We start from the raw sequence: 115,343 nt of genomic DNA, 5'->3' as shown, positions 1-115,343 counted from the left end.
GAAGAAGTTCAAGATTACGCAACTGATTGGCTGTGGCATTACAATCATGAAAGACCACACCAAGCTAACAAAGGAAGGCCACCTCTAATGGCTGCTTAACCTCTACTTTTAACTTCAGTTATTTATGGGAGGATTACCGTAAAAGCGGGTTATATCCCTAAAATAACCTGATATGGTTTAAATCCTTCGAGCACAGCCTCAGAAACTAATTGAATAAAAGTTTCAGTCTTTCCATAAGCCATCCATTGATCCAATGCTTCATAGTAAGCTAAACGATTTTCTACAGTAATCACACAAGGTGGATAACCAGCTTTCATTAGTTCTAAATTCATGAGTAGACGTGATGTACGACCATTGCCATCAATAAAAGGATGAATACCAACAAAATCTGCATGTACTTTAGCAGCTCGTTCAATAGGATGAAGCGTGAGTGCTTCCGAATTATACCAATCCACGAGCTGAGCCATTTTGTCATTTAGTAGAGTATAGTCGGGTGGAGTAGTCGTAGCACCTGAAATCAATACGTTTTGCTGGCGATAACGTCCTGCATTGTCATCATCAATATTTTTGAGAATAAGCTGGTGGATATTTCGAATTTGCCATTCAGAAAAAGGCTCATCTTTACGAATAATGTCTTCAACGTAGTAAATCGCATTTCTATGGTTGATTGCCTCGAAATGTTCTCGTAATGCTTTGCCACCGACTGTTATACCTTCTAAAACAACTTTTGTTTCTAACAATGTCAGAGTATTGCCTTCGATTGCATTTGAATGGTATGTCCAGCGAACAATAAGATCTTCTTGTAGATTTTTTACAATTGCAGGAGAAAGGGGACGATGCTGATCTAATTTTGTTTTTAAAGCATCAATATTTTCAAACATAACTTTATCCCTACAGTTGTATCCTTAAATGATACATGAAAAATAGAAATATAAAAAAGTAACAATATAACATTTCATTTTATATTCAATTTACATGTGTTAATCTCAATACACAAGTTCAAATCCTAAAACTGACTTTGAACAAAATTAATTTTAGGATTCAATAAACTAAATCTAATTTGGGTAACAATTGGGTACAAAATTTCTAGATTATATAAATTAATATTTAATATCATTAGTTTAGGGTCTGAGTTCAATTGACGCCATCTCAAAAACTCAAAATTGTCTTAAATAAGTTAATAGATTTTTTTACGGTATTTTTTACGGTAAAGGAAATTATTGTTTTTAAATTTACCTTATAAATCAATCTAATATAATGTATTTATTGTGCGCGCTGAGCGCACCATTTTTTAGTTTTGACTGTTTAACTAAATTTTGCGAATCAATAGCTTTTTTTTATTACTACTTTTCTATTCAACCCGATCAATCTCAAAGCCCAATATTGCTTTAGCCATCATTGATGTATCTTTTTCTATATAAAGTTCAAAATATTTCTCAGTTGTTTTTATTCTAAGTTCAAAGTCATACAAAACATTTAAATCGAAAACTTATAAATATTGAAAATAGAAAGTTCACTGTATTTATATCTGCATCTAAATCAAAAGAATCTATTGAAAACACGATTATAAAAGTCATGCACCAAAATAGTGGAGCTTGGAAACTTAATAGAACACTTATCGTTTTGTATTGCCTAAATAAAATAGGTAAATGATTGGTAAAATATATTAAAATATTGAAAAATAAAGAATAATTAGAGTTGGCATGATGTGTGCAGCACAGTATTCAAACTTGGATACAAGAATGAGCACATCAATGAACCCAATAAAAACTTTAGGCTGGACTTTAGAAGAATGGAAAGCGGGCTACGCGAATAACACAATTCAACTCGAAGAATTATATGCCTTGGTCGAGCAATTTGATCATGCAGATCCAGCATGGATTTCCATTGCATCGATAGAACAATTAACTGCACAGATTGACGCTTTAAAACAAATCGAAAATGCTGCGGCCTTACCTTTATTTGGTGTGCCTATTGCAGTGAAAGACAATATAGATGTGGTAGGTTTTGCATCTACCGCTGCATTTAAGTTATTTACGGACATAAAAACTGAAGATGCCTTTGTGGTGCAACGCTTAAAACAAGCGGGTGCCATCATTGTTGGCAAAACTAATCTTGATCAATTTGCCACAGGATTGGTCGGTACACGTTCGCCATTTGGTGCAGTGCCGAATACTTTTAATTCTGACTTTGTAAGCGGTGGTTCAAGTTCAGGTTCAGGCAGTGTAGTGGCGCGCGGTTTAGTCCCGATTGCGCTCGGTACAGATACAGCAGGCTCAGGGCGTATACCCGCAGCATTTAATAATATTGTTGGCTTAAAGCCGACCAAAGGTCGCTTTTCAAATACTGGCTTACTGCCTGCGTGTAAAAGCTTAGATTGCATTTCAATTTTTGCTTTAACTGTCGTTGATGCAACTGCAGTGGCAGAAGTTATGGAAGGTTTTGATGTAACCGACAGTTATTCACGTGTGAATCCTGCTACAGCGCCTGCAAAGTTCAGCGCACAATTAAATTTAGCCATTCCAAAACAATTAGAATTTTTTGGTGATGCTCAATCTGCTGTTGCATTTCAGCAAGCATTAATTGAATTAAAAAAATTAGGTGCAGAACTAACTGAAATTGATTTCAGTCCTTTTGCAAAATTGGCTGTACAACTGTATCAAGGATCATGGGTCGCAGAGCGAACAGCTGCAGTTGCAGACTTATTAGAAACATCGGTACAAGATTTTGATCCAACAGTTTTAGAAATTATTCAAAAAGGCCAGCAGTACACTGCGGTTGATGCTTATAACGCCGAATATTTAAAGCAAGAATTGGCTCGAGACATTCAGCAAACCTTAGCGCAATTTGATGCCTTAGTGGTGCCAAGCTCGCCAACCATACACACACTTGCAGAAATGGCTGAATCGCCAATTGAAAATAATAGCCACTTTGGCACCTATACCAACTTTACCAATTTAGCAGACCTGAGTGCCATCGCTGTACCTGCAGGCTTTCGTGCCGACGGGCTGCCTTTTGGAATCACATTCATTGCGCCGGCTTGGCACGATGCAGCATTAGCAGATTTTGCAGAAAAATGGCAAAGCCATCTGAAACTACCCCTCGGTGCAGTAGCGAAAACATTGCCTGAAAAAGCTTCAGTCATTTCTGCACCATCTGCACAGCATTTTCGAGTTGCAGTCGTAGGCGCACATCTCACAGGCATGCCACTCAATTTCCAACTGACAACACGCCAAGCCGTGCATGTTGAAGCCACAACCACTTCTGCCGATTACGCCCTCTATGCACTGCCGGGCACAGTACCGCCGAAACCAGGTTTAGCGCGTCAGGAAGCGGGTCAAAAAATTATTGTCGAGCTTTGGGATATTCCAAAAGCACGCTTTGGTGAATTTGTTGCTGAAATTCCAACACCACTGGGTATGGGCAATATCGAGCTTGCCGATGGACGTTGGGTGAAAGGCTTTATTTGTGAACCTTATGGCCTAAACGGTGCAAAAAATATCAGTGAATTTGGCGGCTGGCGCGCCTATATCCAATCACTGCAAGCAACAACAGCAAAATCAAATTAAAAAATTCGGGGAAATAATCATGTTTAAAACAGTTTTAATTGCAAACCGTGGTGAAATTGCTGTTCGTGCGATTCGTACATTAAAGAAACTCGGTGTTCAGTCAGTTGCTGTGTATTCAGAGACAGACCGTTATGCACAGCACGTCTTAGATGCAGATGTAGCAGTTTCACTTGATGGTGTTAAACCTGCAGAGACTTATTTAAGTATTGAAAAATTGATTCAAGCAGCCAAACAAACTGGCGCTGAAGCAATATTTCCCGGTTATGGTTTTCTATCTGAGAGTGCCGACTTTGCCCGTGCATGTGAAGAAAATAACATTGCCTTTATGGGGCCAACGGCTGAACAAATTTTAGAGTTTGGTTTGAAGCATCGTGCACGTGAATTGGCTGCGGCAGCCAATGTGCCCATGACACCGGGTACAGGTTTATTGGCAAATTTGGATGAAGCGCTCGCATCTGCTGCAGAGATTGGTTATCCAATCATGTTGAAAAGCACCGCTGGCGGTGGCGGTATTGGTTTAACCCGCTGTGATGATGAACAATCATTAAAAGATGCGTATGAAAGTGTAAAGCGTCTAGGCGAGCAATTCTTTAAAGATGCGGGTGTTTTCCTCGAACGTTTTGTCGATAAAGCCCGTCACGTAGAAGTACAAATTTTTGGTGATGGTTTAGGTCAAGTCGTTGCTTTTGGGGAGCGCGATTGTTCATTGCAGCGCCGTAACCAAAAAGTCGTTGAGGAAACACCTGCACCGCACTTACCAGAAGCAACACGTCAAAAATTGCACCGTGCTGCTGTAGAGCTTGGTCAATTGGTGAAATACCGCAGCGCAGGTACGGTTGAGTTTATCTATGATGCTGCCCGTGATGAAGTGTATTTCCTTGAAGTGAATACCCGTTTGCAGGTTGAACACCCTGTAACGGAAATGGTGACGGGTTTAGATCTGATTGAATGCATGCTGAAAGTGGCAGCTGGTGATGCTTTATATTGGGAAAAACTCAGCAATATTCAGCCCAATGGCGCTGCCATTGAAGTGCGTATTTATGCGGAAGACCCAGTGAAAAACTTCCAGCCAAGTCCGGGGGTACTCACAGATGTGTATTTCCCTGAAGACATTCGTGTAGATACCTGGGTATCTACAGGCACTGAAATTTCACAATATTTTGACCCGATGATTGCCAAAATTATTGTGCATGCCGCAGACCGAGACAGTGCGATTGCCAAGCTAAAAATAGCCTTGGCTGAAACTCGCCTGAATGGCATCAGCACCAACTTAGACTATGCACATACCGTAGTGTCTGATGCACGCTTTGATAATATGCAAATCTGGACACGTCTGCTGGATGATTTTAAATACGTGCCAAATGTGATTGAGGTGCTGCAACCGGGTACACAAAGTACGATTCAAGATTATCCGGGGCGTGTGGGCTATTGGGATATTGGCATACCGCCATCAGGCCCAATGGACGATTATGCATTTCAATTGGCTAATCAAATTGTGGGTAATCCAAAATCGGCAGCAGGCTTTGAGTTTACCTTACAAGGGCCGAGTTTAAAATTTCATGCAGACAACATTGTAGCCCTTGCAGGTGCGCCATGTAGCGCGACTCTAGATGGTGTGAATGTCGATTTTTGGCAACCGATCAGCATCAAAGCAGGGCAAACATTAGTACTTGGACAAGTTGAGTCGGGTTGCCGTACTTATCTTGCAATCCGCAACGGACTAAATGTACCTGAATATCTAGGCAGCCGCTCAACCTTTGCATTGGGTAATTTTGGCGGTCATGCAGGGCGAGTGCTGCGTGCAGGTGACATGATTAAAATGGTCAATCCAAGTCTGCCTTTAGATGGATTGGAAATTGCAACAGCAGCACCGCAAGCTTTGGCAGCAGAACGTATTCCAAGCTATGGCAAAGAATGGAAAATTGGTGTGCTCTATGGCCCGCATGGTGCACCAGATTTCTTTAAATCTGAATATATTGAAGAATTTTTTGCTTCAACATGGAAGGTACACTTTAACTCAAACCGTTTAGGCATTCGTTTAACAGGCCCGACCCCAAGCTGGGCACGTGAAAATGGTGGTGAAGCAGGTTTGCATCCATCCAATGTGCATGACTGTGAATATGCCATTGGGGCGATTAACTTCACCGGTGATTTCCCTGTGATTTTGGCGAAAGATGGCCCAAGCCTCGGTGGCTTTGTTTGCCCAGTGACGATTGCCAAAGCTGAACTTTGGAAAATTGGTCAACTTAAGGCAGATGACAGCATTAGTTTCTATCCGATGAGTGTTGAACAAGCCAATGCATTGGAAGTTCAGCAAATTGCCGATATCCAAAACTTTGCTCAAGCGCCTGAAAAGTCAGCGTTGGTCAATTTTGAATGCAAGCCTGAAGGGATATTGGCTGTGCGTGAAGCGGATGCACATGCGCCAAAAGCGGTCTATCGTCAGGCAGGTGACAGTTATATCTTGTTGGAATATGGCGAAAATGTCCTCGATCTTGCATTACGCTTACGTGTTTATAGACTGATGCAGCTCATTCGTGAAGCGAATATTGATGGAATCTTAGAGCTTTCACCGGGTGTGCGTTCACTGCAAATTAAATATGATGGATTGTGTTTCAGCCAAGCGAATTTAATTCAGTTCTTATTAGGACTCGAAAATGAGATGGGAGATTTGAGCCAAAACAAGATTCCATCCCGTATTATTCACTTACCGATGGCATTTGAGGACTCGGCCACTTTAGGTGCTGTGGAACGTTATCAAGAAAGTGTTTGTGCTAAAGCGCCTTGGTTGCCAAATAACGTCGATTTCATTCAGCGCATTAATGGATTAGACAGCCGTGAGCAAGTCAAAGACATTATTTTTGATGCAAATTACTTAATTTTAGGTTTGGGCGATGTGTATTTAACCGCACCTTGTGCCGTGCCAATTGATCCACGTCATCGTTTACTCAGTTCGAAATATAACCCTGCACGTACCTTTACCGCAGAAGGCACAGTGGGTATTGGCGGTATGTACATGTGTATTTATGGCATGGACTCACCGGGCGGTTATCAGTTGATTGGTCGTACATTGCCCATTTGGAATAAGTTTAAAAAGAACAAGCAGTTTGGCGATCAGCAATGGTTCTTACGCTTCTTTGATCAAATTAAATATTATGAAGTAACTGAAGCTGAACTGGATCAATTCCGTGCTGACTTTGCCAATGGTGTGGCGGAAATCAAAATTGAAGAAACTGAATTTGATTTTGCAGCCTATCAAGCCTTTTTGGAAACAGAGAAGGACAGTATTGCCGAATTTAAAGCACAGCAGCAGCAGGCATTTACAACTGAAGTTGAACGCTGGAAAGATGAGTTTGATGCACCTGCGGAAATGGAAATCCTGCAAGATGATACCGACTATAGCCAGTATGCAGCTTTAAATGCATCGATGACCGGCAACATTTGGAAAATTTTTGTCGAAGCTGGACAGTCTGTGAAGAAAGGTGAGACTGTAGCCATTATTGAAGCGATGAAAATGGAGCTTCCAGTCTATGCCGATGATGATGGTATCGTGAAAGCGATTATTTGCCGTGCAGGACAAACGGTACATAGCGGTGAACCGCTGGTTTATATGGAATAAACATGACCACAACCACCATTGTTGGGAAAAGCTCAGACAACTTGTCTGAGCTGGTTTTCCAAAAAATAAAAAGCGATATTTTTGATTTCCAGCTCAAACCGGGCGCACGTTTCACCGAATCTGAAATTGCTGAATTATATGAAGTGAGCCGTACGCCCGTACGGCAGGCTTTATACCGTTTACAGCAAGATGGCTATGTAAGGGTAAATTTTCGTAGCGGTTGGGAGGTGAAGCCACTCAATTTTAAAGCCTATGAAGAACTCTATGATTTGCGGATTTTGCTTGAATGCTATGCCATTGAGCAGCTCTGCAACATGGAAACAGAACAACTCAAACAGGCTTTACAGACATTGGTGAATTTGTGGTGTATTCAGCCTGAACAGTATTTGCATGATTTAAAAAGTTTATCGATGCAAGATGAAGCATTTCACTGCCAATTGCTTGAAGCAATCGGTAATAGTGAAATGGCAAAGGTGCATCGGGATGTGAGTGAAAAAATTCGTATTATTCGTCGCTTAGATTTTTCTAAAGATTATCGAATTGAAGCCACTTATGCAGAGCATCAACAGATTTTACAATTGATCCTTGGACATAATGTTACAGCGGCATTGGAGAAAATGCGCAGCCATATTCAGCAAAGTAAAGAAGAGGTGAAAAAAATTACTTTGGAAATGTTGGCGCGAATGGCATAGAACTATTTGCAAAAGATCTAGCTCACGATAATTCACGGTAGATATGTATTTTGCGAGTCAATCTGTGTCGTTAGGGGCGTGCTTAGAGCTATAAATAGATGTATTCATTGGTTAATATGATGGAGAAAAATAAAAAAGACCACGAAGGGGAGATTCTTTATTTCAACTTTAGAAAACGCGATTTCATTGGCGACTGAACGCCATTTCGGACAAGTCGATAAAGCGGGTCAAGCTTATATTCAGCATCCACTTCGTGTGATGCAAAATGTGCAACATCCCGATGCTAAAATCGTCGCTGTATTACATGACATTTTAGAAGATACAGAGACAACGACGGATGAGCTTCATGCTTTAGATTTTCAAGCCCATATTATCGACGCGATACTGGCACTGACTAAAACAGCAGGTGAGAACCGATTTCAAGCTGCGCAGCGTACCGCTAAAAATGCAATAGCGTGTGAAGTAAAACTCAGTGATTTACACGACAATATGGATTTGTCTCGCTTAACAACGGTCACAGCAAAAGATCGACGTCGTTATCAACAATATTTAAAAGTTAAATGTAGATTAGAGCGTGCTCGGAGAATCCATTTACATCTGATCGAATTAAATCTAACAACAGATTATCCGAGATTTCAATTTCAAAGTTCAAAGCAAAATTTTCAATATCTGCTTAATGCGATGTTTGATCTAGAGCATTCATTAGGTGGCGTTCAGATTGGAAGTCCACAGGAGTGGTGGATTTTATTTGAAGATGTCAGTGCATATTTTGCATATTGCCAAAGAAAGGGTGCCGTTCCCAAGCAGGCAACATTCTTAGATTTAATTTTAACCACAGATCGGGACTATTTCGGGGGCATCTTTCAAGCTGAACAAGATCGGCAATTATTTGCTTCTATGTTTGGCGTCTTTATGCAAAATCATTTTTATCGCGTGGAAACTTAAGACAGAAACTGTAGACTGTATCGGCAATACAACAATATAAAGTCACCATTGATTGATGAATTTTATCTAAATGTTGAGCTACTGAGCGTCATTTAAAAACATCTCAAAATGCTTGATTTCGAGATGTTTAAAGTGATTCCATCTATTTAGACGTAAATAAATTTTGAAATTTTATCGGCACATTCTATGACGGTATTGGCAACTTCTCCACGGAATTGAGCTTCTGTATAGGTGCTCAAAGGGCAACTGACCGACAAAATAGCGCTCATTTTCCCACTTGCCTGACTATATATAGGCGCAGCACAAGCGGCCATATCTGTATTGAAATGTCCCCAGCTCACCATAAATGGCTGATTGCGTACTTCACGCAGTCGTTCTAATAAAGCCTCAATATTACGCGGTGTACGTTCCGAAAATATTTTCCAATCTTGAATATTTTCATAACGCTTGATGACTTCAGCTTCCGAAAGTTGCGACAAAATCAATTGACCAATCACCGTTGCATGTGCAGGCCAGCGTGTGCCGATATGCACGGTACTGGTAAATGGACCATTGGACTGAACATTGCTGACGAAAACAATATCTGTGCCTTCTAAGACCGATAAATGCACCGCAATTTTAATTCGGTCACGCAATTCGCGCATGATCGGCGCAGCCAAATCGGTCAGTGATGATTTAGATAAGCTGTTAAAGCCCAGTTCCATCACATTGCTGTTGAGCGCATAGGTTTTTTGCGACATTTTTCGCAGGTAGCCGCAGTGCTCTAAGGTGTGAATTAAACGAAAAGCGCTGGAACGGTTTACATCTATTTTTTCCGCGATTTCAGAAATGGTCATTTCCTGATGATGTTGATCGAATAATTTTAAAATGGCCAAGCCACGAATTAAGCCTGGGACTAAATAGCGCTCGTCATTGGAAGATTCAGTTTCTTTCTCTAAAGAGGCATCGTTATTAATTGAATTCATTTGCCAAGCTCATCTTTGATCAAGTTTATATAAAAATAAATAACCTATTGGGGCTATTTTAGCGGCCTAAAAATGAGATCGCAATGTTTATATATAAAACATTAATTTGTAAATAAAACATTGCAAAATGTGTTTTTTAACTATCTTTATGAAATATATAAATTTATAAAAATTGACAATTAAATTGCTCACGCATTATTCTATTCATAATGTTTCAAATATTAAATATTGTTTTGCATATAAAACATGGAAGATGAGCATATGAACTGGATATCTGTTTGCAAAGTGAATGAAGTCGCTGATGAAGAGCCAAAAGCGGTTGAAGTCGAAGACAAAAAGATCGGTGTCTTTCTTATCGAAGAAAATTATTTCGCGGTTGAAAACGTCTGCCCGCATGCATTTGCGTTACTGACAGAAGGCTTCATTGAAGGACTGACAGTTGAATGCCCGCTGCATGAAGCGATTTTCAACTTGGAAACAGGGACTTTGGAAAGTGGCCCTGGTTGCAGAGATTTATGTACTTACCCAGTACGCGTTGAAAACGGTGAAGTTCAAATTCAACTCTAAGGCTGAAGGAAGAAAAGGAAATATTCACATGAAAGCATTTAACGAAAAGCTAGCTAAATGGATTAACGCAACGCCTTCGAATGACGCAGGCATTAACAATATTCAAATTCCGGGTCAGGTTGAACATTTGGTTTGGCAAAACCGCAGCCGCGCGCCGAGCCAATATGAATTGGATTTTGTGCAGCATTTAATTCAAGCCTTCAATAACGATGTGACAGAACTGGATGCATTAACCGATGCACTGAATCAGCAAGGGTTTAGAACAGTAGCAGGAGAGGTCTGGACCACTGAGAGCTTCTCGAAAGAAATGCAGCGTCTAGGCTATTAAGAAAAGGATTTCATCATGACTGCAGAAATTAATTTAGAACAATATTTGGATCTTGGTCTGCGTGATCAATGGTATCCAGTCTTGGCAAGCTGGGAAGTAGGTTCAAATCCTGTTGGGATTACCCGTTTAGGCGAAAATATTGTGGTATGGCGCGATGAGCTAGGCGCTGTACATGCACTAGAAGACCGCTGTCCGCACCGAGGCGCACGTTTATCGCTTGGCTGGAATTTGGGTAACCGCGTTGCTTGTTGGTATCACGGTGTAGAAGTACGTCATGACGGCGTGGTGGAAGATGTGCCAGCAGTAAATGATTGCCCGCTCAAAGGCAGCGACTGTGTAAAATCATATCAAGTCAAAGAAATGAATGATGCGATCTTCATTTGGTTTGGTCTTGATGCTAGTGAAGCGCCTGCAGAACTTAACTTACCCGATCAGCTGTCAAGTGATGAGTGGAGCTCATTCCTATGTATGGCAGATTGGAAAGTGAATCATCAATATGCCATTGATAACGTGATGGACCCGATGCACGGCACATACCTGCATTGTACATCGCACTCGATGGCGGAAGGTGAACGTACAGCTGAAATGAAGCACCGCGCAACCCAAGATGGTTTCGTCTTTGAAAAAGAAGGTCAAACTGGTGTGAACTTTGACTGGGTTGAATATGGTCAAACGGGGGCGGCATGGTTACGTTTATCGATTCCTTACCGTAAGTCTTTTGGTCCGGGTGGTGAGTTTTGGATTGTCGGTTTTGCTACCCCGATTGATGCCGACAACACTCGCGTATTCTTCTGGCGCTGCCGTAAAGTGTCAGGTTGGCAACGTAATGTTTGGCGTTTCTTGTACCGTAACCATCTTGAGCAATTGCACTGGGATGTACTGGAACAAGACCGCATTATCTTAGAAAACATGGCGCCCAATGCACGTCAACACGAATTCCTTTATCAGCACGATGTAGGCTTATCTCGCTTACGCCGCCTGATGAAAAAAGAGGCGGAAAAGCAAATCAAAAAAATCTTAGCGCTGCGTGAAGTGAAAGATGAAAATCGCATTGAAATGAAGGAAGCGTCAAATGGCTAATGTGCAGATTTTAGCCGGCAAGCGCATCTTGGTTACCGGAGCTGCGCGCGGCCTAGGACTTGATTTCGCCCAAGCGGCTGCTGAAGCAGGCGCTGCGGTGGTGATGGCTGATATCTTGGCAGATCAAGTGCATGATGAAGCGCAAAGCTTGGCGAAAAATGGCTTAAAAGTCTCATCTGTCATGATTGATTTGAGCGATAAAAATTCGATTCAAAATGCCGTACAAATTGCCGTAGGTGTTTTAGGTGGATTGGATGGCTTGATCAACTGTGCTGCTTTGGCGACAGGGGTGGGCGGTGTAGATATGATGAGCTATGACGAAGCGCTTTGGGACCGTGTGATGACTGTCAATGTTAAAGGCACTTGGTTGGTTTCTCAAGCTTGCGTACCACATTTAAAAGCGTCAGGACAGGGCAAAATTATCAATATTGCTTCCGATACAGCGCTGTGGGGCGCACCAAAGCTGATGGCTTATGTTGCAAGTAAAGGCGCCATTATTTCGATGACCCGTTCAATGGCAAGTGAGTTAGGCGCAGATAATATCTGTGTGAATACCATCAGCCCAGGTTTAACACTGGTCGAAGCCACAGAATATGTCCCGCAATCACGCCATGATTTGTATGTGAATGGAAGAGCAATACAGCGTCAACAACTTCCGCAGGATGTGAACGGCACAGCGATTTATCTGCTTTCAGATTTATCATCTTTTGTGACCGGACAGAATATTCCTGTGAATGGCGGTTTCGTATTTAATTAAGGAGCAAGACATGATTACAGGAATTGAAGTCCTTAAATTTGGTGTCGAAAACCGCCAAGAGGCAAAGACATTTTTAGCTGATTTTGGCTTAAAGTCGGTGGCAACAGATATTGATGGTACAGATTTATATCAAACGCAAAATGGCAGCAAACTGTATCTTTTTGATACCTCTGATGCACGTTTACCGCCAGCCATTGAAGCCGGTTCAACACTACGTGAAGTAACATGGGGTGTTGAAAATGATCAAGATTTTGACAGTTTAAAAGCAAATTTAGCCAATGAGCCGGGTTTTGCAAGTTCAGCATCGCATGTGCAGTGCCGCGATCCTAACGGCATGACCATTGTGTTTGAAAAAAGCATAACGCATGCATTGCCAGAAGCAAAAACAGAAGGCATTAACCAATTTGGCAATATACAGCGTGTGAATGCAGCTAGTCCTGTGTATGAAAAAGCAGAACCGGTAGCCATTGGTCATGTGGTGTTTTTCACACCAGATTTGGAAACGACACAAGCATTTTATATTGAGAAAGTTGGCTTCCATTTATCCGATGCTTACCGTAAGCGCGGTGCATTCTTACGCTGCCGCGGCGAAGGTTTCCATCATGATTTGTTCTTATTGTCCGTGCCGAATAAACCAGCGGGCTTGAACCATGTCGCATTTGTGGTCCGTGATATTCATGAAGTCATTGGCGGCGGTTTAAGTATGAATCGTCAAGACTGGTCAACCTTTATTGGTCCGGGTCGTCACCCAATATCATCGGCTTACTTTTGGTATGTGAACTCACCATTGGGCGGTGCTTTTGAGTACTACACCAATGATGATTACCTAACTGAAGCATGGCAGCCGCGTGTAGAAGAGCACAGCTTGGAATTATTTACCGAATGGGCAATTGAAGGTGGTTTGGACCATGAAACCCGCCGTCAAGTAAAGCCTGCCTAAGGTAAATGGTGATAAGGAGATCAGCATGAACAGAATAGTGATTGTCGGTGCAGGCCAAGCTGCAGGATGGGCAGTACATACTTTACGTGGTCAAGGCTTTGACGGTGAAATTCACGTAGTTTCAAATGAAGAGCAGGTGTTCTATGAACGTCCACCATTGTCAAAGCAAGTGCTGTCACAAGAAGCAGAAGTAGAAAGCTTGAATCTGTTTTCTCAGGAGCAGGTGAATGATTTTTCAGTGACTTGGCACAAGCCAGATCATGCGGTCAAACTAGATAAAGCGGATAAAACCGTGCATTTGGAAAGCGGCAAAGTTTTGCCTTATGACAAATTGCTGATTGCGACAGGAAGCCGAGCGCGTATTCCTGTTTCAGCTTGGTCGAGCATGCAGAATGTATACACCATGCGTGATATTCAAGACTGCCAAAAGCTGACAGAAAAATTTAAAGCTGCAGAACATATTGCCGTGATTGGCGGTGGCTGGATTGGTCTAGAAATTGCTGCGACTGCGCGTAAGCAGGGCAAGCAGGTCGAAATTTTTGAATACGGTTCACGCCTTTGCGCACGCAGTGTCAGCCCAGAAGTCTCTGATTTTCTCAAGCACTTGCATGAAAGCAATGGTACAGCGATTCATTTAAATGCGACCAAATTGCATTTGATTGAAACTGCAGATCATCATGTTGAAGTATTTGATGCAGACATTAAATTAAAACAGTTTGATTGTGTGGTGGTCGGCGCAGGTGCAGAAATTGCAAAAGAATTAGCTACTTTAGCTGAACTCGAAGTTAAAGATGGCATTGTGGTAAATGAATATGGACAAACCTCAGATGTAGATATCTATGCTGCAGGTGATGTGGCTATTCATCCATCACTCGGTTACTGCATTCAGTCTTGGGCGAATGCGCAAAATCAGGCTATTTCTGCAGCAAAATCAATGTTGGGTGAGATGACAGCCTATCAGGATATACCTTGGTTATGGTCAGATCAGTATCAATGCAACATTCAGATTTTAGGGACTTATCAGCCTGAAAAAACTCATCAGGTGGTGATTCGTAAAACTACAGAAACGCAAATCAGTTTTTTCTATTTAGATGCAAATCAACAGCTGCTGAATATGATCGCAGTGAATGATTCAAAATTAATCAAACTGGCAAAACGATGGATGGCCAGCCAGCGCGAATTGGATCCAGCTCAATTGCAAGATCCAGACTTTAATTTAATGAAATTGAAATAAGCGTTTAAAAAATATTAGCCCATGAATGAAAGGATTTACCCATGGATAATGATGCAAAAACAGGATTAAAGCATTGGACCCCAGCGATCATTTTAATGATCTGCGTGGTACTGGCTTTCTTTGACAAAATTAGTATTGCTGTCTTGTTTTCAGATGCAACGTTTCAAGATGCGATGGGCATTGCACAGGACAAGGCAAAACTAGGCTGGCTGATGACAAGCTTTTTGCTAGCTTACGGTTTTTCGTCAATGTTTCTGAGCTTTTTAGGCGATATTTTTTGTCCTAAAAAAATGCTGTTTTGGAGTGTGACGTCTTGGGGCCTATTGATGTTTTTGATGGGTTTCACCACAGATTATTCTACGATGATGACGCTGCGCGTTCTGCTCGGTTTAGCTGAAGGCCCATTGTTTGCTTTGGCTTATACCATTGTGAAACAAACATATACCGACCGTCAGCAAGCGCGTGCTTCGACAATGTTCCTCCTCGGAACTCCAATTGGCGCATTCCTAGGCTTTCCGATTACTGCATTTGTTTTGGCGCACTATGACTGGCACACCACGTTCTTTGTCATGGGGGCATTGACCTTCATTGTATTGATACTGATTGTGTATGGCCTAGGTAACTTACAGTTGAAACGCACAGTGGATTTGGAAGGTGTTGGTAAACGCGTAAATTTCCGTACCCATGTGGCGCATACCAAAACTTTGCTAAGCAACGGTTCATTCTGGTTACTGTGCATCTTTAACATTGCATTGATGACTTACCTCTGGGGTTTAAACAGCTGGGTGCCTTCTTACTTAATTCAAGACAAAGGCTTTAACTTAAAAGAATTCGGTGCCTACTCAAGTCTTCCATTCATTGCGATGTTAGTGGGTGAAGTCGCTGGTGCATTCCTTTCGGACAAAATGGGCAAACGTGCGATTCAAGTGAGCGGTGGCTTACTGATTGCAGGGATATTCATGTATGCCATGGTGATTGCAACTGATCCTGTGATGGTGATTCTAGCGATGTCTCTAAGTGCTATGGCATGGGGCTTCGGTGTAGCAGCAGTATTTGCACTGTTAGCACGTATTACTACAGCAGACGTAGGCGCAACAGCAGGCGGTATTTTCAATGGTCTTGGTAACTTTGCCAGTGCAGCGGCACCGGTATTAATTGGTGCGATCGTAATGCAAACCGGTAGTTTCAATATTGGCATTACCTTCTTGGCAGCAGTCGCCGTGATCGGTTCCTTCTTCCTCGCGCCATTGCTGAAACGTTATTAAGGCTTGAGCCAAAGTTAAAGCCAAGAAATCAGCCCTTACTTTTATTTAACCGATATACATGACCGTCATGACGCTTAAAGCAACTGGTGCTGACGGTAAGAACAATTTAGATCAGATCCAGCTCCACTTTTATGAAATCGCAGTGAGCTGAAATAAGGAGAGAATCATGTCTGTACAGCAATTTGAATCTTGGAAACAGCCTGAAGGTCAAACATTAGAAGAATGGATTGGCGGACGCATCGCTCGCTTTGAAACGCGTCAATACGATTATGATGCACTCAAATTTCAAGCAGATTACGACCCGAAATACCGTCGTGCGCAAATGCGTTATATGGGGACAGGTGCAACAGGTGTAGCAAATGATGGAAATACGGTGCCTGCAGAAAACTTTACCTTTTCAACTATGGTCTTGCCACCGCAGTGCGAAGGTCCGTTGCATATTCATCACGATGTAGAAGAAGTGTTCTTTATGCTGCGTGGTGAAATTGATCTTTTTATCGAACATGAAGGCGAGAAGTTTTCAACCCGCTTAAAAGAACGTGACTTGATTTCAATTCCACCAGGGATTTACCGCGGCTTATTTAACCCAGGAAGTGAAGATGCCCTAATGTGCGTAATGCTAGGTACTGGCAAGCCGACGATTCCGAACTATCCGCCTGAACACCCTCTGTCTCAAATCAAGCGTTAATTTTAGGAAGAAAAGAGATGACTTTAGTTGAGCAATTGGCACAGTTTGAATTAAAAACCGTTCAGTTTGACGGTGTACAGCAATCTTACCGTGAGGCAGGCGCAGGCAAAGTTCTGGTCTTGCTGCATGGCATCAGTTCGGGTTCAGGTTCATGGGTCAAGCAGTTGCAAGATTTGAGTCATCATTTTCATGTGATTGCATGGGATGCACCGGGTTATGGCCAGTCAGATCCTTTAGCTGCAGAACAGCCGAATGCAGAAGATTATGCACAGCGTTTAAAAGGCATGTTGACTGCATTAGGCCTGAACTTAGGATCAGCTCCGGATCAAAACAAAATGATTTTGGTCGGTCATTCTTTAGGTGCAATGCAGGCAGCAGCCTTTAATGCACGCTATCCAGACATGGTAGATGCAGTGGTCCTTGCCAATGCAGCGCAGGGTTATAAAGGTAGTGATGCACAAAAGCAGCAGGATGTCTTTGAAAAGCGTCCAAAAATGCTGCAGACCTTAGGCGCATCAGGCATGGCGCAATCACGTGGGCCGCATTTGGTTGCTAATGCTTCAGCAGAGGCATTAGCGCTGATTGAAACAGTGATGCAAAACATTCAATTAGAAGGCTTTACTGATGCATCGTATCTTTTGGCCTATGACGCGATTCAAAGTTATTTAAACCCAGAACAGTACAATATTCATGTGATTAAAGGCATGGCGGATGGCATAACGCCTCCACAGGATATTCAAGCATTGGCGGATCAGTTTCAGTTGAATCCATGCTACGAAATTGCCGCTGCAGGCCACTTGAGTTATTTGGATCAAGCAGCGCAATTTAACCAAATTTTATTGTCGCTACATGACGCACGGATGTGAGATAGGAAAATGAGCTTCCAATTAGAAGGCAAAAAAGCAGTAGTCACCGGTGGCTCGTCTGGTATTGGCTTGGCAACGGTTGAGCTTTTGGTAGCCGAAGGCGCACAAGTTGCTTGGTGTGGTCGTGACGAACAGCGTTTGAATGAGTCAAAAGCACAGGTTTTATCACGGTACCCAAATGCCAAAGTCTTTACCTCAACTTGCAACGTTTTAGATAAAGTTGATGTGAAAAAATTTGCAGATCAAGTTCAAAAAGAATTTGGTGGCGTGGATATTTTAATTAATAACGCAGGCCAAGGTCGTGTTTCAAACTTCGAAAATACTGCGGATGAAGATTGGCTGAAAGAAGTTGAATTGAAATATTTCAGTGTGCTGCATCCTATCCGCGCATTTTTGCCAGCATTGCAGCAGTCAGAGTGTGCATCGATTACCAATGTCAATTCATTACTAGCGTTGCAGCCTGAACCGCACATGATAGCGACCTCATCTGCACGTGCAGCATTGTTGAATTTAACCCATTCATTGGCGCATGAATTTTCTCAATACGGTATTCGTGTCAACTCAATCCTATTGGGCATGGTGGAATCTGCACAGTGGAAACGCCGTTTTGCAGCCCGTTCTGATCAAAATCAAACGTGGGAAGAATGGATTGGCAATATCGCTAAAAAACGAGGTATTCCAATGGAGAGATTAGGCAAACCTGAAGAGCCCGCGCGCGCTTTGGTTTTCTTGGCATCGCCAATGGCGTCATATACCACAGGTTCCGCAATCGATGTTTCTGGCGGCTTTAACAAGCATTTATAAGGTGGGCATATGAAACAGCTGATGATGATTGGTTTTGGCGCAATGGCCAATGAGGTTCGCAGCCATTTGCCCAAAGACCTTAAATTGAAATGGGTGGTGGTACCAGAGCGCAGTATTGCCAGTGTACAGGACGCGCTTGCCGCAGATGTGCAGGTCATTTCCGATATCGACGATTGTGATGGCACGCCCGACTATGTGATTGAAGTGGCAGGCCAAGCTGCGGTGAAAGAACATGCCACGAAAGTTTTAGCAAAAGGCTGGAACATTGGCCTGATCTCTGTGGGCACTTTGGCTGACAGCGCTTTCTTTGAAGAGTTGCAAAATACCGCTGAACATTCGGGTGCACACATTCATTTACTGGCAGGTGCGATTGCAGGAATTGACGGCATTTCAGCGGCCAAAGAAGGTGGATTGGAAAAGGTCACTTATAAAGGCTGCAAAAGTCCAAACAGTTGGCGTGGCAGTTATGCAGAAAAGCTCATTGATTTAGATCAAGTGACTGAAGCCACCGTTTTTTATACCGGTACTGCGCGTGAAGCGGCATTGCATTTTCCAGCCAATGCCAACGTGGCTGCCACCATTGCATTGGCGGGTATCGGCATGGATGAAACCATGGTTGAGCTAACGGTCGATCCACATATTAACCAAAACAAACATACCATTATTGCCCAAGGGCGGTTTGGTCAAATGAGTATTGAAATGATTGGTGTGCCTTTGGAGAGCAATCCCAAAACATCAACATTGGCAGCATTGAGCGTGATCCGTGCATGCCGCAACAGCGTAGATGCGATTCAGATTTAAAAGGAATTTGGTGAGTGCCATGGTTAAAGAAATTTATATTGCAGGTGAATGGCGTTTAGGCCGCGGCAACGTGATTCAAAGTGTTTTTCCAGCAGACAATTCAGTCAATGCGGAAATTTCTACCGCAACGTTGGACGATGTTGAAGAAGCGATTACAAAGGCTGATCAAGCTTGGCGTAAGCCAGCGTGGCGCAATTCTTTGCCGCATGAGCGCGCAAAAATTTTGTACCGTGTCGCCGATATTATTGAAGCCCGCGCAGATGAATTATCTAAATTGCAAACTCGTGACAACGGGAAGCCTTTAGCCGAAACACGTGCTTTGGTGATGAGTGCAGCAGCAACGGCGCGCTTTAATGCCGCAGCTTGTGAAACTTTTAATGAAGAATTGACCACGCAGCGTGCATCTGACTTTTTGACCATGAGTGTGTATGAACCTGTAGGTGTGGTGGCAGCGATTACCCCTTGGAACTCTCCAATTGCCAGTGAAGTGCAAAAATTGGCACCCGCTATTGCAGCAGGTAACGCGGTGATTTTAAAACCAGCTGAAGCGACATCATTAATTGCTTTGGAGTTGGCAAAAATCTTTGAAGAAGCAGGCTTACCAAAAGGCATTTTGAGTGTGTTGGTTGGACGCGGCTCAGTGATTGGTGATGCTATTGCCCAACATCCTTTAGTACGCAAAATTTCTTTTACGGGCGGTACATCTACTGGCCGTCACTTGGCGCATATTGCTGCTGAAAAGCTGATTACCACGTCTTTAGAGTTAGGCGGAAAATCGCCAACAATTGTACTGCCAGATGCAGATATTGAAATTGCAGCCAAAGGTATTGCTTACGGTATTTTCAGTTCAGCAGGTCAGGCGTGTATTGCGGGTTCGCGTTTGTTTATTCACGCTTCCATTTATGACGAATTTTTAAAGCGATTAGTGGAAATCACTGAAGGTTTACGCGTGGGCCATCCTGAACAGCCAAATGTACATATGGGTTCACTTATTAACCAAAAGCATTTGGAATCTGTGCATCGGTATGTGGAATTAGCCAAAGCTGAAGGCGGTACGGTTGTTACGGGTGGTGAAGCGATCACTGAAGGTGAATTTGCCAAAGGCAGTTTCTACAAACCGACGATCATCACGGGTTTGAGCAACAGCGCGCAAACCTGCCAAGAAGAAATTTTTGGCCCTGTGTTGGTCGTTATGCCATACGACAATGAAAAAGATTTATTCGAGCAAGCCAACGATAGCTGTTTTGGTTTAGCGGCAGGGATTTGGACAGAAAGCTACCGTAAAGCATGGAAAATTGCCCGTTTGCTGGAAGTCGGTACGGTGTGGATTAACACCTATAAAAAATTCTCCATCAGCGCACCTTTTGGTGGTTTTAAAGACAGTGGAATTGGCCGTGAAAAAGGCCGTCTCGGTATCCTGTCTTATATGCAGCAAAAAAGTATTTATCTAGGTTTAAACGAGCAAGCCAATCCATGGTCGGACTAGCAGACTCAAAAAATTAGTAATCAAAAATTCAAGAATTTAAGGAAAGAACAATGACTGAACGTGTAAATGTAGGCGAAGCAATCGCTCGAGTTTTAGAACAGCATAATGTAGACAGCATGTATGGCGTGATTTCTATTCACAACTTGCCTATTGCAGATGCCGTAGGCCGCCGTGAAAAAATGCGCTTTGTCGCAGCGCGTGGTGAAGCAGGTTCTGTCACTATGGCAGACGCACATGCACGCTTTAAAGGTTTAGGTGTAGCTTTGACCAGTACTGGTGCTGGTGCAGGTAATGCTGTGGGTTCACTGATTGAAGCAATGAATGCAGGCAGTCCAGTGTTGCATTTAACAGGTCAAGTGGAACGTGAATATTTAGATCGCGATGCAAGCTTTATTCATGAAACTAAAGATCAACTGACTTTCTTAAAAGCATCAAGCAAAGCGGCTTTTCGTATTACCAGCCCAGACAATGCTGTTGGTGTTATTCGTGAAGCGATTCGCGTTGCGACGACTGTGCCTATGGGGCCAGTCAGTGTAGAAATTCCAATTGATGTGCAAGCGGCTGAAATTGATTTGCCAGCCAATCTTGGCCCAGTAAAAGCCATGCAACTGCCGCAAGCGGAAAATGCTGAAATTAACATGATTGCAGATGCATTGAAAAAGGCGAAACGTCCATTACTGTGGATTGGTGGCGGTACGTTAAATGCAGTTGCAGAAGTGAAAGCGCTGGCTGACTTAGGTATTCCAGTTGTTTCATCTACGCATGCACGCGGTGTATTGGCAGATGATCATCCACGTAGCTTACGTGCATTCCATAACTCTGCAGCCGTTGAAAAACTGATGAAAGAGGCGGACTTATTGATTGTTGCAGGCTCACGTTTACGCAGTAATGAAACCAAGACTTACTCAGTTGAATTCCCTGAAAACATCATCCAAATTGATGCAAATCCAGTTGCACAGCAACGTAACTACAAGATTTCACAATTTGTATGTGCAGATACCAAAGATACTTTTGCACGTGTCATTAGCGCATTGAATGGCCTAAGCAAAATTGATGCTGCATATGATGCAGATGTTAAGGCTGCGCGTGAACATGCGGTAGATGCACTACGTACGCAAATGGATCAATACGCATTAATTTGTGATCACTTACGTGCAGCATTACCAGAAGACGGTATTTTTGTTCGTGACATCACCATGTCAGGCAGTACTTGGGGCAGCCGTTTGTTCCCAGTACAAACACCGAACAAAAACATCCACTCATTGGCTGGTGCAATAGGCTTGGGTCTTGCACATGCCATTGGTTCATCGATTGCTAACCCAGACAAAAAAGTTGTGGGCTTAGTGGGTGATGGTGGCTTGATGCTGGGTATTGGTGAAATTGCGACGATGGCGCAAGAAAACACCGATATGGTGCTGATGATTATGAATGATGGTGGTTATGGCGTCATGCGTGGCATTCAAAATAACTACTTTGGCGGTCGTCAATACTATAACGAACTGCATACGCCAGACTACAAATTGCTTGGTGATTCAATGGGTGTGAAGAGCTGGAAAGTAGCGAGCGCGGAAGAGTTTAAAACTGCAATCAAAGAAGCCATTGATTTGAATGGTCCAGCGGTTATTGAGCTTGATATGAACGCAATTGGTCCATTGAAATTTGCGGGTCCACCACAGAAGAAATTGTACTAATCCATCCGAATTGGATCAGTAAAGTCTAAAACCCTTTTGATCAAACAAAAGTGAATGAAATTGAACGGTGTAATTTCCCCGAAGGGGAATTGCACCTGAGTTACAGTCAGACGACATGTAAAGTCAAAGGACATAAAACCTGAGTTCAGCAGACTAAGGTAGAGCAAAACAAGGTGAGTGGATATGCAAACAAGGATTGAGCATGATTTACTGGGTGCTAAAGAAGTGCCATTTAGTGCGTATTACGGCATTCATACCCAACGTGCATTAGAAAATTTTAAAATTTCCCATTTAACGGTTGGACAGTCACTGCATTTTATTCGTGCTTTAGGCTTTGTCAAAAAAGCAGCTGCACAAAGTAATTTTAATTATAAAAAAATCAGTGAGCAACAGCTTAAAGCCATTGAATATGCAGCTGATCAATTGATTGAACAGCCACAGCAATGGGCAGCGTCATTTCCAATTGACTGTTACCAAGGTGGGGCAGGTACATCGGTCAATATGAACTGTAATGAAGTCATTGCCAATATTGGTTTGGAATACTTGGGGGAGCAAAAGGGGAGTTACTCGATTCTGCATCCGAATGACCACGTCAACAAATCCCAATCGACCAACGATGTTTATCCAACAGCACTACGGATCAGTTTATATCACCGTATAGAAGACCTGCTTTTAGCACTGGATAAATTGATTCAAACCATTCGTGCGAAGGTAGCTGATTTTAAACATGTGTTGAAAATGGGCCGTACACAGTTGCAAGATGCGGTTCCGATGACCATGGGACAAGAGTTTCAAGCCTTTGCCACTTTACTGAATGAAGATATGCGTTTGATTAAGAAAATGCGTGAATTTTTATTGGAAATCAACTTAGGTGCAACGGCAATTGGTACAGGGGTGAATACACCTGAAGGTTATGCGCAGCATATTACGGCACGTTTAGCTGAACTCACTGGATTACCAGTCAAAGGCGCCGAAGACTATGTTGAAGCCACCAGTGACTGCGGCGTATTCATTCTGATTTCAAGTACCCTAAAACGTCTGGCATGCAAACTATCAAAAATCTGTAACGACTTGCGTTTACTCAGCTCAGGTCCACGTACTGGGCTGGCCGAAATTCGCTTACCAGAATTGCAAGCAGGTTCATCCATTATGCCCGCCAAAGTGAACCCAGTGATTCCTGAAGTGGTTAATCAAATTGCCTTTAAAGTCATGGGTAATGATTTAACCATCAGCATGGCAGCTGAAGCAGGACAATTACAGTTGAACGTGATGGAACCTGTGATTGCGTTGTCACTGAATGAATCGATTGAATTGCTTCAACATGGCATCAGCAGTTTGGATGAAAAATGTTTTGCAGGCATTCAAGTCAATGAACAACAAGCCTATGACTTGGTCATGCGTAGTGTTGGCATTGTGACTTTGCTTGATCCAATTCTTGGACATGACCGCTGTGATGCCATTGGTAAACAATGTATTGCTGAAAACAAAACCATTCAAGAAGTGGTGCTGTCTCAGGGATTGATGACGGAAGAGCAATTGAAAGAAGTCTTTTCTTTTGAAAATTTAATCTCGGAAGTTCGAAACTTCGAAGCACCGCTGCAAGACATTGCTTAATTGCAAATGAAGTTCGCAGTGACTGCTAAATAAATTTTTTTTAGTTAAATATGGAAATAAACAAAGTTTTGCATGCAAAACAAAATAAGGACAGGTGCTTGAGATGAATAAAACCATATTGATAACAGCGATGATGCTGTCTTTGAGCGCAGCTGCCGCTAGCGTTCAAGCCAAAGAGGATCCATTAGAGTGGAAAAGCGACGATGGCACACAATCGTTTAAATTGGGTGGAGCTTTACGTTTTAATCATCGTTATGAACAGTGGGAGCCAAGTGATAAACGCGGCATAGGCAAACTGGATTTTGATATTTTCCGTATCGACTTAAAAGGCAAATCAGGTGATGCCTATTTGAATGCGAGCTATTTAATTCAAGATCAGGAAAAAACCTCAATTGAAAAAGCCTATGTGGGTTATAACCTAGACAAAAACAACAGCATCGAAGCAGGTTTTGTCTATAAGCCATTTGCGCTTTATCCATATCCGCAAAATGGTTGGACCTATCATATCCCGTTCTTCTTGGGCTATGGCAACAACATCGCGCCGGGGATTAACTGGAATTACAATAATCCTGAATGGGATGTGAAAGTTGGTTACTACCCACGTATGTTGGAAACCAATTTACGCTATTCACCTGAATCTGCAACTTATGATGATCTTTCAGAGAATCATTTACCCTTTCAAGCTGCTTATCAAAACGAAAAGCACAATCAGCTGAATACTCGTATTGTACGTAAATTCGGTAATGATCAAATCGGGAAACACGAGGTCGGTATATCTGGATCTGCCGCACAATTGCATAACAAAACGACCCGCGATGAAGGTAGTTATTATGCCGCTGGGATTCATACCAACAGCAACTACCAACGTTGGAATTTACAGTCTTCGGTGATTCATTATCAATATGATGCTGAAAACCCTGAAGGTGTAAGTAATGACATGACCTTGATGGGCGCAAATGGTTTAACACCAGCCTATTTCATTGCCTCTGAAGGTACAGTTTCAAGCGTCAATTTGGCATATACATTACCTGTTCAAAATATGGGTAAACTCAAAGCCATTCGTTTTTACAATGACTACAGTTATTTAGACAAAGAACGCAGTGACTGGTCAGCTTCGCAAATGAATACCACAGGTGCAATGTTTATCGCTACACCATTTATGGTGTGGGCAGATTATACTTGGGGCAAAAATGCCAATATTATTGGTGGGGCAACCAATGGCACAGGCTTTACTTCAGCAACATCTGAAAATAGCGATAAATGGCTGTATCGCGTCAATTTAAATATTGGCTTTAACTTCTGATCGATATCCAACAAGCTAAAACCTCTGTTAAAGCAAAATGGCTTTGATCGAGGTTTTTTTATTGGAACACTTAAGATGCATTTAGATGTATTTAATCTTCATATTTTATGTCTTTGTTTTAAATTAAATCAGGGCTATGGCGTATTAAATTTAAGATTTACTAAAAATAAAAAAAATCGTTTATGAATTAACTGAGCATCTGTTCATTTAACTCTCAGTTTATCTTAGTTAAACCATGTCCTAAGCAGATCAAAATTTAGAAAATTGTCAAAATCTCCTCGATAATGGCTTGCTGCTATTGCAGAGCATGGCTATAGCAAAAACTTTATTCAGGCTTTGGTACGCAAGGTCAGATGATTTAATGGCATTTTGTGTTACTAATTTTTATAAGGTAAACGGGTAATTTCGCCTTTTACAAGTAAATTCAAATCTTCAAACATTTCCATACTTATATTTTAATTTAACTTTTATAGATTTGGATCACTCTCTCGTGAGGGAGGTAATTTGCTTTATTCTTTAAAATACATATTTGGGGCTAAAGATAAGCATATTGCGACAATTAGAGTCTTGTCATGTTTTCTGCATTTTTCGACGATATCCTTCAGTATTATGCAGATATGAACTTATATTTTTGCAAAATTGTCTTTGGTTTAGACTTATGGGGGAATGGGGTACTTGATCTTAGATCTTTGACATTGGATTTGCTGCCATATATTGGCTTATGAATATAAAAAGCATGCTCAAAAAGGTGAAAACATAACTTGGCAGCTCAGTTTCTTCGCTTTACTGGCACTACAAATGTCACCATGCACATTTCCAATCAAACATATAGCCATGCTTGCTGCTGGATTTATTATTCCGTCTTTAGTGTTGATATGGTTATATAAACGCAGTGAACGCCTTAGCCAAGCTGCATAAAAAAAGCCCCCACATTTGAGGGCTTTTAATTATTTTACTTCGGGTAAATCAAACCAAATCACTTGAGCATCTTCAAGCGCTTCAATTTGGCTATCTTCTAAGAACGCAATTGCACCACCAGCTTCAACTTTATGTTCAGCAATTTTCACTGAGCCTGAAATGACATGCACATAGTTAATGTGTTGTGTTGCTTCAATGTCTAAAGATTGACCTTTAGAAATGACTGCTGTTTTCACTTCAGCTTGTTGGCGAATATGCATCGGTGCATTGTCATTCGGTCCAACAATTAAATGCCATTGATCTGGTTGATCACGTGGATCGCATTTAATTTGCTGATATGTCGGATCTGCATCACGTTCGTTTGGAATGATCCAAATTTGCAATAAATGAACATCTTCATCACCTTGGTTCATTTCACTGTGACGAACACCAGTTCCCGCGCTCATCAGCTGCCATTCACCAGCAGAAATCCCACCATGATTACCCATACTGTCTTTATGCGTAATGGTGCCTTTTAGCACGCAGGTTAAGATTTCCATATTGTCGTGCGGATGTTGACCAAAACCTGCATGCGCAGCAATTAAATCATCATTGATTACACGAAGAGCACTGATGCCCATATATTTAGGGTCATACCAGTTACCAAAAGAAAAGCTGTGTTTAGACTCAAGCCAGCCCATTTTTACGTGACCACGGTTTTCACTTGGATGTAAAAAAGCATTCATGGCATTCATCCTTATCTTAATTATTGAACATATGCCTATTTTAAGATTGAACTAAATCGGGATATATAGTTTTATAGCGACAATTCATCCTATTTTTGCAACGCTCAACCAAGATTGAGTCTTTTGTTATGCATAAAGGCGCAACTATAAAAAAGCCTGCACGAAGCAGGCTTTTTTAAATATGACTAAAATTATTCTAAGAATTTAACAGTCACACCAGATTTCACTTTCTTACCTAAGTCATTTGCATCCCAGTTGGTCAAACGAATACAACCGTGTGACGCAGTTTTAGAAATAACAGATGGGTTCGGTGTACCGTGAATACCGAATGATTTTTTGCTCAAGCCAATCCAGATATTACCAACAGGACCATTTGGACCAGGTGGTAAAGACAATGGTTTTCTGTTGTTGCCTTGAACAAAGTTAGAAGGCGAGTAGCTGTACCAAGGGTTTGGTGCAACACCTGTTACTTTATATGTACCTGTAGGCGATGGTGTATCTGAACTACCAATCGTTGCCGGGAATGAACCGATCATTTGGTTGCGGCTATTAAACAAGTAAAGTTGTTTCGCGCCTTTATGTGCAACGATCAGGTGAATATCTTCAGGAACTTCGTTACGAATATTCGCAACTAAGATTTTTTCACCAGCTTTTTTAAATGTCGCTTTTGGATTCAACTTTTTCAAAAAGTCTTCGTCCATGTGGAATTTTTCACCCAACATTTCAGTCACACGTGTGTAGTACAAGCCTTTCATTTTTGCTTGTAGTGCATAGTCGTGTGGAATTGATGCTGCATAAGGACCTTTCAAGTCTGCATCAGTCAACGTGTATTCAATAAATGCAGGTTTAGAACCTTGTTTCGCAATCAGCGCATCCCAAGTTTCTTTAGTTAAAGTCCCTGTAGGTTTCAACCCATTCATTTGTTGGAATGAAGCGATCGCCTTTAGGGTATTTTTACCACTGGTACCATCAATTGCACCCGGTGAAGCATGTGCATTATTGAGCATGACATGCGCACGTGCATAAACAGGGAATTGACCTTTACCAATGTTGTCATACCACTGTGCATTATTTAGGTCATTTAAACCCCAAGCAACTTTGGCAGCAGGCGAAGTTGATGTTGGAGTTGTAGCAGTCGCTGTAGCAGGTGCAGCACCGATGTCGGCTTTAACATCTTCTGATTGTTGCAGGCTGTCTAAAGTTTGCGATGCTTGGTTCAGATCTTCTTGTTCTTGAGCGCTAATCTGGCTAGTTGCAGATGAAGCTTCAGTCGCTAACGGATCAATGGGATCCTGAACTGCAACATTAGTCACTTTTTTTGGCGTTAATGGTTGTTCAGCAGTAGATGCGGCAATAGCTGTACCAGCAAATATGCAACTTAGGCTCAGTGCGAGCATGGTGCGAACGAACATGTAATTCAACCTTAAGAATTATTCATTTACTGTGTATTAAAAACTGGCTAAGTATTACAGAAAAAAAGTGGAGATGCAGTAGTTGTTTTGTGTAAATATCATTTTTGGCACTCAACATGATCGGTTTTTAAATGCTTGAGAAGTTATTATATTTACAACCTTTTTGATATGATGATGCGAATATCGAATTAAGTTGGGAAAGTGAATGACGACCTTAAAAAATGATCGTTTCTTGCGTGCCTTATTACGTGAACCGGTAGATGCAACTCCGGTTTGGATGATGCGTCAGGCTGGCCGTTATTTACCAGAGTATCGTGAAACACGTGCCAAAGCAGGTGATTTCCTATCCCTTTGTAAAAATACAGAATTTGCTTGTGAAGTTACTTTACAACCTTTGCGTCGTTATGAATTAGACGCTGCCATTTTATTTTCAGACATTTTGACTGTACCTGATGCGTTGGGTTTGGGACTGTATTTTGAAGCAGGTGAAGGTCCGAAGTTTCATAAAACTGTACGTACCGAACAAGATGTACTGAATTTACCTAAGTTTAATGCCAAATCTGACTTAGATTATGTCATGAATGCTGTGACTACGATTCGTTCAGCATTGGGCGGACAAGTTCCTTTGATTGGCTTCTCAGGCAGTCCTTGGACACTGGCAACTTATATGGTGGAAGGCGGTTCAAGCAAAGATTTTCGTTTTACGAAACAAATGATGTATGCACAACCTGAAGTGCTGCATGCCTTATTAGACCGTTTGGCTGTGGCAGTGACTGAATATCTCAATGCGCAGATTGATGCAGGTGCCCAAGCCGTACAAATCTTTGATAGTTGGGGTGGGGCATTAGCACACCGTGAATACATTGAATTTTCACTGAACTACATGCAAAAAATCGTGGCAGGTTTACAGCGTGAAAAAGATGGACGCAAAGTCCCTGTGATTTTGTTTACCAAAGGTGGTGGTCAATGGTTAGAGCCAATGATTGCAACGGGTGCAGATGCCTTTGGTTTGGATTGGACTACGCCATTAAATGTAGCACGTCAAACAGTCGCAGGCCGTGCAGCTTTGCAAGGTAACTTAGACCCAGCAACATTATATGGTTCGCCTGAAGCGATTGCGAAAGCGACACGTGCCATGTTAGATGATGCATATGCCAACGGTGAAAAAACCGGTTATGTGGCGAACTTAGGTCATGGTATTACCCAGTGGGTAGATCCAGCCAATCCAAAAGCCTTTATTGATACGGTACATGAATATAGTGCTAAGTATTTATAAGGCTTCAGGGAAATTGGTTTAGGATTCAACCGTGGTCAAGATAATAAAATCATGTTTTGAGTTCTCTTATAAGGCAGCTTCGGCTGCCTTATTTGGGATATTACTGCTGATCGCTTTTGCATTAACTGCAGCAATGGGAAGTCAGGAATATTTTGGCTTTTTCCGTTATGATTATTTATTGTTTTATGCACTGATCATTCAAGTGTGTTTACTCTACCTTAAACTCGAGTCTTGGGCGGAAGCCAAAGTCATAGCACTGTTTCATATCCTTGCAATGGGGATGGAAATATTTCTGACCCATCCACACATTGCCTCATGGCAATATCCGCAGCCTGCGATTTTCAAATTGCTGACAGTGCCATTATTTGCAGGTTTTATGTATTCGGCGGTGGGGAGTTTCTTTGCACGTTCACTACGTCTATATCAAGTGTCGTTCAGTAACTTACCGCGTTTTTGCAATATGCTGTGCTTAGCCGTTTTGTCATATCTTAATTTTATGACCAAATTTTTTGTGCCAGATATTCGTATGTTTTTGTTTGCTTGGAGTGTGGTGATCTTTTGGAAAACTAAGCTCAGTTTTCAATTACAAAATTATGTGATTCAGTTGCCGATGTTACCAGTACTGTTGATTTTGGCATTTTTGATTTGGATCGCAGAAAATATCAGTACTTTCTATCAAATTTGGTTATATCCAAGTCAGGTCGATGCATGGCATATGGTCGGTTGGGGGAAACTCGGTTCTTGGTATTTGTTGCTATTACTCAGTCTGGTTTTAGTACTCAAAATCCTTGGAAAACGTGATGAAAATGGTACTTGGTTGCTCAAAAAAATGTGAAAAAGAACGTATTATTTTTAGCCAAAAGTTTTAGATGAAAATGTTTTGCCTTATCTGAAAGATCAAGTTAATCTACAGGTGTGTAATCAAAATTACACATGTTTTAATAATTAAAAACAATGGAATAAAATTCCCTGGAGAAGTGCTATGTTAAAAAAATTAGCTTTAGTTGCAGTCGTTGCACTAGGTTCTACAGCTGCTTTTGCTGACCGTGACGTAGGTTGTGGTGTTGGTTCTCAAGTTTGGGCTGGTCAATCAGGTAAAATTCCTAAAATTTTAGCTGCGACTACCAACGGTATTTTTACTAACCAGTTACTTGGTATCACCTTTGGTACTTTAGGTTGTAGCGGTACAGGTACAGTGACTGCTCAAGCAGTAACATTTACCAATGAAAATGCTGAATCACTTGCTCGCGATATGGCGGTTGGTCAAGGTGAGAGCCTGAATGTTTTGGCTGAGCTTTTAAACATCCAATCAACAGATAAAGCACGTTTCTTTGCTGTGTCTAAAGCAAATTTTGCTGAAATCTATTCAGCTGAAAACCAGTCTTCTCTACAAGTACTTGCTTCATTACAAAGCGTAATGGCGAAAGATGAAGTACTTAAAGCATACGTTTAATCGATGCTTTCAAAACCCTGTCTCTCGGCAGGGTTTTTTATTATCTAAAATATCTAAAAATGGATTTGAATATAACTGAATGAAATCAATTGCTTTATTTTGTACCTTTATGATTCCGAGCATCTTATATGCGCAGCAAATTGTAGATCCAAACCTCTCTAAAACCGCTGAGGTACAACGATATATTGAACTTGCACAATCAAAAAAACTGTCTGAACACATCAGTTGGCAGCGACTTTTATATACAGATCATAAAGGACAAAGTGAAGTTGCTTTTTCAGGTTACTTTCTGGCTGAAAATGGCCGTCAAAATGCCCAAGCCGAATTAGAGGCAGATGTCGCTGCACTATTTCAAACCGCCGAACCTAATCAAGCCTTTCGTTGTCGTTTCCCTGCGCGTAGTCAGTGGCTGATGCAAGAGTTATCCATCCGTTCAGAGCAGTTACCTGTGGTGAGCTGCTCTGAGTTTGATGAATGGTTTGGAAAAATTAAGCCGTATAAAGCAACATTAATCTACGCCACAGACTTTATGGGTAATCCAAGTTCTATGTTTGGACATACCTTATTGCGTCTCGATCCGAAAGATCAAAAAGAACTAAATTTGGTGTCCTATGCCATTAACTATGCAGCGACAGTTGCAGGTGAAGATAACTGGTCTTATGCATGGAAAGGCTTAACAGGGCAGTATCCTGGTGAATATTCATTGATGCCGTACTACCGTAAAGTGAAAGAATATGGTGATTTTGAAAGTCGTGATTTGTGGGAATATGAGCTAGCACTGACCGAGCAAGAAACCAGTTATTTGGTTAAACATATTTGGGAAATGCAAAATGTAAGTTTTCCCTATTATTTCGCCAGTGATAACTGTGCATATCGATTATTGGGCTTAATGGATTTGGTTCGCCCGACACTGAATTTAACCCAGAAATTTAAAGTAGCTTCCATTCCTGTTGAAACGATCAAAGCGATCAATGATGAACAACTGATTCAAGCAGCGGTTTATCGTCCTGCATTAGAAACGCAGCTTTTGTCACAAGCGCAGCAACATGGATATCGTTTAGCACGCGAAGCGCATAAGGTCGCTGAAATTGAACCTGATAACATGTCGACAGCACTCGCTCAGTTTAATGAAGTAGAGCAAGCGAAAATATTAGAAATGGCGTATGACCATCTGTATTTATTACTGATTGGAAGAAAGGTGAGTGCGGAAGAAACGCAGCCTAAATTACGTAAAATCTTGGCCTTACGTAGTCAATCTTCGCAACCAAAACAACGGACTGAACCTAAGCAGCCAAGTCTAGACCCAGTCAATGGACATCATGCGCGAAATTTTTCAGCTACATTAGGTGAAGTTCAAGGTGAAAAGTATATCGAACTTGGTCATCGTCAGGCTTATCATGATTTGATCGATCCGCAAGGTGGCTTTCGGATTGGTACGCAGTTGATGTTTTGGGATGGCTCGATCCAATATCGAGACGACCAACTCAAACTCAATCATTTTGATTTTTTATCGGTCAATTCTTACAACCCCATTACGCCATTTAAAACACCGCTAAGCTGGGGTTTCAATTTTGGCTGGCAGCAAGTGTCTGTAGATGCAGGTCAATTTAGCGAAACGAAACAACATGGCGTTGCTGAATTCAAAGCACAATCTGGATATAGCTGGGCCAATCAGGAACGTACACATTTGTGTTATGTGCAGTCTCAAATGCAGGTGCAGGGCGGTAAGTCTCTAGATGATGGATGGCGAGTGGGCCTTGGGCCGACACTGGGTTGCCAAAATATTTGGTCAGAAAAACTCAACAGTTTGGTTCAGGCAGAGCTTCCGTATTGGGAAGATACACATCAATGGAATCTGAAACTCGATGCTGAATTACAATATATCGTCAACCAACAAAATGCTTTAAGACTAGGATACGAATACCAGCAACAAGATGATCAAGATTGGAATAAATTGAAATTGAGTTATGTATTTTTCTATTAATTTTTAAGATAGATAAAATGTGAAATATCAAATAAATTTGTTTTTTTATGTAAGTAAAGCGAGGTATGATTGCTAGCTTTGTAATAGCTGTGGTTTGTGTCACCGAATGAATCAAGAATGTATTACAGGTCTAAGTCAGACTTGGAAAGATATTTGTGATCAATATACTGAAAATGAACATCTTGCAGCTTTGCAATTTATCCAGAAGCATGTTGAGCATTTAGTTACTGTTTTTTATGAACAAATGTCGCGAGAACCAGCGTCAGCTGAATTTTTTAAAGACGATATTATTCAAAAAAGGCTGATCGACACCTTAAGAAAATGGTTATTAGAAACATTTAATGTTGCACTAAATAATGATTTTGAAATTTCGGTTAAAAGGCAGCAAAAAGTTGGAATGGTGCATGCGCGTGTCGGCATTCCGTCATGGTTTATCATGCGTGGTGTACGTGAAATAGAACGTAAAATATTTGAAATTTTAGAGCTAAACCATACGCAAAATATTCTCCATATGTGCAGTTATATTGTACAAATTATCGGATTTAGCACAGAAATTATGTGCAGATCTTATGAGATCAATACGGAAAAAAAGCAAGAAACCAGGCATAATTATCGCTTATTTTCAGCGATGCAAGATGTGGCAGTGCATAAAGATAAACAACGGGGTTCATTGCTCAATTGGGAAAATGAATTGATGTTTAAAATCTTTTCGGGAAATGTCAGTTTTTATCATTCCTTACTTTCAAAATCAGAATTTTGATTGTGGTTTATTCATAAAGCGGCATATGCTTTTTCGGGTTCAGATCAGGTTCAATTAATTATTGATCGAATTTATCAAGTGGATGAGCTAACGCAGCAAACCACACAAATAATGGATAAAGATCAACTACAACATTTGATTCAACAGATTCGAGACTTAAATCGTGAAATTCAGCATTTAGTCGATCAATTATTTCAGGTGGCTGAATATATTGAGTCAGGCAATGATTCTTTGACGCAACTCCTAAACCGTCGTTATCTTAGTACTATTATTTCACGTGAAATTACTTTTGCACGTCAAAATCAAACGCCTTTGTCTTTGCTAGCCTTTGACGCGGATTACTTTAAAATGATCAATGATAAGTTTGGTCATGCGGCAGGTGATCTTGCACTGAAATTTATTGCCGAAGCTTTGCAGCGTTACAGCCAAGGTAGCGATTATGCATTCCGTATTGGTGGCGAAGAGTTCTTGTTACTCTTGGTGGACACCAATGTAAACCGTGCGATGAAAGTTGCAGAAAATATTCGCCAATATATTGAAAATGGAGTGATCCGAACAGTACAAGGTCAGCAATTTAGTTTAACTGTTAGCGTTGGTTGTGTGCAGTATAACGGTCATCCTGACTATCAACGTTTACTAGATGCTGCCGATATAGCACTCTATGCTGCCAAGAATACTGGTCGTAACCGTATTTACGTTGCTAAAACTGATCAGCAAACAAGATCATCTTCATCCTAAATGGATATTCACTTAATTTTGCTTTGTAGAAAATCTAAAAATTTTGCTTTTTGCTCTACATACTTGGGATGAACTTTAGCTTCATCCCATTTTTGTTTAAATACTCGTGCAGCAGCAGCTTTGACGGGATCCTCTTTTTGTCTTGGAAGCTCTTCGCGTCCATGTGCACCACTTAATCCTTTTTTATCATTAGGGACTGGACCCTCATATTTTTTACCACCTTTATGGTTGGCATAGCGACGTGCACGTGTGAAACCCATCTGCAAAAATTTACGTGCCATATCTGCACCGACAAAATCTTCAGCGTCTAAATACTCTTCAAAAAGTTGCCAAATTTTGGTGCTGCTTTCGATGGCTTTTTCTTCATTAGCAAATCGCCAATAAGGCAAAATTTCAGATTTATAAGGCTCTACGAGTAATACACCTTGTTCACCACGTCCAATTCTATAAAGTTCAGGGTGTTCGCGAAAATTTATCTTTTTAAAATCTAAACTGTAATCAAAACTATTGGAATGAACGCGTGATACACGCTTAGGTGTGGGGATGGATTTATTATTCATATTCACTCCATTACAACCTTACTCTATTTCAAGCTTAAGCTAAAAAAGTAGCCCCAGTTGGGGCTACTTTTTATTTTGTCTTTTTGCTGGTAGATTTGGCTTTGGTCGTCTTGGTTCTTTCTCCCTTAGACTTGCTTGCCTTAGCATCCGTTTTCTTTGCTGTTGAAGATTTTTTTGTTGCTTTCTTCTCAGCTTTTGGCTTTTCATCTTTAACTTTAGTGCTTGTTTTTGATGTGCTGGCTTTTTTAGGGGCCTCTTTTTTGTCAGCTTTAGATTTCGGCGAACTTTTAGTTGATGCAGATTTTTTAGCTTTCACTTTTTCATCTTTAGTTGCAGCTTCTTTTTTAGAAGTGCTGTCCTTAGATTTTTTTTCAGTAGTTTTCTTTGCTTCTTTGTTTGAATCTTGACTCGATGCTTTAGCTGATTTTTTTACTTTATCCTCATTTTTTTTTGCAGTTTTTGCCGTAGTTTTCGCTGTCTTTTTCTCATCTTTTTCAGTTGTCTTTTTTGCAGCTACCATAGTGATCACCCTTAGTTAGTAAAAAAAGAAAATAGCAATGAATCTACAGGATTCATCTTGTTTTTAATGTACGGACTAATCTTGAATATGGGGGGTGAAATCGTGTTATTAAATGTTTAATTTATGAACAGAAAAATATTAAGTAATTGATATTAATTTTATGCTGTAGTTTTGAGTTACAAGTATTACAGCATGGTTACAAATAATATTTTTAAAAGATATTTTTTCAAAATAAATATTTTGGGCGATTAAACTTCTACAACCACATAGTATTTTTTGACGGCTTCGACAACTTCAAACTTGCCCTGAAACGATGGGGGAATAATGCCCGCTTGGCCAGCGGAAACCTCGATATATCCGCCTTGTTGATCATGAATACGTACTAATCCTTCAAGGATTGTAAAAAACTCTTGTTTGTTCGGTGCAAAGACAATATTCCATGCGCCAACTTCACATTGCCAAATCCCGCAGTCCATATTGGGGTGTACATACAGGCTTGCAGTTTCACGTTTAGGATTGCCCTGAACTAAACGCTCTGGGCGAGGGAAGTCTATGCTGTGTTTGGCTTGCGCTAAACCCTGACCGGCAATATATACATCTGACATGATTCATCCTGAAAATAGTGCTTTGCTATCAAAGCAAACGATTTTTGACATTAAAACACAAATAAAAAAAGCCTCAAGAGTTTGAGGCTTTTTTTAAGAGCTAACGCTGAATATTCTGTTAATAGCTTTCTGGAACTGCACTTAAGAATTCACGGCGTTCTTCTTTATTGGTTTTAAAGTCACCGACAAAAGAAACGGTACGAGTTGTAGATTCTTGTTTACCAACACCACGCATCATCATACACATGTGAGCTGAATCAATCACCACAGCAACACCACGTGCACCAGTCACTTCAGCCACAGCTTCAGCGATCTGCTGAGTGAGATTTTCCTGAATTTGTAAGCGACGGGCAAACATTTCTGTAATACGTGCGAATTTTGATAAACCTAAAACATTGCCTTCTGGGAGATAAGCAATATGTACGCGACCATAAAAAGGTAATAAATGGTGCTCACACAAAGAATAGAATTCGATATTCTTAACTAAGACCATTTCACGGTTATCTGATGGGAAAACCGCATTGTTGGTCACTTCTTCAAGTGTCTGGCTATAACCAGAAGTAAGATATGAAAAAGCTTTAGCAGCACGCATAGGCGTATCTTTAAGACCCGGGCGATTCAGATCTTCACCAACGGCAGTTAGGATATTTGCGTAGGATTGCTGCATAGACATAAGACGTGTTCACTTACACTGAGAGATTGAACAAGGACGGCATTGTAGCAGAAAACTATTACAATGCCTTCTTTTGGAGTTAAATTCGATTATTGTTTAAACTGTGGGTTTTTTTCTGCACGTTTAAGCAGAACCAGTACAGCACCTGTGCCGCCTTGTTTTTCTGGGGCGCTCACAAATGCCAATACATCACGATGTTGACGTAACCAACTATTTACATAAGTTTTTAAAATTGCTTCTGGACCTTTGCCATGCACAATTTTAATGACGTTTTGATTGTCATCTTTCGCCATTTGAATAATTTGCAGCACGGCAGAACGGGCTTCTTCAACAGTGCAACCGTGTAAGTCGACAGCTTCAAACCAACGTAGATTACCAGCTTTCAAATCTTCAAAAACTTTATGTTGTAAGGTTGCAATGCGATAGCTTAAAGCAGCTTGACTGGCAACAGGGTTGAGCATCGCTTGCGTATCAGAAAGTAATGCATCATCTGTTTCCATAGGACCAATTGCAGCAGCACGTTTAGCCAACGTTTGCGCATCAGGTTTTTTACGACCCACTTTTTCCATTTTTGCAATATTTCCTGCATTCATTTTTTGAACACCTTGCATTTGCTTTTGGAAAAGCGCGAAGTCTTCTTCCTGCTCTTGTTCAACAGTCTTTGGCGTTGGCTCAGGCTGTTTAGCAATCGTTGAGGAATGTGGATTCGTAATTTGCTTTTTAAAAGATTTCAGTAGGTTGTACTGATCTTTTGAAAGCGAAGAATCGTGTTTGCTCATAATGAAAAAACGGGAAATATACAAAAATTTAGTGCAATTATAGCCTTAAATGGCACTGATTTGAACTGGAAAGACTTTATATAAAGAAGATCTCTTAATTCATTACAAGTCCTATTTGGGCTTCAAAGTTGAATTAATTAATTTAATAACTTTTTTATTTTTATATTGTTCTGCAAGAGCTAATGCTGATTGTTCTTCATTAAATTTAGAAATACACACGATTTCGGTTGAAGCGCCTTTTTCAAGTAAATAAGAAATTATCTGATATTGATTTAGGCGAATAGCTTTACCTAATGGGGAGCATCTAGTGAAATAATATGTTTGTGGTTCAACTTCATCTACTACAAGTTCATTTATTTTTCTCAGCTTCATTTTTTTGATGAAAGAAATATCTGTGTGCTCGATAGCCGCCATAATTAAGGTGGTATCATAAAATTCATTGTTTTCACCAAAATTTAAATATTCAAGATACAAATTTTTGGCGTTTTCATAATTATCAATATCATTTTTCTGTGTCAGGTTCTTTATCGCATTTTGGAAAAAATCATTCATATCATCAAAATCATTTATTGCTGCATGGAACATGAATATATTTATTAAATATGGCTCATCAGCTAAATTTTTTTTCAATAAATGAGGGGGTATCTTTATAAAAAATCTGTTCAAAATGATTTAATTTTTCCATGGAAATAGGGTGAGATTTAATATTGATTGGTTTTGATAAAGAATTTTTATGTCCTTTAGACATAGAAAAAGAGGTTGAATTTTCAATATTCTTGTTTTTAGTATTGATTGAGTAATTAATGACTATTGGTAAGCCTTGATAACTAATGATTTCAATTTGATTATTATTGAAATCATAATTTTTGCCCTTTAGCACGTTAGTATTTATATTTGGAAAAATTTGATTTAGGTCAATCTGCGCAGCAATGATGCCTTCGGGCATAGTGGAAATATTAAAGTAGAGGATATGATTTTGGTCAATATGATGCGGTGAGCCAGTATAAAGAGTTATATTTTTTGCCCAACTTATCTGGTGTAGTGAAACCAAGATTAATGAAATGAATAGAAGAGTAGAAGAAATAATCGACTTCATTATTTTTAATTCTCAATTGAATAAAAATTATAAAAAAGATGTGTAATTTTTTTAATATGGATGCAAAGTAGAAAAAGGGTGAGCGAACTCACCCTACATATTTCATTTATATTTTATCAGGCACACCAAACAGCTCCTTAAACGCCTGATCAGGGCGTGGCTGCTTCATAAAACTTTCACCGACCAAGAATGCATGAATGTCATGTTCTTGCATCATCGCGACATCAGCAGGTGTTGCAATACCGCTTTCTGTCACAAGTAGGCGAGAAGGCTCAAGTAACTTCTTCAAACGTAATGATGTATTGAGGTCAACATCAAAAGTTTTTAAATTACGGTTATTGACGCCTAGTAGACAATTGTCAGAAAGACGCATTGCACGCTCAAGTTCTTCTTCGTCATGTACTTCAACCAACACGTCGAGATTGTGCTCAAAAGCAGTTTTCGACATTTCTTCGAGTTGTTGATCAGACAAACAAGCCACGATTAATAAAATACAGTCCGCATGTAAAGCGCGTGCTTCAATCACACCATATGGATCAATTAAAAAATCTTTACGTAGCGCAGGTAAGTCACAGTTCGTACGTGCAATCTGAATGTTTTCATCGGCACCTTGGAAAAAATCCACATCGGTGAGAACAGACAAACATGCCGCACCAGCATCTTGATACTGCTGCGCAATTTCAGCAGGGTTAAAGTTTTCACGAATGATGCCTTTCGATGGTGATGCCTTTTTAATTTCAGCAATCACCCCCGGACGTTTAGAGCCGAGGTTTTGTGCAAAACCTCGAACAGGTGTAGCTGCTTGAGCTAGCTCTTCGACATCTTTATAGCTACGTTGTTTAAGACGGGCTACAAATTCTTCTTTTTTACGGTCAACAATTTTACCCAAAATTGTATTGGCGATATCTACCATGATCTGTGTCCTAATCTTAAGCTTCGTATTCTTTTAAAGTTTTCGTAAATTCAGACAAAATGCCCATTTTTTCTAAGGCTTGACCGCCATAGATAATGTCATGTGCTAATGCAACACCTTGTTTATAGCTTTTGGTTAAGCCTGAAACATAAATGCCTGCGCCTGCATTTAGGGCAATCATATTCGCGGCTTTATCACCGAGTGCAGATTTGTTTTTACCTAAAGCATCTTTGATCAATTTTAGACTTTCCGCAGCACTATCTACAGATAGACCCGTTAAGGTTTGCGACTCGATATCTACAGCTTCAGGCTGAATTTCCCATTCAGTGACTTCGCCATCTTTGAGTTCTGCAACATAAGTACTTGATGCAAGGCTAATTTCATCTAAACCATCTTTAGAATGCACCACCAAGACATGTTCTGCACCAAGCTGTTTTAAAACTTCAGCCATAGGACGACATAATTCTGTTGAGAAAACACCAATCACAAAACGTTTTACGCCGGCCGGATTCGTAAGCGGGCCAAGTAGGTTGAAAATACTACGGAAGCCCAATTCTTTACGTGGACCAGCAGCATATTTCATGGCTTTATGATGATTAGGTGCAAAGAGGAAACCAACGCCCATTTCACGAATACAACGTTCAGTTTGCTGCATGTTAAGGTCAAGGTTAATTCCAGCTTGTTCTAAAAGATCAGAAGAGCCTGATTTTGATGAAACACCACGACCACCATGTTTAGCAATAGTTGCACCTGCTGCTGCAATAACAAAACTAGACGCAGTAGAGACGTTAAATAAGTTTTGACCATCACCACCCGTGCCAACGATATCTACCAAATGTGGTAAATCACTGACATCAATTTTGATCGCAAACTCACGCATTACACGTGCTGCGGCAGTGATTTCATCAATACTTTCACCTTTTTGGCGTAAGCCCATCATGAGTGCGCCAATTTGAGCATCTGTCGCTTCACCTTGCATGATGGTACGCATCACTTCTTCCATTTGAGGTTGAGTGAGTTCAATATTTTTCGTGATGTTATTTAAAGCTTGTTGAATATTCATAATATTTTTTGCACTCGATTAAGCGTAAATTTCTAAGAAGTTTTTAAAGATTTGATGGCCATGTTCACTAAGAATCGATTCAGGGTGAAACTGCACGCCTTCGACAGGCAATGTCTTATGTTTGACTCCCATGATTTCTTCCATCGTGCCATCTTCTTCATTGGTCCAGCAGGTCACTTCTAAACATTCTGGCAAAGTCGCTTGATCAATCACCAAAGAGTGATAACGCGTTGCGGAAAATGGAGAAGGGAGGTTGCTGAAAATGCCTTGATCGCTGTGATACATGTCAGATAAACGACCGTGCATCACTTTTTTAGCGCGAATAATATCGCCGCCAAAAGCTTGTCCTATGGCTTGGTGGCCTAAACACACACCCAGTAAAGGAATTTTTCCCGCAAAGTGTTGAATCGCAGGAATTGAAATGCCTGCTTCACTTGGCGAACAAGGGCCAGGACCAATGACTAAATACTTCGGTTGCCATCGCTCGATATCTTCTAAAGTCACGGCATCGTTACGTACAACTTTTACTTCCTGATTTAACTCGCCAAAATATTGGACGATGTTGTAGGTAAAAGAGTCATAATTGTCGATCATCAAAAGCATGAGCGTATTAACCTTTGAAATTTATGCACTTAAATGTGCTTTGAATAGTCCGAAATGATTCTAAATAGTTGTATATTGACCCAAATATCGTGTGGATATTTTAAATAGAAAAATAGTGAAATATTTAGAATGCAGCCAATCATAGCAAATATTATTCAATTTCTGCTGAACAATTTCGCCAAAGTTCATCGCAACTGAAATCATTTCAATAAATTTTCGACTTATAAATTTGGGATTTAATTTGAACAAGACATTAGGCTGAATTTAAGTGGGTAAAATATGTTCAATTGATATTTTAAAAAGATCTGCTTGATGTCGTTAAAAATAGCAATTCAGGCTCTAGATGGAAAAATATGAACCGTTTTGAAGCAAAATCACCAAAATGGAGCACAATTAATGTTAAGGTAAATTGATTAAAATTAAAACAAAATGGTTAAATTAACGTCAAAAAATGGATACTTTACGGGCTCAAAAAACCTAGATATCGATCATTAATTCAGTTATTACGCCAGTATTTTTCCATTTATAACTAGCTAAGCCATTAGTTTCTATCGTATTTAAATTCGACCTTAAAGCTTTGATAAAATCTCAATGATTTTATCGTTGAAAGCGATTAATCATTTTGGTGCAAAACCAAGTTGCACTATTTTGATACACCTGCGAGAAGTTTTTAAACAAAAGTGATGAAGAGTGGCTGAATATGGTGCATTTACTGTTACACACAGTATAATAGTCGAAAAGCTAGGAGCTAAAATCTTCTATTCTGATAAGGAATTCAATATTTTAGCTTGGCTTTTAAAAGTTGGTACGGTAATTGCTTAATAACTACCAACTACTAACACGCACTTCAGTGTGCACAAAAAAATCATCGGAGCAAAATGAGCATGGCGAACAAGGTCCTTCAACTCATCCAAGAAAGTGGCGCAAAATGGGTCGATTTTCGCTTTACTGATACTAAGGGTAAAGAACAACACGTAACTTACCCAGCAGATTCAATCGACGAAGATACGTTTGAAGATGGCAAAATGTTTGATGGTTCTTCAATTGCTGGTTGGAAAGGCATTGAAGCATCTGACATGATCTTACGTCCAGATGCAGAAACTTGTTTTATCGACCCGTTCTTTGCAGAAGCTACAGTTGTTGTGACTTGTGATGTTATCGAACCTTCAACTGGTCAAGGTTATGAACGTGACCCACGCTCTATTGCTCGCCGTGCGGAAGAATACCTAAAATCAACTGGTATCGGTGATACTGCTTATTTTGGTCCAGAACCAGAATTCTTCGTATTTGACGAAGTAAAATGGGACATCGATATGTCTGGCGCGCGCCACACATTAATCGCTGAAGAAGCTGCTTGGTCTACTGGTAAAGATTACGAAGCGGGTAACTCTGGTCACCGTCCACGTGTGAAAGGTGGTTACTTCCCAGTTCCTCCTGTTGATTCTTCACAAGATATGCGTGCAGATATGTGTGCAAAAATCGAAGACATCATGGGCCCAGGTCGTGTAGAAGTACATCACCACGAAGTTGCATCTTGCCAGCTTGAAATCGGTGTAAGCTTCAACACTATGGTTCGTAAAGCGGACGAAGTTCAACAGTTCAAATATGCGGTTTGGAACGTTGCTCACCAATATGCTAAAACTGCTACTTTTATGCCTAAACCAATGGTTGGCGATAACGGTTCTGGTATGCACGTTCACATGTCGATCTCTAAAGACGGCAAGAACTTGTTTGCTGGTGATGAATACGCTGGTCTTTCAGAAATGGCGTTGTACTTCATTGGTGGTGTGATCAAACACGCTCGTTCATTGAACGCAATCACAAACCCATCAACTAACTCGTACAAACGTTTAGTTCCACATTTCGAAGCACCGATTATGCTTGCTTACTCAGCACGTAACCGTTCAGCTTCTATTCGTATTCCTTATGTTTCTAGCCCTAAAGGCAAACGTATCGAAGCACGTTTCCCTGATCCAATGATGAACCCGTACTTAGGTTTCGCTGCACTTCTTATGGCTGGTCTTGACGGTATCCAAAACAAGATCCACCCAGGTGAAGCTGCTGACAAGAACTTGTACGACCTTCCTCCTGAAGAAGAAGCTAAAATCCCTACAGTGGCTCATAGCTTAGATATGGCGCTTGAAGCTCTTGCAGCTGACCATGATTACCTTCTTAAAGGTGGCGTGTTCACTAAAGAAATGCTTGATGCCTACATCGAACTTAAAACTGAAGAAGTTCGTCGTCTTAACACGACTACTCACCCAGTTGAATTCGACATGTACTACAGCTTGTAATTCTGTACAGAATTTCACTGTAAAAAGACCCGCCTTGTGCGGGTTTTTTATGAGATGGGTTAAGATAAAGCAAAGAGTTGAATGAATATCTAAACATGGCAAAACCACGTAAAAAACATACCGGTTTTTTTCCTTGGATTGATCCAGCGGATCAAGCAAAGGGATTTAAACTCAACTTCTCAGAAGTGACTTATTTGGAAGTGGGGCGGACCGTTGAAGGTTATAAGCAGGCTGAATTTGTCGAACTGAAAAACCCAGAGCTAGCATTGGAGTTTGAATACCCTGAAAGTTTTTATATTACGACCGAAGGGTTGGTTCTGATTAAAACGCCGCAAGGCAAGTTTGAAGCCATTGCCAAGACAGATAACTTTTAATTTAACACGATAATATTGAATTGAAAAAAATGACCTGCAACACAACAGGTCATTTTTATTGAATATCCAGTAATTCACCAACCGTCATTGCAAACCATGCTGTTTTAGATTATCGATTTCATAAGGCGCATCTTCGGCGGGGTAGCGTAAGTTTTCGAATCCTTTTGTTTTGGCAATCGACCAAATCACACTTTCACCCGCAGGGATGTTTTGGCTGTGCTGCGTATATAAGGGGTCATGCAGGGCGTCCGCTGCTGAAATAAAAGTCCAGCCATGCTGCTGAAAAGCAGTAATGACATCCTTTAAAAATGCGGCATTAATAGCATTCACATGTAAAAGTAAAACATGCTGTGGCGAACGATTTATGGTGAGCTGGGCAAGTTGGTCATAATAATCTGCTCGGTGAAGCAGGTGAGCAATATATGCTTGTTTTAGTCGGTCTAATTTGTCCTGATCTTGCAGTTTGGCATAGTCGAGATATTTTCGGTTATAAAACCAGTCACTGGCATCGATACTCACACCGCCAATGCGGTATTGATGCTGCTCTAACCATTGATAGACAGCATCACGTTTTTCAGCGCTATTACCTTCTTTTAAAAATGGATAACGGTAAATACGTGTGTAATTCGGCAGCGTTTTTAACATTGCATCCGCATGTTCAATGCTGTGCAGATAATCGTGTACAGTGACACTTTGTTTATTCAGATTTTGGTGCAGTGCACTATGATTGCCAATCAGATGGCCAGATTGTCCCCACGCTTGAATCAGTTGTTTACCTTGATAATCGCCAATTTTAATCAGGCTCGGAAAAACTATAGTTTTGATTTGCTGATCATTCAGATGCTTTAAAATTTGAGCATTGATTTGTTCCGCTTGTGCGTTAAACGCTGGATTTAATCCATCATCAAAACTGAGTGCAATAGATTTTGCGTGAACCGTGATATTGGCACAAAGTAAAACGAAAAAAATAAAAACATGTAAAGGGTAAAATGGAAACATTATGCTTGTGTAATTTAGTGGTTATCCACGACATCATACTGTGTATGTGAGGTTTGTGTTGATTGCAAGTGTAATGACGTGCTTTAGCTGTTTTGGTTTTGCTCATTTTACTGAAAACAAGCTATTGGTCATGAAAAACGATGTTGAGTTAGTTACACTAGGGATTCGCTATACTCAGCAAATGCTTATAAGGGAAATGAAATATGCAGCGTCAAGCATGCGAAATGCGGGATAAAAGAATGTCTCCTGAATTAAGAACATGGTTGTATGCTTCGGGTTCATTAACTCAACAATTAACAGATTTTGCCCAAGGCGTATTTAAGGTTGAGCCAAGTATTGAGCAATTTCAACGCATGACGCTTCAAGATGCACAGTGGCTGCAAACGCCAATACAGCATACAGCTTGGGTACGTGAAAGTTATTTATATGGCTGTGAAGCTGAGCCGTGGGTCAAGGCAAAAAGTATATTTCCAATCCTTAGCATACAAGGACGTGCGCGGATTTTTCAGCATATTGGTAAAAAACCGATCGGACATTTTTTATTTCAGCGTACCAATCCGAAGTGTGAGCGGCGTGTACTGTGGCTAGACGATGGTTGGACACGTCAGAGCTGTTATACTTGGCATGGTTGTAAATTTATTGTTCAGGAAACTTTTTTAGCGAGTTTTGAACAATATTTGCAGAAATAACATTACCAGATGAAGGACAGTCATGGCCGTGGTGCAACAAATTACTTGGCAGCAGCGTTTAGAAGCTTATTACTATTTATGTCGCTTCGATAAGCCAATTGGCACGGAACTGGTTTTTTGGCCAACCATGTGGGCACTGTGGATTGCCAATCAAGGAACACCGCAATTCAGTATTTTGATTCCCATGATTTTGGGTACCATTTTTATGCGTGCAGCAGGTTGTGCGATTAATGACTTTGCTGACCGTAAAGTCGATGGTGCTGTGGAAAGAACCAAACATCGTCCTTTAGCCACTGGGGTGATTAGTGCTAAAGAAGCCATATATGTGTTCTTGATCTTGGTGCTTGCTAGCGCATGTATGTTGTTCTTTTTACCGATAGAAACTTTTTATTGGTCCTTTGGTGCATTGTTTTTAGCGTTCATTTATCCCTTTATGAAACGCTACACGCATCTGCCACAAGTATTTTTAGGCGCGGCATTTTCATGGTCGATTCCTATGGCCTATACCGCTGTGGGGCAAACACCTGATTTAACGTGTTGGTTATTGTACTTTGGTAATTTGGCGTGGACGGTTGCGTATGATACACAATATGCCATTACTGACCGTGAATATGATTTGAAAATTGGCGTGAAATCGACTGCGATTTTATTTGGTAAATACGATATTGAAATCATTTCTTTATTACAGGCGCTAAGCATTGTACTGATTGGTTCTGCGTTGTATTTAGAAGATCTCTTGATGCCATTTGGTTTAGTTGCAATGTTGGCTGTGGCTGCCGATTTTATTTACCAATGGACTAAAACTAAAGACCGTGATCCGCAGTTATGTTTTTGGGCGTTTCGCCATAACCGTTGGGTAGGGTTTATGATTTTTATTGGAATTTTTATGGCATTGGCTCTTTAATGTCATTGATCTGAAACTTTTTAAAATAAACTAAAGCATCCTATTCGGGTGCTTTTTTTTATGCATTAATAAAAAGGCATGTAGTTTCATGTTTAAATAATAATGATTAAAAAGGATATTTTATGAAACGTTCAAAAATAGCATTGGCTTTGACAGTTGCAGTTTCTATGCTGTCTTTAACCGCGTGTAATGACGATGATAATGACTCATCATCTTCGAATCAAAAATCAACATTTGTGTCTGAAGCAAATTATGCTTTCAATACAGTAGACAATACATCGTCCATTAAAGTCATGACCTATAACATGACCAATGTACAGGGGAAAGCAGCGACTGCAACAGCCTTGGTATTATTTCCAAAAGCTACACAACCTAAAGATGGGTATCGCGTTGTGGTGTGGGAGCATGGAACAGTTGGAGCAGGAGATGAGTGTGCGCCAAGTAAAAATGTAATTCATCCACGTTTTAAAATTCTAGCCAACACGCTTATGGCGGCAGGTTATGTAATTGTGGCACCAGATTATGAGGGTTTAGGAACCAAGGGGGTTCATCCATACCTTAATTTATCGAGTGCGGCAAATTCGGCGCTTACTGCAGTTAAAGCGGCAAAAGAACATTATGGTAAGCAACTCAATGGTCAGTGGATGTCGATTGGTCAATCGCAAGGTGGTCATGCATCCTTAGGGACGGCGGAATTTGCGAATACCGATACTAACTATAAAGGTGCAGTAGCAGCCGCACCTGCGTCGAGTTTAGGCACGATTATTAAGATTTACTTAGATCCAAAACTAAATGTAGATGCAAATGGTCAACCTAAAGCCCATGGATTGAATAGATTGGATGAACAGTTGGCACAAGTGCGTTATGCACTTAGTATGGGGCAGCTTTCTGAGGTTCAAGCACAGGCGTTAATTGATCAAATTGCAGATGGCTATGCTGAGCTTTTGGCATATGCTGCATTGACCAGTTCGGGTATTAAAGCCTATGAGCCAAATTATGATTTAAAAAATATCTTTACTGCTGATGCTGGTGTTATTGCAGAAAAAGCCTATGGACGTACAGGAGATGACGGTGCATGTTTAAGTTATGCTGATCCAAATGGCGCAAATGGTTTGCAAGAACAGTTTAAAGCAGCTGTGATTGAATTCTTAAAGGATCCAATGCATAAGGTTTCACAGTACGGAATTGATTTGAATAAAATTGATAATGACCCAGTTGTTCAGAAATTTTTAATTGACAATCAGCCAGCGACAAATGCTACTGCTGCCAAAGTAATTAAAGCGCCTGTGTATATTATTCAAGGTGAAGAAGATAAAGCTGTATTACCTCCTGTGACTCAAGCTTTATTTGAAAATATGAAAACACAAGCGAAGAAGTATTTCCCAGATGCAAATTATGCTGAAGGTTATCAATTAGACGTTGTGCCAAGTGCAAGTCATACACAGGCGATTATCTGTAGAAATGCGCAAGCGGTCGAATTTATTCAAGCTAAAATGTCTGCAGGTACAGGTATTGTCTTAACCAATGAGCAAAAAGATGCAAGTCAAAGTCCACATTGTAAGGGGGTAGCTGCTTCAAGCTAAGTTTTTTTAATAATAAAAAAAGGAGCATGTCTCCTTTTTTTTTGCATATAGGATTATTAATCATTCAATCCTTAAAAATGAGGAGCACAGTTAGTTCGAGCAAAGAATGTTATGAATACTTGAGCGAATTTTGTTTTTTGCTATATTGGGCGTCGAATTATTTATGTATATGAAAGAATAGTTATGTCTGAAGTTAAGCCAAAACCCAATACCAAAAAGATGATCACTCTGATGGCACTTGGGCTATTGATTCCTATATTTTTGGTCAGCATGGCTTTTCTTGCAGTCAATAGTGATGCCAAAAACCAAGAAAAATATAAGCAACAACAAGCTGAAATGATTGAGCGCATTAAAGCAAAAGAAGCACAAGATGAGGCTTTGGCTGCTGAGGCTGACCAAGCAGTATCGGAAGTGCTGGCAGCTCAAGAGTCAAATGCTCAATAAAATTCTGCTTACATTATGGATGTGAAGGCAATGCGCATTCACCCAATGTTTGATTGTACTTTACGTATTTAACAACTATTTATTTACATCATGCCTGAGCGTGTGAACTGTTGGAATGCTGGTGTAGCGGATTACACGGTAGCCAGCTTCTTCAAGCATTGCATCACGTTCAGCATCTTCTTGCTCTTTGCCTATATGACTGGGGTCATCCAGTTCGATAATCACAAGCACATCATAAGTTTGGTCAAGTATGACAAAATCAGTGACTTTTCGATTAAATTTATTTCTGATTTTATAATTTTGATTGGTGATCAGTGCACTAAAAGCCACTTGGGCTAAAATGTGGTAGTTCGGAAATGCTTCATTTAAACGATGAAACATCTTACTTTCAAAGGCAGTGATTACACGACGTGGGAAATACTTTTGTCTGCTTCTAAACAGTCTGGGAAAGACTAAGTAGACAAGGGCAAAAGTTGCCAAGCAACCAATAATAAAAAATATGAACTGACTTAGATCTGGCACGGAATAAACTACATATATGAAAAAAGCCCACGTCATGATGCGTGGGCTTTTTAGAATTTGGCTCTCCAACCTGGGCTCGAACCAGGGACCTGCGGATTAACAGTCCGTCGCTCTACCGACTGAGCTATTGGAGAATCTGCACGCATTCTATGGGGCAAATGCAGTGAGGTCAAGTCAGAATTGCAAAAAATAAGGAAATTTAGGCTGAATGTATTAAATATACACACCTTTAATATAAAGCGTTTTTAAAACTTAAGCTCTGACTATTCTTTCTAATGTGGTCGGAGAGCTAAGTGAATAGCTTAGGTCATAGAGCAAGTTATACTTATCTTAAAACAAAAGTCAGAGCATAAAAAAAGCCCACGACATAATGCGTGGGCTTTTAGAATTTGGCTCTCCAACCTGGGCTCGAACCAGGGACCTGCGGATTAACAGTCCGTCGCTCTACCGACTGAGCTATTGGAGAATCTGAAGTGGATTCTAAAGATGTATGGGAGGGTGGTCAAGCCTGATTTAAATAAAATACTTAAAAATCAAATTAAGTGTTTTAAAAATAGCCGAATCAGACAAGTTGGTACATATACGGATACTTTTTAGGATAGCAAAAACAAAAAAGTAGGTATGCTTTGTTAAATATCAGGCAATAAAAAACCCACTTCGCAATGAGTGGGCTTTTTAGAATCTGGCTCTTCCACCTGGGCTCGAACCAGGGACCTGCGGATTAACAGTCCGTCGCTCTACCGACTGAGCTATGGAAGAATAGATGGCTCTCCAACCTGGGCTCGAACCAGGGACCTGCGGATTAACAGTCCGTCGCTCTACCGACTGAGCTATTGGAGAATCTGATGCGCATTTTAGGGATGAAAGCTAAAGCGGTCAAGCAGATTTGATGAAATGACTATTTGAATGTTTTTTTATTGTTCAAGTCTAGAAATTTTTTCTTAAATAGCGGTTATTTTTGAAGTTTTTTATATCATCTAGGTTGCTGATTTGCTTTATCGTCAAATTTTGTAGATTTAAATTTTTAAGCGTAGTTATACGTTTCTCTTGATCTAAAGGAATTATAATTTGGAATAATAAATATATTTCTAAAATTTGATGGTTTGCGAAGGTATCTAAATGAAATTTAGAAAAAGACATAACAGGTTTAATGGTGTTTTGGAGTAGATTAAAAAGATTTTGATTGTGTTTGAATACAATCCTTAATAAATATTCATTACCGACAGGTAATAGTTTGTAGTGACTTTTTGTGTTGTTAATGGATATGCTTTCTATTTGATCATAGTTAAACTGAATTTTAATTATATAAAGTTGAATTATACAATGACTTTCGAAAAATCTAATTTGTGGCAGTCCATTTTTGATGATAAGTAAAATTAAGACGAATTCCATAATTGATAATCCAGTCAGTATTAGTGCTGAATTAAAGCTATATTTAATAGATTCTTGAACATAAGAGTAACTCAAATACTGGATTATAGTGATAAAGATAAATATCACTAATATTTTGGTATATTTTGCTTTTATGATTAGTAATGGCTCTTAATTCATTCTTTTGTGTAATATTGTTTGTTGTGGCAGTATGATATTTAAAGCATAAAAAATCACCCTAAAAGGGTGATTTTTTTGACTTTTGAATAAGTTTTAAAACTTATTTTTCAACGCCAGCAGCTTGACCTGCATATTTAGCGTTTGCATAGTCCCAGTTCACTAGGCTTTCTAAGAAAGTAGAGATGTATTTAGGACGAGCGTTACGGAAGTCGATGTAGTAAGCATGTTCCCAAACGTCGATAGTCAACACTGCAACTTTACCGTGAGCAAGTGGAGTGTCAGCATTTGAAGTTTTAAGGATAGAAAGGTTACCGTTTACTTCGTCAGCAACTAACCAAGCCCAACCTGAACCGAACTGAGTTGCAGCAGCATTTGCAAATTCTTCAGCGAATTTTTCGTAAGAACCGAAAGCTTCGTCGATTTTAGCTGCTAAAGCGCCAGTAGCTTTACCGCCACCGTTTTTAGCCATACAGTTCCAGTAGAATGTGTGGTTCCATACTTGAGCTGCATTGTTGAAGATACCAGCTTTAGAAGCATCGCCTTTAACAGCAGTGATGATTTCTTCTAAAGTTTTGCCAGCAAGGTCAGTACCTTCAATTGCTTTGTTTAGGTTAACCACATAAGTATTGTGGTGTTTGTCGTGATGGTATTCTAAAGTTTCTTTGCTGATGTGCGGAGCAAGATCTTCGTAACCGTAAGGTAACGCTGGTAAAGTAATCGTTGTCATGTTTTCAATTCCTTGCATTTTGCTGGGTTTTGACATTAAGTGCCGTTATTGTAATAGATTCTTGCAGTAAAATGCGCATTGCTTATAAATAACAATACAGAATAAAGCCTGAAAATATACGTATAAGGACTGAGTCAAAGACCAAGACGATTTAAATTAAATCGGGTTGTTTAATTCGAAATAACTATACTCAATATTGAACTGTTCTGAAATAGCTTTTGCGAGTCGTTGTACACCATATCTTTCAGTTGCATGATGTCCACATGCATAATAATGCACATTTAATTCTTCAGCTTCGTAAAAAGTACGTTCACTCACTTCACCTGAAATGTACGCATCACAATCTAATGCAGCGGCTTTGCCAATAAAGTCTTGTGCGCCACCCGTACACAAACCAATTTTTTGAATCGATGGTTTATCTGCCGGCAGGTGAATGACATCAAATCCTAATTTTTCAGAAACGAAGTCTTTAAACGCCGCTGGAGTCATTGCTTGTTTTAAATAACCAACATTACCAATAGGATTGCGCTCAGTAGGATCTAAGGCTTCAATATTCTCTAATTCGAGCAAATCTGCTATCGCTGCATTATTACCTAAAGTAGGGTGACTATCTAAAGGTAAGTGATAGCCAACTAATGAAATATCTTTTTTGATCAGGGTTTTGATGCGTTTGCCACGCATACCTGTGATTGGGTAAGCTTCACCTTTCCAAAAATAACCATGGTGTACCAATAGCAAATCAGCTTTCGCTGCTATCGCGGCTTCAATCGCTGTTTGTGATGCGGTAACTGTACATAAAATTTTATGCACTTCTGCTGAGCCTTCAATTTGCAAGCCGTTGGGAGCATAGTCCTTAAATTCATGTGCTTTGAGTGTGCTGTCACACCACTGAATAATTTCACTTAACTGAGCCATATACTGTCCAAAATCTCAAAGAGATGCATCAAAATTTACGATTGTTTAAATTGTAACTAAAGAATCACAAATCTCTGTGTTTATTTTTAAGTTTGTTGAAAATATTACATTACAATACGATATAAATTATTTAGCCATCAATGAATTATAAAATTTAGAGGATATAGACGTGCGTCGGACCTTTACATGGTTACCTTGGGTATTATTAATACTTGTGATCATCGGTTTCTTTACATGGCAACAGGTTCAAAAACCTAAAGCACCCATTGCCCCAGATGGGGTTAAAATGCCTGCAGAAAAGGTTGAGCCCCTCATTGATACGTCGCGTACAGGCGGTGTAGTTTCGTATAGTGCTGCGGTAAAAGTTGCTGCTCCAGCGGTTGTCAATATTTTCACTACGCAAAAAGTGAAACAATTGGATCATCCTTTATTAAATGATCCTGTTTACCGTGAGTTTTTTGGTAATCAACTTCCAGATCAAACCAATCAAAACGAAAATAGTTTAGGTTCAGGTGTGATTGTTCGTCCAGATGGCTATATTTTGACGAATAACCACGTGATCGCACAGGCCGATCAGATCGTTGTGGCTTTACATGATGGTCGTCGTGCTGAAGCGAAAGTTGTGGGTACAGACCCAGATACAGACTTAGCAGTGATTAAGATTGAAATGAGTCAATTACCAGTTTTGCCATTTAAGCTAAGTGGCAATGAAGTCGGTGATGTCGTCCTAGCGATTGGTAACCCTTTTGGCGTGGGTCAGACGGTTACGCAAGGGATTATCTCAGCTACAGGTCGTTCAGATTTGGGAATCAACACTTACGAAGACTTTATTCAAACAGATGCTGCGATCAACCCCGGCAACTCTGGTGGTGCTTTAATTGATGTTGCAGGGAACTTAATTGGTGTAAATACCGCGATCTTCTCGCAGTCAGGTGGCTCTTTGGGGATTGGTTTTGCCATTCCTGCAAAAGTGTGCCAACAAGTGCTGAACGCTATTTTAAAAGATGGGCGAGTGGTACGTGGTTGGTTAGGTATTAGTTTACTTCCAATTAAACAAGAAAATATTTTAGATCCACGGGTGAATGGTGTGATTGTGGCAGATGTTATTCGTAATGGACCTGCAGCACAAGCAGGTTTAAAACGTGGTGATAAAATCATGAAAGTGAATAATGAGCTAATTACCTCGACCTCACATTTAATCAATTACGTTGCACAGCAAGCGCCATTGAGCACTATGCAAATTGATATTGAGCGAGATGGTAAGGCGATGACATTGCCGGTACAAGTAGGAGAGCGTAAACCGCAAACTCAAAACAGTGACTCGCAATATATTCCATTACCACGTTAGTATAGAAAATCCCTCTTCATGAGGGATTTTTTTTGAATTCTTTTTTGCATAACGCTTTGACGTGCATCGTTTGGGCCAAACAATGTGCTTTAAAATTGAAATATTAATTACAAAAAAGCATTGCACGCTTTGCTGAATTTGGCTTAATTTATAAGCAATAATAATCAGATAAGCGTATAAGAATATGAGCTTTTTACCCGCAGAACATGCCAAAGTTTTATCCAGTCAAGCCAATTTAGATATCGCCTTATATAAGGCACGTTTGGCTTTGCTGATTGAAGAAAATGCCAAACAGGGGAATACCGCCGTATTTACGGTTTTACCCAAGCACTTAGCTTTAGAAGAGATTCGAAGTTTATCTGCTGAGCTTACAGAATTGGGATATCAAGTTCGATTTGAAGTGAATGAATTCTTCTATAATTTTAATGTGTATTGGATTTGATTCGGGATTCACTATATTTAAGGTCGTAAGTTAAAAACAAGATGAAACCCTTTAGAAAACCACGATAATCGCAGTTTTCTAAAGCTGTTTTATAACGTAGCGACTTATTCAGATTTTTGATAGTCATTAATGACTTCAAGTGCTGCACGAAAGGCTTCTTGAGTCGCCGGTGCGCCACAATATGGCAAACTATGAAGTAACACTTCCTGAATTTCTTCTACAGTCGCCCCATTATTTAAAGCACCTCGGACATGACCCTTGAGTTCTGTTGGACTTTTTTGTGCAGTTAAAAATGCAATGGTAATCAGTGAGCGATATTTACGGGGTAAAACGCCTTCACGCTGCCAAGTTGAACCCCATGCATGCTCATTAATCCAATCTTGCAAAGGTTGAGTAAATGGCACGATATTGTCTTGAGCACGTTTAACGAAACTTTCACCCATAACTTCAGTACGAACTTTTAAGCCATTTTCATAATCTTGTTGTGACATGCAGCAAACCCTCTGTGATGTAATTTTGCAGTACAGCCTATACCTTTGACTCTGCGATACCATTGGCTGATGGTCGTATAAAAAAGCCATCCCATTGTTTAACAGTGGAATGGCTTTTATTTTGAGAAAAATAAAGCTTAAAAGCGATGCAGAAGTTGATTAATAACGCAGGAAGGCTTCTGGTTCATCATCGGTGTGTTGTTGCTTTTTCACTTCTGGTGCAATGGTTAAATGTGGATTGGATAGCTCAAGTTCGTGGATGAGCTGCATGTCAAATACATCTGTGAGCATACTGTCATAGCGTTGAATGTTGTAAGTGTTGAGCTGTTCAGCTTCAGAGGCTGTAATGAATTTTTGTGCAATCGCATCGGCTATATGTGCTTCAAAAGTTAAACCTTTGAATTGGCCTTTAGATTCAGCTTTTTTAAATTGGTTCCACAGCGGTTCAATTTTCAACAATTGTAAAAAGGCATTTTCCATACGACCAGAAACTTCATCTGCTGCTGTGCTGTAATACACGTGCTTTTTCAGTTCTTGGCGGAAAGTATTGTCTAGCATCATTTGAGTGGCAACTTCACGTTTTAAACGGTCTGTAGGTTTGGCAACAACTCGTCCAAACGGAAAGCAGATGATTTTTACTACGCTTGCTGCTAGTCGCATTGGGAAGTTATCAAATAAGCCCTGGAAAGCTTCTTCAACATTGTACAAAGCTTTATCTAATGCAAGTTGCGCATGTAATTGTTCAGCTTCGCTTCTTTGACCTTGTTCATAATATTTAAGAATAGCCGTTGCTATAAATAAATAAGAGTGAATGTCTGCAAGTCGGCCAGAGAGCATTTCTTTACGTTTAATATCGCCGGCTAAAAGACCAAGACACATATCTGCAGTCAGCGCGAAATCGGCACTGAATCGATTAATTTTTTTATAGTAGGGGCGACTAAATTCATCCGCTGAAGCAGGTGAGTCTGATGGGCCACCAGTGAACGCATAAGCAAAGGCACGTGCAGTTCGGTTAAAAGTATAGCCTAAGTGCTTAAAGAGCATTTCGTTGAATGTATTGAGTGCAGTGTTCTTATCTTTGGCTTGAAGTAATTGTAGCTCTTCAAATAAATATGGATGACAACGCATTGAGCCCTGTCCAAAAATCATTAGAGAGCGACTTAGAATATTGGCGCCTTCGACGGTAATTGACACAGGAATGGCCTGATAATTCAAAGCTAAAAAATTACGAGGTCCCATTTGCACGGCACGTCCACCGACGATGTCCATGCCATGATTCACCACTTTCCGCATGGTTTCAGTGGCATAGTATTTGGCCATTGCAGTCATTACAGCAGGTTTGCCGCCTTGGTTTAAACCACAAGTCACCAAATAGCGAAATGCTTCAAGCATATAAGCGTCTGATGCGATATCACTCGATGCTTCTTGTACACCTTCAAAATTACCTACAGAAATTTTAAATTGCTGACGAGCTTTGGCAAATGCCCCGACGTTTAAATATGCCATTTCTCCGGCTGCCGTTGACAAAGCTGGGAGTGAAATGCCACGACCAACCGCTAAACATTCCATCAGCATACGCCAGCCTTTGCCAGCATTTTCAATCCCTCCAATGATCCAGTCTAAGGGAATAAAGACATCTTTGCCTTCAACTGTACCATTCATAAACGGAGAGCCTGGATTATGACGTGGACCTGTAACGACACCGTCATGACTCGCCGGTAGCAGCGCGCAGGTGATGCCATATTCCGTTTTATTTTTATCTCCCAATAAGCCATCTGGATCGTATAACTTAAATGCCAGACCAATGACAGTGGCAATCGGTGCAAGGGTAATCCAGCGTTTAGAGAAATTCATGTTTAAGCCGAGCACTTGTTGTCCCTCAAAGGTGCCATAACAGACGACACCTGTATCTGGAATAGCGCCTGCATCCGAACCGGCTTCAGGGCTTGTGAGTCCAAAACATGGAATTTCTTCACCTTTTGCAAGGCCAGGGAGGTATCTGTCTTTTTGTGCTTCGGTACCATAGTGTAGAAGTAATTCCCCGGGTCCAAGAGAGTTGGGCACCATACAACTGACTGCGGCAGTCAGTGATCGGGATGCAATTTTGCTCATGACACGGCTTTGTGCAAATGAACTAAATTCACGGCCCCCGTAAGATTTTGGAATCACCAGTCCTAAGAAACCATTATCCTTAATGAATTGCCATGCTTCTGGTGGAAGGTCTTTATGTTTATGGTGAATATCCCACTCGTTGAGCATGGCACAAAGTTGTTCAACTTCATTATCAATGAAGGATTGTTCTTCATCACTGAGCTGAGGATAGGGATAAGCCTCAAATTTTTTCCAATCAGGCGCGCCCATAAATAGCTCTTTTTCCCACCAACTTGTTCCTGCATCTAACGCTTCACGTTCCGTAATACTCATACTCGGCATCGCATTTGCTAAGGTTTTATAGGCAGGTTTGGTGAGCAGATTGAGCCGCAGTGGGTCAATCAACACAATTAAACTTAAAGCAATAAGAGGGATGCCAAGTAATAATGACCATGGGCTTAAAAAGGCGAGTGCAATTGAAACAAATATCAGTGTTATTGCGCCTACAGCTCGTGAAAGTTCAAAGAAAAAAACGGCCCAAAGAGCAAAAATAAAGAGTACTGCACTGAGTATAAATAGCATTTGTTATGGCTCCAGTGACAAGGGCCAGAGCGTTATGCGTTTAAAACAGCCTACATGCGTTTAAAAATGATCTCATCTTTTGTCTTTCTGATTTTAAAGTGCATGAGACTGTCAAAATGGCATCACTCGGCTGGTGAGTGTGATTGGAAAATTGCGCGAATATCATGAAAGCGCAAATAAAGTGTTATCAATAGATTGATTAATAAATAATCACAATACAATCCCTATCGGGCAAAAAAATGTCACATTACGTAAACTTGGATGATTCGATATATTGGATAACGTTTAAGGAACGCACTATTTTCAAAAGATCATATAGTGGTAAATGAATTGGGCTGAGTGTGAAAGCCACAAAAAAGCCCTCAATCAATGAGGGCTTTAATTTGCGATGTTTTAAATCTTTGCGTGATTAGGCTTCAATCGTTTGCACTGCAATTTTCTTTGCAGGATCAGTTTTACGACGTACCGTAGGTACTGGCTCACCATAGTATTGACGGTCAGCAAAGTAGCTTGAACGAACCATTGGTGCAGCCCAAATGTTTTTGAAACCAAGCTTTTGACCATGTGCCGTGTAACGCTCAAATTCTTCTGGGCTTACAAAACGGTCAATAGGTGCATGTTCTTTAGAGGGCTGTAAGTACTGACCAATGGTGACATAGTCAACATCGTGTGCTTTTAAGTCGTCTAATAATGCGATCACTTCTTCTTCAGTTTCACCAATACCGACCATCAAACCACATTTGGTTGGAACATCTGGGCAGTATTCTTTAAACATTTTTAATAAGTTTAGAGAGTGTTGGTAGTCAGAACCCGGACGCATTGCTTTATACAAACGTGGCACGGTTTCAATGTTGTGGTTAAAGACATCAGGTGGACACTCCGTCATAATACGAAGGGCAACATCCATACGACCACGGAAGTCAGGAACTAGAATTTCCAAAAGTGTTTTTGGACTCAAGTCACGAGCTTCTTTAATACAGTCAACAAAGTGCTGTGCGCCGCCATCAACTAGGTCATCACGGTCGACCGACGTAATTACGGCATATTTCAAACCAAGATTGGCAATGGTTTCTGCCATGTGACGTGGTTCATCTGGGTCAAGAGCATTAGGACGACCATGCGCAACGTCGCAGAATGGGCAACGACGAGTACAGATATCGCCCATAATCATAAAGGTTGCAGTACCGCCACCGAAACATTCAGGTAAGTTCGGGCAAGCCGCTTCTTCACACACGGTATGTAATTTTTGTGCGCGCAAAGTTGTTTTAATACGTTGAACTTCATCAGGGGCAGCCATTTTGACCCGAATCCAGTCAGGCTTACGAGGCGTTTCAACCGTTGGCACAACCTTCACAGGTATGCGAGCGACTTTTTCTGCGCCACGAAGTTTTACACCCTGTACAGGTTTACGGTTCTCAGACATATTCAACTTTTCCACTGTTTTTGACGAGGAGATATTCAAAAAATTAGCTCGATCATTATAGCGGACTTGAGCTTAAATAGGGGGAAAACGATATTCATATAATAAATGTGGTTATCACATAATATATGTGAGCTAAATATCCAAAAAAGTTAGGATATACGTCATAATACAGCCTAGATTAAAGAATATTTGTAAAGGAGCGTTGAATGCCACGTAAGAAAGAGGTCGTTAGTGGAACTTTCGTGAAATACGATGCGGTAGTTCTGGGTTCTGGCCCTGCGGGTGAAGGCGCTGCAATGAAACTTGCTAAATCAGGTAAGCGAGTTGCAATTGTAGATATGCGTGAACAGCTTGGTGGTAACTGTACCCATGTAGGAACAATTCCAAGTAAAGCATTGCGTCAGACCGTTTCAAGCATTTTACGTTACCAACGTGACCCTATGTTCCAAAAAGTCGGTGAATGGAAACAGTTCACGATGAAACAGGTGTTACGTAATGCGCATAAAGTGATTCAACAACAAGTTGAAACTCATTCACGTTTTTATGACCGTAATAAAATTGATATTTTCCACGGCCGTGCGTATATCCAAGATCAAAACACTGTTTTGATTTTTAGCAATGAAGGTATGACGGAAACTTTAGTGTTCCAGCAATTAGTGATTGCTACAGGTTCACGTCCTTACCGTCCAGCCGCTTTAGACTTTAATCATCCTCGCGTATTTGATTCAGACAAAATTTTGGATCTGGATTATTCAATCCAAAAAATCATCATTTATGGTGCAGGTGTGATTGGTTGTGAATATGCCTCTATCTTTATTGGTCTAGACCACAAAGTTGATTTGATCAATACACAGCACAAATTACTCAGTTATTTAGACGATGAAATCTCAGATGCATTGTCATATCGTTTACGTGAGCAGGGTGTACTGATTCGCCACAACGAACAGATTGATCATCTTGAAACACATGATGATCATGTGGTTCTTCACTTGCAAAGTGGTAAGAAAATTAAAGCGGATGCGATTTTGTGGTGTAACGGCCGTTCTGGTAATACAGATGGTTTAGGCCTAGAAAATGTAGGTATTAAACCAAACAGCCGTGGTCAATTAACCGTGAATGATCAATATCAAACTGAAGTAGAGAATATCTTTGCTGCGGGTGATGTAATCGGTTGGCCTTCACTTGCATCTGCTGCATATGACCAAGGTCGCTGTGCTGGTTCTAACATGAGCGGTGAAGAAGGAATTGCACCTGTAACGGATATTCCTACAGGTATTTATACGATTCCTGAAATTTCATCGATTGGTAAAACTGAACAACAGTTAACAGAAGAAAAAATTCCGTATGAAGTGGGTCAGGCATCTTTCCGTCATTTGGCACGTGCGCAAATTACGGGCGACACCGTGGGTGAGCTTAAAATCTTGTTCCATCGTGATACTTTAGAAATTTTAGGTGTTCATTGCTTCGGTAATAATGCTGCGGAAATTATTCACATTGGTCAGGCCGTGATGAACAGCCCGAACAATACGATTAAATATTTTGTAGAAACCACATTTAACTATCCGACTATGGCGGAAGCGTACCGTGTTGCAACATTGAATGGTATGAACCGTTTATTCTAAGGTTAAATTGAACTTAGAATGTACAATGAAAGACCCGTAAGTTTCGGCTTACGGGTTTTTTTATGGTTAGGATAAAGTGCATGCAAAATATACATTCAATCCACTTATAATCATCAGCATTTCCAACTCATTTTAGGTGGCCCATGATGATCCTTTCAGTGACTATTCAAGGTTTTCGATCTATTCATCATATGAATCTGACCTTGTCGCGTCTAAATATCGTCAGTGGTCCGAATGGTTGTGGTAAATCCAATCTATATAAAGCAGTACGTCTCTTGCATGAAGCTGCAAATGGTCAATTATCCCAAGCAATTGCAAATGAAGGCGGGATTCAAAAAATCATGTGGGCAGGTGGCCACCGTGCGGGTGATCGATCAAAAGACCCTAAGCGCATGAAGCTTGCTGTGGAAATGGAGCATTATGAATATCAACTTGAAATTGGTTTTCCTGAACCGCTCATCACCTTGTTTGCACTCGATCCTTTGGTCAAAGTTGAAGGGATTTGGTTAAGCGGCTATCAACGTCGAAAAATGAGTGAGTTGTTGGAAAGAACCAACCAAGCGGCATTTCTTAAAAATGTTGATGAAGAACGGATTGCTTATCCGATGTCTTTAACACCTGAAGAGTCGGTGTTTGGACAATTGTCCGATCCACATTTATACCCCGAAGTTTCACAAGTGCGTGAGACCATGAAAAACTGGCGCTTTTATCATGAGTTTTCAGTCAGTGGAAATTCACCGATCCGTGTCCCACAGGTGGGCATTCGTTCGCCGGTTTTAGCGCATGATGGTACAAATTTAGCCGCAGCTTTTGAAACCTTGCGTGAGCGAGGTAACAGTGAAACCTTGTTTGAAGTACTAGAAAAAGCCTTTCCGCAGACCCAATTTTATGTGCAGGAAATGGGTGGGCGCTTTCAAATGATGATGCAAAAGCAAGGGATCTTAAGACCTTTAGAAAGTGCAGAATTTTCAGATGGGACGTTACGGTTTTTATGTTTAGCCGTGGCTTTGTTGAGTCCAAGACCCCCAAATTTTATGGCACTGAATGAGCCAGAAAACAGCTTGCATCCCGATTTATTACCTGCCTTGGCGATGTTAATTGCTGAAGCAAGTCACTATACGCAGCTTTGGTTGACCACACATTCCAATGAACTAGTTGAAATGATCAAACAGTATAGTGATGTGCAGCATTATCAACTGGATCAGGTTGAGGGGAAGACCGTGGTCAAGGGCGCAAGTTTAATCGGTGAGGATTAATTTACTCCTTTAGTTCTAGTTTTTTTTTTGCTTAAGTTTAAAAAGGTAGAAAGGTTAAAAAAGCATAATAGCCGATAAAACTGCTTATTAAGCTAAACCAGACTGGCAGCTTGCTGTGAAGTAAAGCAATAACGACGGCAACAAATATAAAGTCCGTCCATTGAATGATGTATTTCTGGCTCATTTGAAATAGTAGACACAGTAATAGACCGACGACAGCAGCATTGATTATTTTTAAGGTGCCAAAAAGCATCGGGTATTTCATCAACTTATTCCAAAACGGTAATAAGCCAAACAATAATAAAAATGATGGTAAAAATATCGCCACAGTCGCGAGTACAGCATTTAAGAGTAGCACATCAGTCATGGGTAAAAGTGTGCCGAGATAGGCGGCGAAACTAAACAAAGGCCCCGGCATGAGTTGTGCAAGGGCATAGCCTAAGTCAAAATTTTCATTACTGATCAGTCCTGTCGAGACAAAGTCCTGATGTAAAAATGGCAAAATAATATGTCCACCACCAAAGACGAGGGACGCTGTGCGGTAGAAGCTTTCTAAGCTAAATGCCAATATATTGCTATGTTGTATATCGAAGAATGGCAGAACGAAAAAGGGGCAGATAAAAGCCAGAAGCCAAAGCCAAGAGGTGCGAGTATTTTCATGTGCATTCGGGCTAAAATTGTCATGTTTGGGTGGAACTGTTTCGGCGATATTTGGCTTTTGGCTGCGTAATTGATTTGACGATAAAACTAAACCGATAATTGCAGCGCATAAAATCACCAAAACTTGATTTAGAGAAAATTGAAAGAAATAAATAAAAAATGCAGCTAAAAGCATGACTAGATACTGAAATTTTGTTTTACAGAAGCTTCGCATCATTTGCCAAAATGCCCATGCAACAACGGCTAGTACAATTAACTGAATAACATGAAAGAATAAAGTTGAGAGTTGATTACTGAGTTTTATACTTAAAGTGGCCGCGGCACACATCAGCAGGGCTGAAGGTAAAGTAAATCCTAACCATGCAAAACAAGCACCTTGGTAGCGGTTGAGTTGAAATCCAATTGCCATGCCGAGCTGGCTACTTGTTGGGCCTGGAAGGACTTGAGCCAAGGCAAGCAAATGCGCATATTCATGCTCTGTTATCCATTTTTCTTGTTTCACAAAATATTGAAAAAACAACACCAAATGTGCCGCAGGTCCACCAAATGCAATACACCCTAATCTTAAAAAGGTGAGAAAGATGACAAGGTTTCGTTGTGGTTTGGACTGGCTCATGCGTTACCAATATTTAAAATCAAAAGTAAGGTTATGAATTTCTAAAGGATAAAAGCTTGAATGTTAAAAGATCTTAAAGGCTGATTATTGCAGGAGTATGTAAATCCTGCTTCAAAAATATTTTGAAGTGCTTAGCAGGGAAAAAGATAATTGGACGAAGTGACATAGTGCTGTCCCACATGCACATGGCGTCGGTTTCCGCCGCTGATTAGCATCAGTACATACACATAAAAAATTGTCTAAAAATGACTTCTCCAAAATCAGACACCTTATCAGAAATTTTGAGCACTTTATTGAAGTGGTTGATGAGTGGCATTGCATCGTTACTTTCAATCATGGCATTTGCAGATGATCAGCTACTTGCTTCACAAGCATTAGCAAGTTATACAGATCAAAACAGTTGGCAGGGCATTCAGCACTATCTACCCAAAGAATACCATTTAACAGAAACGCAGCGACCCAAAGAAGAGTGGTGGAGTTGGCAGGGTCATACTGTTCACTTAGATACTTATCGAAATCCACATGCAAAAGTGAAGGTGATTCTGTTTCATGGTGTAGGAACAAATGGTCGACAAATGTCGATGATTTTGGGTCATCCTTTGGCACAGCGTGGCTATGAAACGATCGCTATAGATATGCCCGGTTATGGCCTCACCCAAGTCAAAAAGGGCTCAAAAATTCGTTATGATGATTGGGTTCAAGCAGGCAATGACCTCATTGAAGCCGAGCTACAAAAAGATCATCGTCCTATCGTTTTGTATGGGCTTAGTGCAGGTGGTATGTTGACCTATCACGTGGCGGCAAAAAATAAAAAGGTGAAAGGTATCGTCGGTATGACCTTTCTAGACACTTCAAATAAAACCGTGCGTGATCAAGTCTCTTTAAATAAATTTATGAGCCGTGTGGGCAGTCCAGTGGCTCATGTGACGGCACATACACCATTTTCAGCATTACCAATGCCGATGCGTTGGGTAAGTAAAATGCATCGTTTGGTGAATAATGACGCAGCATTGCAGTTCTTTTTAAAAGATAAAACATCCGCAGGGAATAGTGTATCGGTTAAATTTCTAGATTCGTATTTATATTATAAAAATGACACGCCACCGGAGCAGTTTGATGTCTGCCCAATTTTACTAACGCAGCCTGAACAAGACCGCTGGACGCCTTTGGCTTTAAGTCAGCCATTTTTAGCACGGATTCACCAAGTTCCAGTCGATGTCGTGCTGTTGAAAAATGCAGGACATTATCCTTTGGAACAGCCGGGACTTGAGCAAATGGTCAATGCAATAGATGCGTTTTATCAAAAAGTCACGCAATAATCTGTTGAAAGCGTGATGCGTAATTCATACCAACATAGATATAAAAAAACCGCCAGAAGGCGGTTTTTTTATTGGGACTTTATCGTGGAAATATTTAAGCAAAATGACCATGTTGAAATTCATAAAATGCCTGACGTATTTCATCTTCAGTATTCATGACGAATGGTCCATGTGCCGCAATCGGTTCATTTAAAGCTTCGCCACTTAAAATAAGCAGTTTTGTTGCTTCAAAAGATTTAAGTTTCAAGGACGATACTTGGTCACTCACATATAAAGTCTGTTTCGCATCAAAGCGTTGACCTTCAATTTCGATCGCCCCACTTAATACAAAAATCATGTTATTCCACTGTGGGTTGAATGAAAATTCCTGTTCAGCATTTGCATTCAAGCGCACATCCAATACATTCATCGGGCTAAAGGTTTCAGCGGCGCCCAATGTATCTTCGAATTGGCCAGCAATGACGCGTACCACGCCAGCATTTTGTGCAAGCTTTACTTCAGCAATATTGGCTGTTGTCAGTTCTTGATAGCGAGGTTCAGTCATTTTCGCATGACGAGGTAAATTGACCCAAAGTTGTACCATGTCTAAATTTCCGCCAGTTTTGGCAAAATCTTTAGAATGGTGTTCTTCATGCATAATGCCTCGACCCGCAGTCATCCATTGCACTTCGTCTTTGGCAATGCTGCCGTGATTTCCTTTAGAATCAAAATGCTCCAATTCTCCTTCATAAACAATGGTCACTGTTTCAAAGCCACGATGTGGATGTGACCCAACACCACGTTGATGGTGACTTGGAGAGAAATGATATTGGCCGGTATAGCCCATAACGAGGAATGGACTGGTTTGATTGCCCATTTCTTGCATAGGGAGCATAGAGTTTGTTGGGAAGCCATCGCCCACCCAAGTACTACGATCACTATGATAAACACGTTTGATTGAATTCATAATTCAGCCCTCAATTTATTGCTTCTGAGATCTATTATTGAGGTATAGTGAGGGAATGACAGGGCGAAAAACTCAACAGATTATTCTAAAAATGAAACAATGATGCAAAATTTAAATGACTATTACTATTTCGTGCAAGTGGTGAAATACCAAGGTTATACCAAAGCCAGTGAAGCATTGGGTATTACAAAATCTAAGCTATCACGCCGTATCACAGAATTAGAGACCCGTTTGGGTGTACGTCTGATTCAGCGTAATACGCGAAAATTTACAGTAACTGAAATAGGACAACAGTTCTATTTGCATTGCTTAAAAATTTTAGAGGAAGTCAGCGAAACGGAAAACTTTGTGCTTAGTACGTTGAATGACCAACTCTGTGGCCAAATTAAAATCTCTTGTCCTGTGGCTTTAGTGGAAATGCCTGTTGCAAAAATGGTCACCGATTTTATGCAGCAATATCCAGACATCAGTGTGCACCTGATGGCGACCAATCATCGGGTTGATGTCATTGAGGAAGGCGTAGATTTAGCCATTCGTGTGCGCAATATGCCTTTAATGGATAGTGATTTGATCGTTCGAGATTTAGATGCTTGGGATCATGTTTTGGTGGCATCGCCACAACTTTTCTTCGAGCGTGAAATACCACAGCAATTGGCTGAGATTCAAAATTTTCCGTGTATTGGTTTTGATCGGCCTAAACATTTTTGGGATTTCCGACATCGTGAAAAAAGTGAAACCCAACAAATTGAATTTCATCCACGCTTAAGAACTGACAGTTTTAGTGCCATGATTTCTGCTGCTCTTTCTGGCGTGGGAATCGCTTCTTTGCCCAAAGTGTTTGTACGTGATGCTTTAAAAAGTGGTGAGTTAATTGAACTGTTTCCTGAATGGCAATTGCCGCAAGGGGTCATCCATGTTGCATACGCGACACGACAAGGCATGCTGCCGGGTGTGCGTGCGATGTTAGATCATTTAATTTCAGGTTTTAAGGCATTAGATATAGATCATCCGTAATTTGAGCAGTGTTCTTATTGTTTTAAAATTTTAATTATTTGGAGTTATTGCTCAAACACGGATTTTACAGGGTTATTTATTTTTATTGTTGGCATGAAGTTCAACATTAGTATGGTCGTCCTCCTGCTAGACTAATTCGCTTTAATAAGCGGCGTTGGTCTGAAGGGAAAGGGCGGCGTGAGTGTAAAGTGGCTTGGTTATCCCAAAATACAATGTCACCTTCTTCCCATTGATGTTCATATCGAAACTCAGGTTTCAATAAATGTTCACGTAAAGATGCAATCAATTCACTGCCTGACTGATCATCATAATGAACCAATTCCACTTCAGACCGTTCATTTAACCACAGCCCTTTACGGCCACTTTCTGGATGGGTACGTACAAGCGGATGTGGATAGGCATGTCCAACAATCGGTTGGTCTTTGAAACGGTAAAGCGGTGTAGCGCCATATCCCGTTGTGCCTTTATTATTTTTGGCACGGACAAATGGGTTATAGGTAATGAGTTGAAGTTGGTCTAAGTGTTTTTGTGTCGCTTCATCTAAAGCTTCATAGGCTTTAATGGTGTTATACCATGAGGTTTGTCCACCGTCTTGCGGTAGTTCAATGGCATAGAGTAATGAACCAAAAGATGGCAGCGGAGTCCACTGATGGTCTGCATGCGCAGCCAATTCACCATGTCCAGTGTAGTCACCTTTGCCGACTGCATTTGAAACAGGTACGACGTCTGGTGGTGTACCGGTATCATCTTGTGACGCTAACACTGGAATATCTGCACCGGGACGGAAGATTGAACCGAAGTAGCTTGCAAACGCGAGATACTGTAAATCATCTAGACTTTGATGTTTAAAAATTAAAATCAAGTGTTCTGCCAGCGCTTGTTTTAAACGGTAGATGGTTTCCCCAGACTGTGCTTTACGCGCATCTAAACCATAAACCACAGCCCCCAAAGCTTGGTCATGTTGCACTTCAATACGAATTTCATTGCCATCTTGAAAATGTTCTGCTTGATGCCAACGCGGAGCATCATGGATAGCTTGTGAAAGTTGAGTTAATGCGGTCATTTCATAAGTTCTCAAATTGTTCTTTATTGAGACTTAATCTATGGAAGAAAGTGCAGGTTGGAAAATTAAAAAATAAGCTAAGTTTATGAAAAAACTTATTATTAATACTAATATGCTGAAAATGCAGCTTTTATTTAATGGTGTAGAAAATAGCTAAAAAACTGCTGTTGTAGTGTTGATAAAACAGCAGTTTGGATCGGAATTAAGATTTCAATACGTCTTTAATGCGCACAAAACGCTTGGTTAAAGTATTCAAATAATTCAGGTGTTTGGCTCCATAAGCCGATGGATAAGGCTAACAAGGCCAGAATACTGATAGCAATACTGAGTCTGAACCATAATGTTGAATTAGTCATGAATGACACTTTCCTCATTAACCATGAAATGAACCAATACCCCAAAAATACTCAGGACAATCGAAAAAATCCAAATGGCATTATAGTTACCGGTCATATCGTGGTTCACACCACCCAACCAGCCACCAAAAAATGAACCGACTTGGTGAGTAAAGAACACGATACCACTGAGCATACTGAGATATTTAACGCCAAACATATTGGCCACAATACCGTTGGTGAGTGGTACGGTAGAAAGCCATAATAGACCCATAATGACGCCAAAAGCATAAATTGTCCATGTGCTTAAAGGCAGCAAAAGAAAGGCAATAATGGCAATGCCACGTAAACCATAAAGTCCCATTAACAGCTTTGGTTTGGAATATTTGCCACCGAGCCAACCAGCTGTGTAGGTGCCGACAATATTAAACAGTCCAACAAGCGCGAGGAAAATAGTGCCCGTAGTGGTATTAAAGCCATGATCAATTAAATAACCCGGCAGATGGATACCAATAAACACCACTTGGAAGCCACAGACAAAGAAACCAAGTGCTAAAAACCAAAAGGGTTTATGCTCCCAAGCCAATTGCAAAATTTGTTTAAATGTTAGAGAGGCTTCATGCGTATTGGTTGCATTTGGTGCAACATACATTGGTGCTTTTAACATCCAAGCTAAAGGAATAATAAGCGCAATTAAAATGGCGCTGACCACCAAAGCCGAAGACCAACCAAATTTTTGCAGTAGCAGTAATGTAGAGGGCAGCATAATGAACTGACCAAAAGAACCTGCGGCACTGGCAATACCCATGGCTAAACTACGTTTGTCTGGATGCGCTGCACGTCCAACTGCCGAAAGCAAAACAGGAAAGGAAGTGGCCGAGAGAGCCAAACCTAGAATTAAACCTGCGCTTAAATTAAGAAGTAAACCGGTAGAGCTGATGGCCATGAGTAATAGCCCGAGGGCATATAATGCACCACCGACGGCGACCACGATCTTACTGCCATATTTATCTGCAAAAGCCCCAGTAATCGGCTGCACAGCACCCCAAATTAAGTTTTGCATGGCAATGGCAAGGCTAAATACGTTATGTCCCCAACCGAATTCATCACTCATCGGCACGAGATAGAGGCCAAAAGCATGACGAACCCCTAAAGACAATGCCAAAATAATAGCACTGCCAATGAGCATGTAAATCAGGGGCTTTGAGAAACGAGTATCAGACATACAGCAGGCTACATTCTTTAAATTTAACCCAATGGTATGCGAATAAACGCAGAGTTGCGATTAAATTTAATTCACCAAACAATAAATTTTTTTTATAGGTAACTATGGATGAATAAAGGAAATTGCCTCAGCATAAATTCAAAAGTGTTTAAAAGAGGTTGAAGAGATAATTCAAAATAAAAGACCATATATAGCCTAATAAAAAAGACGGCTGTAGCCGTCTTTTTTATATTCAGGTTATTAATTAGAAACGCATACCGATACCTGCATACGCAAGAATTGGATTTACTTCAATATCGGCTTTAGATTTGATCAGTTCGCCGTGTGTCGCATCTGTAACGGTAATGGTGGTTTCATTTTGAAGGTGTGCATAGCTGACAGAACCAACAGCAAACCATTTATCATTGAAATCATACGTGAAGCCCACCGTCGCAACCGGAGCAAATACATCAGTTGCCTCTAAATCAACTTTTGGATTTGCCTTACTTGGTTTTCCTTCCAAAGAGGCGCCTGCATTACCTTCTTTAATGTTGGCAATCATGTGACCTGCGGCAATCAAATCTTTCTCAATTTGTGGATTCATTTCCAATTCATTGAAGTAGGCATACATCACGCCTAGACCCACATAGGGACGGAATTTATTGACGCCAGTTTTACCAAAGTGATATTGGATTTCAGCAGCCGGAGTCCATGCACGTGCAGAAGCTGCTGCACCATGTGCGCCTAAGTCGGTAATGAAAATATCATTTTCAAGTTCAAGATTTCCCAGTGCACCGCCTAGTGGTTTCGCAATGGCTGAAAATGGTGCGTAAATTTTTCCTGAGCCTTGTAAATCAACTTTTGGCGGAATACCCGCTTTCATTTCTAGTGATACATTGTCAGTGAAGAAATAGTTGGTCATGATCCCAAGAGTGGTGACATCGTCTGCTTCAAGACCGGTCCCTGGATTGTCCCATTGTTCAAGTCCTGAAATAGTGGCTTTACCACTCATTGCAGCAGGAACAGTGTCCAAAGTATTTAGCGCAACTTCTAGTAGGGGCGGAACTTTGTACCCTTCTCGAATATTGTCTTTTACTGTTTGTGATTTAACTTCACCAACTTCTGCCTCATAGCCTTCATTGATGGCAGTATTTACACGAAATGGCTGCGCTTTACCTTGTGGCATAACATGTAAAGCACCAACAGAGACAGAAAAACGTTTGAAGCCATCGCCATCTTTTAAACTAAAATATGGTGAGTCTGCATGACTGAGCATAGGTAGGGCAGCCATTGAAGCAGCAATGCACAATACACTTTTTTTCATTTGAAAGGACTCCATGTCCGTAAATTGATAATAATTTTTCTAAGTGCCCATTATTCAAAATTAGTGCGTAAAAAATGTTATAGAAAACAACAGTAAAGGTAATAGTCCTGTAACATTCTTGTTGATTTGTATTGTTTGAGGGTTTTAATGAGGTATTTGTGTAAAAAAAACGAACATTTTTGAAATTTAGAAATGCTTCTATCTATTTGTAAATATTTAATATTTATTGACATAAATGACAGTGAATTTATTTGTTTAGGTCAATAAAATAGTTTAAAACGACCATATTCAAAGTAGTTTTTTGCTTTGTTTTCCTCTACAGATATAAGTCATAGCTGATCATTGAGGCGTTATATGTCAATCGTGGTTAATCTCTTAAAGCCTTTTACACCAAAACCATTTTTTTTGTACAATAGCACCAGATTCAATTGAGTTATTTGTATGAGTACGCAAAACCCTCCCAAGAAAAAGGCTTTAGTTAATTTGCCTTTTCCGATTAAAAAAGCTGAAGATAATGCTTCGGATGAAATCTTTGAAGATATGCGTCCAAAACCTCAGCGTTATGCTGACCGTACTTGGATGCCACCACGCGGTACACGTCGTTCGATGGGTAAGCGTTAAGAGATTTAAATAAAAAAGCCATGATTAAAACCATGGCTTTTTTATTGCAAATTATTGTTTTTAATTGCGTATTTCAGACTGAATTCTACGGTCTTTATTGAGATAATACTTTTTTTTCTGACGATACATGTCAAGATCAGCACGTTTAAGCATATCTTCCATTCGCTCATTCAAGATATTGGTGGCAGAACCAATCGATATACTCATCGGTTGATTTGAATAAAATTGGTTATCGACCAATAACAACTCATTCAAACTTTGTAAACAGTTTTGCAGTGCTGCATCATCAGCACCCGGTAAAAGTATGACAAATTCATCACCGCCAATGCGCGAAGCAGAATAGGGCGTATGCTGAATAAGTTGGTTTAAAATGTTGCCCAGACGTCTGAGGATACTGTCACCAGCATCGTGCCCAATACTGTCATTGAGTTCTTTTAGTCCATTTAAATCCATAAAAATACAAGAAACAGGACTTAATTGATTGCGTTCAAGACGCTTGAGTTCTGCGATATAAAATGAACGATTATAGAGTTTGGTCAGTACGTCGTGCTTACCTAAATACTCAAGATAATTTTCAGCCTTTTTACGTGCGGTAATATCGGTTAAGGCAACCTGCACGGTGCTCCAGTCGTCGAGATAATCGGGAAATACAGTAAATTGTAGTAAGACGTGGCGAATACTGCCATCAAGTGCATAATTTATAGCTTCACGTTGATGATGTAAATTACCGTTCCAAAGTTCAATCAGTTGTTCTTTAAAAGTTTGAAGCATTTCTTTGGCAAATACTTTATGTACATTTTTGAGCAATATTTCTTTATTCGGAGCGCCAAATAAATCAAGGGTGGCCTGATTAACGTCAACAATTAGTATTTCCTTAATACACTCTTGTACAAAATCGGGGTGAACATCCAAAAATGTCACAAAATCTTCTATACCTAAAGCGCGAAGCTGATCTAATTTTATTTTAATCCGGCTGAAATCTTCTACCCAAAGTGAGGTTGGCGAATAATGGAAACGCGCTTCTGCCAAATGACGACTTTGTTCTTGTAAACGACAAGCTTCGGTATAAGACGTGATATCTTCAGTCGTAATTAAGACGGCAGATAAATCCTGCTCATGACTCGGTAGCACGATGCCCTTGAGTTGAATGTCTAGGCGTTGTCCACTGAGCGTATAGTTCACGGCAGAATGGGAAAAATGCGTTTCACCATTCCACAATGCAACCAACTCTCTAATGTGTGTTTGACACATCTCCGCCTGAAAAACGAGATCAAGGTTTTGACATAAATGTTCAAAGTCACGTGCTTGATACAGTTCTAACGTTTTTGTATTGACCTGTAAGATTTTTATTTTTCTTGCACATTGCAGAATTCGTGATTCATCTTGTTGAAGAAAAGTGGCGAGATCCTGCACACCTTGCTGACGCCAGAGATCAAATTGTTTTTTGACTTCACTGTAATCTTCAAGCCACATGGCAATGGGGGATAGCTCAAAAAAAGGAGAATCTAGCATGTCTATTTTATGTGCTCGTCATTCTTTATGATAATGTCAGCAAGTAGTATAAGACGAAAAAATGATATTAAAATAATGTGATATATAAAATAAAATTTATTTTTAATGTGACTTAAGTCGCTAAAAGTCGTTAATTCAACTTAGATAAAAAGCCAATGTAGACTTTGGCTTTTTAGGGGGGGAGATATGGTGAAAAAAGTCTTTAGCGGCTGGCTTTACGAGCTTTATTTTCAGGTCTTGGTGCAGCGATTTCACGTTCAGCTTTCCAAACATCAATGAAATCTTTTTCATTAATATTGTACAGTTCAAGTAGGGCTAAAATGACGCCGCCAAACATCATTGGGCCTTCTGAGTTGCTTTGAAACTCAAATATTTTCCCATTCACTGCATGCAAAATATCTTCAATTTCAAAAATACGGTCACGACCATTGCTGTCTGTAGGGTACATTTGGGTATTCAGCACAATTTTTGCAAGACTTTTTTCATTATCTGTTAAGGCCAGAACATCAACCAATTCATCTGCCGAAGGTGCAAAAATTACCGAGTCTCGAAAAATTGTATGTAGAAGTTTCGAAGTAAGTTTAGGTAAAGCTTTTTCAACGAAAGGGCGGAATGAAATTGGAAAAATAACATTTCTGGAAATCCCCTTAAACATGGGAGCAATTTCTTCAACTTTATAGCCAGCGACACCACAGCCAATCGACGTAATGAAATATTTGGTCTTCGGATGATTCTTGGTATAGATTTTAAAATCATCAACATAATGTTGAATCTGAGACAATGGCATTTGTTGTAAATGCTCATTCATTGTTGGAATAGCAAAACTTTGACCAGCCCATCCACGACCAATACCATTCATTGCACCAAAATGCTCTAGGGCAGTACGCGCTGCACCGCCAGTATGTTGACCTGCCATATTGCTGCCAAAAACAAAAATAGTATCTTCGGGTAGGTTTTTAACAATACTTTCGTCATGATATTGGTAAGTCATAAGTTTGATCTGTGGCGTCCTCTTGTTCATGTTGCAGGTGAAATTTACATAGGTCAAGTATCAATAAGGGATAAATGAACGCTTTATTCCTGAGTTTTTTTAGAGCCAAGAGTTTCCTCAAGAAAAACATGCGAAATCAGGCGAATTATTTTTCAAACATGAGAAAAATCTATGGGGTTACGTTGAATTATAATTTTACAGTCTGTACACGCCTCTGGTATTTACATAAATTTAGCGTTGTTTTGTGCAACTTTGCCCTCATAATAAAGCCATATAAAACTGTTGAAGAAGAGTGTGATGCAGGAACAGCCTTTTGAACTGGTAACACAATATCAGCCGGCAGGTGATCAGCCTCAAGCGATTGAGAAATTGGTGAAGGGGATTGAAAAAGGAATGCATGATCAGTTGCTCTTAGGGGTAACAGGTTCAGGTAAAACCTATACCATGGCAAATGTGATAGCACGCACGCAACGTCCAACGATTATTATGGCGCATAATAAAACTTTGGCTGCGCAGCTTTATGGCGAGTTTAAAGCCTTCTTTCCGCATAATGCCGTGGAATATTTCGTCAGTTATTATGACTATTATCAACCCGAAGCCTATGTTCCATCTTCAGATACTTTTATTGAAAAAGATTCATCGATTAATGATCATATCGACCAAATGCGTCTTTCGGCAACACGGGCATTATTAGAGCGACGTGATGCAATTATCGTAGCGTCAGTTTCAGCTATTTATGGTCTGGGTGATCCCAATGCTTATATGAGTATGCTTCTGCATATCGTGGAAGGAGACCGTATTAGCCGTGATGATATCATCCGTCGTTTGGTGGAAATGCAATACACCCGAAATGAACTCGAATTTTTACGGGGCACATACCGTATTCGTGGTGAAATTATTGATATTTTTCCTGCTGAATCTGATCAAAATGCCATTCGAATAGAGTTATTTGATGATGAAGTTGATTCAGTTCGATGGTTTGATCCATTGACTGGCAGAATGGTCCGTAAAGTGCCACGTATTACGATTTACCCAAAAAGCCATTATGTAACACCTAAAGATAATTTACAGCGTGCAATTGGAACGATTCGTGAAGAACTCGCAGAACGACTAGGATTCTTTCGTGCAAATGATAAATTACTCGAAGCACAGCGTATCGAACAACGTACACGTTATGATTTAGAGATGATGCAGCAGCTTGGCTATACCAACGGTATTGAAAACTATTCACGCCACTTGTCTGGCCGTCCTTCTGGTGAAGCACCTCCGACTTTGTTTGATTATGTACCTGATGATGCTTTATTAATCATTGATGAATCGCACGTTACCGTTCCGCAAATTGGGGCTATGTATAAAGGTGACCGTTCACGTAAAGAAAATTTGGTCAATTACGGTTTTCGTTTACCAAGTGCGCTTGATAACCGCCCAATGAAATTTGAAGAATGGGAGCGGATTATTCCTTCGACGATTTATGTCAGTGCAACGCCTGCACATTATGAAATGGAAAAGTCTGAACAAGTCGTTGAGCAAGTGGTTCGACCCACAGGTTTGGTCGACCCTGAAATTGAAATTCGTCCAGTGTTAACGCAAGTGGATGATGTATTGTCAGAAATTAATAATCGTAAAAACTTAAATGAGCGTGTATTGGTTACGACATTAACCAAACGTATGGCAGAAGATTTAACTTCATATTTGAAAGAATATGGTATTAAGGTCGCTTATTTACATTCTGATATTGACACTGTTGAACGAACTAAAATTATTCATGAATTGCGTTCAGGTGTATACGATGCAATTGTCGGGATTAACTTGCTGCGTGAAGGCTTAGATATGCCAGAAGTGTCTTTAGTCGCCATCTTAGATGCTGACAAAGAGGGGTTCTTACGTTCTGAGCGTTCTTTGATTCAAACCATTGGTCGTGCAGCGCGTAACTTAAACGGTAAAGCGATTTTATATGCAGATCGTATGACCGACTCCATGCAAAAAGCCATTGATGAAACGGATCGTCGTCGTAATTTACAAATCGCCTTTAATCTTGAACATGGCATTACACCACGTAGTGCTGTACGCCAAAATGTCAATGATATTGATACTGGTGAAGTGCTGACAGATGATGAAATCGATGAAAAAATTTCAGATCAGGCCAAGGCATTAACTGCAGATGAGCGTCATTTGATGTCGGATCCAAAACTTTTGGCAAAACATATGAATAAGTTGGAAAAAGAAATGCTAAAAGCGTCTAAGGAATTACAGTTTGAACAAGCGGCTCGTTTACGCGATGAAATCTTGCGTTTAAAAGCACAGATGATTTCATAATTTTGTTAGACAAGATGCGAAATATTGTTTGAATGACATACATAATTCAGACAAGAAAATGATTTTTAGAGCAATTTTTTCGGCTAGAGTAAAAACACGAGAGAAAGAATTACTTAATTTTCATCGAATGTTTTGCATCGAAATGAGGCATAAAAATGACAACAACGAATCTTCCGAAAGCTGGTTTTAAACTCGCAAAAATTGCACTTGGTGCAGCAGTGTTAATTGGTTTGGGTGCAGCCACAATGGCCTATGCACAGACGAAACCGTTACAGACTGTGGAAAAAGTCGAGCTCGATCGTTATTTAGGTATGTGGTATGAAGTAGCTCGTAAGCCTATGGTTTTTCAAAAAAGCTGTGACCGTGATGTGACTGCGGTTTACACGCTAAATGAAAATGGCAACATTAATGTAAATAATCGCTGTGTATCTAAAGATGGTACCAAGAAGCAATCACTAGGCGAGGCATTTGTACAAAATGCACCGTTTAACTCGAAATTAAAAGTTAGTTTCTTACCAGAAGCCATTCGTTGGTTGCCTGTGGGGCGTGGTGATTATTGGGTACTCAAAGCCGATGAAGACTATCAAACAGTTTTGGTGGGTGAGCCACGTCGTAAATATATGTGGGTGCTTTCTCGTTCGGCTCATCCAGATCAGGAAGTGATTCAGGAATATTTAAATTATGCGCAATCTGTTGGTTATGATTTATCAGATATTATTCATACCAAGCAGACAGTGAAACCTAAAACCTAAATAATTGAACAAATGCTAAAAAACCATGCCTGTGCATGGTTTTTTATTTGCTAGAATGTCCATGCGAAAAGCTTGATTGATCAAGCAAAATATCAAGATTATGTAGTCATTTGGACTGGAGTGAAAGATGTATAAAGGCGTTGCATTGTCTGTATTGGCATCGGTCACTTTCGGTATTTTATATTTCTTTACCATCTTTTTAAAACCTCTAGATAGCGAGCAAACTTTTGCATGGCGCATGTTGGCGACCTTGCCATTTTTAACCTTATTTATGTGGTGGATGAAAGATTTAAACAAAGTCAGTGAAATTTTTTGGCGTGTGGTCAAGCAACCGATCTTTCTCATTTGGTTAATCATTAGTTCATTTTTATGTACTACACAGCTTTGGTTGTTTTTGTGGGGACCAATTAATGGCCGAGGGCTAGAAGTATCTTTAGGGTATTTTCTATTGCCCTTAGTAATGGTTCTGGTTGGATGTGTACTGTATAAAGAAAAGCTGTCTAAATGGCAGATGGCTGCCGTGGCATTGGCAATTTTAGGGGTCGGCCACGAAATTTGGCGTATTGGCAGTATCGCGTGGGAAACTGTCTATGTCGCTGTGGCTTATCCAATTTATTTCTTTTTACGTCGTACCTTTAAAACCGATCATTTGGGTGGTTTTTGGTGGGATCTTTGCTTAATTTTGCCTGTAGCCTTTTATTTAGGATTTATTCATAGCGATAGTTTAGCGCTGATGTCGTTATTCCCGTATCTGATTTTGGCGGTTTTAGGACTGGGTTTTCTGAGTGCGCTTGGCTTAGGTAGCTATATGTTGGCGAGTCGTTATTTGCCATTTGTGATTTTTGGTTTGTTGAGTTATTTAGAACCCGTGTTGTTAGCTTTTGCATCCATCGCATTGGGGGAGCGAGTAGAAGCCGAAGAATGGCTGACCTATATTCCAATTTGGGGTGCGGTATTGTTATTGGTGATAGAAGGTGTTTTGCATCTGTTTAAACAAAAGCAAAATGAACGTGCGCTAGCAAAAAATGTAAAAGCGTTAAATGATCGAATCGATTCTTAGACTGAAAATCCTGGTACGATAAATTGATCAGTTTACAATTAATGCTTGCTGTTTTTTAATAAAATCTTAAACTTAGAAAACTAAAACACGCCATGATTCAATTTATTGTTTAGGAAGAACAGCATTGAATGATGGTGTACAAAAATATTTATTTTAGATAAAAATAAACTGAAATCGATAAAAGATTGATTAAAGAACCAAGATACAGGAAGCAGTCAGTGGTTGTCCCATTTCATCTAAGCGCAAAACTTTTACAGCTAGAGCCTGTGTTGGATCAGCATTGGCGGAGTATTGTATCTGAAGTATGCACTGATCTTGATCAATCCAATTTAGCACAGATACAGCAGGTGTTATCGCAAAAAGGTATTCGTTGGGAGTCTTCATCACAGTCGTATCAAAGAAATGTACCGATGAATTTGGGCATGCTGATGAAAGTACTAAAATATGATGTCATGCGTGAGCATGCACAGTATTTGGCAACACAGCTCGAAGAACTTAGGATATTGACCCAGAGTATTCAAATTGCGCGAAAATTAGAAGAAAACCTACTCTATATCAATAAAATAGATGCAGAAGAAGATTTTGAATTACAGTATGAAAAAAATGTATTACATCAGCATTTCATTTTAAATGCCGCACAAATCATTCGTGAAATGGATTTGATTGCGCCGAGTGATGCACGTCAACTCACTGCTCTGCAAGTTAAAATTTTCTTGATCGAAATTTTCTTAAAGTCACATATGTTAGGGCAAGTTTTTGATGCCACTATCCCGAAATCATCTGAGGTTTGGCAACATCCGATTTTTAAATATTATTTAAAGCGTGAACAAAAAACGCGATATTTACAAATTGTACAAACATCTGAGTTTATTTATATTTTGTCGCCTGATTTAGATTGGACGACGCAGTATTCAGCAACTCGGTTTTTATCGACAAAGCATAATGAGGCCTTAGCAGACGACGTTTTTGATGGGGTGGCCATAGATTTAACTACTGCTTTAGAAAATCAGCAGATCGAACAATTAAAAATTCAAGTCTCAAAGTTGGCATCCATTGCAGGTTTTATACATTTAGATCTACAAAATTTAATGCAGCAACTACATACACGGGTAGATAAGCATCTACTTTTAATGCTGCATGTAGAGGATGCTACTCAATTAGCGACGGTTTTACCTGCTTTTGAGCAGCAGTTCAATACATTGATCTTGAAGCCCTTACATCAGACTGTTCAATATCAACTGAGTGAGCAGATACATTATGATTTTGTCTTTTTCCATAGCATGCAAATATCTCAGAAGCTCATCACGAGTCTAAAAGTCTTGAGTAGTTGCCCGGAGTTTGAGGCAAATTTGGAGTTGAAACGACTGCGACTTCAACTACAGGCTTGGCAGGTGCTTTTGTTGAAACGGCGGACGCACATTTTTTATATTCAAAACGAAGATGAGTGGGAGTTTCATCATCAGCAGTCACAGCAAATTTATATGGCGCTGAAGGCGCTCCTGCAGCCGATTGATGATCAACAGAAGGTCTTTGCTACAGCAGCGATTGTAGAAAATACGGGTACCAATGGTTCACATATTGGATTTTCCAAACGCATGACGAAAACAGGGGATTATGAAAGCTTTGAAGCTGATGCTTTAAAAGCGCTGCAGCAAAAAAAGCGCCAAACTTATATGCAGGTTTTAATGTTGCTAAAGGAACATGCGTCACAGCTCGTCAATCTTGATTTTGAGCCATGTGAAAATGCCTTAAAGGTGCAGTCTTTTAGTGATCGGAGATATTTTGCGATTAGTGCTGGAGAGAATGGTTTAAATGCACTTCCGAAAATATTAGAGCTGAGTGTAAATTTCTTTGATTTTAATTTGGAAAAGTTTGCTGAGAATCTGAAAAATTAACAGAATTTTAAATATTGATCTGACTTTAAAACTAATGTTAGGCAGTAGCATTAGAGGCGTAATTTGATCCAAATAAAAGAACGATACGCGGTAATGTTATCCGCAATTGTCTAAGACAACCCGAATCGCGGATAAGAAATAAACTTGAAAATAAGAAGACTAGAGCCATCAGTTGAGTTACCACACAAAACTCACAACTCTAGTCCTAATGTTCAATAGTACCGAATTATTCTGCGTAATTGATGATTTCTTTCTTAAATTTGAAGCAACTTATTGGAACTTTCTCAAACAAAATAGCCATTCTTTAAGAATCAGACGTGCTCATCTGACGATCTCAGAAATCTGCTTTATTGCCATTTGGTATAAATGTTCTTATTTCAGCAATTTCAAAGCCTTTTTCACATGGTTAAAAGAAGATAAAAGACATTTGTTTAAAAGCTTACCATGTTACCAACGGATGATTCATCTGATCAATATGCACCAATTAGCAATACATGCTTTACATGTGGCTCTGATGAAAGGTCAAAATACCCAATATTTGTGGATTGATTCAACGACTTTGCCAGTCTGTAAAAATCAACGTATTCAACGCCATAAATCATTAGCTCAAATAGCATCTCGTGGTAAAAGCTCGATGGGCTGGTTTTATGGCTGTAAGCTACATATTGCGATGAACCCATTTGGTGAAATCGCTTGTTCTGCTTTATCAAATGGGCATATAGCTGACATAAAAATGGTTGAGCAATTGGCTGACGGCTTAGAAGCAAAGCTATATGGAGATCGTGGTTATATCAGCCAGGAACTAAAAAGCAGGTTAAAAGATCAAGGTATTGATTTGATTACTTACCATCGAAAAAACATGCAATCCATCCAACTATCTGCATCAGATGAATATCACTTAAGACAACGAAATAAGATAGAAACGTTATTCAGCTTATTGAAAGGACAATACAATTTAGTGACGAGTAAAGCTCGTAGTATTCATGGATTTCTGAGTGGGATTTACGCATCGTTATGTGCATATCAACTTAATCATCAAAATAAACCAACAATTCAAATTATGGAATCATTGGCTTAAGCGGGATTCGGGTTAAGACAAGGTTACTTCTAATAAAAAATGTTTTTGCGATACTTTGAATAAATTGACGGTAGTGAACGAGTTTTGCGGTGAGGAGCATTGCTCCGCAAGATGGTTTTCTTATGAAGCACGCTTCTCATTTTGCCAAATGAGAAACAACGTTTCGTAAGAGTACCTCCAGCTGAAGGCTAAACCCTTTATTCAAACCTCAAATGTAAGACTCCGTCGAATATTCTTAAAAATCATTTAAAAATGTGAAATTATTATTACGAGCTTAACATCAGTAAAAATACAATAAATTGACCAAAATAAAAAACACCGCAATTTGAAAAATATAAATATTCGTGCATCTTCGAGCTAAATGTGCTGAAATCTGGTTGATAAAACTACATTTGAAATTTTGTGACAAAAATCTGCGAAAAAGCCTGTTTTTCAACTTTCGGCTATAAAATCATAATACTAATCATGATTATTTTGAAAACTTATAGTGAATATATAACAAAATAACCTTGTCGAAATCTGCTTTTAGATTCATTAATTTTCAGTTTTCCATTACAATTGTGGGGTTTTGAAATTTATGCTTAGATTTACAATTAATTAGAGGACGTATCTGTGAGCAAAGACACTATCGTTGCCCTACATGCAGAGCACCAAGGTCGCTGGAAAAACCGTGAAGAAATCGCGGAACGTATGATTGCCCTAGTGGGTCAGTTATATCGTGAAAAAAACATCGTAGCTACAGTATACGGTCGTTCTTTAATTAACCGTTCGGTTATCCAAATTCTTAAAGCGCATCGTCGTACTCGCGTACTTGACGTTGAACTTTCAGTTGTGAACACTTTCCCAATTCTTGAAGCTTTAGCGAAAATCGAAAACATCGGTACTGCTGAAATTGATCTTGGCAAACTTGCTGTTGAGTTCAAAGAAAAAGGCGGTGATGTTGACGCATTCGTTGCTAACGCTGTGAAATCACTCGAAGGCAATGCAACTAACGTTGAAAACCGTGATGTTGTACTTTACGGTTTCGGTCGTATTGGTCGTATCCTTGCACGTTTGATGATCAGCCAATCTGGTCTAGGTCGTGGCCTTAACCTTAAAGCAATCGTTGTTCGTAAATCATCTGACGGTGACTTAGAAAAACGTGCGTCTTTGTTACGTCGTGACTCTATTCATGGTCCATTCGCAGGTACGATTTCTGTTGATGAAGAAAACGAAGCAATCATTGCTAACGGTAACTTCATCAAAGTGATCTATGCGTCTAACCCATCTGAAGTTGATTACACTGCTTACGGTATTAACAATGCACTTGTAATCGATAACACAGGTAAATGGCGTGATTCTGAAGGTCTTGCACAGCACCTTAAATGCGCTGGCGCTGCACGTGTCATTCTAACTGCACCTGGTAAAGGTGACATGAAGAACGTTGTATACGGTGTGAACCAAGCTGACATCCTTGATGAAGATACAATCATCTCTGCTGCAAGCTGTACAACAAACGCGATCACACCAACACTTAAAGTGTTAAATGACAAGTACACAGTGATCAATGGTCACGTTGAAACAGTTCACTCGTTCACGAATGACCAGAACTTAATCGACAACTACCATAAAGCTGACCGTCGTGGCCGTGCTGCAACATTGAACATGGTTATTACTGAAACAGGTGCTGCTAAAGCTGTTGCTAAAGCACTTCCTGCTCTTCAAGGTAAATTGACTGGTAACTCAGTACGTGTACCTACTCCAAACGTATCTCTTGCAATTTTGAACCTTACTTTGGGTCAAGATGTTGACCGTGAAGAAGTGAATGAATACATTCGCCAAATTTCAATCAACTCTAACCTTCAAGGTCAAATCGGTTATACAAACTCAACTGAAGTTGTATCGTCTGACTTTATCGGTTCACGTACTGCTGGTGTGTTTGACGCTCAAGCGACAATCGCTTCTGGTAACCGTTTAACTGCTTATGTTTGGTACGATAACGAAGTGGGTTATAGCTGCCAAGTATTGCGTATTGCTGAGCAAATGGGCGGCGTAAGCTATCCAAAAGTTCCTGCTGAAACTAATGCTTAATTAGTTCATGCTGTAAAAAAAGGGCCTCATTTGAGGCTCTTTTTTTATCTAAAGAGTATGGGTTAAAAACTTAAGGCATAGATGACGAATGGATTGATCAAAAGCATCAAAAGTTCTTGTTTTTTCTGCCACTGTTAGATGAGTGTGAGTCATTTATAATGAAAAGCTGACTAAAATATTCAAGTTTTAAGTTAATGAAATTATTAAAGAATTAAATACAAAAAATTGCAAACTGGTTTGTATAATGTGTTCAAAATGAGACTGTAAAAAATAAAAAGCAAAAGGAATTTAGTTTGCAAGCAAAGCACATGCTCAGTGGATTGGCATTTATTGTGTTTGCTGCGCTCTGTGGTGTACTTATCGCCATTTGGGTGTTTAAGCACTTTAATATTTATATCCCGCTAGAAAATCAGAACGTCAATATTGACCTGCAAGAGCCGTTACAAGCCGAAGTCAAAATTCATGATGCCTTGGATGTGGACGTGACAGGGAGGGTGAATGCTGAAATTCCGATACATGAAAATTTAAATATTCCCTTAACTCAAACGCTGACGCCACGGGTGTATTTTGATAATCAAGTCCCGATTAAGACCACGATTCCAGTGCGTGAAATTTTGAAAGTGAATCAAAACCTTCCTGTGAATACCAAAGTGAAAGTTAAAGTCATGGGGCAGGATGTGACTTTGCCACTCAAAGGTGATATCCCGATACAATTGGATATTCCAGTAAATATGAATGTGCCTTTGGAGCAAAAAGTACATTTAAAATTTGATGCGCCAGTCAAAACCGTGCTGAAAGAAAACCTACATATTCCACTGAATGCAAATTTAAAAACCAATATTCCTATTGAAGGTAATTTAAATGTTCCAATTAAAACAGCATTAAAAGCGACAGTGGATGTGCAAAATACGTTGCTGGTTCAAATTAAAAAGGGTGAATTGGTAATTCCATTAAAAACAATGCGACTCAACAGAGAGCATGCCAAAACTGAAGCGAAAGCTCAGGAGTAAGCCATGTGGATATTTCAATCGGCGAAGCGCATCATTTTGAGTTTTATCGCAGTTGCGTTATTGGTTGCGGTACTATTTTGGTTGTATTTAAATATTTATGCGTCGATGCAAGTACGTGCAAAAAATGCTGATATTCAATTGTCGCATTCACTACCCACCAAAATTTCCGTTGGTAATTATTTGCAAACGCAGTCTATTGGGACTCTGGATACGCAGATTGCTTTAGATCGGAAGCTGCAACTACCCTTAAAGGGAAAATATCTGGCAGATTTGCAGTTTAGTGTAGAGGTTCCGATCTCAGTGGATATTGATTATTCCACCAATATTCAAATTAACCAGACGATGCCGCTTGAGGCGACCACAGATTTGGTGATTAAAAATAAACTCGTGCCGAAATTTCCCTTAAAAATGGACATTCCTGTCAAGTTAGATGTGCCTTTTCATTTGAAAAGAACCTATAACATTCCTATTCGAATTAATTTTAATGGTCCTGTGTATTTTGAGTTTAATGAAAAAGTCGATTTGCATGTGGTACATCAGTTTGCACCACAGCTAAAACTCAATGACCCGATGACCATGCGAAAAATCGCAACCTTTAATGCCACGATGTACAACGCAGAGCGTAATACCAAGGCAAATTTAGATATGAATATGGATTTGCCGATAAAAAATGTACATCCATAAGTTAGATTTAACTCAAAAAAAAGCCCGAATCAATTCGGGCTTTTTTGTTGGTTTGATCTTATTTTAAAGCAGCTTCAACAGCACTGCGTAGAGTAGTGGTTGGGTGACCGAGTAACTGTTCCAAGTCCTTACGATCACTTTGCATTGCACCGTCAATGCTGTTGATATCAGCATCGACGATCACATCTACAAGACCAGCAGGTAAGCCAGCTTGTAATAGGCCTTGTGTGTAGTCTTCTGCAGTTAAATTTTGATAGTGAACATTTTGACCTGAAACTTGCTGTAGGGTTTCAGCAAGCTGTGCCAAGGTGAAACTGTCTGAGCTTGCAAGTTCATAGGTTTTATTCTCATGACCAGAGCTTGTAAGTACTTTTGCAGCTGCTTCAGCATAGTCAGCACGGGTCGCTGCATTAATTTTCCCATCCTTTGCTGCACCAAATAAGGTACCTGTTTCAACCACATGCCCTGCAGCAGCAAGATAGTTCTCGACATACCAGTTATTTCGTAAGAAGGTATAGGTTAAACCACTAGCTTGAATCAAACTTTCTGTTTCACGATGTTCTTGAGATAAACCCAATGGTGACGTATCTGCACGTAACAGGCTGGTATAAGCAAGATATGGAACTTTCGCTTCTACTGCAGCATCAATTACGGCTTTGTGTTGTGGAGTACGACGACCAATTTCATTGGCAGAAATAAGTAATAATTTATCGACACCTTGTAGTGCAGGAACCAGTGTGTCTGGTTGATCATAGTCAAAATGACGAAGCTCGATGCCTTGAGCTTGTAGGGACGTTGCTTTTTCTGGTGAGCGAACTAAAGCGATGATGTTTTCGGCCGCGGTTTCTTTCAATAAGAATTGGAGGACCAATTGGCCTAGTTGACCTGTTGCACCTGTAATTGCGATTTTCATATTTAAACCCTCTGATTGTTGAATAAATGATCTTGATAGTTGAATCTTAATCTGTTAACTTACTAAATGTAAGTACGTACCAAAAAGTAAGTTAGTGACTTTGAGGAAAGATTTAATGAACACATACGCTACAAGTAAGTTATTAGGTCAAGTTTTATCCACGGACTGTCCTTCTCGAGAAATATTGGAACATCTCACCAATAAATGGTCAGTATTAGTTTTGCGTTGTTTGACTGAAGGGGTACACCGTTTTAGTGAACTTAAGCAGCGGATCGAAGGGGTGAGCGAAAAGATGCTGGCTCAAACGCTGAAAATGCTCGAGCAAGATGGTTTTATCTTACGGACAGTCTATCCAGTCGTGCCACCCAAAGTTGAATATCAACTGACTTTAATGGGCTCACAGGCTGCAGAAAAGTTAATGCATCTGATTGGTTGGGTTGAACGAACCTTGCCTGAAATTATTGAAGCTAAGGAAAATGCACGTAAATAGCTTTCGGAAATGGGGAGTGAAATTCGTTTGCCAGTTATCAAAGGTATTTTGATGATGAGCTAAAGATTTTCGAGTGAGGTGCGGATTTTCCTAAAAATTTGCATCAGTACCAAGATAAATGAAATTTATAGTATTGCTGAATAATATTGTTCGAGAAATTCTTTAAAATATGGCAGAATAAGCGGTTTTAAAGTTTTTAGAGGATTGGCAAACATGCGCTTTGTTGATGAAGCAGTCATTACCGTAGAGGCTGGCGACGGTGGCAATGGCGTAGCCAGTTTTCGCCGTGAAAAATTCGTACCATTTGGTGGTCCAGATGGTGGTGATGGTGGTCGTGGCGGTAACGTATACGTTCAAGCCGACAACGACACAAGTACCCTAGTAGATTATCGTTATACACGTAAATTCCGTGCAGAACGTGCTAAAAATGGTCGTGGAGCGAACTGCTCAGGCCGTGGCGGTGAAGATACCGTATTGCTCGTTCCAGTGGGCACAACAATTGTAGATACAGAATCTGGCGATATCATCGGCGACTTAGTGGCTGACGGTCAGCGTGTGTTAGTGGCAGCAGGTGGTGAAGGTGGTTTGGGTAATACTCACTTCAAATCTTCAACCAACCGTTCTCCACGTAAATGTACACACGGCTCAAAAGGCGAATATCGTGAAATTCGTCTTGAATTAAAAGTACTCGCAGACGTTGGTTTGTTGGGTATGCCAAATGCGGGTAAATCAACCTTTATCCGTGCAGTTTCAGCAGCAAAACCAAAAGTTGCAGATTATCCATTTACCACAATGGTGCCAAACCTAGGTGTGGTTGATGCCGATAGTCACCGTTCATTTGTAATGGCGGATATTCCGGGTCTAATCGAAGGGGCTGCAGAAGGTGCAGGTCTAGGTATTCGATTCCTGAAACACTTGGCGCGTACACGTATTTTATTGCACATCGTAGATGTTCAACCAATTGATGGTTCTGACCCTGCGTACAATGCAAAAGCAATTTTGGAAGAGTTGAAAAAATTCTCCCCAACACTTTCAAAATTACCTGTTGTATTGGTACTCAATAAAGTAGACCAATTGGCGGCTGAAACGCGTGATGAATGGTGTGATCACATTCTCGAAGAGTTGCAGTGGAAAGGCCCTGTATTCAAAACTTCAGGTTTAACGTTTGAAGGTACTAAAGACGTTGTGTACTACCTGATGGATCAAATTGAAGAACAACGCGAACGCGAAACTGAAGATCCTGAATATGCTGCAGAAGTTAAAGCGTTCCGTGATCAGCTTGAAGCTGAAACACGTGAGCAAACGCTTGCTGCGAAAGAAGCATATCGTGAAATGCGTCGTCAACAACGTCTGGCAGGTCAAGGTGAAGACTTTGATGATGAATTTGAAGACGGTGATGATGAGGCAGAATCGTACTACGTACGTTAATTGCTGAATAAGTGTCAAAGCAAACAAGTCTGAGGACAAGATGATAGAAGTGGTAGATGGGCAACGTCAGCTCAAGGGTTGTAAACGTATCGTTGTTAAAATCGGATCATCACTACTCACAGCAAACGGAAAAGGGTTAGATCTGGATGCAATCTCGCATTGGGCGGGACAAATTGCAGAACTACACAATGCAGGACACGAGATCATTCTTGTGTCTTCCGGTGCTGTGGCTGAAGGGATGGTTCGTATGAATTTGGACAACCGACCCACAGATCTACCCAGTCTACAGGCTTGTGCTGCCATTGGTCAGATGGGCTTAATTCATACTTGGTCTAGCGTATTAGAACAACGTTCGATACGCACAGCGCAAGTGTTGTTAACGCATGATGACTTGGCAGACCGTCGTCGCTATTTAAACTCATGTGATGCCTTGCAACACTTGATCGACTGGCGTGTCATTCCAGTCATCAATGAGAATGACACTGTTTCGACAGATGAAATTCGCTTTGGTGATAACGATACTTTAGCTGCGATGGTGGCTGGACAGGTACATGCAGACCTCTTGGTGATTCTAACTGACCAAGAAGGTATGTTCGACTCTGACCCTCGTTCCAATCCAGACGCAAAACTGTTTCATACAGTACGTGCAATGGATGAATCATTATTCGATATGGCTGGTGGCGGCGGTAAATTCGGTCGTGGCGGTATGTTGACCAAAGTTCGTGCGGCACGTTTGGCAGCCAAGTCTGGTTGTCCAACAGTCATTGCGAGCGGTGATAGCGATAATGTGCTTTCACGTGTGATGGCAGGTGAATTACTCGGTACCTTATTCATTACGGACAATGATCGTGTGACAGCCCATCAACAATGGTTAGCTGCACATTTACAAACAGCTGGACGTTTGGTGATTGATGATGGTGCTGTAAAGGCAATACGTGATAATCACCGCAGTTTATTACCTGTAGGCGTGAAAGCAGTTGAAGGGCATTTTGAACGTGGTGATGTGGTGGAATGTGTCGATACACAAGGTCATCGTGTTGCCGTAGGTCGTGTAAACTTCAGTTCACGCTCGGCAGAAATCGTCAAAGGTTTGGCCTCAGATAAAGTTCATCAAGTTTTAGGGGAAGCCCGATCACTTGAAATGATCCATCGCAATCATATGTCGATTTACTAAATTGAAAATCAAAATCCTGCTTCCGAGCGGGATTTTTTATGGCATGCCATTTGAATATAACGATAAAAATAGAAATAAGAGGAAAAGAAGATGAGCGAAATTCAATATTTAAACATTCAAGATCTAAAAGATGAGCAGGCTCAACTGTGTGAATTATTGGCACAATGTGTGCAAGATAAAGCATCACTGAGTTTTTTTGCTGAAAAATCTAAGTTGCCCTATGATGAATATTGGTCTGCTGTGGCAAAGGATATTCAAAAGCATAAAACCTTTTTGTAGGTGGCGCTGCAAAGCGTTGAAATTGTGGGCACAGTACAATTGGTTCGTGCCACCAAAGCCAATGCGCTGCATCGTACTGAGATTGAAAAACTTATGGTGCATCCAAAGGCACGTCAGCAAGGCATTGCTCGTCAACTATTAACACTAGCAGAAAATAAAGCAAAACACTTGAACTTGAAATTAATTGTATTTGATACGCGTACAGGCGATGTCTCTGAAAAGCTGTATGAAAAATTTAACTTTATAAAAGCTGGGATCATTCCGCAATTTGCATTGAGCCATACAGGTACAATAGATTCAACGACATTATTTTATAAATTATTAGTTTAAGTTGAAACGGATGGATATTTTAGACCAAAACTCCTGCACAGATGCAGGAGTTTTTCATTAAAGGTTCTTTTGATTAACTCGTTTAGAGAGTTCTTCCGCACTTTCAACTCGTTCAGAATAGCGATCTGTGAGGTAGGCAGATTGACCACGTGTGAGTAGGGTAAATTTATATAATTCCTCCATCACATCGACAATGCGAGTGTAATAGGAGGAAGGTTTCATGCGATCATTTTCATCAAACTCTAAAAATGCTTTTGCAACGGAAGATTGATTTGGAATCGTGATCATCCGCATCCAACGCCCAAGGATGCGCATTTGGTTAACAGCATTAAAAGATTGCGAACCACCACTGACTTGCATTAACGCCAGCGTTTTACCTTGAGTAGCACGAATGGCACCTGCAGCTAAAGGAATCCAATCAATTTGTGCTTTCAATATAGAGCTCATCGCACCATGTCGTTCTGGCGAACACCAAACCATGCCTTCAGACCATGCAAGTAATTCATGTAATTCCTGAACTTTAGGATGGGATGTTTCAGCATCTTCAGGCAGAGGAAGACCTTTAGGATGAAAGATTTTGACTTCTGCACCAAAATGTTCAAGGACTCGACCCGCCTCCAATACCGTTAAACGGCTAAATGAGCGTTCACGGTTAGAGCCATATAGCAGCAGAATGCGTGTCGGATGTTCAAGTGCTTTTGCTTGAACATGTTCAAAACTCGGTGTTTCAAGTAAATCTAGTTGAATATTGGGGAGCTTCATTTTAGTTCTCTTTATACCATTTGCGTTTTAACCATAGCGATACACTCACTAATGCAATCAGCACAGGGACTTCAACCAATGGGCCAATAATCGTGGTAAATGCAATCGGAGATGCAATGCCAAAGGTGGCGATGGCAACAGCGAGGGCAAGTTCAAAATTATTACCTGCTGCGGTAAAGGATATCGCAGTGGTTTTGGCGTAGTTATTGCCCATCCATTTGCTCATCAAAAAGCTAATGAAAAACATCACCACAAAGTAGATTGTGAGGGGAATGGCAATACGCAGTACATCCATCGGAAGGCTCACGACATCTGCACCTTTGAGGCTAAACATCACCACAATGGTAAAGAGTAATGCGATTAAACTGATGGGGCTGATTTTGGGTATAAATTGATTTTTATACCAATCCAGACCTTTTTGTTTTACCAATATGGCACGCGTCAGGAAACCGAGCAGGAAGGGAATACCTAGATACACCAATACTGCATGTGTGATGGTCCAAAAGCTGACTTGGATCACTTGTGCTTCGATACCAAAATATGGCGGTAAAAAACTCAAAAAGAACCATGCGTAGGTACTAAAAAATGCAATTTGGAAAATACTGTTAAATGCCACTAAAGCCGTAACGTATTGGTTGTCCCCACAAGCGAGATCATTCCAAACCAGAACCATTGCAATACAACGTGCTAAACCAATCAGAATCAAACCGGTCATGTATTCAGGGTAGTGTTGTAAAAACACGATAGCCAAAATAAACATCAGGCAAGGCGCAATTAACCAATTTTGAACCAGTGATAGGTATAAGGTACGTTTATCTTTAAACACTTCAGGCAGCGCTTTGTAATCCACTTTAGCCAAAGGCGGATACATCATGAGGATTAAACCAATGGCAATCGCAATATTGACATCACCGATATTGAGTTGATTTAAAGCTCTTGAAGTACTTGGAACATACACGCCAATCGCAATGCCTAGCCCCATTGCGATAAAAATCCATAGCGTTAAATTGCGGTCTAGAAATGACAGTTTTGCAGCAGCCATTATTGGATCTCTGAAATATTTTGGATTTCTTGGTTGAGTTCTTCGCGACTTAATTGCGTAAAATCGAGCGCAAATAAAGCATCTAAACGGCGGTTAATATGCGCCACGGTATCAAGAAAAGCTGCAAGTTTTACGTCATCTGCAAGCTCTAAATGGGAAGGGTCTTCTAAACCCCAGTGTGCTTGGATGGCAGAGCCTAAGTAAATTGGGCAAGCCTCTTGAGCTGCAGAACCACAGACAGTAATTACCACATCGGGTTGGTATTGTTCACATGCTGTGATGGTTTTACTCGACAAGCCCTCAGTCGGTAGATTGAGGTTATGTAGGGTTTTTAAGGTAAATGGGTGGACTTGTCCTGAAGGTTTACTGCCTGCGCTATAAGCACGGAAACCTTCAGGGGCACGCTGGTTAAAAAGTACTTCGGATAAAATGCTGCGGCAGCTATTGCCAGTACATAGAAATAAAAAATTCATAGCGTTTCACACAATGTGGTAGTGCCTTTCGGGGAGTTTAAATCGAGGTCTTTAAATCGTTCTTGGTGACGCATGACATCGAGTATTTGTGTACACCAGGTAGGCAGTGCAGGGTGAATGGAGTAATAGACCCATTGACCTTTACGTTGATCACTCAGCACACCTGATGAACGCAGTAATGCCAAATGACGCGAAATTTTAGGTTGGCTCAATTCAAGGGACTCAGTGAGTTCGCAGACGCAGAGTTCACCTTTACAAGCCAACAGCATGATGATGTTCAGACGAGTCTCATCTGCAAGTAATTTGAAAAATTCAGTCTGTTCCATGTTTATCTGCATATATGGATTTACATATATCTTTACATATGAATATATGGATGTCCATATGTATTGTTCAATAAAAATCCCACACGCGGTGGGATTTTGATATTTAGACCAGCTTAAAAGTCGAATGAAGTTTGTAAGAAGAAGGTACGTGGCTGACCAATATATTTACCACCGGTTGCATCTGATGAACGGGTGAAATACTGTTTATCAAATACATTCTTGATGCCAGCGGCAACTTTAACTCCTTGTAACGAACCGCCAAAGTCATAGCCTGTACGTACAGCGAAAGTTGAATAGCCTGGAATATCGCCCAGTTTACCATTTGCCGTTTCTTCAGTTTGGTAGATGCCTGAATCTTGGTTACCTGGGTCCCGTTGTTTAGATTGAGCATACATGTCGGCATTGATTGACCAAGCATCGTATTTATAGCCTAAGCCAAAGTTTGCGACATTTTGTGAATAGAATGGCAAGTCCTTACCTTTGAAATTACCTGCTTCAGCAACCGCCTTGGTATAGGTGTAATTACCATAGGCTTTCAAGCCTTCGAGGGTGTCAGCTAAATGTCCAAAGTCATAACTGAAACCGGTTTCAATCCCTTTATGACTTGTAGCACCGAGGTCAGTCCAAATGCCATTGTTTGCAGCATCACGTTCTAAAATCAGTTCTTTGTCAAAATCAAGATAAAACGCAGTCAATTCAGCACTCAAACCATTGCCTAAATATTTGGTACCAATTTCATAGTTATTAGACTTTTCAGGATGTAAGCCATCTAGGGTTGTGACTGCTGTAGTACCTTGCGTTGTTGCTAATTGGTTATATTGCTGTGGACCAAAAGATACACCGGCATTAGCAAAGAAATTCCAATGGTCTGTTGCTTTATATAGGACAGCTAAACTTGGTAAAAATTCGTCTGATTGGATCGAGGGATGAACAGTATTTTGTAATACGCCATTTTTATAGGCACTAAAACTGTTTTGCGTATCAATCGATTCAAAACGAACGCCGGGTGTAATATTCCATTTACCCAATTCTATACGGTTATCGATATAAGCTGCGTGTGCTTTGGTGCCACCCGCACTGCGGGTACGTGCTATAAACTGACCGGGTTCAGCATCTGCAGCGTATTCAGTACGGCCTGCGAACTCGGTGCTTTCTTCATCCATATAACGGTAGCCTACAGTCACTTCATTCAGCGTGCTACCTAAGCTATAGCTACGTGAATAACGTGGCTCAATGGCAAAGACTTTATAATCACGCGGTGAGGTATCTAAGCGATGATTACCATTGGTTAATGTGGATTCAAGGTTGCTGGTACGGAATGAATCGATGTAATAACTTAAAAGTTCAAAGTTATTCGTGTCATCTTTATGTGTATAACGTAAGGATACATCTGAACGACGGCCAGTGAAAAAGTCACGATAATGCGACGTTTGATATGGATTTACTTCGAATTCAGCAGTGCTTAAACCTTCAGGCATTTCACCTGTACCATCGTAGTGATGGAAATTTAATGCAATTTTATCCTGATCTGTTATGTCATAAGCGGTTTTTAACATGACATCATCAATGTCATTTTTATTGTTTGCCTCGCGATAACCGTTGCCTTTAGTACCTGAATAAAGCAAGGCAAGACCTAAACCATTATCTAATGTTCCACCAACAAACAGACTAGGACTTAATTTTACCTGATCTGTACCAGTTGCATATTCAGAGTTTAATGCCACTGTACCTTTAAAGTCTTCAGGAATGCTACGTGTGGCAAAGTTGATAATACCGCCGACATTTTGCGGCCCAAAACGAACAGAACCTGCACCACGGACTACATCAACAGATTCTATATTTCCTAAAGAGACAGGCGCCATCGAAAGCTGTGGTTGACCATACGGTGCAAAAGACATCGGTATGCCATCGATCAACACAGTTGAACGTGGAGAAAGACGAGAGGTTAAGCCACGAACGCCAATATTTAATGAAACATCGCTACCGCCAGTACCATTATTTTCTTGAACCTGAACACCGGGAACTTGGCGTAACGCATCTTTTAGAGATGTTGCTGCGCTTTCATTTAAGCGTTTACGATCAATAATGGTTCGTGCACCGGCATGCTTTTGAACCTTTTTTTCATTGGCGTTTTCCAGCCAGTTACCTTGAGTTTCAATGGTGATGGTCGGTAAAACATCTGCTTGTGCGGTCTCTGTATTTTCAGCAGCAGAAGCCATAGTGGCAACCATGCTTATACCTACAGCAATACTCAGCGGTAATAACGGGAAATTTTGAAGCTTTGGAGATTTTTTGCTTGAACTATATATAAAAGTGTGAGCAATGGAGAGAGCGCGCGTATCATAATCTTGCGTGCGATAAATTTAAATAAGGATGATTATCATTTAAAACTATGAATATGATTAAGCTAATAGACTTTTTAATTTAAATAAAGAATAGGTGTAATTTATAGTCAAAAAAACCGCGCTAAAGCACGGTTTCTTAAAATGAATTTAATTATTTGAACTGGATAGAGCCATTTGCACTGACCGTGATTTTAGATTCACCACCTGCCATTTCTTGTTCAGGAATAGCATCGGCACTTGCAGCTTTCATCATCGCCATACGTGGAACTGGCTGACCACCATAATTGCTGGTATTTAAATTAATATTAACTAAGTTGTAGCCTGATTTATTCCATGCCTGAGCGAGCGCTTGGGCACGTTGTTGAAAGTTTTTGGATGCTTCAACCATCAGTTCATTTTCAACTTTTTTACGCTGTGCATCTGACACACTAAAGCTGATGGATTGAGTTTGGAAATTTTGTTGTAACTCGCTCACCAATTGGCTAGCTGCTTTAAAGTCTGTACTTTCTAAACGTACTTCGGCACGACCACGCCATTCTTTCAATTTACGACTGTCATTGTCATAAATCGGGTAGGTGCTTTGAGATCCCGTTTCGATTTTTACCGCAGGGTATTTACGGGCTGTGTTCACCGCTTGGGTCATCAATTGGTTGATTTGGGTAGCAAGTTCAGCCGGCTGTTTATTTGATTTTTCAATATATAAAACGGCATACATTTGGTCGTTCGACACTTGGCGAGTAGCATCCGCCTGAATATTCACGATATTGTAATTGAGTGGGTCAGCTGCTTGAGTTGCTGCTGCCAAACCTAGACTGGATGCTAATAAAACAGTAGATAAGATAATTTTACGCATTGTTATGACCTATTCTTCTTTCAGAATGACTAATTTAGCTTATGCTGTTATCTTAAAAGGTGATTATGATGGATTAAAGGAAAATCTGTGGTGGGATTGTAAATCTTTCAAGAAAAATAAATGTAGTGCTTGATGAATATTTATTTAAATAATAAGTACTTAGTTGTTTTAATAATTGAAGATTACAATAATCATTCATAAGTTGTAAAAAAGCATAAAATAAAAAGGTTTTCTTTGTTTTGTCACACTGTAAGATGATAATTCAAGATATCCATGGAATAGATCTGTTTTTTCTCTAAATTATCTTTTTATTTGATCATAAAAGTGATTTATTTTCTTGAAAAAGTCTGTATCATCCGCCTCCTAGTTAGCCCATACTTAAAGAGCTTTTAAAGCTAACTAGAAACTCATAAAGCACCGAGTCAAAGGACCGCAAGTCACCCGACTTATTTCTTTCAACCCATATCAGAGATGGTAATTCGATATGAGCGTTTCTTCTGTAAACCCTGCCACTAATTCTACTAACGAATACTATTTGACTCGCCAAAGCCAGATGGAATCCAATGTTCGTAGCTATCCGCGTAAACTTCCACTTGCGATAGCAAAAGCTTTAGGTTGTTGGGTTACTGATGTTGAAGGTACAGAGTACCTCGATTGTTTAGCTGGGGCAGGAACATTGGCATTAGGCCATAATCATCCTGCGGTAATTCAAAGTATCCAAGACACACTTGCAAGTGGCCTCCCATTGCATACTTTGGATTTAACAACGCCTTTAAAAGATGCTTTTACTGAAGCACTACTTGAGCAATTACCTGGTGGTAAAGAAGAGTATTGTCTACAGTTCTGTGGTCCGTCTGGTGCAGATGGTACAGAAGCAGCAATTAAGTTAGCAAAAACATACACTGGTCGTAGTTCAGTAATCAGCTTCTCAGGTGGCTACCATGGTATGACTCACGGTTCTTTAGCAATGACAGGTAACTTGTCTGCTAAAAATGCTGTGAACGGCTTAATGCCGGGTGTTCAATTTATGCCGTATCCGCATGAATACCGTTGCCCATTAGGCATAGGTGGTGAAGCGGGTGTAGACGCATTAACGTATTATTTCGAAAACTTCATTGAAGACGTAGAAAGCGGTGTAACGAAACCTGCAGCTGTAATCTTGGAAGCAATCCAAGGCGAAGGCGGTGTAGTGACTGCACCTGTAAAATGGTTAAAGAAAATCCGCGAAGTGACTGAAAAGCACAACATCGTGTTGATTCTTGATGAAGTACAAGCGGGCTTTGCACGTTCAGGTAAAATGTTTGCCTTTGAACATGCAGGTATTGAGCCAGACGTCATTGTAATGTCTAAAGCGGTAGGTGGTAGCTTACCACTTGCAGTATTGGGCATTAAACGTAAGTTTGACGCATGGCAACCAGCGGGTCACACGGGTACATTCCGTGGCAACCAATTGGCGATGGGTACGGGTCTTGCAACTATCAAAACCATCAAAGAACAAAACTTGGCTCAAAACGCACAAGAGCGTGGCGACTTCTTACAAGCTGAAATTAAAAAATTAGCGGTAGAATTCCCATGTATCGGTAACGTACGTGGCCGTGGTTTGATGATTGGTGTTGAAATTGTTGATGAACGTCAAAAAGCAGATCACATGGGTTCTTTACCAGGTGATTCTCAATTGGCAGCAGCAATTCAAGCAGCATGTTTCAACAACAAATTGTTGTTAGAGAAAGGTGGTCGTAACGGTACAGTCATTCGTTTACTTTGCCCATTGATCATCAATCAAGCTGAATGTGAAGAAGTGATCGTTCGCTTCAAGAAAGCACTTGCTGAAGCACTTGTTGCAACTCGAGGTGCGTAATAATGGTTGATTTTGCAGAACATCGTAAAGCGTTATTCTGCAATGATGCACAATCCATTGCTGACTACCAGTCAGCAATGGGCGAAGCGGTAAAAGCCGTTTCTGCATGGTTGCAAAATGACAAAATGTACACCGGCGGTAGTATTAAAGAGCTTCGTAGTGCAATTGCATTCAATCCTTCTAAAGAAGGTATGGGTGTACAAAAATCACTAGACCGTATGGTTGAGCTGTTCTTAAACAAAAGCTTAAAAGTACATCACCCACATTCTTTAGCGCATTTGCATTGCCCAACAATGGTAACAAGCCAAATCGCTGAAGTGCTCATTAACGCGACAAACCAATCTATGGACTCATGGGATCAAAGCCCTGCCGGTTCATTGATGGAAGTTCAGTTAATTGACTGGCTTCGCCAAAAAGTTGGTTATGGTGCAGGTCAAGCAGGTGTATTCACCTCTGGCGGTACACAGTCTAACTTGATGGGCGTGTTGCTTGCGCGTGATGCATGCATCGCGAAAAACTGGAAAGACGAAAACGGCAATCCGTGGTCTGTTCAGCGTGATGGCGTACCATCTGATGCTATGCGTAACGTCAAAGTGATCTGTTCTGAAAATGCGCACTTCTCTGTGCAAAAGAACATGGCGATGATGGGCATGGGCTTCCAATCTGTCGTGACTGTTCCTGTAGATGCTAACGCACGCATGGATATGGATGCGCTTGAGAAAACCATTGCTCACCTTCAAGCTGAAGGCAAAATCGTGGCATGTGTAGTTGCAACTGCGGGTACAACCGATGCAGGCGCAATTGACCCATTGAAAGAAGTTCGTGAAATCACCAACAAATATGGCGCGTGGATGCATATCGATGCAGCATGGGGCGGTGCACTGATTCTTTCAAATGACTATCGTTCAATGTTAGACGGTATTGAACTGTCTGACTCGGTAACGCTTGATTTCCATAAGCATTACTTCCAAACGATTTCATGTGGCGCATTCTTGCTTAAAGATGAAGCGAACTATCGCTTTATGCATTATGAAGCTGAGTACTTAAACTCTGCTTATGATGAAGAGCATGGCGTACCTAACCTAGTATCTAAGTCATTACAAACAACTCGCCGTTTTGACGCGTTGAAATTGTGGATGACGGTTGAAGCACTAGGTGAAGAGCTTTATGGTTCAATGATCGATCACGGTGTTGCTTTAACCCGTGATGTTGCAGCATATATTGATGCAACTGATGGTCTAGAAATGTTGGTTGATCCTCAATTTGCATCTGTGTTGTTCCGTGTAATTCCTGAAGGTTATCCAGCAGAATTGTTAGATACATTGAACCAAAACGTAGCAGACGAATTGTTTGCACGTGGTGAAGCGAATATTGGTGTTACTAAAGTAGGTCAGGTTCAATCTTTGAAAATGACGACTTTAAGCCCAGTAGCGACTTTAGACAACGTGAAGAATTTGCTTGCTCTGGTGCTTGCAGAAGCTGACCGTATCAAAGGCCCAATCGCTGACGGTACATATACACCTGCAATTGACTAATTGTCATTTTGTAATTGTAGAAGAAGGGGCTCGTAAGAGCTCCTTTTTTTTTAAAAATGAAAAGGCGCTTAATTTATTGCATGGCCGCAATTTTTCATTGAGTGATGATAGTTTACTGCGTAGGCAGATTGTTACTTTGAGGGATCAAAGTAACTAAAATCCTTCTCAGGCAAAAGGTACATCCATGTGACCTTTACCTTACAGCGACATCCCTGTCGCCAGTCGCGATAGTCATTGATGTTTATCATTTGATGAATGAGATACCACAATATTTATAACCAATATAAGGCTTGTAAAGGAGTTTCCCTCTCCTTGTAGGAGAGGGTTAGGGTGAGGTGAATGCAATACGATATTGATGTTATGCTGCAAACAATGGACTAAAACCTTTCTTACGCAGCAGTTTGCGGTACATACTCGAACTACGGTCAGCTGGGAAATGTGCTTCAATGCTTAAATCTAAAGGCAAATATTCAGGCTTTTGCGATTCCGACACGAGACGGTCTTCCTCAAATATTTTCAGGTTAAAGTCGTAAGCATCTTCTACAGGCAGGTCTTTGTCATAATTACGGCAGATAGGCGCAAATAGTCGGGTAGAACGAGCAGTCATGGGGGATGCCGCATTCATAATCACTTGCTTGCTGGCGTTTGGAAAATGAATCGTTAAGGTTGCAGTAAAAGGCAGATGAATTTCAAAATGGCGAAGCCATTGAAATCCATCTTGTCCTCGTTGTTCTAATCCAATTGGGTGGCGCCCAACACTACTCCAATAGTCTGCATGGAAGCCTGTTTCTGTCTCAAATGTTTTATAGTCAGGTACTTCTACATTTTCAGGTTCGCCAAAAGTCTCTGGATGTACCCAAGCAAAATGCGCGACATCAATAAAGCCTTCAAGCTGCCGGCCTGCAAAACATTGAAAATCGACCGTTGGGCACACCAATTGCTGAAACTCGGCTTCATCCCAATATGGCATGGCAGGGATATTTGGTGCAGTACCTTTAGGCGCACTAAGTGAGCACCATATCAGTCCATAACGCACAACAGCGGCATAAGTACGCAAGTTAAAGCGAGGTGAAATTTTGTGCTCAGGATGTGCAGGGATGCGATTACAATGACCATGTTCACCAAAGCGTAAGCCATGATATCGGCAGACCACGCCTTGACCATCATTCTTGCCTAAACTGAGAGGCATGCCGCGGTGAGGGCACGCATCTTTAGCTACAATCAGTTCATCTCCCATTTTATAAATGACGAGCGGCATATCTAAAAGCATGGTGCCATAAGGCTGTTCTGTAATGTCTCGAGCGAGTGCAATCGGATACCAATATTCTGCAAGTAAGTGCCAGTCATGTTCATCAAAAGTCATATGCACAGGCAAGTCTGGATTAAATGTCGCATTGGCTTTACTGGTCATTTTAGGCTTTTTTTTTATGTAAACTTGCATATTGAGCGGACTAAAAATGTAATGAAATTTCAATTATTGGAATATGAGGAAATAAAAAATAGAACATGCAAATGTGTATCATTCAGAAAAAGAGGAGAATTTGAAAAAAGAAAATAAGACAAAATATGACAGTGATATGAATTCTTACGAATATCAAAGTAGAAATATATAAGACCAATACTTTGATAAATTTCATTACGTATTGAAAAATAAAGAATTATATTTAAATCAATGTGCAATCATCAATTATCATAAAAGCGTCATAAAGATGTAACCTAACTGTCATACTCTAAAATCAAAATGCAGATATCGAAAAAGTACAAGACTTTAAAAACAAAAGTGGCGTACTCCAATAAATGCATCAATTAAGAGAGATGAGAATGCGCTTAAATCATATCGCACTTGCTATGGTACTCACTACTGGGGCAACAGTCGCTACAACTGCAAATGCAGCTCGTGACACGATCCAAATTGCTGGTTCTTCAACTGTACTGCCTTATGCAAGTATTGTTGCAGAAGAGTTTGGTAATACATTCCCACAATTTAAAGCACCTGTCGTAGGTTCAGGCGGTACTTCAGGTGGTTTGAAACAATTTTGTAATGGTGTAGGCGATAACACAATTGACGTTGCAAATGCATCTCGTAAAATTAAAGGTACTGAATTGGCTGCATGTAAAAAAGCAGGCGTTAACCAAATCTTAGAAATTAAAGTTGGATATGACGGTATCGTATTTGCTTCAAATGCGAAAAAAGCGGCATTCAAACTTCGCCCACAGCACGTATTTGCTGCACTTGCTGCTGAATTACCATCAAAAGGTAAATTGGTTCCAAACCCATACACACGTTGGAATCAAATCGACCCAACTTTACCAAACGAAGCAATCACTTTAGTTATTCCTGCATCAAATCACGGTACTCGTGAAGTATTCCAAGAGAAAATGGTAGATGCTGGCTGTGAAACTTACCAAGCATTTGCGAAGCTAGATAAAGATGCAAAGAAAAAGGCATGTTCTACATTCCGTAAAGATGGCCGTGTAATTGAAATTGCTGGTGACTATACAGAGACATTGGCACGCTTAAAAACTTCACCTAACGCTGTAGGTGTATTCGGTTTAGGTTTCTATGATCAAAACCGTGACAAATTACGTGTAGCGACAGTAAACAATGTTGCGCCATCTGAGAAAACAATTCTGAATGGTTCTTACCCTGTATCACGTCCATTGTTCTTCTACGTGAAAGGTGAGCATCTTAAATCAATCAAAGGCTTGAAAGAATTTACAGAATTCTTTGTAAGCAAAAAAGTATCTGGTAAAGGTTCTAAGCTTGAAAAAGCAGGTCTGATTTCAATGTCTGACAAAGAACGTGCTGCGGTACTTGCAAACTTTAAAGCTGGTAAAGCAGTTAAATAAAAGTATGGAATTAGCCAATGGCAGGGTCGACCTGCCATTGGTTTTTTTGCAAAGAAACAGTTTTTTCAAGAAGGGCTTTTGAAAAAACAGTGGAGATTACATGAATCTGCTACTTATTGGTGTGTTGCTCGCAATTATTGCAATCGCTTATCAAGTTGGACTGACCAAAAGTTGCAAACTTGCAGGTAAAGGCAATAACTCAGCAATGTTGCATTCACGACCGGGCTATTATGGTGTTTTGGTCGCTTTATGGTGTGGGATTCCCGCTTTTTTAATCTTGATTGTTTGGAACTTGGTTGAACCGAGTATTTTTCAACACGTTATTTTAAATAATGTCCCAGAAAATATTCGTTTAGATTTAGATCCTGCAAGCACAAGCGTAATGGTTGACCGCGTCCAAGCGATTGCTTCTGGTTTTGGAGTAAGTGATACGCCAGCTGCATATGAACTTGCAGCAGCAGAACAGTTACAGAAAATTGAAAACATCGGCTCATATGCAAAATTGGCCGTTGTGATTTGTGCGGCATTGATTGGTTTAGTTATGGCTAAACGCCGCATCGCAGAAAAATATCGTGCACGTAACCAAGTCGAAAAAGTTATTAATATCGCATTGGCACTATGTTCCGGTGTGGCAATCCTGACAACAGTTGGCATTGTGATGTCGATGTTCAGTGAAGCCATGCGTTTCTTTAGTTTTGTCAGTCCACTCGATTTCTTCTTGGGCACTGAATGGAACCCAGGTTTTAGTACATCAGGGAATGCCGAAGGTAGTTATGGTTTGCTGCCACTCCTTTGGGGCACACTCATGGTTAGTGGTATTGCACTACTGGTTGCTGTTCCGGTTGGTCTGATGATTGCGATTTATTTGGCTGAATATGCAAAGCCAAGTTTCCGTGCTTGGGCAAAACCTGCCATAGAAGTTCTCGCAGGTATTCCAACCATCGTTTACGGTGTATTTGCCTTAATGATTATTGGACCCTTTGCAAAACAGCTTGGCGCATATATTGGACTCGATATTAATGCAACCAGTGCTCTAACAGCAGGCTTTGTGATGGGGATTATGATTATCCCATTCGTTTCATCATTATCTGATGACATCATTACTCAAGTTCCTCGCGCGCTTCGTGACGGTTCACTCGGTTTGGGTGCAACAAAATCAGAAACTATTCGCCAAGTAGTGATACCTGCAGCTTTGCCGGGCATTATCGGTGCATTCTTATTGGCAGCATCTCGTGCAATTGGTGAAACCATGATTGTGGTACTTGCAGCAGGGAACAGTCCTTTACTACACATTAATCCGCTCGAAGCAGTGTCTACAGTCACCATTACCATCGTAAACCAATTAACAGGTGATACAGACTTTGCGAGTCCTCAAGCATTGGTTGCTTTTGCACTCGGTTTAACACTGTTTGTGATTACCTTAGGGCTGAATATTGTTGCACTGTACATTGTGCGTAAATACCGTGAGCAATACGAATGAGTACGACGAATACATCAAACATGGATCAAAAATTTGATTCACATGCAGCCGCTGAGCTTCGTGAAAAACGTAAGAAAATCATTGAAAACTCTTTGGCGAAAAGACATCGTAAAGAAAAGACCTTCCGTGTCTTGGGCTTTAGTGCAGTAGTGACTGGTTTATTTTTCGTCGTGCTATTGTTTGGCAGTATTTTAGCCAAAGGCTTACCAGCATTCTGGCAAAGCTCGATGACGGTTCCTGTGTTTTTTGATCCAAGTATCGTCAATGTAGGAGCAAAACCGGTTCAAAAAGAAGGTGAATCTCCTGCACAGTTCCAAGAGCGTTTTATTGCTTGGCAAACTGAAATGGGCATGGTGGATTGGGATGCGCTGATCGTAAATGGGATCATTGCAAAAGATCCAGCGATTGCCTCTCAACGTGATGATCTCAACAGTTTATATACCAGTTCAGAAGCTTATCGCTTACGTGATATGGTTATGGCAGATCCGTCATTGATCGGTCAAAAACAAGATTTTAAAATCCTTGCAGATGCTAATGTCGATGTCTGGTTAGCAGGTAATATTGACCGTAGTTTGCCTGATGAACAGCAACAATTGAGCCCAGAAGTACGCCAACTCGCAGATAAACTCAAAGCTGACGGTGTGATTACTAACTCATTTAATACTGAAATATTTAAAAATCCAGATTCTCGTAGCTCACCTGCAACTTCAGGTTTAGCAGGGGCATTTATGGGTTCACTCTTCATGATGCTGATCGTGATCATTATTTCGATTCCAATCGGTGTAGCATCCGCAATTTACTTAGAAGAATTTGCACCTAAAAACTGGATTACCGATGTTGTCGAAGTCAATATTAACAACCTAGCAGCGGTTCCTTCAATTGTCTTTGGTTTACTTGGTGCTGCAATCTTTATTGGCTGGATGCACATGCCACTTTCGGCACCTGTGGTTGGTGGTTTGGTCTTAAGTTTAATGACTTTGCCAACGGTCATTATTACCACACGTGCTTCACTCAAAGCTGTACCGCCATCGATCCGTCAAGCCGCTTTAGGTTTGGGTGCATCACGTTTACAAACTGTATTTCACCATGTCTTGCCATTGGCATTACCAGGTATCTTAACTGGTGCCATCATTGGTGTTGCGCAAGCGCTAGGTGAAACTGCTCCATTATTATTGATTGGTATGAGTGCCTTTGTGGCAAGTGTACCAGTCACTCCTTTAGATCAATCCACTGCATTACCTGTACAAATTTTCCTTTGGCAAGGTAACGAACTACGTAACTTCTTTGAAGGACGTACCGCAGCAGCAATCATTGTACTTCTTGCTCTCATGATCGGCTTAAACAGTTTAGCCATCTGGTTACGTAAGAAATTTGAAGTACGCTGGTAATTGAGGGCATTATATGAATAGCGTCATTACAACTGAAAAGAATTCCTTATATCAGGATAAGTCCGTGAATCCAGAACAAACACAATTTACCTCTGCTCAGGGCAGCCAAAAACAAACCAATACTGCGTTTGTGTCACAATTCGATACGCAATCTAGCGCGAAAAAAGATGCGAAATCGAGCAATGTGAAAATCAGTACCAATGATGTGCATGTGTACTATGGCGAATCTGAAGCGATCAAAGGCATTGATCTGAACATTTATGAAAATGAAGTGATCGCCTTTATTGGACCGTCTGGTTGTGGTAAGTCAACTTTCCTGCGTACGCTCAACCGTATGAATGACACGATTGATTCTTGTCGTGTGACAGGACAAGTGCTCATGGATAATCAAGACATCTATGATCCAAATCTTGATGTTGTATTACTGCGTGCCCAAGTAGGTATGGTTTTCCAAAAGCCGAACCCATTTCCAAAGTCAATCTTTGATAATGTCGCTTATGGTCCAAAACTTCATGGTTTGGCACGTGATAAATATGACATGGAAGAAATAGTTGAAAATAGCCTACGTAAAGCAGGGCTTTGGGATGAAGTGAAAGATCGTTTGAACCAACCGGGTACGGGGCTTTCAGGTGGTCAGCAGCAACGTCTATGTATTGCGCGAACCATTGCAGTCAGTCCTGAAGTAATTTTGATGGATGAACCTTGTTCAGCACTCGATCCGATTGCAACTGCAAAAGTAGAAGAACTCATCACTGAACTTTCAGCGCAATATACCATTGCGATTGTGACGCACTCGATGCAACAAGCGGCGCGTGTATCTGACCGTACAGCTTACTTCCATCTTGGTGATTTAATTGAAGTAAATGCGACTGAAAAGGTGTTTACTCAACCGGATCATCAATTGACTGAAGCGTATATTACCGGGCGTTTTGGCTAATCTAGTCTGTCTAAAAAAGAGCCGAAAGGCTCTTTTTTTATGAAGTCAATAATTAGGTCAAAAAGTCTTGATAAAAATAAAATGCTCAATTTGGCTCAATGAGAATTATTTTCAAAAAATAGATTGAATTTTTGTGATGCAACCCACATGTTATACAACATAAATATGAATTAAATGAGTTTCAATTTTATGCTATTTCATAATCCCAAGTTGCCTGCGGAAATTCGTGTAAGCCATTTAAATGCACGTATTAATGAACAACGAAAAAAAATTGCGCAAACCACTGCATCTAAACTTGAGCTGCTGCAACTAAGCCAACAATTATCAAAAGAAGCGCGCGCACGTAAAAAGAATAACCAAAAAATTTATGTGATCGATTTTAATGGTGATACCGCTGCATCGGCGGTGACAAGCCTTCGTGAAGAAATTACCCTAATCTTAGCGACAGCAAAAGCTGGGCGCGACCGCGTAGTTTTACGTTTAGAAAGTCCAGGCGGGATGGTGCATGGCTATGGTCTGGCTGCAGCACAATTGGTACGTTTACGTGATGCTGGATTTAACTTAACCATTTGTGTGGACAAAGTTGCTGCAAGCGGTGGCTATATGATGGCCTGCATTGCAAATGAAATTGTTTCAGCACCATTTGCCGTAGTAGGTTCGATTGGCGTGGTTGCACAAGTGCCAAACTTTAACCGTTTATTGAAAGAAAAACATATCGATTTTGAACTGTATACAGCAGGTCAGTTCAAACGTACCGTCACTATGTTTGGTGAAAATACGGCTGAAGGTAAAGCTAAATTTGAAGAAGAGTTACAGCAAACGCATAACTTGTTTAAACACTTTGTTGAAAAATACCGTCCTCAGCTCAATGTCGATAAAGTTGCAACAGGTGAGCATTGGTATGGGCAAGATGCCATTGATCTTAATCTAGTCGACAAACTGCAAACGTCAGATGAATATCTGTTAAGTCTCATGCCACAACATGATGTATATATGATTGAAACCCGCAAAAAGCCAACACTTAGTGAGAAGTTGGGCTTACAAGCAGCACAAATTGCGGACTCATTGGTTCCTGCAGTCATGTCTAAAGTGATGGAGTCATTGAGTAAAGCCAATTCGAGTCTTGTGCAGTTGCGTGATCCAAAGCTTTAATTCTTTAAGTTTAAAAGCCAATCCAAAGATTGGCTTTTAATGGTTGGGTTTCTCAAATAAAGGGCTTTAAAACTGAAATCTGTATTTAATTTTCGTTTGATATTATTATTTTTTATCCTTACTTCTTTTTTAGTTTTTAACTATATTTCTAATAATCAGCAGTCTGAGGAAATTAAAATAACGGATAGCCAACACCCAATAAATTTAGAATTGAAGCAAAAGGCCCAAGAAATTTTTGGCAATATTCTTATATTGGAAGGAAGTTATAGTTCTTACTCCTCGCATGATGTACTTTATAGTATCCCTTATAAAGATTTCAGTATCGCTGATTTTTTAATTTATCATGATGAAATTTTGAAGAAAAACGAATGGGTTTTTCTGAAAAAAATGGCCCAGTCATATATTTATTGTCAAAATCGTCGCCAGTTAGAGATTATTCCCCCGAAGATATTAATTAAAAATGTAGATAATGAAGAGGGGGATATCATTAGACAATTGGATGAAGAATGGAATATTAATTTTTATCATACAAGAAATAGCCATTTTAGTCAGTGTTCGAAACATGATAATTCTCATTAATGAAATAAATAATACGGTTCTTTTTTGTTTAATTATAATGTGTGAGTAATTATTCTGGGACTGGAAGAGTGCTCCTAGTAAAAATAGCATTTTAGGTAGTTAGAAGCTTATCTTTTAGCATATGTTGTCTTTTTAAACCTCATATTTTTATGAGTCTAGAAGATTACCCAATACTTAGTAATACGAATCAACTCATATATTACATTGGCTTTTTCTATGCCAAAATTACTCAATAAATAATTATATATTAGGGTTTGTCTGTTCAGCACCAATTTGATAAGGTACTTAACTAATTATTTATTAGATGTTTATTACATAATAACACTGAGGGAAAAATGACAAAAATTGTCGTGATATCGAAGAAAGATCAAACGATTTTAAAAGAAACTCAGGCCACAAAAATACAAATATCTCAACCGTCCGTTATTCAGTTAGAACTTAGGCCAGCCGATATTCAGTCGATCCATCGAGTCGGAAATCAATGTGTGATTACCCTGAAAAATGGTCAAAAAATCGTGATTGATCATTTTTATACAGATGACTTTAGCTCTGATAATTCTTTGGTTTTACATAGTGGGCCAGAGCAATTTGAGCTAGTCGAAATGGATGTCGATGGCAAAACGGTGAGTTATCGTTCAGTGAATGAATTTGCGCAGCCTTTATCTGCATCGACACAGTTAAATCAGGCGACAACACCTGCTCAAGCTACGGAAGTTGCAAGTGAAGATGATGGTTCGCCATCGCTACTTAAGGCGGGATTGGCGATCTTAGGTGCAGAAGCGGTATATCTTCTGGCTTTTGACAAAGAAGATGATAAATCTTCTAGCAATGACAAAACAGCCCCAAGTACGCCAACAGGAAGTTTTGATAGTGACGGAAAAGTGGTATCAGGCAAAGCGGAAGCTGGCGCAACGGTTTATATCGTAGATGCGAAAGGCAATACGATTGGTCAATCTAAAGCAGATGCCGATGGCAACTATAAAATTACTTTAGATGATGCGATTACAGACGGCAATCGCGTAATTTTGTACGCGAAAGACAAGGCGGGAAATAGTTCACAATCGACGATATTGACGGGTAGTAAAGATACAATTTCGCCGGACGCGGCAAATGCACAAGTGGATGAAAGCGGTAAGTTTGTCTCTGGTTTTGCCGAAGCGGGTGCAAAAGTTTATGTTTATGCTGCAGATGGCACAACGCTTTTAGGTGGGCCTGTGACTGCGGCAAGTGATGGCAATTTCTCCATTGCATTAAGTAATACTTTACAAGCAGGTGAGACGGCTAAAGTCATTGTAGAAGATAAAGCCGGCAACAAATCTGAAGTGCAGTCAGTTGAGATGGGCAAAGATACGCTTCGACCTGATCAACCTAAGATTGAAGTGAATAAAGCCGGAACTGAACTGGTTGGTACGGCTGAAGCTAACAGCACCATTCAAATATTAGACGCAAATTCACAAGTCATCGCCACCACTACAGTAGATGCAAATGGTCAATTTAAAATTACATTGTCCCCAGCTCTATCGGACAGTAATCAGGCAACCATGATTGTGGTTGATGCAGCAGGCAATCAATCGATACCGTTAAATGTTACTGCTGGAACGGATAATATGGCACCCGTTGCACCAACAGCAACAATCAATACAGATGGTACAGAAGTGTCGGGAAGTGCGGAAATTGGTGCCAAAATTACCATTAAAAACAGTGCAGTAAATACGCTTGGTACCGCAACTGTAGGTGATGATGGTCGCTATACGGTTAAATTAAGCAGCGCAGTAACAGATAATAATGTTGTCCAAGTGACTGCGACAGATGCCGCTGGCAATAGCTCAAAGAGCTCGCAAGTGATTGGTACAAAGGACACCATTGCACCATCTGCGCCAACATTGACGACGGTGTATGATGATCGCGAGACTACAAAGCTCACCATTAAACAGGGGGAGAGCACTCAAGATTCAACCCCAAGTTTTGAAGGCAAATGTGAGACCAATGCCACGATTACCATTTATAAAAATGGCGTCGCAGTAGCAACCGTCAAAGCAGATACCAGTGGAAAATGGTTGTATACACCAGAGTCTGATTTAGCTGCAGGCAAGTACAGTTATAGTTTTACCCAAACGGATGCGGCTGGAAATACCAGTGCCAAAAGCTCAGCATTTGATTTTACAGTTGAAGCGATGACAGTTGCTAAAGCGAGTTTATTCTTGATCTCAGAAGAGCAGGCTTCGAATGAATTACATGATCAAGCATCAGTGTTAACTGATGATAATACTGTGTTTGATGTACTTGCGCAGCACAGTGTGTCGGGCTTTGGCTTAAACGAAATAAGCTCTTTTATTTCTGATGATCAAATCGATTTGAACAGCTTATTGAGCAATCAAGAGCCAAACAATGCTCTTGATGTAATATCAGATGATTCATCTTATTTAAATGCGTCCATCAATCCTGTATCGGGTGGGACAGCAGTTTCGAATGCAGCGTTCCAAACAGCATGGGGCACATTAGATCCGTTAGATCAATCCTTAAATGTGCTACCACTCTATTAATTATTAATACATCCATTCATGAATATAGCGATAAAAAAGCACTCGGATGAGTGCTTTTTTATTTAAGATTTTTTCAGATTGAAATATAAAAGGCCGCCAGTGATCATCGCACCAAATGTTGCAAGCAGCATATCTTTATGCGCATCCCAAATATCACCTTGTTGCCCATTGTAATTTTCAGCGTCCTCTGGTGATAAGCCAATGGCAATCAGCCATTCGATCCATTCATAAAATAAACTGGTCGCCATGACGAATTGTACGACCAATAAAAAGAGTGTTCCGGCTTTCAACTGCGGTAGCCAGATTTGAAATATGCGATAAAAGAACGGGTAGAGCAGCAATCCATAGGCAAGATGTACAAGCCGATCATACATGTTCCGACTCCATCCCATGCTTTGATCAAGGTTGAAACCGAGGAGAGCTTGTGTCCATTCAGAATAGGGTACATAAGAATATAAATAATGGGCACCGATGACATGAATCAGTAAAAAGCCAAGATACAGACAAACTGTTCTGAAAGTTAGTCCTATTTTATAGAGGAAAACGAGCAGCACGATCAGCATAAACGCTGTGCCGATTTGATGGAGGATATACGCTTCCATTTCTAAAGGTTGGATACTGGCGATCACAATGGCAAGCGTTAATAACGCAAAAGCTAAGATGTGCTTAAGTTTTAATTTGAAATCAATCATGAAAAGGCAAAGCTCAAAATTTTTATCGGTGTGCAGTGGTTATAATTCGCGGCAAGTATAGCCATAATGCGATGAAAAGTGTTAGTTAGACGGCGCTAGAATTTGTGCATTATTTTTTCAAATGTCATCAGTTCGCTACTAGGGATAAGTATTTTCAAAAAGATTGTATTAAACTCAGATGAATATCGATGTTTAAGTATTTGGAAGTAACTATGGCCGTTGTTGAGGCATTTATTGCGACTCAAAATTGTTATTTTAACTATGAGTTTGAAGAACTTAATTTAACAGATGATTTTCCAGAAGAGCTCTCTGTATCTTTGCGCGGCATGATGTTTCGCCATGAGATTCAATATCCCGATGCCACATATTATGTTTATTATTCAGATGTTTTAACAGGCTGTGAATTACAACGGATGAAAGATGATTGGGCGAAATATTGCCCTGCAGAATAAAATTACGTCTAAATTTTCTAACTCCTTGCGGAGCATGCTCTTCATCCCAAAGGGAGTAGGAGTATATAGGTGGAAACAAAAAACGAGGCATGATGCCTCGTTTTTTTTGATCTATCTAAAATTAGATTTTAGAAATAAGATCTTTAATGTTTGCTGCTTGAGTTGATGCATTACCTGTATATGTTGCAGGTGTCATTTCTGCAAGACGTGCACGGTCAGCAGCTGGAACAGCTTCTAATTCGTTACCATTTACGAAATCAACCATCATTTCGCGAGTCATTGCTTGACCACGAGTGAGGGCTTTAAGTTTTTCGTATGGTTTTTCAACTGCATAACGACGCATAACAGTTTGAATCGGTTCAGCAAGCACTTCTTGAGCATGGTCGAGGTCTTCTAGAATACGTTGAGCATTCAACTCAAGTTTGCCAATACCTTTAGAACAAGCTTCAAATGCAATCAAGCTTTGTGCAAAACCAACACCCATGTTACGAAGCACAGTTGAGTCAGTTAAGTCACGCTGCCAACGAGATACAGGAAGTTTTTCACCAAGGTGAGCCAATACCGCATTCGCAATACCCAAGTTACCTTCTGAGTTTTCGAAGTCAATTGGATTAACTTTATGTGGCATTGTTGAAGAACCAACTTCGCCTTCTTTCAAACGTTGTTTGAAGAAACCAAGTGAGATATAGCCCCAAACGTCACGGTTAAAGTCGATCAAAATCGTATTGAAACGACGTAGCGCATCAAAAAGTTCCGCCATGTAGTCATGTGGTTCGATTTGAGTGGTGTACGGGTTAAATTTTAAGCCTAAAGATTCAACAAATGCTTGTGAATGCGCAGGCCAGTTAATTTCAGGGTAAGCAGAGTAGTGCGCGTTGTAGTTACCTACTGCACCATTGATTTTACCAAGTAATTCAACTTGTTTGAATTGTTTGATTTGACGTGCAAGGCGGTAAGCCACGTTCGCCATTTCTTTACCCAAAGTTGTTGGGCTTGCAGTTTGACCATGTGTACGAGACAACATTGGTTGTTCAGCGTGTTGTTCAGCCAAAGCAACGATTGAATCGATGATTTGCTGCATTGCTGCAACTAAAACTTCACGGCCATTTTTAAGCATTAAAGCGTGAGACAAGTTGTTGATGTCTTCTGATGTACATGCAAAGTGAATAAATTCGCCTGCATTTTTAAGCTCATCGATATGTGCGATTTGCTCTTTTAAGAAGTACTCAACGGCTTTTACGTCATGGTTTGTTGTACGTTCAATTTCTTTAATGCGGTTTGCATTGTCTTCAGAGAAGTTCGCAACAATTGCATCAAGCGCAGCGTTAGTTTCAGCACTGAACGCTGGAACCTCAGTGATTTCAGGACGGTTTGCAAGCGCTTGTAACCAACGCACTTCAACAGTCACACGAGCATGGATTAAACCAAACTCAGAGAGGAAGGGACGTAGAGCATCACATTTGCTTGCGTAACGTCCATCTAATGGAGAAAGTGCGGTTAAAGCGTTCATAGCGATTCCTTAAATTTTGGAATTAAACGTAAAACAAAAAGCCCGTACTGCATCAGTTAAACCACCTGATACTGTAAACGGGCAAGATCTTGAATATCTTGTAGTAGCTTGCGCTTACTGAAAATCATACCCCATGAGCTACCACCGAGCTGACGCCATAAATGTGCCATTTGTAAGCCGGTAAATAAGGTGGCGCGAATGCGATTGGTATGAGAGGTGTCTTTAAATGCTTCGGCATTACCACGAACCATAATGCGAGGATTGATCGAACCCGCAGTTTCAATATAGGTTTGCGCTAAATTGGCAATGATACTTGGATGTAAATAATTATTATCGAAAAAGGAAAGCTGTCTTAGGATTTTTTGTTGGGATTGTTCAATGATTTCGACAAATTTGGGATTGCTGTAGACTTTCTTTTCTAACTGCAATAACGCCATCGCATACGTCATGGGTAGCTTGGTATTGGCAAGTTTAGGAAGTCTAGATTTGGGAGATGTATTGAAGGGTTGAGTAATGCTACTTTCTAAGGTCTTTAAACCCAGTGAAATATCCGCCAAACCACTAAAAAAATCGAGCGTCTGACTAGACTGATTCGACTTGGGACGGATATTTAAACTGGCTTTAATGAGATGTTCAAAATAAAAGTTACCGCTTTCCCCGATACTCTGTTGCCCAGTCAATGCAGTCATATGAGTCAGCTGTGTTGCTTGAAATACAGCAGCTAACGCCAATGCACGATTTTGGCGAGTATTCAGAGTCTGAGGCTGTTGAAACGGTAACTCTGTCATCCGAAACAATCCTTATACAATAAAATCCGGTTTAGGCGCATTGGTATGATGAATCACACCGCCACCTAAACAAACTTCACCGGTGTAGAACACCACACTTTGACCCGGTGTAACAGCACGTTGTGGCTCATCGAATTCGACACGCACACCATTTGGCGCTGTAGAGTCTTTAAATAATGTACAGTCTTGGTCAGGCTGACGATAACGAGTTTTCGCTGTGCAGCGGAAACCTGATTCAGGAATCTCTTGTTCACCAGCCACCCAATCAATCGCTTCAGACCATAAAATGGTGCTTTGCATGAGTGGATGTTCATGACCTTGACCAACGACTAGGCGGTTACCTTCGATATCTTTATGCAGTACAAACCAAGCGCCTTCTTCAGCACCTTTTAGACCACCAAGACCGATGCCACCACGTTGGCCGAGCGTATAGTACATTAAGCCGTGATGTTCACCAACCTCTTTACCTGTGTCTAAGACGATTTTTCCGGGTTGAGCAGGTAAATATTGCTTTAAGAAGTCATTAAATCGACGTTCACCAATAAAGCAGATTCCTGTTGAATCTTTTTTCTTCGCGGTGATTAGACCTAATTCTTCAGCGATTTTACGCACTTGTGGTTTTTCAATTTCACCTACAGGGAATAAAGTCTTGTTAATTTCACGACCATGCACTGCATGTAGGAAATAGGTTTGGTCTTTATTTTGATCTACGCCACGCAGTAGAGGTGCATACTCTTCACCACGTGAATTTTTTAGCGTTTCACCACGGCGGCAATAATGGCCTGTCGCAATAAAGTCAGCACCTAAGTTCACAGCATGGTCTAAAAATGCACGGAATTTAATTTCTTTATTGCAGAGAATATCTGGGTTTGGTGTACGACCTGCGGCATATTCTTCTAAGAAATGCTCAAAGACACGGTCCCAATATTCCATCGCAAAGTTTGCGGTATGAAGTTTGATACCAATTTTGTCACAAACAGCTTGAGCATCGGCAAGATCTTCCATTGCCGTACAGTATTCCGTGCCGTCATCTTCTTCCCAGTTTTTCATGAAAAGACCTTCAACTTGATAACCTTGTTGAAGTAAAAGTGCTGCAGATACAGAAGAATCTACACCCCCAGACATACCGACGATGACACGTTGTTGCATAGGATTAAGCATCCAAATTTGAAATTAAGGGAGAATTTTGGTGCTCGTAAATGAGCGATAAAGGAAATTTTTGACCTGAAAGAGCATCTTGCACAGCTTTGATGACTAATGGACTACGCGCACGGGCAGACTCAATGAGTTCATCAAGCGTCATCCATACTGCACCGACAATACCTGTGTCTAATTGTGCATCGGCATGGTGCTGAATGTCTTTAGCTAAGAAACAGAAACGGAAATAAGTACGATCAGGGAACATCGGAGGAGTATAAGTATACATGCCTAGGAGGTTCGTGATTTCTACATCATGACCTGTTTCTTCCATGGTTTCTCGAATGGCGGCTTCAATAATGGTTTCGCCAGCTTCAACATGACCTGCAGGTTGATTAAATACAGTATGGGTCACACCTTCTGTATGTTCTTCAACAAATAGGAATTTTCCGTCTTTTTCAACGACTGTCGCAACAGTGACGTGAGCAGTCCAAGCGGTCATAGAAAAGCACCATGGGGTAAAAACGTTATTCTACAAAATTTAGGGAGCGGTGGCTATGATGGGAGGTGAATTCTTTGGAGAGATATTTTTTAGCGTAGAAATTTATGGAACACTGTTTCATAAATAGGGTTGGAAACAATGAATCATAAAAAGCCCTGAACAGTTGATATAGGCTTTTTTTGTAATATGGATATGATTAATATTAAAAAATAATTAATACATGCACTATTTCAATTGTTACTTTCAATTGCTATTTCATAAGAACCCTGAAATTGGAACTTCATTGTTTCATCTGTAGTCGAGTTAATGAATTTTTCCATTTGTTCTTTATACTCACCATGTCCTGATTTATACATAGCTAATAAATATCCCCATTTAGCATACGGATAAGCTGGATCATCTTTGGGGATAGTCTTTAATTCATTCCTTATACCTTCTGCTACTTTACTCTGACAAGATCGCAGGTCATTTTGCGGATATTTCAAAATTTGCATTAGTTCACAGTGCTTAAATAATTTAGCTTGAGTTGGTCTCTCATTGAGTTGTTTCTTATTTAATTCATAAGCCTCTTGATACATTTCTAAAGAGAGATAAATATTCATTTCTATTTTTTCTCGCTCATTTTGAGCTTGGATTTTTTTTACATCTAATAAAATATTTTTTAATTTTTCTTTAGATTTAAGGTTATGAATGTCTATATCATTCATTAATGTTCTGTATTTTTGGATGATAATATCATCTGATAGGGATTTTTTTTGTTCTTCTACAACTTCATTTTTCTTTGGAATCTCTTGTGCATTAGAGCATCCAGTTATAGTGAAAACTGTACTAAAAAGAATAGTTAAAATTAGATATTTTTTCATGAAATACGTCTAGCAGCCGAAGTTAAAGTGAATGTATGTGTTGTAAATCTTGGATTTGGATAAATTATTCCGCCATCTAATTTGGCTTCATATCCCATTTGCATTTCAACTTTAATTAAAGATAAATTGGGCTCCGGAAGAAGAATTGTTCCTGATCCAACTGGTTCTTTACCCTTTTCAGTATTCCAGACACCATTCCCTATTTCTAAATTTTTTTGTGAGAGTAGTTTAAAATCTCTTGCTTTTTCTCTAAATATTTTTACTGAAACAAAAGGTTTAATTTTAGCATCTCCTTTTAATGGAGGGGCTATATAGGAAACTGTTATAAATAATTCACGACCCTTTAAAATATAGCTAACAATATATTCACAAGTCCCAGAAATAGCTTGAGAAACAACTCCTATCCAACCCTTTTATCCTCATCATAAGGAAGAATTAAATTTTTGAATTTCACGTATTGAGTTCTATTTTGTTCTATATAATAATTTTCATAATTTTCTTTGTTACGGCTAAAATTGTTTGCCAAATTATTACTTTGTTGAGATGTTGTCTGTAAATTTAAGACGGATGAATTACTAGGACCACCACTAGCTCCAACTACATGTACTTGCTTAGGGAGTAAGGTAGCACCACAAGTGAACTT

At 40.2% G+C, this 115,343-nt stretch carries 105 protein-coding genes, 4 tRNA genes and 2 pseudogenes (2 of these 111 cut by a window edge); 62 read left to right on the top strand and 49 right to left on the bottom strand.

What is annotated here, in order from left to right; genetic code table 11:
• Positions 1 to 99, top strand: a protein-coding gene (locus FTU62_RS04430) for an IS3 family transposase (RefSeq protein ID WP_180101936.1); it begins 976 nt to the left of the window's first position. Within the gene, positions 1 to 99 belong to an annotated coding region that runs on past the window's edge; the region does not span the whole gene.
• Positions 100 to 149: 50 nt separating this feature from the next.
• Here the strand turns inward: FTU62_RS04430 and FTU62_RS04425 are convergent.
• Entirely contained in the window at positions 150 to 881 is a 732-nt protein-coding gene (locus FTU62_RS04425; RefSeq protein ID WP_180101935.1) for a Fic family protein, read from the bottom strand.
• 873 nt (positions 882 to 1,754) lie between these two features.
• Here FTU62_RS04425 and atzF point away from each other — a divergent pair.
• The 4 genes and pseudogenes from atzF to FTU62_RS17365 all read left to right on the top strand — a co-directional run.
• Positions 1,755 to 3,569 (top strand): allophanate hydrolase, encoded by a 1,815-nt coding sequence (gene atzF / locus FTU62_RS04420; RefSeq protein WP_180101984.1) that lies wholly within the window; start codon positions 1,755 to 1,757, stop codon positions 3,567 to 3,569.
• A gap of 19 nt (positions 3,570 to 3,588) precedes the next feature.
• The gene (gene uca, locus FTU62_RS04415) at positions 3,589 to 7,188 is read left to right on the top strand and encodes an urea carboxylase (RefSeq protein WP_180101934.1); all 3,600 of its coding nucleotides are present in this window, start codon (positions 3,589 to 3,591) and stop codon (positions 7,186 to 7,188) included.
• 2 nt (positions 7,189 to 7,190) lie between these two features.
• Positions 7,191 to 7,880 (top strand): GntR family transcriptional regulator, encoded by a 690-nt coding sequence (locus tag FTU62_RS04410; RefSeq protein ID WP_180101933.1) that lies wholly within the window; start codon positions 7,191 to 7,193, stop codon positions 7,878 to 7,880.
• A 159-nt stretch (positions 7,881 to 8,039) separates the two neighbouring features.
• A pseudogene (locus tag FTU62_RS17365) lies at positions 8,040 to 8,441 on the top strand (guanosine-3',5'-bis(diphosphate) 3'-pyrophosphohydrolase); the annotation flags it as partial.
• A 530-nt stretch (positions 8,442 to 8,971) separates the two neighbouring features.
• Here FTU62_RS17365 and FTU62_RS04400 read toward each other — a convergent pair.
• A complete protein-coding gene (locus FTU62_RS04400; RefSeq protein WP_180076840.1) occupies positions 8,972 to 9,790 on the bottom strand; it encodes an IclR family transcriptional regulator in 819 nt (272 codons plus the stop codon).
• Between the two features lie 261 nt (positions 9,791 to 10,051).
• Here FTU62_RS04400 and FTU62_RS04395 point away from each other — a divergent pair, with 261 nt between their 5' ends.
• The 16 genes from FTU62_RS04395 (at position 10,052) to FTU62_RS04320 (ending at position 26,132) form a co-directional block, all read left to right on the top strand.
• Positions 10,052 to 10,357, top strand: a complete 306-nt coding sequence (locus tag FTU62_RS04395) for a non-heme iron oxygenase ferredoxin subunit (protein WP_180101982.1) — start codon at positions 10,052 to 10,054, stop codon at positions 10,355 to 10,357.
• Positions 10,358 to 10,385: 28 nt separating this feature from the next.
• Positions 10,386 to 10,685 carry a recombinase-like helix-turn-helix domain-containing protein gene (locus FTU62_RS04390; RefSeq protein WP_180076841.1) on the top strand — a complete coding sequence of 100 codons (300 nt, stop codon included), beginning with the start codon at positions 10,386 to 10,388 and terminating at the stop codon, positions 10,683 to 10,685.
• A gap of 15 nt (positions 10,686 to 10,700) precedes the next feature.
• Positions 10,701 to 11,765: an aromatic ring-hydroxylating dioxygenase subunit alpha gene (locus FTU62_RS04385; RefSeq protein WP_180083981.1), complete on the top strand. Its 1,065-nt coding sequence runs from the start codon at positions 10,701 to 10,703 to the stop codon at positions 11,763 to 11,765.
• Positions 11,758 to 12,522: an SDR family oxidoreductase gene (locus FTU62_RS04380; protein WP_180076843.1), complete on the top strand. Its 765-nt coding sequence runs from the start codon at positions 11,758 to 11,760 to the stop codon at positions 12,520 to 12,522. Before FTU62_RS04385 ends, FTU62_RS04380 begins: the two co-directional genes overlap by 8 nt.
• A gap of 10 nt (positions 12,523 to 12,532) precedes the next feature.
• On the top strand, positions 12,533 to 13,462 hold the full coding sequence (locus tag FTU62_RS04375; RefSeq protein ID WP_180076844.1) for a VOC family protein: 930 nt from the start codon (positions 12,533 to 12,535) through the stop codon (positions 13,460 to 13,462).
• A 25-nt stretch (positions 13,463 to 13,487) separates the two neighbouring features.
• Positions 13,488 to 14,696, top strand: coding sequence for an NAD(P)/FAD-dependent oxidoreductase (locus FTU62_RS04370; protein WP_180101932.1), 1,209 nt, complete (start codon positions 13,488 to 13,490; stop codon positions 14,694 to 14,696).
• A gap of 41 nt (positions 14,697 to 14,737) precedes the next feature.
• Complete coding sequence (locus tag FTU62_RS04365; RefSeq protein WP_180101931.1) at positions 14,738 to 15,961, top strand: MFS transporter; 1,224 nt, start codon at positions 14,738 to 14,740, stop codon at positions 15,959 to 15,961.
• A 166-nt stretch (positions 15,962 to 16,127) separates the two neighbouring features.
• Positions 16,128 to 16,649, top strand: coding sequence for a cupin domain-containing protein (locus FTU62_RS04360; protein ID WP_180076847.1), 522 nt, complete (start codon positions 16,128 to 16,130; stop codon positions 16,647 to 16,649).
• A 17-nt stretch (positions 16,650 to 16,666) separates the two neighbouring features.
• Positions 16,667 to 17,515 (top strand): alpha/beta fold hydrolase, encoded by an 849-nt coding sequence (locus tag FTU62_RS04355; RefSeq protein ID WP_180083991.1) that lies wholly within the window; start codon positions 16,667 to 16,669, stop codon positions 17,513 to 17,515.
• A 9-nt stretch (positions 17,516 to 17,524) separates the two neighbouring features.
• Positions 17,525 to 18,319 (top strand): SDR family oxidoreductase, encoded by a 795-nt coding sequence (locus FTU62_RS04350; RefSeq protein ID WP_180076849.1) that lies wholly within the window; start codon positions 17,525 to 17,527, stop codon positions 18,317 to 18,319.
• 9 nt (positions 18,320 to 18,328) lie between these two features.
• The gene (locus FTU62_RS04345) at positions 18,329 to 19,120 is read left to right on the top strand and encodes an aspartate dehydrogenase (RefSeq protein ID WP_180076850.1); all 792 of its coding nucleotides are present in this window, start codon (positions 18,329 to 18,331) and stop codon (positions 19,118 to 19,120) included.
• Positions 19,121 to 19,139: 19 nt separating this feature from the next.
• On the top strand, positions 19,140 to 20,606 hold the full coding sequence (locus tag FTU62_RS04340) for an aldehyde dehydrogenase (protein ID WP_180083993.1): 1,467 nt from the start codon (positions 19,140 to 19,142) through the stop codon (positions 20,604 to 20,606).
• Between the two features lie 50 nt (positions 20,607 to 20,656).
• Positions 20,657 to 22,297 carry a thiamine pyrophosphate-binding protein gene (locus FTU62_RS04335; protein WP_180083995.1) on the top strand — a complete coding sequence of 547 codons (1,641 nt, stop codon included), beginning with the start codon at positions 20,657 to 20,659 and terminating at the stop codon, positions 22,295 to 22,297.
• A gap of 183 nt (positions 22,298 to 22,480) precedes the next feature.
• Complete coding sequence (locus tag FTU62_RS04330; protein ID WP_180101930.1) at positions 22,481 to 23,911, top strand: aspartate ammonia-lyase; 1,431 nt, start codon at positions 22,481 to 22,483, stop codon at positions 23,909 to 23,911.
• A gap of 103 nt (positions 23,912 to 24,014) precedes the next feature.
• On the top strand, positions 24,015 to 25,214 hold the full coding sequence (locus FTU62_RS04325) for a hypothetical protein (RefSeq protein ID WP_218948579.1): 1,200 nt from the start codon (positions 24,015 to 24,017) through the stop codon (positions 25,212 to 25,214).
• Between the two features lie 714 nt (positions 25,215 to 25,928).
• Positions 25,929 to 26,132, top strand: coding sequence for a hypothetical protein (locus FTU62_RS04320; RefSeq protein ID WP_180101929.1), 204 nt, complete (start codon positions 25,929 to 25,931; stop codon positions 26,130 to 26,132).
• Between the two features lie 29 nt (positions 26,133 to 26,161).
• Here the strand turns inward: FTU62_RS04320 and FTU62_RS04315 are convergent, their stop codons facing one another.
• Positions 26,162 to 26,857: a pirin-like bicupin family protein gene (locus FTU62_RS04315; protein ID WP_180101928.1), complete on the bottom strand. Its 696-nt coding sequence runs from the start codon at positions 26,855 to 26,857 to the stop codon at positions 26,162 to 26,164.
• Positions 26,858 to 27,048: 191 nt separating this feature from the next.
• On the bottom strand, positions 27,049 to 28,269 hold the full coding sequence (locus FTU62_RS04310; protein ID WP_180101927.1) for a L,D-transpeptidase: 1,221 nt from the start codon (positions 28,267 to 28,269) through the stop codon (positions 27,049 to 27,051).
• A 205-nt stretch (positions 28,270 to 28,474) separates the two neighbouring features.
• On the opposite strand from FTU62_RS04310, the gene hemE reads away from it, so the two are divergent.
• From hemE to FTU62_RS04285, 5 genes and pseudogenes are all read left to right on the top strand, one after another.
• Positions 28,475 to 29,545, top strand: coding sequence for a uroporphyrinogen decarboxylase (hemE, locus tag FTU62_RS04305; protein ID WP_180101926.1), 1,071 nt, complete (start codon positions 28,475 to 28,477; stop codon positions 29,543 to 29,545).
• Between the two features lie 40 nt (positions 29,546 to 29,585).
• Positions 29,586 to 30,380, top strand: coding sequence for a DUF817 family protein (locus FTU62_RS04300; protein ID WP_373886323.1), 795 nt, complete (start codon positions 29,586 to 29,588; stop codon positions 30,378 to 30,380).
• Positions 30,381 to 30,527: 147 nt separating this feature from the next.
• Positions 30,528 to 30,998: a DUF3015 family protein gene (locus tag FTU62_RS04295; RefSeq protein ID WP_078190276.1), complete on the top strand. Its 471-nt coding sequence runs from the start codon at positions 30,528 to 30,530 to the stop codon at positions 30,996 to 30,998.
• Between the two features lie 109 nt (positions 30,999 to 31,107).
• Positions 31,108 to 32,982, top strand: a complete 1,875-nt coding sequence (locus tag FTU62_RS04290; protein WP_373686494.1) for a DUF4105 domain-containing protein — start codon at positions 31,108 to 31,110, stop codon at positions 32,980 to 32,982.
• 106 nt (positions 32,983 to 33,088) lie between these two features.
• A pseudogene (locus FTU62_RS04285) lies at positions 33,089 to 34,480 on the top strand (diguanylate cyclase).
• Between the two features lie 8 nt (positions 34,481 to 34,488).
• On the opposite strand, the gene FTU62_RS04280 reads toward FTU62_RS04285, so the two are convergent.
• The 10 genes from FTU62_RS04280 to FTU62_RS04240 all read right to left on the bottom strand — a co-directional run bounded on the left by FTU62_RS04280 (position 34,489) and on the right by FTU62_RS04240 (position 41,292).
• Positions 34,489 to 35,040, bottom strand: a complete 552-nt coding sequence (locus FTU62_RS04280) for a DUF4385 domain-containing protein (protein WP_180023378.1) — start codon at positions 35,038 to 35,040, stop codon at positions 34,489 to 34,491.
• A 70-nt stretch (positions 35,041 to 35,110) separates the two neighbouring features.
• Positions 35,111 to 35,560: a hypothetical protein gene (locus FTU62_RS04275; protein WP_180101924.1), complete on the bottom strand. Its 450-nt coding sequence runs from the start codon at positions 35,558 to 35,560 to the stop codon at positions 35,111 to 35,113.
• Between the two features lie 248 nt (positions 35,561 to 35,808).
• On the bottom strand, positions 35,809 to 36,165 hold the full coding sequence (locus FTU62_RS04270) for a cupin domain-containing protein (RefSeq protein WP_180101923.1): 357 nt from the start codon (positions 36,163 to 36,165) through the stop codon (positions 35,809 to 35,811).
• A gap of 118 nt (positions 36,166 to 36,283) precedes the next feature.
• Positions 36,284 to 36,832: a GTP cyclohydrolase I FolE gene (gene folE / locus FTU62_RS04265; RefSeq protein ID WP_171262632.1), complete on the bottom strand. Its 549-nt coding sequence runs from the start codon at positions 36,830 to 36,832 to the stop codon at positions 36,284 to 36,286.
• Positions 36,833 to 36,927: 95 nt separating this feature from the next.
• On the bottom strand, positions 36,928 to 37,617 hold the full coding sequence (locus tag FTU62_RS04260) for a Smr/MutS family protein (RefSeq protein WP_078191970.1): 690 nt from the start codon (positions 37,615 to 37,617) through the stop codon (positions 36,928 to 36,930).
• A gap of 111 nt (positions 37,618 to 37,728) precedes the next feature.
• Positions 37,729 to 38,202, bottom strand: coding sequence for a hypothetical protein (locus FTU62_RS17360; protein ID WP_257223054.1), 474 nt, complete (start codon positions 38,200 to 38,202; stop codon positions 37,729 to 37,731).
• 25 nt (positions 38,203 to 38,227) lie between these two features.
• Positions 38,228 to 38,713 carry a hypothetical protein gene (locus FTU62_RS17355; RefSeq protein ID WP_257223053.1) on the bottom strand — a complete coding sequence of 162 codons (486 nt, stop codon included), beginning with the start codon at positions 38,711 to 38,713 and terminating at the stop codon, positions 38,228 to 38,230.
• Positions 38,714 to 38,819: 106 nt separating this feature from the next.
• Positions 38,820 to 39,626, bottom strand: a complete 807-nt coding sequence (gene trpC / locus FTU62_RS04250; RefSeq protein WP_180101922.1) for an indole-3-glycerol phosphate synthase TrpC — start codon at positions 39,624 to 39,626, stop codon at positions 38,820 to 38,822.
• Positions 39,627 to 39,642: 16 nt separating this feature from the next.
• Positions 39,643 to 40,689, bottom strand: a complete 1,047-nt coding sequence (gene trpD, locus FTU62_RS04245) for an anthranilate phosphoribosyltransferase (protein ID WP_168379163.1) — start codon at positions 40,687 to 40,689, stop codon at positions 39,643 to 39,645.
• A gap of 18 nt (positions 40,690 to 40,707) precedes the next feature.
• Complete coding sequence (locus FTU62_RS04240) at positions 40,708 to 41,292, bottom strand: aminodeoxychorismate/anthranilate synthase component II (RefSeq protein WP_078190263.1); 585 nt, start codon at positions 41,290 to 41,292, stop codon at positions 40,708 to 40,710.
• An 878-nt stretch (positions 41,293 to 42,170) separates the two neighbouring features.
• On the opposite strand from FTU62_RS04240, the gene glnA reads away from it, so the two are divergent.
• Positions 42,171 to 43,586 (top strand): type I glutamate--ammonia ligase, encoded by a 1,416-nt coding sequence (glnA, locus tag FTU62_RS04235; RefSeq protein ID WP_171263711.1) that lies wholly within the window; start codon positions 42,171 to 42,173, stop codon positions 43,584 to 43,586.
• Between the two features lie 95 nt (positions 43,587 to 43,681).
• A complete protein-coding gene (locus FTU62_RS04230) occupies positions 43,682 to 43,960 on the top strand; it encodes a hypothetical protein (RefSeq protein WP_180101921.1) in 279 nt (92 codons plus the stop codon).
• 84 nt (positions 43,961 to 44,044) lie between these two features.
• On the opposite strand, the gene FTU62_RS04225 is transcribed toward FTU62_RS04230, so the two are convergent.
• Positions 44,045 to 44,959 carry a polysaccharide deacetylase family protein gene (locus FTU62_RS04225; RefSeq protein WP_180101920.1) on the bottom strand — a complete coding sequence of 305 codons (915 nt, stop codon included), beginning with the start codon at positions 44,957 to 44,959 and terminating at the stop codon, positions 44,045 to 44,047.
• A gap of 203 nt (positions 44,960 to 45,162) precedes the next feature.
• Between FTU62_RS04225 and FTU62_RS04220 the strand changes: the two genes are divergently transcribed.
• The 4 genes from FTU62_RS04220 to FTU62_RS04205 all read left to right on the top strand — a co-directional run bounded on the left by FTU62_RS04220 (position 45,163) and on the right by FTU62_RS04205 (position 48,579).
• Positions 45,163 to 45,648: a chorismate lyase gene (locus FTU62_RS04220; RefSeq protein ID WP_078191900.1), complete on the top strand. Its 486-nt coding sequence runs from the start codon at positions 45,163 to 45,165 to the stop codon at positions 45,646 to 45,648.
• Positions 45,649 to 45,670: 22 nt separating this feature from the next.
• Positions 45,671 to 46,552 (top strand): 4-hydroxybenzoate octaprenyltransferase, encoded by an 882-nt coding sequence (gene ubiA, locus FTU62_RS04215; protein WP_180084131.1) that lies wholly within the window; start codon positions 45,671 to 45,673, stop codon positions 46,550 to 46,552.
• 122 nt (positions 46,553 to 46,674) lie between these two features.
• The gene (locus FTU62_RS04210; protein ID WP_180101919.1) at positions 46,675 to 48,135 is read left to right on the top strand and encodes a S9 family peptidase; all 1,461 of its coding nucleotides are present in this window, start codon (positions 46,675 to 46,677) and stop codon (positions 48,133 to 48,135) included.
• Positions 48,136 to 48,318: 183 nt separating this feature from the next.
• Positions 48,319 to 48,579 (top strand): hypothetical protein, encoded by a 261-nt coding sequence (locus FTU62_RS04205; protein WP_180101918.1) that lies wholly within the window; start codon positions 48,319 to 48,321, stop codon positions 48,577 to 48,579.
• 75 nt (positions 48,580 to 48,654) lie between these two features.
• On the opposite strand, the gene FTU62_RS04200 is transcribed toward FTU62_RS04205, so the two are convergent.
• The 8 genes from FTU62_RS04200 to FTU62_RS04165 form a co-directional block, all read right to left on the bottom strand.
• Positions 48,655 to 49,137 (bottom strand): DUF2726 domain-containing protein, encoded by a 483-nt coding sequence (locus tag FTU62_RS04200; RefSeq protein ID WP_218948578.1) that lies wholly within the window; start codon positions 49,135 to 49,137, stop codon positions 48,655 to 48,657.
• A gap of 22 nt (positions 49,138 to 49,159) precedes the next feature.
• A tRNA-Asn gene (locus tag FTU62_RS04195) sits at positions 49,160 to 49,235 on the bottom strand.
• 256 nt (positions 49,236 to 49,491) lie between these two features.
• Positions 49,492 to 49,567: transfer RNA gene (locus FTU62_RS04190), tRNA-Asn, on the bottom strand.
• Positions 49,568 to 49,784: 217 nt separating this feature from the next.
• Positions 49,785 to 49,860: transfer RNA gene (locus FTU62_RS04185), tRNA-Asn, on the bottom strand.
• A 5-nt stretch (positions 49,861 to 49,865) separates the two neighbouring features.
• Positions 49,866 to 49,941 (bottom strand) — tRNA-Asn (locus FTU62_RS04180).
• Positions 49,942 to 50,028: 87 nt separating this feature from the next.
• On the bottom strand, positions 50,029 to 50,493 hold the full coding sequence (locus tag FTU62_RS04175; protein ID WP_180101917.1) for a hypothetical protein: 465 nt from the start codon (positions 50,491 to 50,493) through the stop codon (positions 50,029 to 50,031).
• A 259-nt stretch (positions 50,494 to 50,752) separates the two neighbouring features.
• A complete protein-coding gene (locus tag FTU62_RS04170; protein ID WP_078192384.1) occupies positions 50,753 to 51,379 on the bottom strand; it encodes a superoxide dismutase in 627 nt (208 codons plus the stop codon).
• Between the two features lie 156 nt (positions 51,380 to 51,535).
• On the bottom strand, positions 51,536 to 52,294 hold the full coding sequence (locus FTU62_RS04165) for a Nif3-like dinuclear metal center hexameric protein (protein ID WP_180084138.1): 759 nt from the start codon (positions 52,292 to 52,294) through the stop codon (positions 51,536 to 51,538).
• A gap of 169 nt (positions 52,295 to 52,463) precedes the next feature.
• On the opposite strand from FTU62_RS04165, the gene FTU62_RS04160 reads away from it, so the two are divergent.
• Positions 52,464 to 53,642 (top strand): S1C family serine protease, encoded by a 1,179-nt coding sequence (locus tag FTU62_RS04160; protein WP_078191894.1) that lies wholly within the window; start codon positions 52,464 to 52,466, stop codon positions 53,640 to 53,642.
• 184 nt (positions 53,643 to 53,826) lie between these two features.
• Entirely contained in the window at positions 53,827 to 54,084 is a 258-nt protein-coding gene (locus FTU62_RS04155) for a hypothetical protein (protein WP_078190243.1), read from the top strand.
• Positions 54,085 to 54,188: 104 nt separating this feature from the next.
• Here FTU62_RS04155 and FTU62_RS04150 read toward each other — a convergent pair whose 3' ends face one another.
• The 3 genes from FTU62_RS04150 to lipA form a co-directional block, all read right to left on the bottom strand.
• Positions 54,189 to 54,575 (bottom strand): carboxymuconolactone decarboxylase family protein, encoded by a 387-nt coding sequence (locus FTU62_RS04150; protein WP_180101916.1) that lies wholly within the window; start codon positions 54,573 to 54,575, stop codon positions 54,189 to 54,191.
• Positions 54,576 to 54,734: 159 nt separating this feature from the next.
• On the bottom strand, positions 54,735 to 57,248 hold the full coding sequence (locus FTU62_RS04145; RefSeq protein ID WP_180101915.1) for an acyl-CoA dehydrogenase: 2,514 nt from the start codon (positions 57,246 to 57,248) through the stop codon (positions 54,735 to 54,737).
• Between the two features lie 409 nt (positions 57,249 to 57,657).
• On the bottom strand, positions 57,658 to 58,671 hold the full coding sequence (gene lipA / locus FTU62_RS04140; RefSeq protein ID WP_180101914.1) for a lipoyl synthase: 1,014 nt from the start codon (positions 58,669 to 58,671) through the stop codon (positions 57,658 to 57,660).
• 206 nt (positions 58,672 to 58,877) lie between these two features.
• On the opposite strand from lipA, the gene sthA reads away from it, so the two are divergent.
• A complete protein-coding gene (sthA, locus tag FTU62_RS04135; protein ID WP_078190237.1) occupies positions 58,878 to 60,293 on the top strand; it encodes a Si-specific NAD(P)(+) transhydrogenase in 1,416 nt (471 codons plus the stop codon).
• A gap of 143 nt (positions 60,294 to 60,436) precedes the next feature.
• A complete protein-coding gene (locus FTU62_RS04130; protein WP_180101913.1) occupies positions 60,437 to 61,549 on the top strand; it encodes an AAA family ATPase in 1,113 nt (370 codons plus the stop codon).
• Positions 61,550 to 61,586: 37 nt separating this feature from the next.
• Here FTU62_RS04130 and chrA read toward each other — a convergent pair whose 3' ends face one another.
• Entirely contained in the window at positions 61,587 to 62,825 is a 1,239-nt protein-coding gene (chrA, locus tag FTU62_RS04125; protein WP_180101912.1) for a chromate efflux transporter, read from the bottom strand.
• Between the two features lie 335 nt (positions 62,826 to 63,160).
• Between chrA and FTU62_RS04120 the strand changes: the two genes are divergently transcribed.
• Entirely contained in the window at positions 63,161 to 64,144 is a 984-nt protein-coding gene (locus tag FTU62_RS04120) for an alpha/beta hydrolase (RefSeq protein ID WP_257223063.1), read from the top strand.
• A 94-nt stretch (positions 64,145 to 64,238) separates the two neighbouring features.
• On the opposite strand, the gene FTU62_RS04115 is transcribed toward FTU62_RS04120, so the two are convergent.
• A complete protein-coding gene (locus tag FTU62_RS04115; RefSeq protein WP_180101910.1) occupies positions 64,239 to 65,090 on the bottom strand; it encodes a pirin family protein in 852 nt (283 codons plus the stop codon).
• Between the two features lie 102 nt (positions 65,091 to 65,192).
• On the opposite strand from FTU62_RS04115, the gene FTU62_RS04110 reads away from it, so the two are divergent.
• Complete coding sequence (locus tag FTU62_RS04110) at positions 65,193 to 66,104, top strand: LysR substrate-binding domain-containing protein (RefSeq protein ID WP_180101909.1); 912 nt, start codon at positions 65,193 to 65,195, stop codon at positions 66,102 to 66,104.
• Between the two features lie 106 nt (positions 66,105 to 66,210).
• Here FTU62_RS04110 and FTU62_RS04105 read toward each other — a convergent pair whose 3' ends face one another.
• The 4 genes from FTU62_RS04105 to FTU62_RS04095 form a co-directional block, all read right to left on the bottom strand.
• Positions 66,211 to 67,167 carry a TauD/TfdA family dioxygenase gene (locus FTU62_RS04105; protein WP_078191885.1) on the bottom strand — a complete coding sequence of 319 codons (957 nt, stop codon included), beginning with the start codon at positions 67,165 to 67,167 and terminating at the stop codon, positions 66,211 to 66,213.
• Positions 67,168 to 67,388: 221 nt separating this feature from the next.
• The gene (locus tag FTU62_RS17350) at positions 67,389 to 67,523 is read right to left on the bottom strand and encodes a hypothetical protein (protein ID WP_257221407.1); all 135 of its coding nucleotides are present in this window, start codon (positions 67,521 to 67,523) and stop codon (positions 67,389 to 67,391) included.
• A complete protein-coding gene (locus FTU62_RS04100) occupies positions 67,516 to 68,727 on the bottom strand; it encodes an MFS transporter (RefSeq protein WP_180101908.1) in 1,212 nt (403 codons plus the stop codon). The genes FTU62_RS17350 and FTU62_RS04100 overlap by 8 nt, the downstream gene beginning before the upstream one ends.
• Positions 68,728 to 68,971: 244 nt before the next feature.
• Positions 68,972 to 70,030: an OmpW family protein gene (locus FTU62_RS04095; protein WP_180101907.1), complete on the bottom strand. Its 1,059-nt coding sequence runs from the start codon at positions 70,028 to 70,030 to the stop codon at positions 68,972 to 68,974.
• A 441-nt stretch (positions 70,031 to 70,471) separates the two neighbouring features.
• On the opposite strand from FTU62_RS04095, the gene FTU62_RS04090 reads away from it, so the two are divergent.
• Positions 70,472 to 70,651, top strand: coding sequence for a hypothetical protein (locus FTU62_RS04090; protein WP_078190224.1), 180 nt, complete (start codon positions 70,472 to 70,474; stop codon positions 70,649 to 70,651).
• Between the two features lie 60 nt (positions 70,652 to 70,711).
• Here the strand turns inward: FTU62_RS04090 and FTU62_RS04085 are convergent, their stop codons facing one another.
• Entirely contained in the window at positions 70,712 to 72,169 is a 1,458-nt protein-coding gene (locus FTU62_RS04085) for a sensor domain-containing diguanylate cyclase (RefSeq protein ID WP_180101980.1), read from the bottom strand.
• Positions 72,170 to 72,365: 196 nt separating this feature from the next.
• Positions 72,366 to 73,154: a hypothetical protein gene (locus FTU62_RS04080; RefSeq protein WP_180101906.1), complete on the bottom strand. Its 789-nt coding sequence runs from the start codon at positions 73,152 to 73,154 to the stop codon at positions 72,366 to 72,368.
• 294 nt (positions 73,155 to 73,448) lie between these two features.
• Here FTU62_RS04080 and uvrB point away from each other — a divergent pair, with 294 nt between their 5' ends.
• The 8 genes from uvrB (at position 73,449) to FTU62_RS04040 (ending at position 84,019) form a co-directional block, all read left to right on the top strand.
• Positions 73,449 to 75,470, top strand: coding sequence for an excinuclease ABC subunit UvrB (uvrB, locus tag FTU62_RS04075; RefSeq protein WP_180065654.1), 2,022 nt, complete (start codon positions 73,449 to 73,451; stop codon positions 75,468 to 75,470).
• 155 nt (positions 75,471 to 75,625) lie between these two features.
• Positions 75,626 to 76,222, top strand: a complete 597-nt coding sequence (locus tag FTU62_RS04070; RefSeq protein ID WP_180101905.1) for a lipocalin family protein — start codon at positions 75,626 to 75,628, stop codon at positions 76,220 to 76,222.
• A 127-nt stretch (positions 76,223 to 76,349) separates the two neighbouring features.
• Positions 76,350 to 77,282: an EamA family transporter RarD gene (gene rarD, locus FTU62_RS04065; protein WP_078191878.1), complete on the top strand. Its 933-nt coding sequence runs from the start codon at positions 76,350 to 76,352 to the stop codon at positions 77,280 to 77,282.
• 218 nt (positions 77,283 to 77,500) lie between these two features.
• Positions 77,501 to 79,177: a hypothetical protein gene (locus FTU62_RS04060; protein ID WP_180101904.1), complete on the top strand. Its 1,677-nt coding sequence runs from the start codon at positions 77,501 to 77,503 to the stop codon at positions 79,175 to 79,177.
• Between the two features lie 208 nt (positions 79,178 to 79,385).
• On the top strand, positions 79,386 to 80,255 hold the full coding sequence (locus tag FTU62_RS04055) for an IS982 family transposase (protein WP_180011947.1): 870 nt from the start codon (positions 79,386 to 79,388) through the stop codon (positions 80,253 to 80,255).
• Positions 80,256 to 80,867: 612 nt separating this feature from the next.
• Complete coding sequence (locus FTU62_RS04050; RefSeq protein ID WP_180101903.1) at positions 80,868 to 82,325, top strand: glyceraldehyde-3-phosphate dehydrogenase; 1,458 nt, start codon at positions 80,868 to 80,870, stop codon at positions 82,323 to 82,325.
• Between the two features lie 308 nt (positions 82,326 to 82,633).
• Positions 82,634 to 83,335, top strand: a complete 702-nt coding sequence (locus tag FTU62_RS04045; protein ID WP_180101979.1) for an MFS transporter — start codon at positions 82,634 to 82,636, stop codon at positions 83,333 to 83,335.
• A 3-nt stretch (positions 83,336 to 83,338) separates the two neighbouring features.
• A complete protein-coding gene (locus FTU62_RS04040) occupies positions 83,339 to 84,019 on the top strand; it encodes a hypothetical protein (protein ID WP_078190209.1) in 681 nt (226 codons plus the stop codon).
• A gap of 58 nt (positions 84,020 to 84,077) precedes the next feature.
• Here the strand turns inward: FTU62_RS04040 and FTU62_RS04035 are convergent, their stop codons facing one another.
• Positions 84,078 to 84,932, bottom strand: a complete 855-nt coding sequence (locus FTU62_RS04035; RefSeq protein WP_180101902.1) for an SDR family oxidoreductase — start codon at positions 84,930 to 84,932, stop codon at positions 84,078 to 84,080.
• A 115-nt stretch (positions 84,933 to 85,047) separates the two neighbouring features.
• On the opposite strand from FTU62_RS04035, the gene FTU62_RS04030 reads away from it, so the two are divergent.
• From FTU62_RS04030 to FTU62_RS04010, 5 genes are all read left to right on the top strand, one after another.
• The gene (locus FTU62_RS04030) at positions 85,048 to 85,422 is read left to right on the top strand and encodes a helix-turn-helix domain-containing protein (RefSeq protein ID WP_078191873.1); all 375 of its coding nucleotides are present in this window, start codon (positions 85,048 to 85,050) and stop codon (positions 85,420 to 85,422) included.
• A gap of 213 nt (positions 85,423 to 85,635) precedes the next feature.
• Positions 85,636 to 86,850 (top strand): Obg family GTPase CgtA, encoded by a 1,215-nt coding sequence (gene cgtA / locus FTU62_RS04025; RefSeq protein ID WP_078190204.1) that lies wholly within the window; start codon positions 85,636 to 85,638, stop codon positions 86,848 to 86,850.
• 40 nt (positions 86,851 to 86,890) lie between these two features.
• On the top strand, positions 86,891 to 88,024 hold the full coding sequence (gene proB, locus FTU62_RS04020) for a glutamate 5-kinase (RefSeq protein WP_078190202.1): 1,134 nt from the start codon (positions 86,891 to 86,893) through the stop codon (positions 88,022 to 88,024).
• Positions 88,025 to 88,114: 90 nt separating this feature from the next.
• The gene (locus FTU62_RS04015; protein ID WP_180101901.1) at positions 88,115 to 88,303 is read left to right on the top strand and encodes a hypothetical protein; all 189 of its coding nucleotides are present in this window, start codon (positions 88,115 to 88,117) and stop codon (positions 88,301 to 88,303) included.
• Positions 88,304 to 88,633: a GNAT family N-acetyltransferase gene (locus FTU62_RS04010; RefSeq protein WP_180101900.1), complete on the top strand. Its 330-nt coding sequence runs from the start codon at positions 88,304 to 88,306 to the stop codon at positions 88,631 to 88,633.
• A 57-nt stretch (positions 88,634 to 88,690) separates the two neighbouring features.
• Here the strand turns inward: FTU62_RS04010 and arsH are convergent, their stop codons facing one another.
• From arsH to FTU62_RS03980, 6 genes are all read right to left on the bottom strand, one after another.
• Positions 88,691 to 89,395: an arsenical resistance protein ArsH gene (gene arsH, locus FTU62_RS04005; protein WP_180101899.1), complete on the bottom strand. Its 705-nt coding sequence runs from the start codon at positions 89,393 to 89,395 to the stop codon at positions 88,691 to 88,693.
• 1 nt (position 89,396) lies between these two features.
• Entirely contained in the window at positions 89,397 to 90,437 is a 1,041-nt protein-coding gene (gene arsB, locus FTU62_RS04000; protein WP_180023443.1) for an ACR3 family arsenite efflux transporter, read from the bottom strand.
• Entirely contained in the window at positions 90,437 to 90,910 is a 474-nt protein-coding gene (locus FTU62_RS03995) for an arsenate reductase ArsC (RefSeq protein WP_180101898.1), read from the bottom strand. Before FTU62_RS03995 ends, arsB begins: the two co-directional genes overlap by 1 nt.
• Entirely contained in the window at positions 90,907 to 91,236 is a 330-nt protein-coding gene (locus FTU62_RS03990) for a metalloregulator ArsR/SmtB family transcription factor (RefSeq protein WP_078191857.1), read from the bottom strand. The genes FTU62_RS03995 and FTU62_RS03990 overlap by 4 nt, the downstream gene beginning before the upstream one ends.
• Before the next feature lie 113 nt (positions 91,237 to 91,349).
• Positions 91,350 to 93,545 carry a TonB-dependent receptor family protein gene (locus tag FTU62_RS03985; protein WP_373886322.1) on the bottom strand — a complete coding sequence of 732 codons (2,196 nt, stop codon included), beginning with the start codon at positions 93,543 to 93,545 and terminating at the stop codon, positions 91,350 to 91,352.
• A gap of 187 nt (positions 93,546 to 93,732) precedes the next feature.
• Positions 93,733 to 94,434: an SIMPL domain-containing protein gene (locus FTU62_RS03980; protein ID WP_180101896.1), complete on the bottom strand. Its 702-nt coding sequence runs from the start codon at positions 94,432 to 94,434 to the stop codon at positions 93,733 to 93,735.
• A 484-nt stretch (positions 94,435 to 94,918) separates the two neighbouring features.
• Here FTU62_RS03980 and FTU62_RS03975 point away from each other — a divergent pair, with 484 nt between their 5' ends.
• Both FTU62_RS03975 and FTU62_RS03970 read left to right on the top strand, forming a co-directional pair.
• Positions 94,919 to 96,292: a diaminobutyrate--2-oxoglutarate transaminase gene (locus FTU62_RS03975; RefSeq protein WP_180035339.1), complete on the top strand. Its 1,374-nt coding sequence runs from the start codon at positions 94,919 to 94,921 to the stop codon at positions 96,290 to 96,292.
• Positions 96,293 to 96,294: 2 nt separating this feature from the next.
• The gene (locus tag FTU62_RS03970; protein ID WP_180101895.1) at positions 96,295 to 97,827 is read left to right on the top strand and encodes an aspartate aminotransferase family protein; all 1,533 of its coding nucleotides are present in this window, start codon (positions 96,295 to 96,297) and stop codon (positions 97,825 to 97,827) included.
• Positions 97,828 to 98,185: 358 nt separating this feature from the next.
• Here the strand turns inward: FTU62_RS03970 and FTU62_RS03965 are convergent, their stop codons facing one another.
• Positions 98,186 to 99,238, bottom strand: a complete 1,053-nt coding sequence (locus FTU62_RS03965) for a Rieske 2Fe-2S domain-containing protein (RefSeq protein WP_180101894.1) — start codon at positions 99,236 to 99,238, stop codon at positions 98,186 to 98,188.
• Positions 99,239 to 99,648: 410 nt separating this feature from the next.
• Between FTU62_RS03965 and FTU62_RS03960 the strand changes: the two genes are divergently transcribed.
• From FTU62_RS03960 to FTU62_RS03930, 7 genes are all read left to right on the top strand, one after another.
• A complete protein-coding gene (locus FTU62_RS03960; RefSeq protein WP_111884206.1) occupies positions 99,649 to 100,677 on the top strand; it encodes a substrate-binding domain-containing protein in 1,029 nt (342 codons plus the stop codon).
• Between the two features lie 100 nt (positions 100,678 to 100,777).
• Positions 100,778 to 102,157: a phosphate ABC transporter permease subunit PstC gene (pstC, locus tag FTU62_RS03955; protein ID WP_180101893.1), complete on the top strand. Its 1,380-nt coding sequence runs from the start codon at positions 100,778 to 100,780 to the stop codon at positions 102,155 to 102,157.
• A complete protein-coding gene (gene pstA / locus FTU62_RS03950; protein ID WP_180101892.1) occupies positions 102,154 to 103,545 on the top strand; it encodes a phosphate ABC transporter permease PstA in 1,392 nt (463 codons plus the stop codon). Before pstC ends, pstA begins: the two co-directional genes overlap by 4 nt.
• A 13-nt stretch (positions 103,546 to 103,558) precedes the next feature.
• Positions 103,559 to 104,482 carry a phosphate ABC transporter ATP-binding protein PstB gene (gene pstB, locus FTU62_RS03945; protein ID WP_078191849.1) on the top strand — a complete coding sequence of 308 codons (924 nt, stop codon included), beginning with the start codon at positions 103,559 to 103,561 and terminating at the stop codon, positions 104,480 to 104,482.
• Positions 104,483 to 104,671: 189 nt separating this feature from the next.
• Complete coding sequence (sohB, locus tag FTU62_RS03940; RefSeq protein WP_180101891.1) at positions 104,672 to 105,634, top strand: protease SohB; 963 nt, start codon at positions 104,672 to 104,674, stop codon at positions 105,632 to 105,634.
• Between the two features lie 96 nt (positions 105,635 to 105,730).
• Positions 105,731 to 106,213: a hypothetical protein gene (locus tag FTU62_RS03935; protein ID WP_180101890.1), complete on the top strand. Its 483-nt coding sequence runs from the start codon at positions 105,731 to 105,733 to the stop codon at positions 106,211 to 106,213.
• A 335-nt stretch (positions 106,214 to 106,548) separates the two neighbouring features.
• Positions 106,549 to 108,756 carry an Ig-like domain-containing protein gene (locus FTU62_RS03930; RefSeq protein WP_180101889.1) on the top strand — a complete coding sequence of 736 codons (2,208 nt, stop codon included), beginning with the start codon at positions 106,549 to 106,551 and terminating at the stop codon, positions 108,754 to 108,756.
• Positions 108,757 to 108,818: 62 nt separating this feature from the next.
• Here the strand turns inward: FTU62_RS03930 and FTU62_RS03925 are convergent, their stop codons facing one another.
• On the bottom strand, positions 108,819 to 109,448 hold the full coding sequence (locus tag FTU62_RS03925; protein ID WP_180076942.1) for a DUF2238 domain-containing protein: 630 nt from the start codon (positions 109,446 to 109,448) through the stop codon (positions 108,819 to 108,821).
• Positions 109,449 to 109,660: 212 nt separating this feature from the next.
• On the opposite strand from FTU62_RS03925, the gene FTU62_RS03920 reads away from it, so the two are divergent.
• Entirely contained in the window at positions 109,661 to 109,900 is a 240-nt protein-coding gene (locus FTU62_RS03920; protein WP_180023455.1) for a hypothetical protein, read from the top strand.
• A gap of 121 nt (positions 109,901 to 110,021) precedes the next feature.
• On the opposite strand, the gene purB is transcribed toward FTU62_RS03920, so the two are convergent.
• The 6 genes from purB to FTU62_RS03890 all read right to left on the bottom strand — a co-directional run.
• Positions 110,022 to 111,410, bottom strand: a complete 1,389-nt coding sequence (purB, locus tag FTU62_RS03915; RefSeq protein WP_111884214.1) for an adenylosuccinate lyase — start codon at positions 111,408 to 111,410, stop codon at positions 110,022 to 110,024.
• A 56-nt stretch (positions 111,411 to 111,466) separates the two neighbouring features.
• Positions 111,467 to 112,198, bottom strand: coding sequence for a high frequency lysogenization protein HflD (gene hflD / locus FTU62_RS03910; RefSeq protein WP_218948575.1), 732 nt, complete (start codon positions 112,196 to 112,198; stop codon positions 111,467 to 111,469).
• A 12-nt stretch (positions 112,199 to 112,210) separates the two neighbouring features.
• Positions 112,211 to 113,347, bottom strand: a complete 1,137-nt coding sequence (gene mnmA, locus FTU62_RS03905) for a tRNA 2-thiouridine(34) synthase MnmA (RefSeq protein WP_180035328.1) — start codon at positions 113,345 to 113,347, stop codon at positions 112,211 to 112,213.
• Between the two features lie 4 nt (positions 113,348 to 113,351).
• Positions 113,352 to 113,837, bottom strand: a complete 486-nt coding sequence (locus FTU62_RS03900; RefSeq protein WP_078190179.1) for an NUDIX hydrolase — start codon at positions 113,835 to 113,837, stop codon at positions 113,352 to 113,354.
• 230 nt (positions 113,838 to 114,067) lie between these two features.
• Entirely contained in the window at positions 114,068 to 114,700 is a 633-nt protein-coding gene (locus tag FTU62_RS03895) for a hypothetical protein (protein WP_180101887.1), read from the bottom strand.
• 400 nt (positions 114,701 to 115,100) lie between these two features.
• Positions 115,101 to 115,343, bottom strand: partial view of a PAAR domain-containing protein gene (locus tag FTU62_RS03890; RefSeq protein WP_180101886.1) — the 3' portion only. The gene runs 207 nt beyond the window's last position; 243 of the gene's 450 nt are visible here — the last part of the coding sequence; the start codon falls outside the window, past its right edge — the gene reads right to left on this strand; its stop codon occupies positions 115,101 to 115,103.

Source organism: Acinetobacter sp. YH12126, from assembly GCF_013418745.1.
Classification (GTDB): Bacteria; Pseudomonadota; Gammaproteobacteria; order Pseudomonadales; family Moraxellaceae; genus Acinetobacter; species Acinetobacter amyesii.
The sequence above is the reverse complement of the archived record's forward strand: the minus strand, read 5'-3'. Positions and strand labels throughout refer to the sequence as shown.

Excerpts from the sequence above, each read along its gene's own strand:
- FTU62_RS04425 (WP_180101935.1), bottom strand. The coding sequence starts at position 881 with ATGTTTGAAAATATTGATGCTTTAAAAACAAAATTAGATCAGCATCGT.
- atzF (WP_180101984.1), top strand. The coding sequence starts at position 1,755 with ATGAACCCAATAAAAACTTTAGGCTGGACTTTAGAAGAATGGAAAGCG.
- uca (WP_180101934.1), top strand. The coding sequence starts at position 3,589 with ATGTTTAAAACAGTTTTAATTGCAAACCGTGGTGAAATTGCTGTTCGT.
- FTU62_RS04410 (WP_180101933.1), top strand. The coding sequence starts at position 7,191 with ATGACCACAACCACCATTGTTGGGAAAAGCTCAGACAACTTGTCTGAG.
- FTU62_RS04400 (WP_180076840.1), bottom strand. The coding sequence starts at position 9,790 with ATGAATTCAATTAATAACGATGCCTCTTTAGAGAAAGAAACTGAATCT.
- FTU62_RS04395 (WP_180101982.1), top strand. The coding sequence starts at position 10,052 with ATGAACTGGATATCTGTTTGCAAAGTGAATGAAGTCGCTGATGAAGAG.
- FTU62_RS04390 (WP_180076841.1), top strand. The coding sequence starts at position 10,386 with ATGAAAGCATTTAACGAAAAGCTAGCTAAATGGATTAACGCAACGCCT.
- FTU62_RS04385 (WP_180083981.1), top strand. The coding sequence starts at position 10,701 with ATGACTGCAGAAATTAATTTAGAACAATATTTGGATCTTGGTCTGCGT.
- FTU62_RS04380 (WP_180076843.1), top strand. The coding sequence starts at position 11,758 with ATGGCTAATGTGCAGATTTTAGCCGGCAAGCGCATCTTGGTTACCGGA.
- FTU62_RS04375 (WP_180076844.1), top strand. The coding sequence starts at position 12,533 with ATGATTACAGGAATTGAAGTCCTTAAATTTGGTGTCGAAAACCGCCAA.
- FTU62_RS04370 (WP_180101932.1), top strand. The coding sequence starts at position 13,488 with ATGAACAGAATAGTGATTGTCGGTGCAGGCCAAGCTGCAGGATGGGCA.
- FTU62_RS04365 (WP_180101931.1), top strand. The coding sequence starts at position 14,738 with ATGGATAATGATGCAAAAACAGGATTAAAGCATTGGACCCCAGCGATC.
- FTU62_RS04360 (WP_180076847.1), top strand. The coding sequence starts at position 16,128 with ATGTCTGTACAGCAATTTGAATCTTGGAAACAGCCTGAAGGTCAAACA.
- FTU62_RS04355 (WP_180083991.1), top strand. The coding sequence starts at position 16,667 with ATGACTTTAGTTGAGCAATTGGCACAGTTTGAATTAAAAACCGTTCAG.
- FTU62_RS04350 (WP_180076849.1), top strand. The coding sequence starts at position 17,525 with ATGAGCTTCCAATTAGAAGGCAAAAAAGCAGTAGTCACCGGTGGCTCG.
- FTU62_RS04345 (WP_180076850.1), top strand. The coding sequence starts at position 18,329 with ATGAAACAGCTGATGATGATTGGTTTTGGCGCAATGGCCAATGAGGTT.
- FTU62_RS04340 (WP_180083993.1), top strand. The coding sequence starts at position 19,140 with ATGGTTAAAGAAATTTATATTGCAGGTGAATGGCGTTTAGGCCGCGGC.
- FTU62_RS04335 (WP_180083995.1), top strand. The coding sequence starts at position 20,657 with ATGACTGAACGTGTAAATGTAGGCGAAGCAATCGCTCGAGTTTTAGAA.
- FTU62_RS04330 (WP_180101930.1), top strand. The coding sequence starts at position 22,481 with ATGCAAACAAGGATTGAGCATGATTTACTGGGTGCTAAAGAAGTGCCA.
- FTU62_RS04325 (WP_218948579.1), top strand. The coding sequence starts at position 24,015 with ATGAATAAAACCATATTGATAACAGCGATGATGCTGTCTTTGAGCGCA.
- FTU62_RS04315 (WP_180101928.1), bottom strand. The coding sequence starts at position 26,857 with ATGAATGCTTTTTTACATCCAAGTGAAAACCGTGGTCACGTAAAAATG.
- FTU62_RS04310 (WP_180101927.1), bottom strand. The coding sequence starts at position 28,269 with ATGTTCGTTCGCACCATGCTCGCACTGAGCCTAAGTTGCATATTTGCT.
- hemE (WP_180101926.1), top strand. The coding sequence starts at position 28,475 with ATGACGACCTTAAAAAATGATCGTTTCTTGCGTGCCTTATTACGTGAA.
- FTU62_RS04295 (WP_078190276.1), top strand. The coding sequence starts at position 30,528 with ATGTTAAAAAAATTAGCTTTAGTTGCAGTCGTTGCACTAGGTTCTACA.
- FTU62_RS04290 (WP_373686494.1), top strand. The coding sequence starts at position 31,108 with ATGATTCCGAGCATCTTATATGCGCAGCAAATTGTAGATCCAAACCTC.
- FTU62_RS04280 (WP_180023378.1), bottom strand. The coding sequence starts at position 35,040 with ATGAATAATAAATCCATCCCCACACCTAAGCGTGTATCACGCGTTCAT.
- FTU62_RS04275 (WP_180101924.1), bottom strand. The coding sequence starts at position 35,560 with ATGGTAGCTGCAAAAAAGACAACTGAAAAAGATGAGAAAAAGACAGCG.
- FTU62_RS04270 (WP_180101923.1), bottom strand. The coding sequence starts at position 36,165 with ATGTCAGATGTATATATTGCCGGTCAGGGTTTAGCGCAAGCCAAACAC.
- folE (WP_171262632.1), bottom strand. The coding sequence starts at position 36,832 with ATGCAGCAATCCTACGCAAATATCCTAACTGCCGTTGGTGAAGATCTG.
- FTU62_RS04260 (WP_078191970.1), bottom strand. The coding sequence starts at position 37,617 with ATGAGCAAACACGATTCTTCGCTTTCAAAAGATCAGTACAACCTACTG.
- FTU62_RS17360 (WP_257223054.1), bottom strand. The coding sequence starts at position 38,202 with ATGTTCCATGCAGCAATAAATGATTTTGATGATATGAATGATTTTTTC.
- FTU62_RS17355 (WP_257223053.1), bottom strand. The coding sequence starts at position 38,713 with ATGAAGTCGATTATTTCTTCTACTCTTCTATTCATTTCATTAATCTTG.
- trpC (WP_180101922.1), bottom strand. The coding sequence starts at position 39,626 with ATGGTAGATATCGCCAATACAATTTTGGGTAAAATTGTTGACCGTAAA.
- trpD (WP_168379163.1), bottom strand. The coding sequence starts at position 40,689 with ATGAATATTCAACAAGCTTTAAATAACATCACGAAAAATATTGAACTC.
- FTU62_RS04240 (WP_078190263.1), bottom strand. The coding sequence starts at position 41,292 with ATGCTTTTGATGATCGACAATTATGACTCTTTTACCTACAACATCGTC.
- glnA (WP_171263711.1), top strand. The coding sequence starts at position 42,171 with ATGAGCATGGCGAACAAGGTCCTTCAACTCATCCAAGAAAGTGGCGCA.
- FTU62_RS04230 (WP_180101921.1), top strand. The coding sequence starts at position 43,682 with ATGGCAAAACCACGTAAAAAACATACCGGTTTTTTTCCTTGGATTGAT.
- FTU62_RS04225 (WP_180101920.1), bottom strand. The coding sequence starts at position 44,959 with ATGTTTCCATTTTACCCTTTACATGTTTTTATTTTTTTCGTTTTACTT.
- FTU62_RS04220 (WP_078191900.1), top strand. The coding sequence starts at position 45,163 with ATGCAGCGTCAAGCATGCGAAATGCGGGATAAAAGAATGTCTCCTGAA.
- ubiA (WP_180084131.1), top strand. The coding sequence starts at position 45,671 with ATGGCCGTGGTGCAACAAATTACTTGGCAGCAGCGTTTAGAAGCTTAT.
- FTU62_RS04210 (WP_180101919.1), top strand. The coding sequence starts at position 46,675 with ATGAAACGTTCAAAAATAGCATTGGCTTTGACAGTTGCAGTTTCTATG.
- FTU62_RS04205 (WP_180101918.1), top strand. The coding sequence starts at position 48,319 with ATGTCTGAAGTTAAGCCAAAACCCAATACCAAAAAGATGATCACTCTG.
- FTU62_RS04200 (WP_218948578.1), bottom strand. The coding sequence starts at position 49,137 with ATGACGTGGGCTTTTTTCATATATGTAGTTTATTCCGTGCCAGATCTA.
- FTU62_RS04175 (WP_180101917.1), bottom strand. The coding sequence starts at position 50,493 with ATGGAATTCGTCTTAATTTTACTTATCATCAAAAATGGACTGCCACAA.
- FTU62_RS04170 (WP_078192384.1), bottom strand. The coding sequence starts at position 51,379 with ATGACAACGATTACTTTACCAGCGTTACCTTACGGTTACGAAGATCTT.
- FTU62_RS04165 (WP_180084138.1), bottom strand. The coding sequence starts at position 52,294 with ATGGCTCAGTTAAGTGAAATTATTCAGTGGTGTGACAGCACACTCAAA.
- FTU62_RS04155 (WP_078190243.1), top strand. The coding sequence starts at position 53,827 with ATGAGCTTTTTACCCGCAGAACATGCCAAAGTTTTATCCAGTCAAGCC.
- FTU62_RS04150 (WP_180101916.1), bottom strand. The coding sequence starts at position 54,575 with ATGTCACAACAAGATTATGAAAATGGCTTAAAAGTTCGTACTGAAGTT.
- FTU62_RS04145 (WP_180101915.1), bottom strand. The coding sequence starts at position 57,248 with ATGCTATTTATACTCAGTGCAGTACTCTTTATTTTTGCTCTTTGGGCC.
- lipA (WP_180101914.1), bottom strand. The coding sequence starts at position 58,671 with ATGTCTGAGAACCGTAAACCTGTACAGGGTGTAAAACTTCGTGGCGCA.
- sthA (WP_078190237.1), top strand. The coding sequence starts at position 58,878 with ATGCCACGTAAGAAAGAGGTCGTTAGTGGAACTTTCGTGAAATACGAT.
- FTU62_RS04130 (WP_180101913.1), top strand. The coding sequence starts at position 60,437 with ATGATGATCCTTTCAGTGACTATTCAAGGTTTTCGATCTATTCATCAT.
- chrA (WP_180101912.1), bottom strand. The coding sequence starts at position 62,825 with ATGAGCCAGTCCAAACCACAACGAAACCTTGTCATCTTTCTCACCTTT.
- FTU62_RS04120 (WP_257223063.1), top strand. The coding sequence starts at position 63,161 with ATGGCATTTGCAGATGATCAGCTACTTGCTTCACAAGCATTAGCAAGT.
- FTU62_RS04115 (WP_180101910.1), bottom strand. The coding sequence starts at position 65,090 with ATGAATTCAATCAAACGTGTTTATCATAGTGATCGTAGTACTTGGGTG.
- FTU62_RS04110 (WP_180101909.1), top strand. The coding sequence starts at position 65,193 with ATGCAAAATTTAAATGACTATTACTATTTCGTGCAAGTGGTGAAATAC.
- FTU62_RS04105 (WP_078191885.1), bottom strand. The coding sequence starts at position 67,167 with ATGACCGCATTAACTCAACTTTCACAAGCTATCCATGATGCTCCGCGT.
- FTU62_RS17350 (WP_257221407.1), bottom strand. The coding sequence starts at position 67,523 with ATGACTAATTCAACATTATGGTTCAGACTCAGTATTGCTATCAGTATT.
- FTU62_RS04100 (WP_180101908.1), bottom strand. The coding sequence starts at position 68,727 with ATGTCTGATACTCGTTTCTCAAAGCCCCTGATTTACATGCTCATTGGC.
- FTU62_RS04095 (WP_180101907.1), bottom strand. The coding sequence starts at position 70,030 with ATGAAAAAAAGTGTATTGTGCATTGCTGCTTCAATGGCTGCCCTACCT.
- FTU62_RS04090 (WP_078190224.1), top strand. The coding sequence starts at position 70,472 with ATGAGTACGCAAAACCCTCCCAAGAAAAAGGCTTTAGTTAATTTGCCT.
- FTU62_RS04080 (WP_180101906.1), bottom strand. The coding sequence starts at position 73,154 with ATGACTTACCAATATCATGACGAAAGTATTGTTAAAAACCTACCCGAA.
- FTU62_RS04070 (WP_180101905.1), top strand. The coding sequence starts at position 75,626 with ATGACAACAACGAATCTTCCGAAAGCTGGTTTTAAACTCGCAAAAATT.
- rarD (WP_078191878.1), top strand. The coding sequence starts at position 76,350 with ATGTATAAAGGCGTTGCATTGTCTGTATTGGCATCGGTCACTTTCGGT.
- FTU62_RS04055 (WP_180011947.1), top strand. The coding sequence starts at position 79,386 with ATGTTCAATAGTACCGAATTATTCTGCGTAATTGATGATTTCTTTCTT.
- FTU62_RS04045 (WP_180101979.1), top strand. The coding sequence starts at position 82,634 with ATGCTCAGTGGATTGGCATTTATTGTGTTTGCTGCGCTCTGTGGTGTA.
- FTU62_RS04040 (WP_078190209.1), top strand. The coding sequence starts at position 83,339 with ATGTGGATATTTCAATCGGCGAAGCGCATCATTTTGAGTTTTATCGCA.
- FTU62_RS04035 (WP_180101902.1), bottom strand. The coding sequence starts at position 84,932 with ATGAAAATCGCAATTACAGGTGCAACAGGTCAACTAGGCCAATTGGTC.
- FTU62_RS04030 (WP_078191873.1), top strand. The coding sequence starts at position 85,048 with ATGAACACATACGCTACAAGTAAGTTATTAGGTCAAGTTTTATCCACG.
- cgtA (WP_078190204.1), top strand. The coding sequence starts at position 85,636 with ATGCGCTTTGTTGATGAAGCAGTCATTACCGTAGAGGCTGGCGACGGT.
- proB (WP_078190202.1), top strand. The coding sequence starts at position 86,891 with ATGATAGAAGTGGTAGATGGGCAACGTCAGCTCAAGGGTTGTAAACGT.
- FTU62_RS04015 (WP_180101901.1), top strand. The coding sequence starts at position 88,115 with ATGAGCGAAATTCAATATTTAAACATTCAAGATCTAAAAGATGAGCAG.
- arsH (WP_180101899.1), bottom strand. The coding sequence starts at position 89,395 with ATGAAGCTCCCCAATATTCAACTAGATTTACTTGAAACACCGAGTTTT.
- arsB (WP_180023443.1), bottom strand. The coding sequence starts at position 90,437 with ATGGCTGCTGCAAAACTGTCATTTCTAGACCGCAATTTAACGCTATGG.
- FTU62_RS03995 (WP_180101898.1), bottom strand. The coding sequence starts at position 90,910 with ATGAATTTTTTATTTCTATGTACTGGCAATAGCTGCCGCAGCATTTTA.
- FTU62_RS03990 (WP_078191857.1), bottom strand. The coding sequence starts at position 91,236 with ATGGAACAGACTGAATTTTTCAAATTACTTGCAGATGAGACTCGTCTG.
- FTU62_RS03980 (WP_180101896.1), bottom strand. The coding sequence starts at position 94,434 with ATGCGTAAAATTATCTTATCTACTGTTTTATTAGCATCCAGTCTAGGT.
- FTU62_RS03975 (WP_180035339.1), top strand. The coding sequence starts at position 94,919 with ATGAGCGTTTCTTCTGTAAACCCTGCCACTAATTCTACTAACGAATAC.
- FTU62_RS03970 (WP_180101895.1), top strand. The coding sequence starts at position 96,295 with ATGGTTGATTTTGCAGAACATCGTAAAGCGTTATTCTGCAATGATGCA.
- FTU62_RS03965 (WP_180101894.1), bottom strand. The coding sequence starts at position 99,238 with ATGACCAGTAAAGCCAATGCGACATTTAATCCAGACTTGCCTGTGCAT.
- FTU62_RS03960 (WP_111884206.1), top strand. The coding sequence starts at position 99,649 with ATGCGCTTAAATCATATCGCACTTGCTATGGTACTCACTACTGGGGCA.
- pstC (WP_180101893.1), top strand. The coding sequence starts at position 100,778 with ATGAATCTGCTACTTATTGGTGTGTTGCTCGCAATTATTGCAATCGCT.
- pstA (WP_180101892.1), top strand. The coding sequence starts at position 102,154 with ATGAGTACGACGAATACATCAAACATGGATCAAAAATTTGATTCACAT.
- pstB (WP_078191849.1), top strand. The coding sequence starts at position 103,559 with ATGAATAGCGTCATTACAACTGAAAAGAATTCCTTATATCAGGATAAG.
- sohB (WP_180101891.1), top strand. The coding sequence starts at position 104,672 with ATGCTATTTCATAATCCCAAGTTGCCTGCGGAAATTCGTGTAAGCCAT.
- FTU62_RS03930 (WP_180101889.1), top strand. The coding sequence starts at position 106,549 with ATGACAAAAATTGTCGTGATATCGAAGAAAGATCAAACGATTTTAAAA.
- FTU62_RS03925 (WP_180076942.1), bottom strand. The coding sequence starts at position 109,448 with ATGATTGATTTCAAATTAAAACTTAAGCACATCTTAGCTTTTGCGTTA.
- FTU62_RS03920 (WP_180023455.1), top strand. The coding sequence starts at position 109,661 with ATGGCCGTTGTTGAGGCATTTATTGCGACTCAAAATTGTTATTTTAAC.
- purB (WP_111884214.1), bottom strand. The coding sequence starts at position 111,410 with ATGAACGCTTTAACCGCACTTTCTCCATTAGATGGACGTTACGCAAGC.
- hflD (WP_218948575.1), bottom strand. The coding sequence starts at position 112,198 with ATGACAGAGTTACCGTTTCAACAGCCTCAGACTCTGAATACTCGCCAA.
- mnmA (WP_180035328.1), bottom strand. The coding sequence starts at position 113,347 with ATGCAACAACGTGTCATCGTCGGTATGTCTGGGGGTGTAGATTCTTCT.
- FTU62_RS03900 (WP_078190179.1), bottom strand. The coding sequence starts at position 113,837 with ATGACCGCTTGGACTGCTCACGTCACTGTTGCGACAGTCGTTGAAAAA.
- FTU62_RS03895 (WP_180101887.1), bottom strand. The coding sequence starts at position 114,700 with ATGAAAAAATATCTAATTTTAACTATTCTTTTTAGTACAGTTTTCACT.